Origin of the sequence: Roseibium aggregatum, assembly GCF_014692675.1 — a bacterium.
Lineage (GTDB): Bacteria > Pseudomonadota > Alphaproteobacteria > Rhizobiales > Stappiaceae > Roseibium > Roseibium aggregatum_C.
The window spans coordinates 1-107,374 of sequence record NZ_JABFCZ010000025.1 but is presented as its reverse complement, the minus strand read 5'-3'; the positions used below and the strand labels follow the sequence as shown (position 1 = coordinate 107,374).

At 61.1% G+C, this 107,374-nt stretch carries 105 protein-coding genes and 1 pseudogene; 46 read left to right on the top strand and 60 right to left on the bottom strand.

Going from position 1 to position 107,374, the window contains the following annotated elements; translation table 11 throughout:
• Nucleotides 1–73 precede the first annotated feature (73 nt).
• From HK439_RS21050 to HK439_RS21040, 3 genes are all read right to left on the bottom strand, one after another.
• The gene (locus HK439_RS21050; RefSeq protein WP_190293449.1) at nucleotides 74–1,579 is read right to left on the bottom strand and encodes a cbb3-type cytochrome c oxidase subunit I; all 1,506 of its coding nucleotides are present in this window, start codon (nucleotides 1,577–1,579) and stop codon (nucleotides 74–76) included.
• 328 nt (nucleotides 1,580–1,907) lie between these two features.
• A complete protein-coding gene (locus HK439_RS21045; RefSeq protein ID WP_190293448.1) occupies nucleotides 1,908–2,477 on the bottom strand; it encodes an iron transporter in 570 nt (189 codons plus the stop codon).
• A 157-nt stretch (nucleotides 2,478–2,634) separates the two neighbouring features.
• Nucleotides 2,635–2,817 carry a DUF3008 family protein gene (locus HK439_RS21040; protein WP_190293447.1) on the bottom strand — a complete coding sequence of 61 codons (183 nt, stop codon included), beginning with the start codon at nucleotides 2,815–2,817 and terminating at the stop codon, nucleotides 2,635–2,637.
• Nucleotides 2,818–3,018: 201 nt separating this feature from the next.
• On the opposite strand from HK439_RS21040, the gene HK439_RS21035 reads away from it, so the two are divergent.
• Nucleotides 3,019–3,753 (top strand): DUF4396 domain-containing protein, encoded by a 735-nt coding sequence (locus HK439_RS21035; protein WP_190293446.1) that lies wholly within the window; start codon nucleotides 3,019–3,021, stop codon nucleotides 3,751–3,753.
• A gap of 142 nt (nucleotides 3,754–3,895) precedes the next feature.
• Complete coding sequence (locus HK439_RS21030; protein WP_190293445.1) at nucleotides 3,896–4,690, top strand: YdcF family protein; 795 nt, start codon at nucleotides 3,896–3,898, stop codon at nucleotides 4,688–4,690.
• A 47-nt stretch (nucleotides 4,691–4,737) separates the two neighbouring features.
• Here HK439_RS21030 and HK439_RS21025 read toward each other — a convergent pair whose 3' ends face one another.
• Both HK439_RS21025 and HK439_RS21020 read right to left on the bottom strand, forming a co-directional pair.
• Nucleotides 4,738–5,049: a hypothetical protein gene (locus tag HK439_RS21025; RefSeq protein ID WP_190293444.1), complete on the bottom strand. Its 312-nt coding sequence runs from the start codon at nucleotides 5,047–5,049 to the stop codon at nucleotides 4,738–4,740.
• A 6-nt stretch (nucleotides 5,050–5,055) separates the two neighbouring features.
• A complete protein-coding gene (locus tag HK439_RS21020; protein WP_190293443.1) occupies nucleotides 5,056–5,463 on the bottom strand; it encodes a group II truncated hemoglobin in 408 nt (135 codons plus the stop codon).
• Between the two features lie 222 nt (nucleotides 5,464–5,685).
• Between HK439_RS21020 and HK439_RS21015 the strand changes: the two genes are divergently transcribed.
• From HK439_RS21015 to HK439_RS21000, 4 genes are all read left to right on the top strand, one after another.
• Nucleotides 5,686–6,522, top strand: coding sequence for an FkbM family methyltransferase (locus HK439_RS21015; protein ID WP_190293442.1), 837 nt, complete (start codon nucleotides 5,686–5,688; stop codon nucleotides 6,520–6,522).
• 187 nt (nucleotides 6,523–6,709) lie between these two features.
• Nucleotides 6,710–7,996, top strand: coding sequence for a cytochrome P450 (locus tag HK439_RS21010; protein WP_190293441.1), 1,287 nt, complete (start codon nucleotides 6,710–6,712; stop codon nucleotides 7,994–7,996).
• A 75-nt stretch (nucleotides 7,997–8,071) separates the two neighbouring features.
• A complete protein-coding gene (locus tag HK439_RS21005) occupies nucleotides 8,072–9,346 on the top strand; it encodes a cytochrome P450 (RefSeq protein WP_190293440.1) in 1,275 nt (424 codons plus the stop codon).
• Entirely contained in the window at nucleotides 9,343–10,578 is a 1,236-nt protein-coding gene (locus HK439_RS21000) for a cytochrome P450 (protein WP_190293439.1), read from the top strand. The genes HK439_RS21005 and HK439_RS21000 overlap by 4 nt, the downstream gene beginning before the upstream one ends.
• A gap of 6 nt (nucleotides 10,579–10,584) precedes the next feature.
• Here HK439_RS21000 and HK439_RS20995 read toward each other — a convergent pair whose 3' ends face one another.
• The 4 genes from HK439_RS20995 to pdhA are packed head-to-tail and all read right to left on the bottom strand — an operon-like array spanning nucleotide 10,585 to nucleotide 14,883.
• Nucleotides 10,585–11,685, bottom strand: coding sequence for a Glu/Leu/Phe/Val family dehydrogenase (locus tag HK439_RS20995; protein WP_190293438.1), 1,101 nt, complete (start codon nucleotides 11,683–11,685; stop codon nucleotides 10,585–10,587).
• Nucleotides 11,686–11,700: 15 nt separating this feature from the next.
• Complete coding sequence (locus HK439_RS20990; RefSeq protein ID WP_209011967.1) at nucleotides 11,701–12,825, bottom strand: dihydrolipoamide acetyltransferase family protein; 1,125 nt, start codon at nucleotides 12,823–12,825, stop codon at nucleotides 11,701–11,703.
• Entirely contained in the window at nucleotides 12,816–13,796 is a 981-nt protein-coding gene (locus HK439_RS20985; protein ID WP_190293437.1) for an alpha-ketoacid dehydrogenase subunit beta, read from the bottom strand. The genes HK439_RS20990 and HK439_RS20985 overlap by 10 nt, the downstream gene beginning before the upstream one ends.
• Nucleotide 13,797: 1 nt before the next feature.
• On the bottom strand, nucleotides 13,798–14,883 hold the full coding sequence (gene pdhA, locus HK439_RS20980) for a pyruvate dehydrogenase (acetyl-transferring) E1 component subunit alpha (RefSeq protein WP_235988042.1): 1,086 nt from the start codon (nucleotides 14,881–14,883) through the stop codon (nucleotides 13,798–13,800).
• Between the two features lie 365 nt (nucleotides 14,884–15,248).
• Between pdhA and HK439_RS20975 the strand changes: the two genes are divergently transcribed.
• The 5 genes from HK439_RS20975 to HK439_RS20955 all read left to right on the top strand — a co-directional run bounded on the left by HK439_RS20975 (nucleotide 15,249) and on the right by HK439_RS20955 (nucleotide 19,545).
• Nucleotides 15,249–15,635, top strand: a complete 387-nt coding sequence (locus HK439_RS20975; protein ID WP_190293436.1) for a DUF302 domain-containing protein — start codon at nucleotides 15,249–15,251, stop codon at nucleotides 15,633–15,635.
• Between the two features lie 116 nt (nucleotides 15,636–15,751).
• Nucleotides 15,752–16,255, top strand: a complete 504-nt coding sequence (locus HK439_RS20970; RefSeq protein ID WP_190293435.1) for a hypothetical protein — start codon at nucleotides 15,752–15,754, stop codon at nucleotides 16,253–16,255.
• 180 nt (nucleotides 16,256–16,435) lie between these two features.
• Nucleotides 16,436–17,383 carry a 3-hydroxyacyl-CoA dehydrogenase gene (locus tag HK439_RS20965; RefSeq protein WP_190293434.1) on the top strand — a complete coding sequence of 316 codons (948 nt, stop codon included), beginning with the start codon at nucleotides 16,436–16,438 and terminating at the stop codon, nucleotides 17,381–17,383.
• Nucleotides 17,380–18,330 (top strand): 3-keto-5-aminohexanoate cleavage protein, encoded by a 951-nt coding sequence (locus tag HK439_RS20960; RefSeq protein ID WP_190293433.1) that lies wholly within the window; start codon nucleotides 17,380–17,382, stop codon nucleotides 18,328–18,330. Before HK439_RS20965 ends, HK439_RS20960 begins: the two co-directional genes overlap by 4 nt.
• Before the next feature lie 339 nt (nucleotides 18,331–18,669).
• Nucleotides 18,670–19,545, top strand: coding sequence for a hypothetical protein (locus tag HK439_RS20955; RefSeq protein WP_190293432.1), 876 nt, complete (start codon nucleotides 18,670–18,672; stop codon nucleotides 19,543–19,545).
• Nucleotides 19,546–19,558: 13 nt separating this feature from the next.
• On the opposite strand, the gene HK439_RS20950 is transcribed toward HK439_RS20955, so the two are convergent.
• The 8 genes from HK439_RS20950 to hmgA all read right to left on the bottom strand — a co-directional run bounded on the left by HK439_RS20950 (nucleotide 19,559) and on the right by hmgA (nucleotide 28,852).
• Nucleotides 19,559–22,033: a methyl-accepting chemotaxis protein gene (locus tag HK439_RS20950; protein ID WP_190293431.1), complete on the bottom strand. Its 2,475-nt coding sequence runs from the start codon at nucleotides 22,031–22,033 to the stop codon at nucleotides 19,559–19,561.
• Between the two features lie 237 nt (nucleotides 22,034–22,270).
• Nucleotides 22,271–22,813, bottom strand: a complete 543-nt coding sequence (locus tag HK439_RS20945) for a VOC family protein (protein WP_190293430.1) — start codon at nucleotides 22,811–22,813, stop codon at nucleotides 22,271–22,273.
• A 36-nt stretch (nucleotides 22,814–22,849) separates the two neighbouring features.
• Nucleotides 22,850–23,059, bottom strand: a complete 210-nt coding sequence (locus HK439_RS20940; protein ID WP_190293429.1) for a DUF2783 domain-containing protein — start codon at nucleotides 23,057–23,059, stop codon at nucleotides 22,850–22,852.
• An 11-nt stretch (nucleotides 23,060–23,070) separates the two neighbouring features.
• Nucleotides 23,071–24,681 carry an FAD-dependent oxidoreductase gene (locus tag HK439_RS20935; protein WP_190293428.1) on the bottom strand — a complete coding sequence of 537 codons (1,611 nt, stop codon included), beginning with the start codon at nucleotides 24,679–24,681 and terminating at the stop codon, nucleotides 23,071–23,073.
• Between the two features lie 118 nt (nucleotides 24,682–24,799).
• Nucleotides 24,800–25,174: a hypothetical protein gene (locus HK439_RS20930; protein WP_190293427.1), complete on the bottom strand. Its 375-nt coding sequence runs from the start codon at nucleotides 25,172–25,174 to the stop codon at nucleotides 24,800–24,802.
• Nucleotides 25,175–25,185: 11 nt separating this feature from the next.
• Nucleotides 25,186–26,145: an MBL fold metallo-hydrolase gene (locus tag HK439_RS20925; RefSeq protein ID WP_190293426.1), complete on the bottom strand. Its 960-nt coding sequence runs from the start codon at nucleotides 26,143–26,145 to the stop codon at nucleotides 25,186–25,188.
• Between the two features lie 36 nt (nucleotides 26,146–26,181).
• Nucleotides 26,182–27,450, bottom strand: coding sequence for a fumarylacetoacetase (gene fahA, locus HK439_RS20920; RefSeq protein ID WP_190293425.1), 1,269 nt, complete (start codon nucleotides 27,448–27,450; stop codon nucleotides 26,182–26,184).
• A 100-nt stretch (nucleotides 27,451–27,550) separates the two neighbouring features.
• Nucleotides 27,551–28,852, bottom strand: a complete 1,302-nt coding sequence (hmgA, locus tag HK439_RS20915; RefSeq protein ID WP_235988047.1) for a homogentisate 1,2-dioxygenase — start codon at nucleotides 28,850–28,852, stop codon at nucleotides 27,551–27,553.
• A 297-nt stretch (nucleotides 28,853–29,149) separates the two neighbouring features.
• Between hmgA and HK439_RS20910 the strand changes: the two genes are divergently transcribed.
• Both HK439_RS20910 and HK439_RS20905 read left to right on the top strand, forming a co-directional pair.
• Nucleotides 29,150–29,509 carry a hypothetical protein gene (locus HK439_RS20910; protein ID WP_190293423.1) on the top strand — a complete coding sequence of 120 codons (360 nt, stop codon included), beginning with the start codon at nucleotides 29,150–29,152 and terminating at the stop codon, nucleotides 29,507–29,509.
• A 133-nt stretch (nucleotides 29,510–29,642) separates the two neighbouring features.
• Nucleotides 29,643–29,846, top strand: a complete 204-nt coding sequence (locus HK439_RS20905; protein ID WP_190293422.1) for a hypothetical protein — start codon at nucleotides 29,643–29,645, stop codon at nucleotides 29,844–29,846.
• On the opposite strand, the gene HK439_RS20900 is transcribed toward HK439_RS20905, so the two are convergent.
• Nucleotides 29,843–31,312, bottom strand: coding sequence for an ATP-binding protein (locus tag HK439_RS20900; RefSeq protein WP_190293421.1), 1,470 nt, complete (start codon nucleotides 31,310–31,312; stop codon nucleotides 29,843–29,845). The two genes, HK439_RS20905 and HK439_RS20900, sit on opposite strands and share 4 nt — an antisense overlap.
• Nucleotides 31,313–31,559: 247 nt before the next feature.
• Between HK439_RS20900 and HK439_RS20895 the strand changes: the two genes are divergently transcribed.
• Both HK439_RS20895 and HK439_RS20890 read left to right on the top strand, forming a co-directional pair.
• A complete protein-coding gene (locus tag HK439_RS20895) occupies nucleotides 31,560–32,213 on the top strand; it encodes a cupin domain-containing protein (RefSeq protein WP_190293420.1) in 654 nt (217 codons plus the stop codon).
• A gap of 129 nt (nucleotides 32,214–32,342) precedes the next feature.
• On the top strand, nucleotides 32,343–32,906 hold the full coding sequence (locus HK439_RS20890) for a rhodanese-like domain-containing protein (protein ID WP_190293419.1): 564 nt from the start codon (nucleotides 32,343–32,345) through the stop codon (nucleotides 32,904–32,906).
• 145 nt (nucleotides 32,907–33,051) lie between these two features.
• Here the strand turns inward: HK439_RS20890 and HK439_RS20885 are convergent, their stop codons facing one another.
• The 4 genes from HK439_RS20885 to HK439_RS20870 form a co-directional block, all read right to left on the bottom strand.
• On the bottom strand, nucleotides 33,052–34,050 hold the full coding sequence (locus HK439_RS20885; RefSeq protein WP_190293418.1) for a HupE/UreJ family protein: 999 nt from the start codon (nucleotides 34,048–34,050) through the stop codon (nucleotides 33,052–33,054).
• Nucleotides 34,047–34,883, bottom strand: a complete 837-nt coding sequence (locus HK439_RS20880; RefSeq protein WP_190293417.1) for a peptidyl-prolyl cis-trans isomerase — start codon at nucleotides 34,881–34,883, stop codon at nucleotides 34,047–34,049. Before HK439_RS20880 ends, HK439_RS20885 begins: the two co-directional genes overlap by 4 nt.
• 158 nt (nucleotides 34,884–35,041) lie before the next feature.
• A complete protein-coding gene (locus tag HK439_RS20875) occupies nucleotides 35,042–36,967 on the bottom strand; it encodes a DUF3604 domain-containing protein (RefSeq protein WP_190293416.1) in 1,926 nt (641 codons plus the stop codon).
• Between the two features lie 12 nt (nucleotides 36,968–36,979).
• Entirely contained in the window at nucleotides 36,980–38,839 is a 1,860-nt protein-coding gene (locus tag HK439_RS20870; protein WP_328804211.1) for a DUF3604 domain-containing protein, read from the bottom strand.
• Here HK439_RS20870 and HK439_RS20865 point away from each other — a divergent pair.
• Entirely contained in the window at nucleotides 38,783–39,379 is a 597-nt protein-coding gene (locus HK439_RS20865; RefSeq protein WP_235988040.1) for an integrase core domain-containing protein, read from the top strand. The two genes, HK439_RS20870 and HK439_RS20865, sit on opposite strands and share 57 nt — an antisense overlap.
• A 179-nt stretch (nucleotides 39,380–39,558) precedes the next feature.
• On the opposite strand, the gene HK439_RS27390 is transcribed toward HK439_RS20865, so the two are convergent.
• Complete coding sequence (locus HK439_RS27390; RefSeq protein WP_190293453.1) at nucleotides 39,559–39,681, bottom strand: DUF3604 domain-containing protein; 123 nt, start codon at nucleotides 39,679–39,681, stop codon at nucleotides 39,559–39,561.
• Nucleotides 39,682–39,740: 59 nt separating this feature from the next.
• Nucleotides 39,741–40,559: pseudogene (locus HK439_RS20855) on the bottom strand (AraC family transcriptional regulator).
• A 189-nt stretch (nucleotides 40,560–40,748) separates the two neighbouring features.
• Between HK439_RS20855 and HK439_RS20850 the strand changes: the two are divergent.
• Entirely contained in the window at nucleotides 40,749–41,948 is a 1,200-nt protein-coding gene (locus HK439_RS20850; protein ID WP_328804209.1) for an MFS transporter, read from the top strand.
• Between the two features lie 117 nt (nucleotides 41,949–42,065).
• Here HK439_RS20850 and HK439_RS20845 read toward each other — a convergent pair whose 3' ends face one another.
• The 6 genes from HK439_RS20845 to dctP form a co-directional block, all read right to left on the bottom strand.
• Nucleotides 42,066–43,244, bottom strand: a complete 1,179-nt coding sequence (locus HK439_RS20845; RefSeq protein ID WP_190293414.1) for a DUF2778 domain-containing protein — start codon at nucleotides 43,242–43,244, stop codon at nucleotides 42,066–42,068.
• Between the two features lie 454 nt (nucleotides 43,245–43,698).
• A complete protein-coding gene (locus HK439_RS20840) occupies nucleotides 43,699–45,207 on the bottom strand; it encodes a malonate--CoA ligase (protein WP_190293413.1) in 1,509 nt (502 codons plus the stop codon).
• Between the two features lie 4 nt (nucleotides 45,208–45,211).
• Nucleotides 45,212–46,570 carry a malonyl-CoA decarboxylase gene (locus HK439_RS20835; protein WP_190293412.1) on the bottom strand — a complete coding sequence of 453 codons (1,359 nt, stop codon included), beginning with the start codon at nucleotides 46,568–46,570 and terminating at the stop codon, nucleotides 45,212–45,214.
• Nucleotides 46,567–47,883: a TRAP transporter large permease gene (locus tag HK439_RS20830; RefSeq protein ID WP_190293411.1), complete on the bottom strand. Its 1,317-nt coding sequence runs from the start codon at nucleotides 47,881–47,883 to the stop codon at nucleotides 46,567–46,569. Before HK439_RS20830 ends, HK439_RS20835 begins: the two co-directional genes overlap by 4 nt.
• On the bottom strand, nucleotides 47,880–48,365 hold the full coding sequence (locus tag HK439_RS20825; RefSeq protein ID WP_190293410.1) for a TRAP transporter small permease subunit: 486 nt from the start codon (nucleotides 48,363–48,365) through the stop codon (nucleotides 47,880–47,882). The genes HK439_RS20830 and HK439_RS20825 overlap by 4 nt, the downstream gene beginning before the upstream one ends.
• Nucleotides 48,366–48,500: 135 nt before the next feature.
• The gene (gene dctP, locus HK439_RS20820) at nucleotides 48,501–49,490 is read right to left on the bottom strand and encodes a TRAP transporter substrate-binding protein DctP (RefSeq protein WP_190293451.1); all 990 of its coding nucleotides are present in this window, start codon (nucleotides 49,488–49,490) and stop codon (nucleotides 48,501–48,503) included.
• Between the two features lie 157 nt (nucleotides 49,491–49,647).
• Between dctP and HK439_RS20815 the strand changes: the two genes are divergently transcribed.
• A complete protein-coding gene (locus HK439_RS20815) occupies nucleotides 49,648–50,358 on the top strand; it encodes a GntR family transcriptional regulator (RefSeq protein WP_190293409.1) in 711 nt (236 codons plus the stop codon).
• A gap of 91 nt (nucleotides 50,359–50,449) precedes the next feature.
• Entirely contained in the window at nucleotides 50,450–51,100 is a 651-nt protein-coding gene (trhA, locus tag HK439_RS20810; RefSeq protein ID WP_190293408.1) for a PAQR family membrane homeostasis protein TrhA, read from the top strand.
• A gap of 56 nt (nucleotides 51,101–51,156) precedes the next feature.
• Here the strand turns inward: trhA and HK439_RS20805 are convergent, their stop codons facing one another.
• Nucleotides 51,157–51,897 carry a L,D-transpeptidase gene (locus HK439_RS20805; RefSeq protein ID WP_190293407.1) on the bottom strand — a complete coding sequence of 247 codons (741 nt, stop codon included), beginning with the start codon at nucleotides 51,895–51,897 and terminating at the stop codon, nucleotides 51,157–51,159.
• 163 nt (nucleotides 51,898–52,060) lie between these two features.
• Between HK439_RS20805 and HK439_RS20800 the strand changes: the two genes are divergently transcribed.
• The gene (locus tag HK439_RS20800; protein WP_209011965.1) at nucleotides 52,061–53,116 is read left to right on the top strand and encodes a dipeptidase; all 1,056 of its coding nucleotides are present in this window, start codon (nucleotides 52,061–52,063) and stop codon (nucleotides 53,114–53,116) included.
• A 401-nt stretch (nucleotides 53,117–53,517) separates the two neighbouring features.
• The gene (locus tag HK439_RS20795; RefSeq protein WP_190293406.1) at nucleotides 53,518–54,288 is read left to right on the top strand and encodes a GntR family transcriptional regulator; all 771 of its coding nucleotides are present in this window, start codon (nucleotides 53,518–53,520) and stop codon (nucleotides 54,286–54,288) included.
• 9 nt (nucleotides 54,289–54,297) lie between these two features.
• Here HK439_RS20795 and HK439_RS20790 read toward each other — a convergent pair whose 3' ends face one another.
• Nucleotides 54,298–54,795 (bottom strand): BA14K family protein, encoded by a 498-nt coding sequence (locus HK439_RS20790; protein ID WP_190293405.1) that lies wholly within the window; start codon nucleotides 54,793–54,795, stop codon nucleotides 54,298–54,300.
• A 175-nt stretch (nucleotides 54,796–54,970) separates the two neighbouring features.
• Here HK439_RS20790 and HK439_RS20785 point away from each other — a divergent pair, with 175 nt between their 5' ends.
• Together HK439_RS20785 and HK439_RS20780 are read left to right on the top strand one after the other, a co-directional pair.
• Entirely contained in the window at nucleotides 54,971–56,788 is a 1,818-nt protein-coding gene (locus tag HK439_RS20785) for an ABC-F family ATP-binding cassette domain-containing protein (protein ID WP_190293404.1), read from the top strand.
• A gap of 112 nt (nucleotides 56,789–56,900) precedes the next feature.
• Nucleotides 56,901–57,278 (top strand): hypothetical protein, encoded by a 378-nt coding sequence (locus HK439_RS20780; RefSeq protein ID WP_190293403.1) that lies wholly within the window; start codon nucleotides 56,901–56,903, stop codon nucleotides 57,276–57,278.
• Nucleotides 57,279–57,300: 22 nt separating this feature from the next.
• On the opposite strand, the gene HK439_RS20775 is transcribed toward HK439_RS20780, so the two are convergent.
• Nucleotides 57,301–58,047, bottom strand: coding sequence for an SMI1/KNR4 family protein (locus HK439_RS20775; RefSeq protein WP_190293402.1), 747 nt, complete (start codon nucleotides 58,045–58,047; stop codon nucleotides 57,301–57,303).
• A gap of 282 nt (nucleotides 58,048–58,329) precedes the next feature.
• Here HK439_RS20775 and HK439_RS20770 point away from each other — a divergent pair, with 282 nt between their 5' ends.
• Entirely contained in the window at nucleotides 58,330–58,605 is a 276-nt protein-coding gene (locus HK439_RS20770) for a YrhB domain-containing protein (protein ID WP_190293401.1), read from the top strand.
• A 35-nt stretch (nucleotides 58,606–58,640) separates the two neighbouring features.
• On the opposite strand, the gene HK439_RS20765 is transcribed toward HK439_RS20770, so the two are convergent.
• The gene (locus HK439_RS20765) at nucleotides 58,641–59,339 is read right to left on the bottom strand and encodes a pseudouridine synthase (protein ID WP_190293400.1); all 699 of its coding nucleotides are present in this window, start codon (nucleotides 59,337–59,339) and stop codon (nucleotides 58,641–58,643) included.
• Nucleotides 59,340–59,457: 118 nt separating this feature from the next.
• Between HK439_RS20765 and HK439_RS20760 the strand changes: the two genes are divergently transcribed.
• Nucleotides 59,458–60,255 (top strand): pyrroline-5-carboxylate reductase family protein, encoded by a 798-nt coding sequence (locus tag HK439_RS20760; protein WP_190293399.1) that lies wholly within the window; start codon nucleotides 59,458–59,460, stop codon nucleotides 60,253–60,255.
• 7 nt (nucleotides 60,256–60,262) lie between these two features.
• Here HK439_RS20760 and HK439_RS20755 read toward each other — a convergent pair whose 3' ends face one another.
• The 3 genes from HK439_RS20755 to HK439_RS20745 all read right to left on the bottom strand — a co-directional run bounded on the left by HK439_RS20755 (nucleotide 60,263) and on the right by HK439_RS20745 (nucleotide 63,312).
• On the bottom strand, nucleotides 60,263–61,315 hold the full coding sequence (locus HK439_RS20755) for a class I SAM-dependent methyltransferase (RefSeq protein ID WP_190293398.1): 1,053 nt from the start codon (nucleotides 61,313–61,315) through the stop codon (nucleotides 60,263–60,265).
• A gap of 87 nt (nucleotides 61,316–61,402) precedes the next feature.
• Nucleotides 61,403–61,957: a GDYXXLXY domain-containing protein gene (locus HK439_RS20750; RefSeq protein ID WP_190293397.1), complete on the bottom strand. Its 555-nt coding sequence runs from the start codon at nucleotides 61,955–61,957 to the stop codon at nucleotides 61,403–61,405.
• Nucleotides 61,954–63,312 (bottom strand): DUF2157 domain-containing protein, encoded by a 1,359-nt coding sequence (locus HK439_RS20745; protein WP_190293396.1) that lies wholly within the window; start codon nucleotides 63,310–63,312, stop codon nucleotides 61,954–61,956. The genes HK439_RS20750 and HK439_RS20745 overlap by 4 nt, the downstream gene beginning before the upstream one ends.
• A gap of 139 nt (nucleotides 63,313–63,451) precedes the next feature.
• Between HK439_RS20745 and HK439_RS20740 the strand changes: the two genes are divergently transcribed.
• Complete coding sequence (locus HK439_RS20740; RefSeq protein WP_190293395.1) at nucleotides 63,452–64,789, top strand: NAD(P)H-dependent oxidoreductase; 1,338 nt, start codon at nucleotides 63,452–63,454, stop codon at nucleotides 64,787–64,789.
• 342 nt (nucleotides 64,790–65,131) lie between these two features.
• Here HK439_RS20740 and HK439_RS20735 read toward each other — a convergent pair whose 3' ends face one another.
• Nucleotides 65,132–65,989 (bottom strand): alpha/beta fold hydrolase, encoded by an 858-nt coding sequence (locus HK439_RS20735; protein ID WP_190293394.1) that lies wholly within the window; start codon nucleotides 65,987–65,989, stop codon nucleotides 65,132–65,134.
• A gap of 120 nt (nucleotides 65,990–66,109) precedes the next feature.
• On the opposite strand from HK439_RS20735, the gene HK439_RS20730 reads away from it, so the two are divergent.
• Entirely contained in the window at nucleotides 66,110–67,237 is a 1,128-nt protein-coding gene (locus tag HK439_RS20730) for an NADH:flavin oxidoreductase/NADH oxidase (RefSeq protein ID WP_190293393.1), read from the top strand.
• Nucleotides 67,238–67,316: 79 nt separating this feature from the next.
• On the opposite strand, the gene HK439_RS20725 is transcribed toward HK439_RS20730, so the two are convergent.
• Nucleotides 67,317–68,165, bottom strand: coding sequence for an alpha/beta hydrolase (locus tag HK439_RS20725; RefSeq protein ID WP_209011964.1), 849 nt, complete (start codon nucleotides 68,163–68,165; stop codon nucleotides 67,317–67,319).
• Between the two features lie 496 nt (nucleotides 68,166–68,661).
• Between HK439_RS20725 and HK439_RS20720 the strand changes: the two genes are divergently transcribed.
• Nucleotides 68,662–69,366, top strand: a complete 705-nt coding sequence (locus tag HK439_RS20720; RefSeq protein WP_190293392.1) for a ParA family protein — start codon at nucleotides 68,662–68,664, stop codon at nucleotides 69,364–69,366.
• A gap of 84 nt (nucleotides 69,367–69,450) precedes the next feature.
• Here the strand turns inward: HK439_RS20720 and HK439_RS20715 are convergent, their stop codons facing one another.
• The gene (locus HK439_RS20715) at nucleotides 69,451–70,005 is read right to left on the bottom strand and encodes a DUF2585 domain-containing protein (RefSeq protein WP_190293391.1); all 555 of its coding nucleotides are present in this window, start codon (nucleotides 70,003–70,005) and stop codon (nucleotides 69,451–69,453) included.
• 207 nt (nucleotides 70,006–70,212) lie between these two features.
• Between HK439_RS20715 and HK439_RS20710 the strand changes: the two genes are divergently transcribed.
• Genes HK439_RS20710 through HK439_RS20700 form a run of 3 tightly spaced genes read left to right on the top strand, consistent with a single transcriptional unit; the run spans nucleotide 70,213 to nucleotide 73,276 of the window.
• On the top strand, nucleotides 70,213–71,181 hold the full coding sequence (locus tag HK439_RS20710; protein ID WP_190293390.1) for an HlyD family secretion protein: 969 nt from the start codon (nucleotides 70,213–70,215) through the stop codon (nucleotides 71,179–71,181).
• A complete protein-coding gene (locus HK439_RS20705; RefSeq protein ID WP_190293389.1) occupies nucleotides 71,178–72,134 on the top strand; it encodes an ABC transporter ATP-binding protein in 957 nt (318 codons plus the stop codon). The genes HK439_RS20710 and HK439_RS20705 overlap by 4 nt, the downstream gene beginning before the upstream one ends.
• Nucleotides 72,131–73,276 carry an ABC transporter permease gene (locus HK439_RS20700; RefSeq protein ID WP_190293388.1) on the top strand — a complete coding sequence of 382 codons (1,146 nt, stop codon included), beginning with the start codon at nucleotides 72,131–72,133 and terminating at the stop codon, nucleotides 73,274–73,276. The genes HK439_RS20705 and HK439_RS20700 overlap by 4 nt, the downstream gene beginning before the upstream one ends.
• A 68-nt stretch (nucleotides 73,277–73,344) precedes the next feature.
• Here HK439_RS20700 and HK439_RS20695 read toward each other — a convergent pair whose 3' ends face one another.
• Together HK439_RS20695 and HK439_RS20690 are read right to left on the bottom strand one after the other, a co-directional pair.
• On the bottom strand, nucleotides 73,345–74,031 hold the full coding sequence (locus tag HK439_RS20695; protein WP_190293387.1) for a YfdX family protein: 687 nt from the start codon (nucleotides 74,029–74,031) through the stop codon (nucleotides 73,345–73,347).
• A gap of 196 nt (nucleotides 74,032–74,227) precedes the next feature.
• Nucleotides 74,228–74,863: a class I SAM-dependent methyltransferase gene (locus HK439_RS20690; RefSeq protein WP_190293386.1), complete on the bottom strand. Its 636-nt coding sequence runs from the start codon at nucleotides 74,861–74,863 to the stop codon at nucleotides 74,228–74,230.
• 133 nt (nucleotides 74,864–74,996) lie between these two features.
• Between HK439_RS20690 and HK439_RS20685 the strand changes: the two genes are divergently transcribed.
• From HK439_RS20685 to HK439_RS20660, 6 genes are all read left to right on the top strand, one after another.
• Nucleotides 74,997–75,890 carry a LysR family transcriptional regulator gene (locus tag HK439_RS20685; protein ID WP_190293385.1) on the top strand — a complete coding sequence of 298 codons (894 nt, stop codon included), beginning with the start codon at nucleotides 74,997–74,999 and terminating at the stop codon, nucleotides 75,888–75,890.
• A 173-nt stretch (nucleotides 75,891–76,063) separates the two neighbouring features.
• Nucleotides 76,064–77,662, top strand: a complete 1,599-nt coding sequence (locus HK439_RS20680; protein WP_190293384.1) for a peptide chain release factor 3 — start codon at nucleotides 76,064–76,066, stop codon at nucleotides 77,660–77,662.
• A gap of 188 nt (nucleotides 77,663–77,850) precedes the next feature.
• Nucleotides 77,851–78,504, top strand: a complete 654-nt coding sequence (locus HK439_RS20675) for a class I SAM-dependent DNA methyltransferase (RefSeq protein ID WP_190293383.1) — start codon at nucleotides 77,851–77,853, stop codon at nucleotides 78,502–78,504.
• 255 nt (nucleotides 78,505–78,759) lie between these two features.
• Nucleotides 78,760–79,089, top strand: coding sequence for a hypothetical protein (locus HK439_RS20670; protein WP_190293382.1), 330 nt, complete (start codon nucleotides 78,760–78,762; stop codon nucleotides 79,087–79,089).
• Between the two features lie 232 nt (nucleotides 79,090–79,321).
• On the top strand, nucleotides 79,322–80,254 hold the full coding sequence (locus HK439_RS20665) for an N-acetylneuraminate synthase family protein (protein WP_190293381.1): 933 nt from the start codon (nucleotides 79,322–79,324) through the stop codon (nucleotides 80,252–80,254).
• The gene (locus HK439_RS20660) at nucleotides 80,251–81,447 is read left to right on the top strand and encodes a cytidylyltransferase domain-containing protein (RefSeq protein ID WP_190293380.1); all 1,197 of its coding nucleotides are present in this window, start codon (nucleotides 80,251–80,253) and stop codon (nucleotides 81,445–81,447) included. The genes HK439_RS20665 and HK439_RS20660 overlap by 4 nt, the downstream gene beginning before the upstream one ends.
• 75 nt (nucleotides 81,448–81,522) lie before the next feature.
• Here the strand turns inward: HK439_RS20660 and HK439_RS20655 are convergent, their stop codons facing one another.
• Together HK439_RS20655 and HK439_RS27275 are read right to left on the bottom strand one after the other, a co-directional pair.
• Nucleotides 81,523–82,284: an oxidoreductase gene (locus tag HK439_RS20655; RefSeq protein WP_235988044.1), complete on the bottom strand. Its 762-nt coding sequence runs from the start codon at nucleotides 82,282–82,284 to the stop codon at nucleotides 81,523–81,525.
• Between the two features lie 2 nt (nucleotides 82,285–82,286).
• Complete coding sequence (locus tag HK439_RS27275; RefSeq protein ID WP_328804210.1) at nucleotides 82,287–83,267, bottom strand: radical SAM/SPASM domain-containing protein; 981 nt, start codon at nucleotides 83,265–83,267, stop codon at nucleotides 82,287–82,289.
• Between the two features lie 557 nt (nucleotides 83,268–83,824).
• Here HK439_RS27275 and HK439_RS20645 point away from each other — a divergent pair.
• Nucleotides 83,825–84,562: a transporter substrate-binding domain-containing protein gene (locus HK439_RS20645; protein WP_190293377.1), complete on the top strand. Its 738-nt coding sequence runs from the start codon at nucleotides 83,825–83,827 to the stop codon at nucleotides 84,560–84,562.
• A gap of 1 nt (nucleotide 84,563) precedes the next feature.
• Here HK439_RS20645 and galE read toward each other — a convergent pair whose 3' ends face one another.
• Nucleotides 84,564–85,589 (bottom strand): UDP-glucose 4-epimerase GalE, encoded by a 1,026-nt coding sequence (gene galE, locus HK439_RS20640; protein WP_190293376.1) that lies wholly within the window; start codon nucleotides 85,587–85,589, stop codon nucleotides 84,564–84,566.
• Nucleotides 85,590–86,090: 501 nt separating this feature from the next.
• On the opposite strand from galE, the gene HK439_RS20635 reads away from it, so the two are divergent.
• Both HK439_RS20635 and HK439_RS20630 read left to right on the top strand, forming a co-directional pair.
• Nucleotides 86,091–87,824 (top strand): tetratricopeptide repeat protein, encoded by a 1,734-nt coding sequence (locus HK439_RS20635; protein ID WP_190293375.1) that lies wholly within the window; start codon nucleotides 86,091–86,093, stop codon nucleotides 87,822–87,824.
• 255 nt (nucleotides 87,825–88,079) lie between these two features.
• Entirely contained in the window at nucleotides 88,080–89,210 is a 1,131-nt protein-coding gene (locus tag HK439_RS20630; protein WP_190293374.1) for a CHAT domain-containing protein, read from the top strand.
• 544 nt (nucleotides 89,211–89,754) lie between these two features.
• On the opposite strand, the gene HK439_RS20625 is transcribed toward HK439_RS20630, so the two are convergent.
• The gene (locus tag HK439_RS20625; RefSeq protein WP_190293373.1) at nucleotides 89,755–90,468 is read right to left on the bottom strand and encodes a hypothetical protein; all 714 of its coding nucleotides are present in this window, start codon (nucleotides 90,466–90,468) and stop codon (nucleotides 89,755–89,757) included.
• A gap of 577 nt (nucleotides 90,469–91,045) precedes the next feature.
• A complete protein-coding gene (locus tag HK439_RS20620; RefSeq protein ID WP_190293372.1) occupies nucleotides 91,046–91,459 on the bottom strand; it encodes a hypothetical protein in 414 nt (137 codons plus the stop codon).
• 44 nt (nucleotides 91,460–91,503) lie between these two features.
• On the opposite strand from HK439_RS20620, the gene HK439_RS20615 reads away from it, so the two are divergent.
• Nucleotides 91,504–91,734 carry a hypothetical protein gene (locus HK439_RS20615; RefSeq protein WP_190293371.1) on the top strand — a complete coding sequence of 77 codons (231 nt, stop codon included), beginning with the start codon at nucleotides 91,504–91,506 and terminating at the stop codon, nucleotides 91,732–91,734.
• 174 nt (nucleotides 91,735–91,908) lie between these two features.
• On the opposite strand, the gene HK439_RS20610 is transcribed toward HK439_RS20615, so the two are convergent.
• The 10 genes from HK439_RS20610 to HK439_RS20565 all read right to left on the bottom strand — a co-directional run bounded on the left by HK439_RS20610 (nucleotide 91,909) and on the right by HK439_RS20565 (nucleotide 99,693).
• Nucleotides 91,909–92,439 carry an AAA family ATPase gene (locus HK439_RS20610; protein WP_190293370.1) on the bottom strand — a complete coding sequence of 177 codons (531 nt, stop codon included), beginning with the start codon at nucleotides 92,437–92,439 and terminating at the stop codon, nucleotides 91,909–91,911.
• A 170-nt stretch (nucleotides 92,440–92,609) separates the two neighbouring features.
• Nucleotides 92,610–92,912 carry a hypothetical protein gene (locus tag HK439_RS20605; RefSeq protein ID WP_190293369.1) on the bottom strand — a complete coding sequence of 101 codons (303 nt, stop codon included), beginning with the start codon at nucleotides 92,910–92,912 and terminating at the stop codon, nucleotides 92,610–92,612.
• Complete coding sequence (tnpC, locus tag HK439_RS20600) at nucleotides 92,912–94,549, bottom strand: IS66 family transposase (RefSeq protein WP_190293368.1); 1,638 nt, start codon at nucleotides 94,547–94,549, stop codon at nucleotides 92,912–92,914. Before tnpC (HK439_RS20600) ends, HK439_RS20605 begins: the two co-directional genes overlap by 1 nt.
• 58 nt (nucleotides 94,550–94,607) lie before the next feature.
• The gene (gene tnpB, locus HK439_RS20595; RefSeq protein ID WP_190293367.1) at nucleotides 94,608–94,958 is read right to left on the bottom strand and encodes an IS66 family insertion sequence element accessory protein TnpB; all 351 of its coding nucleotides are present in this window, start codon (nucleotides 94,956–94,958) and stop codon (nucleotides 94,608–94,610) included.
• Entirely contained in the window at nucleotides 94,955–95,362 is a 408-nt protein-coding gene (gene tnpA / locus HK439_RS27165; RefSeq protein WP_190293366.1) for an IS66-like element accessory protein TnpA, read from the bottom strand. Before tnpA ends, tnpB (HK439_RS20595) begins: the two co-directional genes overlap by 4 nt.
• 110 nt (nucleotides 95,363–95,472) lie before the next feature.
• Nucleotides 95,473–97,026 (bottom strand): IS66 family transposase, encoded by a 1,554-nt coding sequence (gene tnpC, locus HK439_RS20585; RefSeq protein ID WP_190293365.1) that lies wholly within the window; start codon nucleotides 97,024–97,026, stop codon nucleotides 95,473–95,475.
• A gap of 68 nt (nucleotides 97,027–97,094) precedes the next feature.
• Complete coding sequence (gene tnpB, locus HK439_RS20580) at nucleotides 97,095–97,448, bottom strand: IS66 family insertion sequence element accessory protein TnpB (protein ID WP_029063680.1); 354 nt, start codon at nucleotides 97,446–97,448, stop codon at nucleotides 97,095–97,097.
• Nucleotides 97,445–97,831, bottom strand: a complete 387-nt coding sequence (locus HK439_RS20575; protein ID WP_190293364.1) for a transposase — start codon at nucleotides 97,829–97,831, stop codon at nucleotides 97,445–97,447. The genes tnpB (HK439_RS20580) and HK439_RS20575 overlap by 4 nt, the downstream gene beginning before the upstream one ends.
• 133 nt (nucleotides 97,832–97,964) lie before the next feature.
• Nucleotides 97,965–98,882 carry a nucleotidyl transferase AbiEii/AbiGii toxin family protein gene (locus tag HK439_RS20570; RefSeq protein WP_190293363.1) on the bottom strand — a complete coding sequence of 306 codons (918 nt, stop codon included), beginning with the start codon at nucleotides 98,880–98,882 and terminating at the stop codon, nucleotides 97,965–97,967.
• Nucleotides 98,872–99,693, bottom strand: coding sequence for a type IV toxin-antitoxin system AbiEi family antitoxin (locus tag HK439_RS20565; protein WP_190293362.1), 822 nt, complete (start codon nucleotides 99,691–99,693; stop codon nucleotides 98,872–98,874). The genes HK439_RS20570 and HK439_RS20565 overlap by 11 nt, the downstream gene beginning before the upstream one ends.
• A 569-nt stretch (nucleotides 99,694–100,262) precedes the next feature.
• Between HK439_RS20565 and HK439_RS20560 the strand changes: the two genes are divergently transcribed.
• Nucleotides 100,263–101,279, top strand: coding sequence for a hypothetical protein (locus HK439_RS20560; protein WP_190293361.1), 1,017 nt, complete (start codon nucleotides 100,263–100,265; stop codon nucleotides 101,277–101,279).
• A gap of 478 nt (nucleotides 101,280–101,757) precedes the next feature.
• Here the strand turns inward: HK439_RS20560 and HK439_RS20555 are convergent, their stop codons facing one another.
• Nucleotides 101,758–102,030 carry a tautomerase family protein gene (locus tag HK439_RS20555; RefSeq protein WP_190293360.1) on the bottom strand — a complete coding sequence of 91 codons (273 nt, stop codon included), beginning with the start codon at nucleotides 102,028–102,030 and terminating at the stop codon, nucleotides 101,758–101,760.
• Nucleotides 102,031–102,189: 159 nt separating this feature from the next.
• Nucleotides 102,190–102,606, bottom strand: a complete 417-nt coding sequence (locus tag HK439_RS20550) for a 4-oxalocrotonate tautomerase (protein WP_190293359.1) — start codon at nucleotides 102,604–102,606, stop codon at nucleotides 102,190–102,192.
• 91 nt (nucleotides 102,607–102,697) lie between these two features.
• On the opposite strand from HK439_RS20550, the gene HK439_RS27385 reads away from it, so the two are divergent.
• The 4 genes from HK439_RS27385 (at nucleotide 102,698) to HK439_RS20530 (ending at nucleotide 107,091) form a co-directional block, all read left to right on the top strand.
• On the top strand, nucleotides 102,698–103,102 hold the full coding sequence (locus HK439_RS27385) for a winged helix-turn-helix transcriptional regulator (RefSeq protein ID WP_190293358.1): 405 nt from the start codon (nucleotides 102,698–102,700) through the stop codon (nucleotides 103,100–103,102).
• Between the two features lie 365 nt (nucleotides 103,103–103,467).
• On the top strand, nucleotides 103,468–104,709 hold the full coding sequence (locus HK439_RS20540; RefSeq protein WP_190293357.1) for an FAD-dependent oxidoreductase: 1,242 nt from the start codon (nucleotides 103,468–103,470) through the stop codon (nucleotides 104,707–104,709).
• A 322-nt stretch (nucleotides 104,710–105,031) separates the two neighbouring features.
• Entirely contained in the window at nucleotides 105,032–105,472 is a 441-nt protein-coding gene (locus HK439_RS20535) for a thiol-disulfide oxidoreductase DCC family protein (protein ID WP_190293356.1), read from the top strand.
• On the top strand, nucleotides 105,469–107,091 hold the full coding sequence (locus HK439_RS20530; RefSeq protein ID WP_190293355.1) for an SDR family oxidoreductase: 1,623 nt from the start codon (nucleotides 105,469–105,471) through the stop codon (nucleotides 107,089–107,091). Before HK439_RS20535 ends, HK439_RS20530 begins: the two co-directional genes overlap by 4 nt.
• A gap of 26 nt (nucleotides 107,092–107,117) precedes the next feature.
• On the opposite strand, the gene HK439_RS20525 is transcribed toward HK439_RS20530, so the two are convergent.
• The coding region (locus tag HK439_RS20525) for a flavoprotein (protein WP_328804207.1) at nucleotides 107,118–107,374 on the bottom strand (257 nt) is incomplete at its 5' end.

The following is a 107,374-nucleotide window of genomic DNA, read 5'->3' as shown; positions in this document are numbered from 1 at the left end:
CGCCGGGGCGAGGTTTGCGGCACTTGCGGCGGGATCGGAGGGTGGCTCGGGTAGCGGCCGCCGGCGGTATCACTCATGACGCAGCTCCCTCGGTTTCGGACGTCCCGGCGAAGGCCCGGAATTCCTTGCGCGTTCCCTGGCTCGTATCGGTCAAAAGCGTCCCGATGACATTTATCGCCTGCACGATTGCCGACATGACGATCATCGCGCCGAAGATGGCGCGCGCGATGTAGTGCGGCCGGATTTCCGGCAGCACGTTGATCTGGGGAATGCCCATCGCCCAGTTCTGTCCCTGGAGGAAGCTGGCGAAGGTGAGGACCCAGAAAAAGCCGGTGAAGCCGATGAAGATCAGCCAGTACTGCCATTCCGCAAGCTGCCGGCTGTAGATGGGCCGGCCGAGATACTGCGGCACGAGATAGCTGATCACGCCCATGCCGACGAACGTGAAGGCGCCCAGGAGCGCCAGATGGGCATGGGCGACGATGAAATTGGTGAAATGGATCATCTGGTTGAAGACCGGGACCGCCATGAACGCGCCCTGGACGTTCACCAGGAAGTAGAAAATGAAGCCGGTGAGCAGGAAGCGCATCGGAATGTTGGTGAAGAACGACGACCAGTTACCGCGCATCGTCAGCCAGACGTTGGTCACGAAGGCAAAGACCGGGACCAGCAGCAGAATGCTGTTGACGGTCGCAAAGGTCTTCAGCCAGCCGGGTATGGGCGCCTGCAGCAGATGGTGATGGCCGACCCCGGTATAGAAGAATGCAATCCCCCAGAACGAGACCAGGGACAGCGTGTGGCTGTAAAGCGGCGTTCGGGTGATCTTGGGAATGAAATAATAGATCAGGGCGACCATCATCGGTGTCAGCCAGAGGCCGAAAAGATTATGGTTGCCCCACCAGTTCAACATGCCGTCGGCGAGCGGATCGGCAAGCGCGCCCGACGGGCCGCCAGCCCCCTCCACTCCGTTGCCGAGCATGGCGCCCGGCCGCCACATCACATTGTCGATGACGTAATCCGCTGCAAGCCAGAGCTGGCTTGCCACGAACCACCAGACCGTGACGTAAAGAGGCTTCACGCGACGGTGCATGACCGTCATGATCGTGTTGAAGATGTTCAACAACAGGGCCAGGACGAGAGCGACGTCCACGGGCCAGATGAGCTCGGTATATTCCCGCGCCTGGGTGTAGCCGAGGCCGAGCGCGACGATCCCGGCGGCGAAACTCAGGTTCCACAGCCATGCCGTCCAGATGCCGAGTTCCTCGCTCCACAGCGAGCGCAGCCCCAAAAGCCGCGGCAGTACGTAAAACCCGCCGCCGACATACATCATGGTCAGCCAGCCGAAGATCGCCGCATTGACGTGCATCGGGCGGATGCGACCGAACTCCAGAGGACCAATCCCTGCGAAGAGATTGGGCGTCAAGAGTTCGGTGGCCATCGTCAGGCCGTCTACAGTGAGAAAAATGATCCAGAAAAGCGAACTGTACAGCCATACTTTCGAAGCGCGATCGTCGTAGGCGAATTGCCCTGGCGCGATCGCATCGCCGGATGCCGGTCCACTGGCTGTGGTCTCTCCCATGGTTTTTCCTTCCCGGGTTGCCTTCGAGCCATTAGCGGATTGACCAACGGTCATCATCCCGCGTGTCACCTTCGGGCGCGGGACAATTCGATCGCTGCCAGGTTCACCCGGATCCGCCAGAATGACGCCCCGGGGCCAATGGCTGCCTGTCGATCTGCGGCGCTCTCTGACGCCAAAGACATTCAATCGGTCTTGCTTCCTCCGGATTGTTCTTGCCCGGCAGAAACGCGGGCTTCGAAAATCAACTCAAATCGAGAACCTGGATCGGACAGGCGCTGGACCTCCAGGTGATGCTGCTGCCCTCTGCACCGGCAGCATCACCGGGAGATTATTCGTGTCCGGTCGTTACCTGAATTTTCTCGAAATTCACTTCGACCGGCGCTGCATAACGTTTGCCGTTTTTCTTGTCGTGACGGGGAAAGTCAGGGGCTGCGATCCGGATGTTCAGGTCGTAAACTCCGTCGCCGTCCGGCAGCCTCAAATCCTTGCCGTAGTGGTAAAGTCCGGGATGCCAGAGAAAATCGGGCTTGAAGGACACGACATGCTTGCCGTCTTTCGACAAGGTGCATTCGATGTCGAGATAGGGAATGAACCGCTTGTCGGCGGCGTCCGCCACGGCAACTTCCATGTGGCAGTTCATGTCCGCGGGCGCGTCGACCCACTCAAGCTGTCCATCCTTCAGGTGATACATGCCTTCGGCGCGTTCCTGCGCGAAGGCCACGATATAGTCGCCGGCGCGGGTCTTGCCGCCTGCATCGGCCACTTTCGTCGCCATGTACTCCAGCGACGCGAGATAATCCCGCCCTTCCTCAGCCGCCATTTCGAGCTGGTTCTCATCGGCTTCATCGCTGGGCGTGGCGGGAGGATTGTGGGGAGAGGTTTCGGTTTTGAGGGACATGGGTTCACCTTCCTTTGTCCTGAAAACACGCGAGATGGTTAATGGTTCCAAAAAAATTTCGCATTCTTTCGGAAACCGGCGGACCGGACGTCTTGATCACGCGATATTCTTGATCACGCGATATTCCGGGGCGCAATCGATCCGACATCCGGGCACATCAGGAGCCGCTGTCGCCCTTCTGCTTGCTCCCGGTCGATGCCAGCTCCTCAAGTTCCTTTTCGGACATGGAGTCGTACATCTCCCTGGACGCTCCCTTCAGGTCGCTCTTGCTGGTTTCACCGCGCTTGGCGGATAGCGCCGCACCCGCGGCCTTTTGCTGGGCTTCGGATTTTGCCGGCATTTGTCTGCCTCCTCTTTCGGTATTCGGGCCTGTTTAACGCCCGCCTTGAATCGCAGTCTCCTTCTCTCAACGCTCGAAATTCCCGATTGTTCCGTCGAAGATTGCGGCCGCGTCCAGTGGCATTTCATTGAGGAAGGAACTTTCGGAACCCGGAGGCGTTCCGTCTTCGAACCTTGTCCGCCCAACGAACTGGAGATGCGCATGTTTCCCGACTGGTTTCACCTGCTGGCAATTGGCACGCTTTGCCTGGGCGCTTTATCCGCGCTGATCATTGCCGTCGATGTCAAAAGACATCCCCAGCACATGATGATCATGAACATTGTCTGGCCGGTCACCGCGCTCTTCGGCTCCGTTCCTTTGCTCTGGTTCTATTTCCGCTACGGGCGGCTTGCGACACATGAGGTCGCACACGCGGCCATGAAGCGTGGAGAGGAAATGCCGAGCAAGGTCGAAACGCCCTTTCCCGTCATCGTCGGCAAGGGCGCATTGCATTGCGGCAGCGGATGCATGATCGGCGATGTGATCGCGGAATGGCTGGCCTTCGCGGTGCCGGCGACAGCGCTTCTGTTCGGCTGGAAGACTGTGTTCGAGGACAAGATCTTCGCCGCATGGGGGCTCGATTTCGTCTTCGCCTTTGCGCTCGGTATCGTCTTTCAATATCTGGCGATCGTCCCGATGCGGAACCTTTCGATGAAGGAGGGGCTAATAGCGGCATTGAAGGCCGACACACTGTCCCTGGTCTCCTGGCAGGTCGGCATGTACGGCATGATGGCGCTGCTTCAATTCCTTGTTTTCCCGGCCGCTTTTGCTACGCGGGCAGACGTGAACACGCCTGAGTTCTGGTTTGCAATGCAGCTCGCCATGCTGGCCGGTCTCCTGACCAGCTATCCGGTCAACTGGTATCTGATTACGGTCGGGATCAAGGAAAGGATGTAGGTCCGGCGCGATACTGACATTCATCGTGCCGGCGGCAGGAGGAGACCGGACGCAGCCGGATGGCGGGCCTTCAATCATCCGGTCACGAAGTCGCCAAATGATGTGGTTTAATTCCCCGAAACCCTGATTCCGGGACCCTTGCATGTTTTTCTATCTTTCCAAGATCCTCTTTTTCCTGATCCGGCCGACAAATTTCCTGATCATCCTCATGGGGCTGGGCCTCCTGTTGAGACTGAGCCGGTGGCGGCGGACCGGCATGGCTGCAATCGCGTCCGCGTTTCTGGGTTTCGCGGTGCTCGGGTTTTCTCCTGCTGCCAATCTTCTGCTTGAGCCGCTCGAAGACCGTTTTCCCCGGCCGGACAGCCTTCCCAATGTCGACGGGATCATCGTTCTCGGCGGCGCCGTAGACACGATCACCTCCGGCGCGCGCGGCGTACCTGCGCTGACGACGTCGGCCGAACGGCTGACGACTGTTGCCGGCCTCGCCCGAAAGCTTCCCAGCGCGAAGATCATCCATACCGGCGGCCATGGCGTCCTTGTCGCCGGCCAGACGACGGAATCGGCGGTCGCCATCGGGCTCTTCACCGATTTCGGCATCGACCCGGCACGGATCGTCCTGGAGGACAAATCTCGGAACACGTGGGAGAACGCGGTCTTTACCCGGGAACTGGTCAAGCCCGAACCCGGCCAGACCTGGCTGCTCGTGACCTCCGCCTATCACATGCCGCGCGCCATCAGCGTGTTTCGCGAAGCCGGCTGGAGCGGCCTGACCGCCTGGCCGGTGGACTATCGCACGCGAGGGCCGGAAGGAAAATTTCTCGGCTTTGCCGGAGCTTCCGAAGGGCTGAAACGGTTCGATATCGCCTTCCGGGAATGGGTCGGGCTTGCGGCCTATTGGCTGACCGGACGCAGCAAGGCTTTCTTTCCTTCCCCCTGACGCGGCAAGCCCGGATTGCGGGCCCGGCTCATCGGCCTTGGCGGCTCCTATCTTCGCTGCTTTTCCTGCTGGGCCCTGCGCCGGGCCTGTCTGCCTCCCCGGTCCACGTGCTCACGCGTTTGCAGCTCCGTTTTCAGTTCGCCATAGGCTTGCTTCCAGATCTCCGTATCCTTGTAGGCGATCAGGCCCGAGGCCTTTACCGCGTCGTGCTCTTCTTCGTCCCAATCCGTATCCCCGCAGGTTTCATGCAGGCCGCGCAGGTCTTCGAGCCGCTTCAGCAAGGCCCGTGTCGGCATGTGCCGAAGCTCTTCCACAGCAACGGGAGGAACAGTGCGGAGGCTGCGCAAACCGGCGGTCATATCCTTCTACGTTCCCTGTTCCGGCTGGTTGCGCATCCAGTCGGCGAGCTTGGCCATGTTTTCGTAAAGAACGGCGCGGGCTTCGGCATCTCTGACCGTTTCCTCCAGTGCGCCGCGCATACACATCAGCCAGGCGTCCCGTTCCTGTTCGCCGATCGCGACATGCATGTGCCGCTGGCGCATCCGGGGATGGCCCTTCTCGGGCGTGTAGAGCCTCGGTCCGCCGGTCCACTCGGTGAGATACCGCTTCAGGTCGTTCCTCGTCGGGCCGAGATCGGCCGCATGCAGGGCGCGGATGCCCTTTGCCTCGGCCAGGGTATCCATGCGCTCGTAGAACAGATCCACCAGCCGGTCGATCGCCGCCGAACCGCCAATCCGTTCGAATAGAGTGTCTTTCTGCCCGGCGTCTTCCATGTCGTCTCCGCTGTTGCCCCGTCGAGTGCGTGCCGCTCCGGCCTGGCGGCTGCGCGGCAAATATAACCACCTGGAACGCATATTTCACAGCTTCTGATTTGGCTGGGTATTGGACCGGTACAAGTGCCTCGCATCGGTTCCCGTGCCATCTGGATCATGCTAGACAGAATCAATCCGATGGACGGGAGCCGTGAGGCTCATTGCTAGGAGTAATGAACGACAATGAGCCTGACGACGACGCTTCCCGACGGACGGACCGTGCACTGTGTGAATGCCTATGAGGTCGGCTACGGCTGGCACGAAGTCGTCTCCGACGACCTTACGGAACGCGGGCTGGACCTGCCTGCCGACGGCACCTATTTTGACGTCGGCGCCAATATCGGCCTGTTCTGCCTGCGGCTGCACGATCTCTGTCCGGAAGGGCGGATCTTTGCTTTTGAGCCGATGCCGGCCGCCTTCGAGGCCCTGAAGGACAATGCCGCTGCCATGGGCGACAAGGTCAAGGCCAACCGTCTCGCCCTCGGAGCGGCCCCCGGTCAGGCGAAATTCGACCACTATCCGGCGCTGTCCGCGCTCTCCACCGGCGATTCGGCGGTGGGCAAGACGCTCGCCGACGGGCTGAAGAACCTCCTTTTCGGCCAGGGCGGCGCGAGCGCGGATATCCGCGCGGTCATCGACAGCACCGGCACCTATGAACGGCTCGGCGACGAGGAGTTCATCGAGCACCTGTTTCAAAGCGAAGAGGTGACGGCAGATGTGGATACGCTCGACAATGTGGTGGAGCGTTTCGGCGTGGACACCATCGATCTTTTGAAGATCGACACGGAAGGACAGGAGCGCGCGGTGCTGGACGGCATCAGTCCGGCGCTTTGGCCGCGCATCCGGCAACTTTTGGTGGAGGTGCACCGGGGACCGGAAGAGCTGCAAACGATCCGCGCCGAGCTTGAGGAACACGGTTACAGCACCGTGGTTGAAGACCATCCCATGGCCCAGGGTGGCGCTCCGGTATTCCACATTTACGCCCATCGCCCGGAGTCGGCCAAATACCACAGGTTGTAATTCCACGTGTTTGCGGCGGCCCGAAAAAATATCTGGATTGAGTTGACTAGGCGTCAGGTACCGGGCTTGCGCAGCGGCCATGGGGTGGGCAATATCTGATCCGAAGTGGTCTGTAGTGACGGCGCATACGCGCGGCAGTGTGTCGTAAGCCGTTTTATTTTTCTCAATTCGGCTCCGGAGCGCCTCTATGCCCAGTACCCAGCAAGGAACCCAGGAATCCGCTCAAGCCGCAGGCGCTGCCCTGCCGCCGTCGTTCGATATCGACTGGTGGACGATGCTGACGGATCCGGAGTACCTGAAGAACCCCTATCCTGAGCTGAAGCGGATCCGGGATCTTGCGCCTATCCACTACGACGCGGCCTCCGGCATCTATTTTGTCATGGGCCACAAGGAATTCGCCGCGATGGCCAAGACGGAAGCGATGGGGCGCGACACGCTCTATTGGGCCAACGGCTGGAACAGCCCGGAAAACCGGAAGAACGACCCGGACACCTACGAGCTGTTCATCGACTTCCAGCCGCAGATGATCAACGCCAATCCGCCCGATCACCGGCGCATGCGTGGTGTCTACGACAGGGCGTTCCGCCCAAAGGACATGGCGCGCTATCTGCCGATGATCAGGCAAGAGTGCGACAAGCTTCTGGACCAGTTGCCGGTGGGCGAACCGTTCGACTTCATGGCCGCCTTCGGCAACCCGCTGCCGCATCGCATATCGCTCAAGCTGTTCGAAATTCCCGAGGACATGGAAGAAACGATTGCCGGCTGGATTTCCGACCTGAGCTGGCTCGGCAACATCGTCATGACGCCGGAGCAGAAGCGCAACGTCAAAAAGTCCAACCACGAATTCAAGGAATACGTACGCGGGCATCTGGACCGGCTGCGGAAAAATCCCGGCGACGGCCTGATCAGCCTGGCGCTGGCGGCCGCCGAGGACGGCACCATGGACGAGGAGGAAACCCTCAACAACGTGGTGATGCTGATTTCCGGCAGCAAGACGACGCTGACCCTTCTGGGCAACGGCCTTGTGACCCTTTTGAAGAACCCTGAAGAATTCGAAAAGCTCCGTGCCGACCGAAGCCTCATGCCCCGGGCGATCGAGGAAATGCTGCGGTATGAGCCGGGCAGCAGCATCATTCCGCGCGCCGGCGTTGAAGACTTCCAGCTGGGGGACGTCTGCATCCCCGCAGGTGCGCTCGCCATCGGTCTGGTCGGCTCGATCAACCGGGACCCGGCGCGGTTCGAGGACCCGGACAGGTTCGACATCACGCGCAAGCCGAACCATCACTCTTCTTTCGGCGGCGGCGCCCATATCTGTATCGGCAAGGCCCTGGCCCGCATGACGACCGAAGTGGCCTTCAACGCGCTGATGGACCGGTTCGACAAGATCGAGCAGGCCGGTGAAGCCGAGTGGTGGACGGACCGGAGCGATCAGCGGGGTCTCTGGTCCCTGCCCCTGAAGCTGACGGTGGCCTGAGGGAAAGCGGGCCATTGCCGGGTCCCCATGTCCCGGAACGGCCTGAAGTCCGGCACGCACAGGAGATCCTCCGTCATGCCAGATGCAGTCACGAAACGCGCGGGAACCGGCGAACTCAGCCCTGCGTCGCCGGTCGATTGGTGGGCGCTGTTCGCCGATCCGGACTTTCTGAAAAGCCCCTACAAGGAACTGAAGCGCATCCGGGACCTGGCGCCTGTCCATTACGATGCCGTTTCCGGCGTCTACTTCGCCCTCAGCCATGATGTATTCCGCCGCTTGGCAATGGCCCCGGAAATGGGCCGGGACACGAGGCTGTGGACCGCTGGCTGGAATAGCCCGAGAAACAGGGATGAGGATCCGCTGAGCTACGAGTTGTTCAGCGCGTTCCAGCCGCAGATGACCAATGCGAACCCGCCGGATCACCGCCGCATGCGGGATGTTTATGAAAAGGCTTTCCGGCAAACCGATCTCGAGGCCTATATGCCGATGATCGAGGCGGAATGCGGACGGCTCATCAATGGCTTGCCGACGGACGCACCGGTGGACTTCATGGAGGCGGTCGCCAATCCGCTGGCCCGCAGTATCGCGCGTATCGTCTTCCAGGTTCCGCCGGAGATGGAGGAACAGGTCGCCGAGTGGGTCGCAGCTTTGAGCCTGATCGGCAACATCATGATGTCGCCGGCGGAAAAGCAGAATGCGCTAACTGCGCTGCGCGCCTTCAAGGCCTACCTGCGCGAAAGGATTGCGTCCGGCATCGACAGGCCCGGAGAAGGCTTCGTCGGCCTGGCGCTTGCCGCATTCGCCGACCGCACCATGGACGAAGAGGAAAGCCTCAATAACCTGGTGACGCTGATGGCAGGGGGAACGGCGATCGCGACCCTCGTCGGCAACGGCTTGCTCACCCTCATTCGGCATCCCGCACAGTTCGAAAAGCTGCGCTCCGACCGGAGCCTGCTCCGGCCGGCCATAGAGGAAATGCTGCGTTTTGAGCCGGGCGGAAGTTTCATCATCCGCGTCGCGATCCGCGATTTTCAATGCGGGGGCATACTCATTTCAGCCGGTTCGCTGGCCGTCGGCCTTGTGGCGGCCACGAGCCGCGATCCGGAATGCTTTGCCGACCCCGACGTGTTCGACATCGCCCGGCAGCCCAATCCTCATATGGTTTTCGGTGTCGGTCCGCATATCTGTATCGGCAAGGCGCTGGTGCGCATGACCGCCGGCGCTGCTTTCACCGCCCTCATGAACCGGTTCGGCCGGATCGAGCTTGCGGGCGAGCCTGTCTGGTGGACGCATCGCAGCGATCAGCACGGACTTCACTCATTACCCTTGCGGCTGGGAAACGGGACATGAACACAGCGACATCGGCGGACATCGATTGGTGGACCATGCTCACCGATCCGGACTATCTCTCCAATCCGCATCCGCACTTGAAGCGGATCCGCGAGATAGCGCCGATCCATCTGGACCCGGCCTCGGGCATCTATTTCGTGCTCGGCCATGACGCGTTCAACGCCATGGTCCGCGCCTCGGAGATGGGGCGCGACACGCGGCTCTGGACCGACGGCTGGAGCCGGCCGGAGAGCAAGGACCGGGATCCACTGAGCTATGAACTGTTCAGCGAGTTCCAGCGCCAGATGGTCAACTCCAACCCGCCCGATCACCGCCGCATGCGCGATGTCTACGAGAAGGCGTTCCGCCCGGCCGAGATCCCGCCGCTGCTTCCGATGATCGAGCGCGAATGCGCGCAATTGCTCGATGCGCTGCCGGTCGGTGAACCGGTCGATTTCATGACCGGCTTCGCCAATCACCTGCCGCTGCGCGTCTCGCGGAACCTGTTCGACATTCCGCCGGAAATGGATGCCGAGATGGCCCGCTGGAACCAGGCGCTGATCAAGATCGGGGACATCATGATGACCCAGGATCAGAAGCAGGAGGCGCTGGATTCCTTACGCGCCTACAAGGCCTACCTGCGCGGCCATCTGGCGGATCGGCGGAATCATCCCGGAAACGGCTTTGTCGATGCGACGCTGGAAGCGCTGGACAACGGCACCATGGACGAGGACGAGACCCTGAACAACATGAAGGGTCTGATCTCGGGCAACGAGACGACGGTCAACGTCCTCGGCAACGGTCTGCTGTCGATGCTGCGCAATCCGGATCAGTTCGACAAGCTGCGCTCCGAGCCGGAGCACATGCGCACCGCCATCGAGGAGATGCTGCGCTTCGAGCCCAGCATCAACTTCATCCTCCGGGTGGCGATCGAGGATTTCCAGTACGGCGACATGGTCATTCCGGCCGGATCGCTGGCGCTCGGCCTGATCGGCGCGATCAACCGGGACCCGGCGCGGTTCGAAGACGCGGACGCATTCGACATTACCCGCAGGCCCAATGCCCAGTATATCTTCGGCGGCGGGCCGCATGTGTGTATCGGTGCGCCGCTGGCGCGTCTCGAAGTCCAGGCCGCCGTCACCGCTCTTCTGGACCGGTTTTCCCGGATCGAGCTTGCCGGCGAGCCCGTCTGGTGGACGGACCGCACCAATCAGCGCGGCCTGCAGTCCCTGCCCGTCCGGCTGATCCCATAGGGTGTCTTATCGACGAAGCGCCATCGCCTTGCGCACCCGTTCCTCGGCGATGGCGAGTGCGACGGTGCGCGGCAGGGTCTGCTCCGCTTCGGCGCGTTTCAGCACTTCCATGGTGTTGCCGTAGACCAGATCCCTGATCGACGACAGGGCGTCGCTTTGCGATCCGCCGCGATATTCGACGGCGGCACAGATCACCCCGCCCGCATTGGCGATAAAATCGGGAACCACATGCACGCCGCGGGCATGAAGATGTTCCTCGGTTCCCGCCGCCGCGGGGATATTGGCGCCCTGAAGGACCAGCCGCGCCTTGATCAGATCGACATTGTCCACGCGAATGACGTCCGGCCGCGCCGCCGGGATCATGATATCGCAATCGCAGGTGATCGGACCTTCAGGCCCGATGACGGTGCCGCCCACATAGGAGGAAACGCTCTTGCCTTCCGCCTTGATGGTCAGCAGGCGATCCACATCCAGCCCATTTGCGTTGTAAATCCCGCCATGGGAATCGGAGGCCGCGACGATGACAGCTCCGCGGTCAGACAGATAACGCGCGGCCCAGCGGCCGACGGCGCCGAAGCCCTGGACCGCCACCCGCGCACCTTCGACCTTGATCCCGAGCACTTCCTCGGCGGCCTGGGCGGCCGCGGCCAGCCCGAGACCGGTCGCACCGATCTGGTCGAGCGGGATGCCGCCGATCTCCCGGGGAAGGCCGACCGAACGGCCGATCTCGTCACGCATCCAGGCCATCACGGTCTCATTGGTACCCATGTCCGGTCCGACGATATAGCTCTCGATTTCGCCGATGGCCCTGGCGAAGGCACGCAGGAGATCCTCTTTGGCCTCCAACGGCATGTTCGGATCCTCGAGAACAATCGATTTGGCGCCACCATGAGGCAGGCCCGCCGAGGCGTTTTTCAGCGTCATGGCGCGGGCAAGGCGAAAACATTCCTGGGCCGTTGCATCGGGCGCCATCCGGCAGCCGCCGATTGCCGGTCCGGCGGCGGTGTTGTCGACCACCAGAAGTCCGCGCAGCCCTCGTTTCGGGTCCGTGATCTCGATGACTTTTTCCGGACCCAGGGTATCCGCGAATTCAAATCTGCCAGGCATTAAACTCCCTCCCGCTCAGCCTGGCTGTTCCAGGTCGTGCAATACCGCATTCAAAAATCTTGCCGCCTCGCCTCCGGTGACGGCGCGATGGTCGAAAGTCAGTGACAGGGGCAGACAGGAACGCGGCTCCGGGCCGTTTTCTCCCCAGGCCACTTTTTTGCTCACTCGGCCCGCGCCGAGGATCGCCACCTGCGGCGGCCGGATCACCAGCGACGCAAAGGCACCGCCCAGAGGGCCGAAATCGGACAGGCTGACCGTCGCCCCGAGCTGGTCCTGCCGGCCCAGCCTCTGCGCCCGCGCGGCCGCAATCAGGCGGTCCAGTTCGGCACGGATCTGCTGGGGGTTCTGCGCCCCGACATTCTTCAGGACCGGCACATAGAGGCCCGTCTCCGTGTCCACGGCGATACCGAGATTGACCTTCTCGTGCAGCATGCGGGCCATCGTGTCCTGATCGAACCAGGCGTTCAGGGCCGGCTCCGCCAAGACTGCGGCAGCCATGGCCCGGATCAGACGCACCAGCACATCCGCTTGCCCGCCGATCCACGAGGACACATCCGCCCAGTCCTGGACCGTTGCGGGCACGACGTGTGCTCCGGCTTCGGCCATGTTGCGCGCCATTGCCTTGCGCGATGATGAGAAAGGCTCCCACCCGGACCGCATTTCCGTTTCGGTCAGGGCCTCGACATCGCCGCGCGTAATGGTGCCGTCCGGCCCGGTTCCGGTGACCGTTTCCAGATCGATGCCCTTCTCACGCGCCAGCGCCCGGGCCGCCGGGGCTGCCTTGATATGTCCGGTTGCCTTTCTGACGGGAGCCTTCACCTCTCTGCTTTCGGCAGTTTCCGGCCCCTTGGGTTTGCTTCCCCCCAGATCTCCGACGATCTGGCCCTGATCGACACGCTGGTCGGTTTCCAGATCGACAAGCGGCGCACCGACGGCGATCTGCGCGCCGGTTTCGGCATTCAGGGCCTTCACGGTCCCGGACCAGGGGGACGGGATTTCGACCACCGCCTTATCGGTTTCGACGGACACCAGCGGCTGGCCTGAGACCACCCGGTCGCCAGGCGAAACATGCCATTCGACGATTTCGGCTTCGGTCAGACCCTCGCCGAGATCGGGCAGGTTGAACTGGATCACTGCCATGCCATGACCTCCCGAATTGCGGTACAAACGTCGTCCTTCGACGGCAGATAAAGCTGTTCCTGACGCGGCAGCGGCGGGATGATATCCGGCGGCGTCACCCGGCGGACGGGCGCGACCAGCCCATCGAGCGCCTCTTCGGCAACACGCGCCGCAATTTCCGCACCGAAACCTGCGGTCCTCGGCGCCTCATGCACGATCACGCAGCGCCCGGTCTTGCGGACGGACGCCATCAGCGTGGCCGCATCATAAGGTTTCAGGGTCGCCACATCGAGGACCTCGGCGTCGACGCCTTCCCCCGCCATCACTTCAGCGGCCTCCAGACAGTCACGGGTGACGGCGCCCCAGGAGATCACGCTGACGTCCTGGCCCTCGCGCAGGACAAACGCCTTGTCGAGCGGCAGGGCCTCACCGTCGAGCGCCACGTCTTCCTTGAAGGCGCGGTAGATCCGTTTCGGTTCGAAAAACACCACCGGGTCCGGATCGCGGATGGCCGACAGCAGCAGGCCGTAGGCGCGCTGAGGCGATGAGGGAATGACAACCCGCAGGCCGGGGATATGGGCGAAGATCGCCTCGATGCTCTCCGAATGATGCTCGGGCGCATGCACGCCGCCGCCGTAAGGCGCGCGCAACACCATCGGACATGTCAGCCTGCCCCTGGTGCGGTTGCGCAACCGGGCGGCGTGATTGGCCATCTGGTCCAGGGTCGCATGAATGAAGCCCTGGAACTGGATTTCTGCGACCGGTTTCATGCCCTGGGCCGCAAGGCCGACCGAAATTCCGGCGATGCCCGCTTCCGACAGGGGCGTATCCAGCACCCGGCCCGACCCGAAATGCTGCCACAGGCCGTCCGTTGCCCGGAACACGCCGCCGTCGATGCCGACATCCTCGCCGAGGACGACGACCGCCGGATCTTCCTCCAGGGCTTTTGAAAGGGCGGATCTGACCGCTTCGACAAGGGTGAGCTCGGCCATCTCAGCGCTCCGCCAGTTGGTCGCGCACGGCCTTCAGGTCCGTGGGCAGTTCGGCATAGGTGTAGTCGACAATGGCCGTGGCGGGCTGGGGGTCGATCTGGAGATAGGCGTCCGAGGCTGCCTTGACCGCGCCGTTGATCTCCTTGCGCAAGGCTTCTTCCTCGTCCCGGCTCCAGCCATGCGCCTCGGTCAGGAGCGTACGCAGACGCACGGTCGGTTCCTCGGGCCAATGGCTGCTGACTTCCGCATCTTCCCGGTAACGCGTGGCATCGTCGGAGGTGGTATGATCGGACAGGCGATAGGTCAGGCATTCGATCAGCGTCGCCCCCTCGCCTCTGCGGCCACGGTCGAGCGCGCGTTCGACCGCATCGCGCACCGCGATCACATCGCAGCCGTCGACCTGTTCGCCGGGAATGCCGGCGCCGATGGCCTTTTGCGCCAGGGTCTGTGCCGCCGTCTGCGCGGCCCGGGGCACCGAGATGGCCCACTGGTTGTTGTTGACCACAAAAACGGCGGGCACTTTCCAGACACCCGCCATATTCATCGCTTCGTGGAAATCGCCCCGCGATGTGGAGCCGTCACCACCGACAACGACCGAGCAACGGTCCTCATGCCTGAGGGAGAACGCCAGGCCGACGCCGACCCCGTGGCAATATTGGGTGCCGACCGGAACGCAGACCGGAAAGTCCTCCCTCGGTCCGGAAAAATCCGAGCCGCGTTCATCGCCGCCCCAGTAGAGAAACAGTTCCTCCATACGGACACCACGCCAGATCTGCGCGCCATGCTCGCGGAAGGAGGGCACCAGCACATCCTCGGGACGCATGGCCGCGGCAACGCCGATGGCAACCGCTTCCTGGCCGAGCGAGGAGGCGTAGGTGCCGAGCCGGCCGGTTCTCTGCAGCGCGATCGCCTCCGTATCGAAGGCGCGCGTTCTGAGCATGCCCTCATAGAGCCGGACCAGTTCGCTTCTGTCGGACGCAAAACCCGGCGCGGCATCCGCCAGCGTTCCGTCGGCGGACAGATAACGTTTGAATGGGATCCTGAATTCGGCCGCATCCACCGCAGCCTGCATTCTATCGTCAGACATACCGATCAATTCCCGTCCTAAGAGCGGCACTGTTACATCCTCCCACCGATGCAACCTGCTGCCATTGACGTCGATCAACGCGAAAACCGACAGTGTCATCATTCTGTATGGTGGCGGTGCTTGACCTTCCAGCGGGGGGAACCCCTACCTCTGTGACTGAGGCGGGCAGCCGAAATTGAAGACCGAACGAAATCAACGGGTATGACCCTAGCGTCTCGTTGTGGCCATTTTCGGGAAACAGAAACTATGAGGACAATCCGATGATGGGTTTCGGATTCGGCGGCATCTGGATGCTGCTTCTGATCGTTCTGGTCGTGCTGGCGGTTCTGGCACTGGTCAAAAACCTGAGCAAATAGAGGCTGAACATGAGCTACACCTACAACCGCATTCTTTCCGGCGTGAGTTTCGAGGACGCAGACAAGAGGGTCCGCGCAGCACTTGCCGATAAAGGCTTCGGCGTGCTGACGGAAATCGACGTCAAGGCGACCATGAAGAAGAAGCTCGACGTGGATATGGAGCACTACCTCATCCTCGGCGCGTGCAATCCGACGATGGCCCACAAGGCAATCGAAATGGAACCGCGAGTCGGCGCCATGCTGCCGTGCAATGTGATCCTGCGGGCGGTCGATGGCGGCGTGGAGGTCAGTGCGATCGATCCCGAAGCCTCCATGGCGGCGATCGACAATGCGCAACTCAAGGCCGTAGCGACCCAGGTCCGCGACATGCTCCAGCAGGCCGTGGACGCGGCCTGACGCTGCCAGTTCGAGCAACCAACGCGCGCAGAATGCCTGTCCTGCATATTCCGGTTTTTCGACTCGCATAGCTGTGCGAAAGTTTCGAAATCCCGTGGAAATGCAGGAGCGGCATGATGAGCGCGCAGGATCAGACACTTGGCCGCCGGATCAGGCGGCTTCCCGGACAATTGTTGCTCGCCCTCATCAATGCGACGGCGATCCTGGTGATTGTCGCCGCCGTCCTCGCGATCCTGGCGATCGACCGGTTCGAAACGGCGGGCGCGGACCTGGCCGCAGATCTGACCGTAAAGGCCGTCAGCCAACTCGGCATGACGCCGGAAGCCTTGAAAACGAAGCTCGCTTCTCTTGAAGAGAAGATGGAGACCATTCGGACCGACCTCGCCGAGGCAAAGCAGAATGACGATGGTCCGCTGCGGACACAGATCGCGGAGCTCAACGACACGCTGACGAACTTGAAAGCCGCCGTTGTCAAAATCGGCGATGCCCGCCCGGCGGTTGCCGAGGCCGCAATCAAACAGATCGGCGCAACCCTGACGGACATGCTGTTGCAACTCAGAAACTGCGGGGCATCGGGAACGGAAATGTCCGGCAGCTCTGCGGATTTGCAGGCGGGTTGACCGGCTGGGTTCCTGATCCCCCGATCGCCGGATGCTTCCTCAAATGAAAAAGCGGACAGCGAACCGTTTTGTCTTTTTGATGGCTTTTCTTCCGTCCGCCGGTTTGCTTTGCTGGCGCCTTGAAACGGATTCCGGCGGATGATTTCGCCGTAAAATCCGGTCGGGTCGGGAGGACTTAACTTGGCGAAAATCGCAATCGTGGGCTCGGGCTTTATCGGCCGGGCCTGGGCCATCAGCTTTGCGCGCGCGCAGCACGACGTGGTGCTCTGGGACAAGGAACCGCACCAGCCGGAAAAGGCGATCGCCTATATCGCCGATGTGCTGGAGGACCTTCAGGCCCATGACCTTCTGAACGGCCAGAAACCGGACGCCGTTCTGGCCCGCATCAGCGCCGAAGACGATCTGGCGAGGTGCCTTGAGGGCGGCGATTACGTTCAGGAAAACACGCCGGAACAGGTCGAGGTGAAGCGGGAGATCTTCACCCGCCTTGACGAGCTGGCGCCTCCTGACGCCATCCTGGCCAGTTCCACGTCGGCCCTCCTGCCGTCGACGTTTACCGCCCATCTCAAACACCGGGACCGGTGTCTCGTCGCCCATCCGATCAACCCGCCGTATCTGATCAAGGCGGTGGAAGTCGTCCCGGCGCCATGGACCTCGCCGGAGGCGATGGAGAAGACAAGGGCGATCATGCTCGGAGCCGGCCAGTCGCCGATCATGATGAAGCAGGAGATCGACGGCTTCATCATGAACCGCATGCAGGGCGCGCTCCTGGAAGAGGCCTTCCGGCTGGTGGCGAACGGCTATGCCAGCGCAGAGGACGTCGATATCGGCATCCGAGAGGGCCTTGCGGCCAGATGGGCGTTCATGGGCCCGTTCGAGACCATCGACCTGAATGCCCCGGCAGGTGTGCGGGACTACGCCACCCGTTATCAGGGCATGTTCGCGAACATGTTCGAGCAGATGAAATACCGCGTCGACTGGGCCGGACCGGTCCTCGACACGATCGAGGCCGAGCGGCGGGAACAGCTTCCCGCGGACAGCCTGGTCGACCGACAGAAATGGCGCGACCGCCGTCTGATGGCGCTCGCGGCCCACAAGCGCAAGGCTGAGGAGGAAATCGGCAAATGAGTACTGCAAAAGGGAACACTGGCAAGGGCAAGGTCATCATCACCTGCGCCATCACCGGGTCGATCCATACGCCGACCATGTCGCCCCACCTGCCGATTACACCTGACGAGATCGTGTCGGAGGCCTTGGCTGCTGCCGAAGCAGGCGCCGCGATTCTGCATCTGCATGCGCGCGACCCGGAAAGCGGCAAGCCGGACCAGAGCCCGGAAGGCTTCGCCCGCTTCCTGCCGCGCATCAAGCAGTCGTGCAACGCCGCGCTGAACATCACCACCGGCGGCAGCCCGTTCATGAAGGTGGAGGAGCGCGCCCTGCCGGCGGCGACCTTCAAGCCGGAAGTCGCCTCGCTCAACATGGGCTCGATGAACTTCGGCCTCTTCCACATGGCGGAGAAATACGAGACTTTCAAATACGACTGGGAAAAGCCCTATCTTGAAGGCTCGAAGGACCTGGTGTTCCGCAATTCGTTCAAGGACATCGAGTATATTCTTTCGACCTGCTACGAGAACGGGACGCGCTTCGAGTTCGAATGCTACGATATCTCGCACCTCTATAACCTGGCGCATTTCGTGGACCGCGGCCTGGTCAAGCCGCCGTTCTTCGTCCAGTCCGTGTTCGGCCTGCTCGGCGGCATCGGCACCCATCCGGAAGACGTCCAGCACATGAAGCGCACCGCCGACCGGCTGTTCGGCTCCGACTACCGCTGGTCTGTGCTGGGCGCCGGCTCCAGCCAGCTTCGGATCGCGGCCCAGGCGGCGGCCCTTGGCGGCAACATCCGCGTCGGGCTGGAGGACAGCCTCTGGGCCGGACGGGGAAAGCTCGCTGAATCCAATGCGGATCAGGTGAAGATGGCGAAGAAGATCATCGAGGGCCTCGGCCTCGAAGTCGCCACGCCGGACGAGGCACGCGAGATCCTGTCCCTGAAAGGCGGCGACAAGGTCGCATTTTAAAACGGCGCTTGAGTGGGAGAAGGGAGCACGGCCCTGCCTCATAAACAACCGTCACCCCGGCCTTGAGCCGGGGCCTACTCGCAGAGCCACTTGCCGCAGTTTTGGTCGGGAGAACAACGGCTCTGGAAGCGAGTGGGCCCCGGGTCTCACTGCGTTCGCCCGGGGTGACAGTTCGGGGAGAGGCTTCGACCTACTCTGTTCCACTGCAAAGCGGACAGTTTCGGACCAAATGTCTGCGAAAGCCCGCCTTCCGTCCCATCTCGTGATTGCCGCGGTTTTACGGTATCCTGCCGGAGTTGCATATTTCGCAGAGTTTCGATCTCCGCCGGGGGCCGTTCTTTGACCTACGAATTCCTCACCAGCCGTGGCGTTCTGTTCCTGTCCCTCATCTTCGGCTTCTTCGCCTATACGGCCTACGGTTATTTGCGGAAAACAGGACCGCTGAACGAAGAAACAATCACCTCGAATGGCGGCTCGAGGATGATGTATGTGGTCTGGCAGGCCGTCATCCCGCTCGTCTACGTGGGCCTCGTCGCGCTTTCCGTTTTGGGATCGGTGAAGCTTTTCGAAGGCAATCCGCCAGCTTCCTATTTCCTGAGCCAGCCAGTCCTGTCAGCCATTGCAGGTGCAGTCTACAGCCGTGCCGCCATCCTGCGGGCGAAGGATGCCGGGTTCAGCCGTGGCGGCGCGCTCCTGGGCATCGTGCCATTTGCCAATATCTGGCTCATGGTCGCACCGCCGAAAGAAGCTCCCGAACGGCCGCCTTACGTTCCGGCCGCTGTCCCGGCCCGTGTCCTCATCATTTTGTGTGCGATTGCCGTCTTCTTTTTATCGGGTCCGGTCAACACGATCATCGCCGAGAAGCTCGCCGGAATCCGGATCGCGACACGCATCGAGCAAGGGGACTTCGATTTCGCCGCTCCCCTGCCCACCCAGCTGGCCGAAACCTCGACCTTCCAAAAGATCGAACCCGATGCCGGTGAAAAGGCAATCTACTATCAATACGGCATATCCGGCCCCGACCTCGACCGCGACCGGATCCGATCCTGGCTCAAAGACACGCTGAAGTCAGAGCTGGCGAAGTACTGGTGTCAGGAGCGATTGATCGCGGACCGGGGCTGGACCGTCTGGTACGAATACTGGGATCCGGACGATCGGCTGGTCGCAAGCACCCGTGTTTCGCAGGGTGATTGCCGCCGTTTGAAGTCCGGATAGGCGGGCGTCGCCGTCAGGCGGCTGCGACCCGCTCCAGGAAGGTTTCGATTTCGCCCTTCAGCGCCTCGCTGCGTTGGCCCAGGTGCCCGGCTGCCGTCAGGACGGAACCGGATGCCGCCTGGGTCTGCTCCACCGTTTCGGCAAGATCGTGCATGTTGTCCTGCACGGCCCGGGTTCCCTCCGAGGCGCGCTGGACATTACCGGAAATCTCGTTGGTGGCGGCCCCCTGCTGGGTAACCGCCGAGGCAATCGACTGGGTATAGCCGTCCACTTCCTCCATGGTGCTGGAAATGGCCGAAATCGCATTGACGGCGTCGGTGGTCGAACCCTGGATCGCCGCGATCTGCGAGGAGATTTCCTCCGTCGCATTCGAGGTCTGAGTCGCCAACTCCTTCACTTCGGCGGCCACGACCGCAAAGCCCTTGCCAGCCTCGCCGGCCCGGGCGGCTTCGATGGTTGCGTTCAGGGCCAGAAGATTGGTCTGCTCGGCGATGGCCTGGATCAGGGTGACGACTTCGCCGATCCTGTTCGCGGCCTCCGCCAGATCCTGCACCTTGCCGTTGGTGTCGCGCACCGCATCGGTCGCGGACGAGACGATATCCGTCGTCCGCTGAACCTGGCTGCCGATTTCGCCGATGGAGGCGGACAGCTCTTCGGCGGCACCGGCCACATTTTCAACGTTCATGCTGGCACCCTCGCTGGCGGTCGCCGTGTTCGAGGCCTGTTCGGCACTGCGCGCGGCCATGTCGCTCAGGGCCCTTGCGGTTGAGTCCATGTCCTGGGCGGTCTCGTCGAGCGAGCCCAGCAGCCCCTGAACACTGTCGCGGAACCCGGCGATGAGCGCATCCACCTGGGCCTGGCGGTCGGCCTGACGGGCCTGGGCCTGTTCGGTCTGCGCCTCGAGGCGCTGCCGTTCCAGATCGTTGTCGCGGAACACCTGGACGGTCCGGCTCATGGCGCCGATCTCGTCGCGCTGACCGGTCGAGGGGATCTCCACATCGGTGTCGCCGCCGGCAAGCCGGGCCATGACGTCGGTCAGCCGGCGGATCGGGCCGGCAATCACGAAGGTCAGGGTAAAGGCCAGCAAGATGCTGACGGCAATGGCCGCCACGATTGCCGCACCAATCAGCACCAACGCGGTATCCGCCTGCCTGGAGGAGGCCAACGATTGCTGTTCGGCCATCTCCGTAATCTGCGTCCGCACCTGATCGGACAGCTGCGTCAGCTCGGCCGACGCGGCCTGGAAATTGTCGCGCGCCGTCAGCATGGCCGCGAATTCCGCCTCATATCCGTCCACCTCGGCTGCGATCTGGCCCAGAATTTCCTTCAGCTGAGAGAAGCCCTTGGCCTTGGTTTCAAGCTTTGCCAGGGTGGCGCGCAGCTTTTCGAGATCGGCTGTGACGGTCTCCGGTGTCGTCTGGCCGAAACCGGCCAGCAATTCCATCGTCGCCGACCGCGTCTCCAGCGTTGCCTGCAACAGGCTGTTGCCGCTTTTTGCGACCGCTTCGACGCGGGCCAACTGGTTTCGGCTGGAAACCGAGGCTCCTTGAGCAGAATCGATAACGCCGTAGATCAGGCCGCGTATCATGTTCGTGCGGTTGCTAATCGTCCTGGCCTTCCCTGCAAGGCTGCCGTCCGGCTTGTCGATGGTAAAGGGATTGGCCTTGGCGATTGCGTCTTTCAGGGCGCCCTCAAAGTCGCCGAGCATTTTCGTCATCCCATCCAGCATGCCGGCGTTCACGCCCTCGACCGTCATTCCGGCGGCCCAGCGAACCTCCTCGGTGAGCTCTTCAACCTTTTTCAGCGCGGCCTTGTAGCGGGTTTTCCTCGCCATTGTCCCTTGTGCGGTCACGACCGCATCGGAGGCACCCTGATCCGCCTCGTTCTGGAACATCCCTTCCAGCAGGATCGCCCCCTCGCGGATCGATGACATTGCCCGGCCCAGCTCATCGGCTGCCGTCAGGTTGGCAAGGGCAGCCGCTTCCTTGTCGGATGCCGCGGTTTTTGCCTTTTCCATTTCGGCGACAATCTGGTTGGCAATCGCCTGCAGGCGGCCTGCGGACTGGGTCAGACGATCCGCCTGGTCCGTCTGGGCGGTGCTGCTGTCGACCAGTTTCCTGAACTCGCTCGTCAGACTGTCCACCCTGGAGACAGCGGCGGTGACCGTCGCCTTTTCCGGCGAACCGTCGCTCATTCCGTTGCCGACAGCCGTCAGGTCTTCGCGCAGCCGGTCGATCTGGGCGAGAGCACTGGTGGCGCGCTCCCCGGTGCGATCGGAAAGGTAGGCCTTCTGGTCCGCGGAGGCTTCCTGCAGGCTCGCCATGACCGCCGTCGCCCTGGCATTCAGGTCCGACTGATCGCGCAACTGGACGATGGCCAGCGTTCCGACCAGCCCGACGGCTGCGGTCAGAATGGTGGTTGCGGCGAAACCGCCGCCGACCTTGATGGAAAACCGCAGATGGCCCAGTGGCCTCAACAACCAGTTCACAAGTACCCCTCCAGAACGGAAATTCAGGGGCACTACAGGACCGCAGCCATAAACAAATGGTGAAAAAACACAGTCATTTCAGACAGTTGAAAAAATGGGCAACCGCCTGACGCAACGGGATCAACGATCTAGCTACTGCAGTGCACAAAATTTCTGCGCAACTTTCGCTGAACCCAACCAAAACAAAACAGCCCGGATGCGTTATCCGGGCTGTGTCATTCAAAAGAAATCGGATCGTCAGACTTCCGACAGTTCCTTTTCGTGCATCCAGGCGGCGTGCTTGGGGGCCTTCCTGGTCTTCGACCATTCCTCCAGCATGTCCCATTTCACCGCGTCGAGCTTCTTCAGCATCTTGTCTTCTTCCGGATCCGGGCAGGCCAGCTCGATGCGGTGGCCGTTCGGGTCGAAGAAGTAGATGGAATGGAAGATGGAGTGGTCGGTGACGCCGAGCACCTCGATGCCGTTCTTTTCCAGGTTCTCCTTGAACTCCAGCAGCTCGTCGCGGTCCTTGACCTTGAAGGCGATGTGCTGGACCCAGGCCGGGGTGTTCGGGTCGCGGCCCATTTCCGGCTTGGTCGGCAGCTCAAAAAAGGCGAGCACGTTGCCGTTCCCAGCGTCGAGGAAGATGTGCATGTAAGGATCCGGCTCGTGGGTCGAGGGAACATGGTTCTCGGCAATCGCCAGAATGAAGTCCATGTTCAGGTTCTTGCCGTACCACTCGACCGTTTCCTTCGCATCCTTGCAGCGATAGGCGACGTGGTGAATTTTCTCGATCTTCATGGGATTGCTCCTCCAGTATGTCGGCTCAAAGACCGATCAGGCTTTGTCCCCTCCAGGCGCATGCGCCGCGGCGGCGAGCGCTTCAGTCAGTACCGCCCGGTCGCCGATGTGATTGGCAAGCAGCAGGATCAGCCGGGCGTTGAGGGCGTCGCTTTCCGCCTTGGAAAGGCCCTCGTGCGTGGCAAGCAGTTCGGCGTAGAAATCGTCCGGACCGGCGATGTTCGCGCTGGTGTTCAGATGTGCCATGATCTTCCTCCTCAGGCGCGGCCGGTGGCGGTGTTGAGTGCGGCCCGAACGGCCGTTTCGTCATAGGCGGTCCAGCGGGCTGCCACATGCTGGTCCGGGCGCATCAGGTAGACGGCAGATGCCGCCTTGCCGAGATAACGATCCTTCAGCGCGCCGCTCGGATCGTCGCCGGTGGACAGCGACAGACCTTCGATGGCGATCCCGCCTTCTTCCAGGTTTGCCGGAACCTCCGTGTTGATCGCCAAGAGCTGGAACTTGTCGCCCAGACGGTCGAGCAGCCAGCCACCGGAGACCGGTGCATCCACGGCCGGGGAACCGGGCCGGGTGCGTACGGGCAGTCCTGCCGCATCCGGGCCGTTGAGCGGCGAGCCGTCATAGGTGCAGGGCACCGACAGGCGGCCGGAGTTCACGAAGGGACGGGCGAATTCGTACGTTTCGGACAGATCCAGGACCGCATCGCGGAACTGGCGGCTGACCTCCGACTTCGGCGTAATGAAGTCGGTGGAACGGGACGAGTTCAGGATGTTCTCGTCCGCGCCGTAGACCCGCTCCCAGTCGTAGGTGTCGAGCAGGCTTTCGGGCGCCTTGCCGTCCATGACCAGCTTCAGCTTCCAGATCAGATTGTCGGTGTCCTGCAGGCCGGAGTTGGCGCCGCGGGCGCCGAATGGAGACACCTGGTGGGCGGCATCGCCGGCAAAGATCACCCGGCCATGGCGGAACTTCTCCATGCGCCGGCACTGGAAGGTGTAGATCGACACCCATTCCAGATCAAACTCCACATCCGGGCCAAGCATGGCCTTCAGGCGCGGAATGACGTTTTCCGGCTTCTTCTCTTCTTCCTTGTCGATGTCCCAGCCAAGCTGCAGGTCGATGCGCCAGACATCGTCGGGCTGCTTGTGCAGCAGTGCGGACTGGTTGCGGTTGAACGGCGGATCGAACCAGAACCAGCGTTCGGTCGGGAAATCCGCCTTCATCACCACGTCGGCAATCAGGAAGTTGTCCTCGAAAACCCGGCCGATGAAGTCGAGCCCCATCATGGCGCGGGTCGGAGAGCCGGCGCCGTCGCAGGCGATCAGCCAGTCGGTTTCAAGCTGATACGGTCCGTCCGGCGTATCCACGGTAAGCGCGACGTAGTCGTCCTTCGGCGTGACGCTGACGACCTTGTTGCCGCCGCGGATCTGGACCGGCTTGCCTTCCGCTTCCAGTTCCCGCAGGCGCTCGTAGAGATAGAGCTCGAAATAGTACTGCTGCAGGTTGATGAAGGCCGGGCGCCTGTGGCCCTCTTCGGGCAGCAGGTTGAAGCCATAGACCTGGCGCTCGTCGAAGAAAACCTTGCCGGTGTTCCAGACGACACCCTTGTCGACCATGGGGTCGCCGCAGCCGAGCCGGTCGAGGATTTCCAGCGGACGCTTGGCGAAGCAGATGGCGCGCGAGCCCCAGCTCACCTTGTCGTTGTCGTCGAGCACCAGGACGGGCACGTCCTGCTGGGCCAGGTCGATCGCGGCCCCCAGGCCGATCGGGCCGGCACCGATGACGATGACGGGATGACGGACAGGCTGGCTCGCGTCCTGGTCGGCTGACCGCTGATAGGGATAGAGCGGCGTTTCGAAGATTTTAGACATATGGCCTCCCTTGGCCTCCCTGTGTTCCGGGTAATTAGTTACGTTCGCAACTAATTTGATGCAAGTCTTTTCTGGTCCGGAATACTGCGTAATTTTGAGGGTTTTTCGGCGATGGAGACTATCCGGTCTTGCCGTTCATCCGCGCGCGAATGGCCCGAACCAGATGCCAGAGGCCATAAGCGGCAAAGAGATAAAAGACGATGACAGGGAGCATATCCCCCTGCCCGCCACTCTGACGCCACAAAAATGTAGCAAAGCCCGACGTGAACATCACAAAGCTCAAACCTCCAAGGATACCGTATTTTGTAGAGGTGATGTACAATCTCCCAGGTATCATCAGACGAGGTTTCGACGTTCCCTTTTGCTTTGCCGCTTCGGCCATCCTTTTTTCGTTTTCGGGCATTTGGAGAAGGCCCGCGAATGTAAAGAGAATGAACGCTGTGACAATCCACGCCAGCAAGGCGTAGTCGAACAGGGTCCAACCCTCAAACATCGCGATACCTCTTACCCCTGAAGCTGTGCCCACATGTCCGCGTCGCGCTGCGCGGTCCAGATGCGCGGCGTGTCGATGCCCAGCGCTTCATCGTATGCGCGCGCAACGTTGAATGGCAAGCAGTGCTCATAGATCGCGTAATCCGCGAACTTGGGATCGCATTCGGCGCGGCAGGCGTCCCAGGCTTCCTTGAGCGAACCGCCGCCCTGGGCGATGCGCGCCACCGGCTTGTAGGTAGATGTAACAAAGTCGGCGGTCGCGTCGAGCGCCTTGTTGACCATGTCCTTGCCGACGAGGGCGTCGCCGCGGCCCGGCGCGATCGCCTCGACATCGAAGGAGCGGATCGCTTCCAGTGTTCCCGGCCAGTCGTTGAAGTGGCCATCGCCGCAATAGCAGGCGGAGTGGTACTCGACGATGTCTCCGGTGAACATGACGTTCGCGTCCGGAACGTGGATGACGATGTCGCCGGCCGTATGGGCGCGGCCGACGAAGCGCAGGTCGACGCGGCGCTTGCCGAGATAGACGGTCATACGGTCGTTGAAGGTCGTGGTCGGCCAGGTGAGCGGCGGAACCTTGGCGATATCGTCATAGCCCATGAACAGCCGCGGGAAGCGCATGAATTCAGACTCGCGGTCTTCCGCGCCGCGTTCGACGACCATGGAGCGGGCCTTCTGGCTCATGATGATGGTCGGGGCCTTGTAGGCGGCAGCCCCCAGCACGCGCACGGCGTGATAGTGGGTCAGCACCAGGTGGCTGATCGGCTTGTCGGTAACGGAGCGCACCTTCTCAATCACCTTGTTGGCGAGTTCGGGCGTTGCCTGCGCCTCGACGATCATGACGCTGTCGTCGCCGATGATGACGCCGGTGTTCGGATCGCCCTCGGCGGTGAACGCCCAAAGGTCCTTGCCGATCTCGGTGAAGGAGATCTTCTTTTCCGCCATGTCGCCCTGGGATGCGAATTTCTTGCTCATCTGATTGTCCTTTAGAGATCTCTCGTGATCCGGATTTTATTTGTTCCGGGCGTACGGGTCTTCAAGCGCCGGCAGAAGCTTGCCGACACAATCGCCAAAGCCGATGCGGTAGCCGTCGCCCTCGGCCGCGCCCGACAGGGTCAGCGTGTCGCCGTCCTCGATGAAGGTCCGGGTCGAGCCGTCCGGCAGCTCGATCGGCTCCTTGCCGCCCCAGCTCAGTTCCAGGAGCGAGCCGCGCTCCGACTTGGTCGGTCCGGAAATGGTGCCGGAGCCGAGCAGGTCGCCGACGTTCATCGGCGAACCGGCGGTGGTGTGATGGGCCAGCTGCTGGGCCGCGGAATAATACATTTCCTTGTAGTTCGTCCGCGCGATCACGTAAGCCTCTTTCGCGCCTTCCGGCTGGATGGAGACGGAAAGCGGGATATCGTAGAGCATCGGGCCCGGCTCGGCGAGGTAAGGCAGAAGTTCCTTCTCGCGCGGCGGCGTGGACGTACGGAACGGCTCAAGTGCTGCCTTGGTGATGATCCAGGGGCTGATCGTGTTGGCCGTCGCCTTGGCCTGGAACGGCCCGAGCGGCTGGTATTCCCAGGCCTGGATGTCGCGCGCCGACCAGTCGTTCAGGAGAACGTAGCCGAAGATCATGTCGTCGGCTTCCTGGACGGTGACCGGGCCTTCGGAACGCTGGCCGACGATGGCGCCCATTTCCAGTTCGATGTCGAACCGGCGCGAAGGCATGAACGCCGGCATGTCCTTGTCCGGCGACTTCAGCTGGCCCCAAGGGCGGCGAATGTCGGTTCCCGATACAACGATGGACGATGCGCGGCCATTATAACCGATCGGGATATGCAGCCAATTCGGCGGCAGGGCGTTTTCCGGACCGCGGAACATGGTGCCGACGTTAAAGGCGTGGTTCCGGCCGGCATAGAAGTCGGTGTATTCGGCGACCTTGAACGGCAGGTAGAGCGTGGCATCGGCCATTGCCACCAGGAACGGCTCCACTTCGGCCTGCTTCGCCGAGCCTTCGGCGAGAAGTGCTGACAGCTCGGCGCGGAAGGAGGCCCAGACCGCCTGCCCCAGCGCCATGAAATCGTTCCAGTAGGGAACGTTCAGCACCTTGGCGTCTCCGCCGGGCTTGAGAAGACCGGCTGCTTCGAGGCCGGCGACATCGACGATCCGGTCGCCGAGCGCCACACCGCAGCGGGGGGCTTCGTTGCCGGTGGCGAAAACGCCGCAAGGCAGGTTGTTCAGCGGAAATTCGGTCTCCGCGGAATTGGCGCTGGAGACCCAGCTGCGCATCAGGGGCATGTGTGACCTCTCAAACTCTTTTCGTCTTCCGCGGTCCGGCCTGATTCAACCGGTCCGCTGAAGGCAACGGACCGGCGTCGCGAACCACAGGCGTGCGTTCTTATTTGTCCCAGGTGCCTTCCGGGGTGCCGTCGAACTTCTTCTCGATGCCGTTCCAGCAGTCGACATAATCGTCCTGAATCGGCGCCTCCTTGCCGGCAAACGCCGTCAGGTGCTGCGGGAAGCGGGTTTCGAACATGAACGACATGGTGTTGTCGAGCTTTTCCGCCTTGAGATCGGCGTTGGACGCGCCCTCGAAGGCGTTGTTGTCCGGCCCATGCGGCAGCATCATGTTGTGCAGGCTCATGCCGCCGGGGACGAAGCCCTGCGGCTTGGCGTCGTACTGGCCGTAGATGTTGCCCATCAGCTCCGACATGATGTTCTTGTGGTACCACGGCGGACGGAAGGTGTTTTCAGCCACCATCCAGCGCTCGCGGAAGAGCACGAAGTCGATGTTCGCCGTGCCGGGCACGCCGGAGGGCGCGGTCAGGACCGTGAAGATCGACGGATCCGGATGGTCGAACAGGATCGCGCCGACCGGACAGTATGTGCGCAGGTCGTATTTCACCGGCGCGTAATTGCCATGCCATGCGACCACGTCGAGCGGCGAATGGCCGATCTTGCAGGTGTGGAACTGGCCGCACCACTTGATGGTCAGGGTCGAGGGGACTTCGCGGTCCTCGTAAGCGGCGACGGGCGTCTTGAAGTCGCGCCGGTTGGCCATGCAGTTCGCGCCGATTGGGCCGCGGCCCGGCAGCTCGAACTTCTGGCCGTAGTTTTCGCAAACAAAGCCGCGGGCCGGTCCTTCCAGCAGTTCGACCCGGTAGACGAGACCCCGCGGAATGATGGCGATTTCCTTCGGCTCCAGATCGATGATACCGAGTTCGGTCGAAAACCGCAGCTTGCCTTCCTGGGGCACGATCAGAAGTTCGGAATCGGCGGAGTAGAAATATTCGTCCACCATCGATTCGGTGACGAGATAGATGTGGCTTGCCATGCCGACCTGGGTGTTGACGTCACCGGCGGTGGTCATGGTGCGCATGCCGGTCAGCCAGGTCAGCTTCTCATTCGTGTGCGGCACCGGATCCCAGCGGTACTGGCCGAGGGACACGACATCATCGACCACATTCGGGGCCGACTTCCAGTACGGCAGGTCGATCTTCGTGTAGCGGCTCGAATGCTTCACCGACGGGCGGATGCGGTAACACCAGGTGCGCTCGTTCTGATGGGACGGCGCGGTGAAGGCGGTGCCGGACAGTTGCTCGCCATAAAGGCCGTAGGCGCATTTCTGCGGGCTGTTCATGCCCTGCGGCAAGGCTCCCGGAAGCGCCTCGGTCTCGAAGTCATTGCCGAAGCCCGGCATGTACTCCAGCTCGTTCTGGCCGTGTTGCGCAGCGCCTTTTCTGACAACGTCGCTGTCGATCTGGTCCATGTCCATATCCTCCCTGAAAGAGGCCCCGAAAGGGGCTGACATAATTTAGTTTCACTTGTAACCATTTTGATTTCGGGGGTCAAGGGAGAATGCGAATGAACGCGAGACCCGCCTGGCCGCAAGGCTGCCCGGGGGCGGTTCCATGGGGCTGTCCGCAACCGCCGGCGTCTTGCCATCCCCGATCACATCTGATATTAGAACAAAACAGGAACATTTATGGAGACCTTCATGCTGGCCGATCCCGTCACCGAAGAGGTTCTTGCAGCCGGATATATGGCGCCCGAAGCAGATGCGGCAACGACCGGGCCGGCAAAGGTCCGCGTTGTCGACGTCACCGCGAGCGACGTGGAGACCATGCTGGTCTACCTGCAAAAGACCCTGTCGAAGGCGGAACAGATCCGGGCGCGTACGACCGCGGGCAGCTATCTGGACAAGGTGCTGGCAAAGACCATGGAAAGCATCGCCGTGGAAATGGCGCAGCTTCGCTATCTGCTTGCCCATCCGGACTATCCGGTACCGCCGGGCCTTGCCGGTCTGTTCGTCTCCGGGACCAAAGCCGCCGCCGGCCGGATGCAGCCGGCAATGTGACGAGCGATCCGCAGGTTAACCAATAGTTAAATTTCCGGAGCCTGACCATCAGGTTTCCCTCCCGAAACCCGCAACTTTTGATAGCTTGGCCCTCGGGGAAGCAGTCCTTGACTGCAGAATTCGGGGTAGAGATATGTTGACGTCAGCGGTTGGGGTCCCGCTTTTGACGGGTTACACCATCGGGGCAGCCGTCTTTTTTCTGGTCAGTCTTGTCGAGCTCGGCAGACATCACGGGCTCAGGCCCGCCGTCGTCCTGGCAACGCTTGGCTGCGCCGGCATCTGGCCATTGGCCCTGGTGCTTGTCCTGCTGATCAAGCCGAGGCGGATGGCGGGCTAGGCGGCGGCCTCGTCGCCGGGAGCCGTCTGCCAGCCGAGGTCCGTCAGCGTGACGATGCGGTTGCCTCTGAGATCGGTCGCGCAGAGGATGAAGCCGCGCTCTTCCATGTGACTCAGCAGCCAGCGCGCCCGGCCCGGAGACCGGGTGCCATAGGCGGTCGCGATTTCGATGTTTCCCGGACACGGCGCCTTGGCGTTCGCCGCCTTGGCAAGCAGCAGGTAGACCCCGCGCATATCCTCCGGCAATTCGGCGGCGACCAGTTCCGCCTGGGCCCAGGCGCTGTCGTCCACCTCCCCCTTGTCCACGCCGGCGCGCGCAACCGAGAGCTTTTCCCGGAACACCTGAAGATCGGGAATGCCGCCCGGCAGCTTGGCGATCCGGCAGCGGACCTGGAAATCCTGGTAAAGGGTCGCGATCGGCTGGAAGGCGGCCTCCGGCTCGGACAGGATCTCGCCGATGATCTCCGCAATCCCCTCCTCGCGCGCGCCGTAGTCGAGCAGGTTGCCCGCCGGTTCCGCGTCGCCTGCCTGTTCCGCACTCGTCAGCTGATCGAGCACGTCGGACGTCGTTGCGACCGGCTCCGGCTGGCGCACGCGCACGGGCATCGCCTCGCCGGGAGACGGGGTGAAGATCAGGTCTTTTGCATCTTCGAGCGGCTGATCGGGGAGCGGCATCAGTTTCGGACTGCCGCCGCGGCCGGCGGTTTCCACCGGGCCGATCTTCACCGGAATGGGCCGGCGCGACAGGGCCGGACCGAGGGCGACGAAATGGCCGCGGTCGAGATTGCGGAAGGTCTCCGCCTGGCGCCGCTCCATGCCGAGCAGATCGGCGGCGCGCGCCATGTCGATATCGAGAAAGGTCCGGCCCATGAGGAAGTTCGAGGCTTCCGCGGCCACGTTCTTGGCAAGCTTTGCGAGACGCTGGGTGGCGATGATCCCGGCCAGACCGCGCTTTCTGCCCCGGCACATGAGGTTGGTCATGGCGCCGAGCGACCGGCGGCGGGCTTCCTCGGAGACTTCACCGGCGGCGGCGGGCGCAAACAGCTGCGCCTCGTCGACCACCACCAGCATCGGATACCAGAGGTCCCGGTCCGCATCGAACAACCCGTCCAGAAAGGTGGCGGCGGCCTTCATCTGGCGGTCGGCGTCGAGTCCTTCCAGATTGAGGATGACCGACACCCGGTGAGCCCGCACACGGCCTGCGATCATCTGCAGGTCCTTTTCCGTGCCGACCGCATCCACGACCACGTGACCGTATTTGTCGGCCAGCGAAACGAAATCGCCTTCCGGATCGATGATGGCCTGCTGCACCCAGCCGGCGGACTGTTCCAGGAGCCGGCGCAACAGGTGCGACTTGCCCGAGCCGGAATTGCCCTGAACCAGCAGGCGCGTTGCCAGCAATTCCTCCAGATCCATTCCGGCCTGCTGGCCGTTCGTCATTTCCCCGATATCGATGCTAACTGTCATACGTCTTCCTGGCGTCGAGCCACTTCTCCGGCCTGACGGCGCTCAAATCGCAAGAATTCCGGAACCTGCTTTTCAGATACAGACCAAAATCTGCATGATTCCCGGCGTCGTGCAAAATCGCACGTGCGTCAGGCCGCCGATTTCCCCAATCCTCACGAACAAGTCAACAGCTTCATGCCCCATGCGGCCTTTTCGCTATAATCCGGCCGTCCTATCTCAAGCCGACAACAAGGTTAGGGAGACAACCATGCAGATCCATGCGGATTTAAAGAAGCGCGCCGCCGTCGACAGCAACTCACTGGATTGGATCCCCTCCCCCATGGCCGGCGTCGAGCGCCGCATGCTGGAGCGCGACGGCGAGGAAGTCGCCCGGGCGACGTCGCTGGTACGCTATGCGCCCGGGTCGTCCTTTTCCGCCCATAAACATGATCTGGGCGAGGAATTCCTGGTGCTCGACGGGGTCTTTTCCGACGAGACCGGCGATTTCGCCAAGGGCATGTATGTGCGCAATCCTCCAGGCTCCAGCCACGTGCCCTCCAGTGCGCCGGGCGCCACGATCCTCGTCAAGCTGCGCCAGATGGACCCGGAGGACCGCAGATTCGTGCGCATCGACACCAATGACGAGACCGCCTGGCAGGCGGGCCGCAAGGGAGAGAAGCTGTTGCCGCTTTTTTCCGATGCCCATGAAGACGTCGTGATGCTGGACTGGGAGAAAGGGGCCGCCTTCGAGGCCGTTCCCCTGCCCGGCGGCGCGGAGTATTTCGTCCTTTCGGGAAGTTTTTCCGACGAAAACGGCAGCTACGGGGAAGGCAGCTGGCTGCGGCTTCCGGCCGGTTCCACGCAGACGATCACCAGCCAAACCGGCGCCCGCGTCTACCGCAAGACAGGCCATCTCGCATAATCCGTTCCCTTGCCGCATCCGTATCTTGCCTGACTTGCGCGGCTCGATCATATTCATTGATATGAATCTTTGAATTGATCAACGCCGCGCAAATCTCGGAACCTCTGGGCGCGGCAAAGGGAGGACTACATGCATCGTGGATTTTTCGGACTTCTGGCTCTGGGCCTGACCTTTGCGGTACCGGCGGCGGCCGCCGACAACCTGAAGATTACCGGCGACGAGACGGTCGTCACCATCGAGACCGACGACGGTGTCGTCGATATCACCCGCCAGAAGACGGAGGCCGCCCTGATCGGCGGTGTGTTGCAGCCGATGGTTCCGGTTCCCGGCGTCACGCCGGTCGGCGAGCTGGAAGTGCTCGACGCGCTGAAGACCAAGAGCGCCAAGGTGGTCGACATGCGCACGCTGGAATGGCGCACCAAATCCACCATTCCCGGCAGCATCCACATCCCCTACACGGAAGTCGCCATGCGCCTGAACGAACTGGGCTGCTCCGGCTCCCAGGGGGCATGGGACTGTGCCAATGCCGACAAGATGATCGCCTTCTGCAACGGCCCGGCCTGCCCGCAGAGCCCGACCGCGATCAAGGCCATGGCCCGGGAAGGCTATCCGCCGGAGAAGATCTTCTATTACCGCGGCGGCATGCAGGACTGGGTCGTCCTGGGGCTCACCGTGGCCGAGGATATGTTCTGAGGAGCGCTTCACAGCGTATACCAGGAAGGCCGGGCGCTTTGCCCGGCCTTGTCTTTTTAACAGCCCGGTGTCCGGCATCACCCCTATCGCCATGAGCACAACCGTGCGGAGCCTTTGTCCGCCCTTCCCAGGCCCGGTATTGCGATCAGAATGCCGCCATGCGCTCAATGACCCAGAACGCCGCTATGCTGCCGATCCCGTAGCTCGCGACGCGCGTCAGCACGGCCGTGTGCAGCTTGATCCGCGGGTAGAGCAGCTTCACGGCAGCGCCGGTCGCCAGCACGGCCGCGATGAACAGGAGCTGTCCGAGTTCCACGCCGACATTGAACGAGAACAGGGCCAGGGGGATGTCGCCTTCGGGCAGGCCGATCTCACGCAGTGCCCCGGCAAAGCCCAGCCCGTGGATCAGGCCGAAGCCGAAGGACACAAGCCAGGGAAAGCGCATGGTCAGCGGATCCCGGCGTTCGGGCGGCAGGGTCAGTTCATAGGCCAGGAAAACGATGGAGAGCGCGATGACGGCCTCGACCGGCGGCGACGGAATTTTCAAAAGGCCCGTCGTGGCGGCGGCGAGCGTTATGCTGTGGGCGAGTGTGAAGGCGGTGACCGTCCAGATCAGACGCCGCCGGTCGGGCACGAGCAGTAAAAGGGCGAACACGAAGAGCAGGTGATCGACCCCTTCCAGGATATGCGTGACGCCGAGCCCGACGTAGCTGCCGAAGATCTCCATGACACCGGCGGCGGCCGGCACCGTGAATGCGGCTTCCGACGCGGTCAGTCGGTGAACCTGCGTCCAACCCGGTTCAAGTTCGAAGCGCACCAGCGTTTCCGTATTGGTCTGATCCAGGCCCTCGATTCGGATCTCTCCGCCGGCCAGGCCGTCCGGGCAGTCGGCGACCCAGCCCGTGGTCCAGCCCCGGCCGTCGAAGTGCGGCGGCGGGGGCGTGTCGTGCGAACACGTCGACGGCAACCTCGCCGCGATCGGCATGGGGCGGCCGCCGACGTCCGGCACGCGCCAGGTAACCCGCCAACGGTCCTGCCCCATGGGCGTCAGATCCAGGTAGCCGGGATCGAGCGCATGGCCGAATGCCGCAGACGGCAGCCAGGCGGCGCAAATCAGTACCAGCGCCAGAACGATCCGCCTCATTGCGCCAGAACCTCGTCAGCGGACGGCAGGGTCACGGTGTAGCGTGCAAGCAAGGCCTTCTCGAACGCCTCGCGCATCTCGCGCGCCTTTGCCGCGCGCCACTCGGTTTCGACCCGGCCGCGAATCTCCGCAAGAGGCGGCAGAGCGGCCTCGGTCCGCCCGGTCACGCGTACAAGATGCAGTCCGTAGCTGCTCTTTACCGGCCCTTCCCACCGGCCTTCGGCAAGTCCGGCAAGCGTCTCGCCGAACCCGTCGCCGAATGTCCGGTCAATGGCCGGGACCGGCGTCATCGGCAATGTGGCCGGCAGCAGGCTCGCCTTGCCGAGTGTCGCCGGATCGGTACCGTTTTCCAGCGCGGCCCTTATCTTCGGCGCTTCCTCGGCCCGGCCAGGCGGCAGAAGGACCTGGGAGAAGGCCAGGCGCCCGGGCTGGCGGAAACGCTCGGGATTTTCGTTAAGATAGGCCTGCAGGGCGGCATCATCGGCCTTTTCGGCCGCAGCACCGGATTCCGCCAGAAACTGCATCTTCAGCATCAGCCGCTGCCGGATCACCTGGTCCCCCTGGTCCAGGCCGAGCGCCAGTGCATCGCGCACATAGGCCTCTTCCAGGGCCCAGGCGCGGATCAGCCCCTTCACCTCTTCGGCTGATGGCGGGCGGTTCCAGGTCTTCGTGAACCGGGTAACGAGCCGTCCGGCTTCCTCCGGGCTCAGGGTGATCGCGTCGGGCGCGGGCGTGGCCGGGGCATCGTCGAGCACCGTGTAGAGCGCGAAGATGAACCCGGCGAGCGCAAAAAAATGCACGAGCGGTGACCTGAGAATGGTACGGATGGGCATGAGGTTTTCATCGAACTCCGGGCAACGGCAAGCAGGGAAGATAATAGCCCGCACCGTTTTCGGCAGCCATCGCTTCTGGAGATAAACCGACACCTCCCAAAACGGCCAGGATCATTTTGGCCAGCGCCCTCAAATAACGCCCGCTTTGACCATTTGCCTCAACCCTTCGGCGTGTACCAGATGGGCGAAGTGTAGGCGCGGTCCTGCTGGACCATCACCGCATCGTCCGGCAGGTCCAGATTTCCGTAAAACGCCTGGTCATAGGCAAGCCAGGACGGGGTAGGGATTTCCAGGACGCGCACGTAGTAGTAGGCCCGCTGCTCCGGGTCGAACTCCGGATCGACCCAGTAGCCGCCAAGGGCCGCGGACCCGATGGTGTTCGTATAGTCCGCCCCTTTCACCGTGCTGCCGACCGGGGGGAGCTTGCCATCCGCCTGAAGTTCGCGATCTCCGGACCATGCGACGTCGAAGACCTTGGTTTTGGGGCTGCCATCCCCGTCTACCCAGCCCTTGACGATCTGGATCCGGTCCAGGTTGGCGCCGTCCGGGTCGCGTAGCGCACGGATCATGAAGGTGGGTGCAGCGCCATCAGGCCCGGTAAAAAGGTCGCCTCCCATCGGAACGCCGCGATCGTATCCGGTCCTGGCGAAATCGGGCCGTTGGACCTCATCGGCCTCGAAGTCCCAGCCGGCGAAGACCCGGACGGTGATCCGCGAGCCGGTGGTGGCATAGACTTCCTTGCGCTTGAAGGCGTCCCAGAGCGCTTCGCGCGTGTTTTCGCGCGCCCAAGCCGCCGCGAGGCCGGAGGCGAGCGTTTCGTAGTGCCGGATGGCGATGTCCTCGCCAAGGATGACAGGCTGGACGATGAAGTCCTCGTAGCGGTTTTTTCCGGTGCCGGGTTCGACGATGGTGGCCTTGCCGAAATAGTTGTCTTCCCGGGTGGTGGCGAGCGAGGTATGACTGTCGGTCGACCCGATCATGCCGAACTTGAACGGGTTGACCCCGATCTCCTGCTCGTACTTGAGCCCGCGCGCCAGCGCCTGGCGGGCGTACTCTCGAGGCAACATGTCGGGGGTCTTGAGCGCCGTACCGAAATTACCGCGGTCCCAGGTGTAATAGTCGGCGAACTCATCGTTCGGCGACAGGCTCGGGTGCGTTTCGCCGTCGCCCTTCATCTGGGTGACCTCATAGAGCGGTTCCCAGCGCATGCGGCGTTCGGCATAGTCCACGTCGATCGGCGCACCGTTCATGCGCTTGTCGTCGAACATCAGTCCGTTCGACAGGTTGCCGTTGTGGGGAAATGCCATCACATGGCCGCCGGTGCGCTTTTCGTAAGCCGCCAGCCAGTTCCAGAGATCCTCCGGATCGCTGCTGTCATAGGTGGAGAACGGCACCAGGTCCTCGACCTTGTCGGCATCGTCGCGGAACATGACGACCCGGTGCAGATTGTTCGCGTCAGGCCCTGACGACCACTCGAAGCCGTGCAGCGCGGTGAAGACGCCCGGCTCGTTGAAGCGCTCGGCGCTTTCGACGATCCGGTTCCACATGGTGCGCTGCAGGTTATCGTCATTGATCCGGTCGACGGCCGCGTTGAGAGCCGCTCCCCACTCGACATAAGCCGCGATCGGATCGCCCCCCTTCACCAGGTCGTGGAGCTTGCGCCCCCATTCATTGGAGAGCAGACCCGGATTCGATTCCGCGATCATCGGCGCGAGGCCCAGGTTCTCGGCGTGGTCCGCGACAACGAGGAAATCGAGCGGACGAACGAGTTGTGCCCAGGTGCCCGCCGACGCGCGCACCTTTTCGCCGCGCGCAAACCGGAACGCCTCGTCCGGGCCGAGCACATTGCCGATCATTCCGGCATCGGTGGAATAGGAGGTGTGCAGGTGGGTATCGCCCCAGAAAACCCGGTTGGGGTAGGACTGGTCAAGGAAGGGCGAGTAATGTCTGGCGCCCAGCTTCACGTCCTTCTCGCTGATCGCCACATCGCCGAGATACCCGGCCGGCTTTTGCTCCTGAGCATGAAGCGCGACAGGGGCAATCATTGCGAGAAAGGATATCGTGTAGCGTAGAGAGCACTTCATTTTCGCAGCATCCTATCCTTTGGGCGTGTACCAGATGGGCGAGGTGTAGGCGCGTTCCTGGATTTTCATCCGGGTGCCGTCAAGCGGTTTGGAGCCAAAGAATTTGGCATCATAGGCTGTCCAGCGGGGCGTCGGAATTTCGATGACTCGTCCGTAATAGAAAGCGGACTCGGCCGGATCGAAATCGGGATCCTCCCAAACGGCGATTAATTCGGAAGAGCCGATGGAATTCGACCAGGAAGCATTGGCCACATCTACAGTGTCGCCCACTGGTGGAAGCTTGCCATCCGCGTCCGGCTGCCGGTCGCCGGACCAGGCCACATCATAGACCTTTTCCTGCAGTTTCCCGTCGGCGTCCATCCACCCCTTTACGATCTGGTAGCGGTCGAGATTGGCGCCGATGGGGTCCTTTAGCGCGGCGACCAGGAAGGTCGGAGCTTTGCCGCCGTCCGGAGCCTTGGCAAGATCGCCGCCCATGGGCACGCCCTTGGTATAGCCAACATCCGCAGGAACGCGGCTGTCGGCGTCTTCAGGCGTGAAGCCCCAACCGCCGAAGAAGCGCACCAGCATGCGGGGACCGGTGGTTGCATAGGTTTCCCGGCGTTGCATGGCATCCCAGATCGAGGCTCGTGTGTTTTCTTCTGCCCAGACCGCGGCATAGCCGGAAGCGCCGACTTCCCAGTCCATAATCTTGACACCGGTATCCTTGTTATCGACGAATGTTGCCGTCATCCGTTCGGCGCTCGGTTCCTGCGGCACCGTTTTGCCGAAGAAATTGTTTTCCTCCAACGCCGCCAGACCCGTGTGCGCATCACTGCTGCCGATCAGGCCGAATTTAAACGGATTGGTCCCGAACTCTTTTTGAAGCTTCAGACCGTTCTTGAGCGCTGACCGCGAATATTCGAATTCCAGCATGTCATTGGTCTTGGCAACAGAACCGTCGAGGTTGCCCTTGTCCCAAAGCTCGAAGGCGGCGAACTCGTCATTCGGCGAAAGGAACGGATGGGCTTCGCCGGTGCCCTTGGTTTGGGTCGTCTCGTAAAGGCGCTCCCATTTCGCCCGTGATTCAACATAAGACTTGTCGAGCTTCTTGCCGAAGGCTTCCTCGACCGGGAACATGATGCCGTTGCTCAGGTTCCCGTTGTGCGGGATCGCCAGAACGTTGCCGCCGGTCTTTTCTTCATAGGCGGCCATCCATTCCCACAGGTGCACGGGATTATCGCTCCCTGGCGGATAGACCGTGAAAGGCACAACTTCGCTCGCCTTGTCGCCGTCATCTCTGAAAATCACGTTGCGGTGCAGATTGTTGCCGCCTGTGTTCGAGGTCCATTCATAGCCAATGAAGGCGGTAAAAACGCCGGGATCGTTGAATTCCTCGGCGGCATCGATCGTTTTCTGCCACGCATTTTTGTAAGCGCGCGTGCCGGAGCCGTAAAAAAGATCCTTTGGAAACGTGTTGTGCGAGAAAGCAACGATGATCTCCATGGCGGCATCATTGCCCTTGCCATTCTTGATCATCTCGTACCACTTCTTGCCGGTCGGATCCGCGAGCAGGTTCGGCTTGCCGGCGAACAGATCAGGGAAGAAACCCATATTGTCGGAGTGATCCGCCACGACGAGGAAATCGAGCGGTCGCGCGAGTTTGACAGGTTGTCCGGTGGAAGACGTCACCTGCTCCCCCCGGGCGAAGCGATAGGCGTCGCGCGGGCCGAGGCGTGCGCCGAATGCGCCTGCATCCATGGAATAGGCCGTGTGAAGATGCGTATCGCCGAAAAACGGCCGCGTTGGGAAGTTGCGGTCGACATAAGGCGAGTAATGCGGCGTGTCTTGAAAGCCTTTGTCAGCCTTTTCCTGATCCAGGGTGCCGGAGATCCCGACGCTGCCGGCCTGTCGGGTCTGGCGGTCCAGCTCATCAAGGCGGGCGTTCGTCCTGAACGCATTGCCCCGGCCTCGCCGCAGCAGAACGGCCGGCTGGAGCGCCTGCACAGAACCTTGAAGGATGAAACCGCCAATCCGCCCGCGGCCAACCTGAAAGCCCAGGCCGACCGGTTCGTCCGCTTTCGGCAGACCTACAATGAAGAGCGTCCGCATGAGGCGCTCGGCATGGCAACCCCGGCCGCCGCCTATACAGACTCGTCAAGACCCTGGAGCGGCAGGCTCAGATCTCCCGACTATGATCAGGGAACATGCGTGCGCAGGGTGCGCCAAAACGGCGAAATCAAGTGGCGCGGCAGCACCGTTTATGTCTCCATGGCCCTCGTCGGAGAGCCGGTCGGCATTGAAGAAGCCGACACCGGGCAACTTGAACTCCGCTACGGACCGGTCTTCATCGGCTATATCACTGAAGACCTGAAACTGCGCTGGCCCACACGAGGCAGAAAAACAAAAACTGTTACCCATCCTCCCGGATAGAACTGTTACCCATCATCCGGGTTGCACAGGATTGCCAGCCAGACCATCTTTCAACCCCTTCAAGCGATTCAAATGGTAGGATCAATCGCTCGGAGACGAATATAAGTGAAGCTCCGAATTTCAGGCTTTCGTCTGATGATCGGCCGAACGAATAGCCTGACTTCCAGCTTCGGAGGGTCTTACCCCTTCGGCGTGTACCAGATGGGCGAGGTGTAGGCGCGCTCCTGGTGGATCGTCTGGATCTGCTTCGGGATCCCGACGCCAAAGCGGAACGCGCCACATCCCCGCTTGGCTGGCTCGATCCTAGAAACCCCTTCCTCGAAGCGAAATGACCTGTATCAACAGGTGCAGTCGGGCCGATTTATTCAACCACTTCCGCCGATGAAGCGATCCCGCGCAGATACCGGCTCGGCACGATGCCGGTCATGCGCTTGAACATGGTGGTGAAGGCGGCGGTGCTGTCGTAACCGAGATCGAGGGCGACGCTGGTCACCTGCTCCCCGCCGGCCAGGCGCGGCAGGGCGGCGAAGATGCAGGCCTGCTGGCGCTAGGCGGACAGGCTGATACCTGTTTCGTGGCGGAAATGCCGGGTGAATGAACGCCGGCTCATGCCGAGCGACCCGGCCCAGTCGTCGATGGAAGCACCTGTCGCCGGGTCATCCAGAAAACCACGGCAAAGGTTTGCCAGCCGCGGGTCGGCCGGAAACGGCAGGCCGAGCGGCCGCTCGGGCAGATTGGGGATCTCTTCCAGGATAAGGGCCATGATCAGGCCGGTGCGGCTTGCGGCTTCGTAATTTTGCGGCAGCCTGACGGCTTCCAGCATCAGGCTGCGCATCAGGTCTGTCAGGCCGACGACGCGGGTTTCCCGCGGCAACTCCGAGACCGCGCCCGGCTTTACGTAGATCGAACGCATGCTGACATGGCCGCTCGCCGTGACGGAATGTTCCAGCTCGGCCGGCACCCAGAGCGCATGGTCGGGCGGCACCATCCAGCTGCCTGTCGCCGTCGAGACCGTCACGACACCGGCAAGCGCATAGATCAACTGCGCCCGGCTGTGCCTGTGCGGCCGCACCACGTAGCCGTCCGGGTATTCGCTCGCCTTGGCGATGACCGGTCCACGCGCGTTCTCCAGCCGGTCAATGATCCGGTCATGAGCTTCAAGGGTCCAGGCCGGCCCCATATCGCCTTCGTCGGGTGTACTACCCTGCCCGTCGGCAACTGGATGTTTGTTGGCAGCGCGTGTCATCCATGACCCGGTAAATTTGGCCCACTCGCGAAAGAATTGGACCATAGCACGAAAGCAGGCCTGAACAATCCTGCTATTCTCAGCGGCAGGACAGGCCCCTTTAGGAGCCTCAGGGAGATCCACGTGACCACCGCCACCACGACCGCTGACCAACCGTCTGCACCAACGACCGCCTTTGCGATCATCGCAGCGCTCAGCTTCTGCCACATGCTGAACGACATGATGCAATCGCTGCTGGCCGGGATCTATCCGATCCTGAAGGAAGGCTATGCGCTCGATTTCGGCCAGATCGGGCTGATGACGCTCACGTTCCAGATCACCGCGTCCCTGCTGCAGCCGCTGGTCGGCATCTATACCGACAGGCGTCCGCAGCCTTATTCGCTCACCGTCGGTATGGGCTCCACCTTCACCGGTCTGATCGTGCTCGCCAATGCCCACCGGTTCGAATGGATGCTTGTCGCCTGCGCGCTGATCGGACTGGGCTCGGCCGTGTTCCACCCGGAATCCTCGCGGATCGCACGAATGGCGTCGGGCGGGCGCCACGGCCTTGCCCAGTCGCTGTTTCAGGTCGGTGGCAATTTCGGCACGGCGCTCGGGCCGTTGCTCGCCGCCTTCATCGTCCTGCCCCAGGGCCAAAAGAGCGTCGCCTGGTTCTCAGCCGCCGCCCTTCTCGCCATGCTGGTGCTGTGGCAGGTGGGCAGCTGGTACGCCGGAAAGAGAAAGACCACGGCCAGGCACGCGGTCGCGCATGCCGTCACCGGTCTGTCGCCGTCGCGCGTCGTGCTGGCGATTGCCGTTCTCGGGCTGCTGGTCTTTTCCAAGTACATCTACATGGCCAGCCTGACGAACTATTACACCTTCTACCTGATCCACAAATTCGGCGTCGGCATCCGCGAATCCCAGCTTCTCCTGTTCCTGTTCTTAGGCGCCGTCGCGGCCGGCACGGTCATCGGCGGCCCGGTCGGCGACCGGATCGGCCGCAAGGTGGTGATCTGGATTTCAATCCTCGGCGTGCTGCCGTTCACGCTCGCCCTGCCCTACGCCAACCTGTTCTGGACGGGTGTGCTCACTGTCATCATCGGCCTCGTGCTGGCCTCGGCGTTTTCGGCGATCATCGTCTTCGCCCAGGAGCTGGTGCCGGGCAAGGTCGGGCTGATCGCAGGCCTGTTCTTCGGCTTTGCCTTCGGCATTGCGGGTCTGGGCGCGGCGGTTCTCGGCGAGGTCGCCGACATCAAGGGGATCGAATACGTCTACCACCTGTGTGCCTTCCTGCCCGCCTTTGGCATCCTGACGGTGTTCCTGCCGAACGTCGAAAGGGCGTGACATTCCACGGACGGCAAAACCCGTACCGTTGAAGGGCTGGCGAGACCGGTATCATCCCGCCTCGATGCTCTGTGAAAGAAGAAAAGGCCGGCAGCGTCGGGCCGCCGGCAGAAGCGCTTACAGGGACGCCATGTAGACCGGCAGTTCGCGCAGGTCAGGCACGACGATCATCTTCTTCACCTTGCCCGCCTTGAAGGCTGCCAGGAAGCGGGAATAGTTCTTGAAGGCGACGCAGCCGTGAGAGCCGTTGGTGCCGCGCACCAGCGACGTATGAGCAAGCATGCCGTCGCGGCCATGCATGGCGCCCCGGTCGGTCGGCAGCATGCGCACCGCCTCAACCCCGTGGTACAGGCTCTCACGCATGACGAGCTTGTAGACATTCGGCGGCGTCGGCCCGCGGTTCTTCCGCTTGGTGTAATTCGGGTTGTCCTTCATGTGGCCCAGACCGGAATGGGCTTCCAGCTTCTGGCCGTCCGGCATGTAGACGGTGGCCGACTTGATGTCATAGACCGCAATGCCGCTGCCGCGACCGGGAAGGCCGCCCTTGCCGCCGCCGCCGCTGAACACCTTGGACAGGCCGCCGAACAGGCCGCCGCCGCCGCTGTCATCGGTGGTGGTCGGGTCTTCCGGAGCCGCATAGGCAAGCTGGGGATAGGTCTTGCGCCCCTTGCTCTTTTCCTTGTCGTCGTCCTTCGCCCGGGCCCAGCTCGGTACTTCCGGACGTTTGGACGGCACGGGCGCCGTTTCCGGCGTCATATCCGGAGCCGTCTCCGCATTCGCGACGTCGGTTTCGATGGTTATCTCGCCGGTGTCCGTTTCTTCCGTTTCCGGCTCCAGCGCCGCGACGGTTATAGAACCGTCGGCTGTGCTGTCGGCACCGCCCTCGGTCTCGCGCGCCGCCAGCAGCCTGCGCCGCAGCAGTCCCTTGGCCAGTTCGGCCACGAGAGCGACCTTTGCCGCCGCCTCGTCCTCTTCCTGCTGGCGCCGGGCCATGGCCAGCGCGAGCGTTTCTTCAGACGACAGGGCAAACGGACGATCCGGCTCGGGAAGCACTTCCTGCCCGGTCGTCGTCAGACGATCGGCCGGCCCGGCATATGCGCCGGCATGGTTCGGCGCGATGCTGCCGGTGATGATGTCGTCCGGTTTGGACTGCGGCAACGGAGGGATGGCTGCCCGGGTTTCCGGGTCGGAGAAGATCCGCGCCAACTGGTCTTCGACCGGGCCGACGGATGATTTCGTCAGGGTCACAGACAGCGCGAGAGCGGAAAGAGCGATGGCCCCGCCGAACAATGCCACGCGTGTTCCGCGGACACCGGACTTCTTCGTCCTTGCCTGACCCTGAGGTTTGGAAGGCTGTTTACTACGATACATATGCGCCCAAACTTTGCTTTACCCGCGGCTGACGAGCCGCGTGTCCGACAAACCGACACTTAAAGGCTGCAACCCTGCCCCCGCCTGTCGAGGTCCCCAGCAATCTCCAACTATGAAGAAACTTGGTAACCAAGACATTTACGAAAACGCTCGCAATCGACGATTACGAAAATGTAATCAAACCGAAAAACATCAAAAAGCGGCCATTTTCGGGCACTCCCTCTACGGAAGGAGGAAGGACGGGGGTCCGTCGACAAAAAACAGGCTTGCAAATCGCAACAAAGCCATGGGCCGGATGCCGGACGCTACGCACTAACCCGGACCGATCCGGATCCGGTGGATTGTCCGGCCCGTGACGCCACAAAAGACGGCGATTCGTCTAGCCGAAGTCGCCCTTGTAGGTCTCCCGCAGGGCGTTCTTCTGGATCTTGCCCATGGTGTTGCGCGGCAGGGCTTCCACGATGTGGACTTCCTTGGGCTGCTTGAAACGGGCGAGCTTGTCGGACAGGGCGACGGTGATGCCGCCGGCATCGAGATCGGCGCCAGGACGGGCGGCCACGACCGCGACCACGCCCTCACCGAAATCGGGATGGGGAACGCCGATCACGGCACTTTCGGCAACGCCCGGGATTTCGTCGAGCAGTGCCTCGACTTCGGCCGGATAGACGTTGAAGCCGCCGGAAATGATCAGGTCCTTGGAACGGCCCACGATGGAAACATAGCCGCGCTCGTCGATCCGGCCCATGTCGCCGGTGACGAAATAGCCGTCGGTGCGGAATTCCTCCGCCGTCTTTTCCGGCATGCGCCAATAGCCCTGGAACACGTTCGGCCCCTTGACCTCGATCACGCCGACCTCGCCCTGAGGCAGTTCCCTGCCCGTCGTCGGATCGGCGATCCTGAGGCCGACGCCCGGCAGCGGGAAGCCGACGGTCCCGGCCCGGCGCTCGCCGTCATACGGGTTGGAGGTGTTCATGTTGGTTTCGGTCATGCCGTAGCGTTCCAGGATGGCAAGACCGGTGCGCTCGCTGAACTCCTTGTGCACTTCGGCCGACAGCGGTGCGGACCCGGAAATGAACAGCCGCATATGGGACACGAGATCCCGGGTGAACGCGTTCGAGCCGAGCAGGCGGATATAGAAGGTCGGCACGCCCATCATCGAGGTCGCCTTCGGCAGCAGCTTCAGGACCGCGTCCAGATCGAACTTCGGCAGGAACAACATGGAGCCGCCGGCAAAAAGCAGGGTGTTGGTGGCGACGAACAGGCCGTGGGTATGGAAGATCGGCAAGGCATGCAACAGGACGTCGTCGCCGGTGAACTGCCAGTATTTTACCAGCGTACGGGCGTTGGAGGCCAGGTTCTCGTGGGACAGCATCGCGCCCTTGGAACGGCCGGTCGTGCCGGAGGTGTAAAGGATTGCCGCAAGATCGGTGTCCTCGCGCGCCACGTCCTCAAACTGACTTGAAGCCCCGTCGGCGAGCGTGCGCAGGGACCCCTCGCCGGCCGCATCGAGCGTCTGCAGGCTGGCGCCGACCTTTTGCGCCGTGGCGGCAAGGGCATCGGCCTTTGCCGGATCGCAGACGAGGACGGCCGGTTCGGCGTCGGTGACGAAATAATCGATCTCGGCCGGCGTGTAGGCGGTGTTCAGCGGCAGGAAGATACCGCCCGCGCGCACTGTCGCCAGGTAAAGCATCAGGGCTTCCGGCGTCTTTTCCACCTGCACCGCCACCCGGTCGCCGGGCGACACACCGATATCGGTCAGCGCATTGGCATAGCGGGCCGACAGGGCCAGCACATCGCCGTAGCTGATCTGCCGGCCGTCCTGGGTTTCCAGAAAGACCTTGCCGGTGTCCGGCATGTTGGCGCGGATTTCAGAAAAGAGATGGTTCATGGGCTCAACTCACCGGCTGCAGACTTTTATTTTGGGGAACGGCTTTGATCAGTTTCTGGACCTGGGAACTGGAGGCGACCGCTCCGGTTTCGGCATAGGCTTCGTGATTCCGCTCTATATATCTCAGTTCATAGAGATAATTCACCATGAAGCCATGCGCCTGGGCGAGACCGTTGGGTGAAATGTCGCCCAGCCAGTTGACCCGCTCCAGCCGGGCGCCGTTGCCGATGTGGAACCGGGCAACGGGATCGAGCGGCCGGCCCTTCCGGTCCTTTTCGCGGGTCAGATAATGCGCGCAAAGGCCTGATAGCGCCGGTTCCAGGCGCTTGCACACATCCGGATCGAGGAACCAGTCGGTCTGCTGCAATTCGTCGGACAACTCCGGAGCCAGCGCGTTCGACACCACGTCCGTTTCGGCCTTCAGCTGCCGGGAAAGCCAGCGGGCAAAGCCCGGTACCGGAGACAGGGTGACGAACGTCTTGAGACCGGGAAGCTCCCGGCGCAGTTCCTCGACGACCTGTTTGATCAGGAAGTTGCCGAAGGAAATGCCGCGCAGGCCTTTCTGGCAGTTGGATATGGAATAAAAGACCGCGGTGGCAGCCTCTTCCGCCCTTATCTCTGCCCGTTCCTCTGCCAGGATCGGGGCAATAGCCCCGGGAATGTCCCGGGTGAGCGCGACCTCGACGAAGATCAGAAGGTCATCGACAAGGGCGGGATGGAAGAAGGCGTAAAGCCGCCGGTCCTCCAGCCCGATACGCCGGCGCAGATCGTCCCAGCCGGAGATCTCGTGCACGGCTTCATATTTGATGATCTTTTCCAGGATGGAGGCCGGGGTCGACCAGTCGATCCGGCGCATCACCAGAAATCCCCTGTTGAACCAGGACGAAAACAGGTGCTCGAAATCCTGGTCCACTTCCCGCAATTCCGGGTGGTCCGCCAAAATGTCCAGGAGATCGGCACGCATGTCGACGAGAGCACGGGTGCCGCCGGGTGCGAGGTTCAAACGCCGGATCAGTTCCTGCCGGCGCGGTTCGGAAACCGCATGCAAATGCCTGAGCACCGCCGGATCGTCCGGCGTTTCCTGAAGCTCCGCGGCGGCTTGCCGGACAAGATCCAGATCAGGGCCGAAGCGATCCAGAAGCGCCATGAAGAACGCCTGTCTGGCTTCGCTTCCAAGTCCGGCATAGGTCGTCAGCACATCCTGGGCGATGGCGACCCCGGAGGCTTCGCCCCGTCCCGACAGCAGTTGTTCGCACAATTCGACGACCGGAATGCCGGAGTTCCGGTTCCGGCGGGCATCAAGCAGTGCCCGCCCCTGCTCCGTGATGGATGACAGCAATTCGCCGAAGAAGCTTGTATTCATATGGCCTTGCCCAGCATGAGTTCCGGAAGCCATGTGGCGATGCCGGGAAACAGACAGAGGATCACGATCCCGACCACCATGCACAGCACGTAGGGAATCGATCCGCGCAGGATTTCCGCCAGCGTGATGTTCGGAGCGATCCCGTTAATCACATATAGGTTCAAACCGACCGGAGGCGTAATCAGACCTATTTCCATGTTGATCGTGAGTATCACGGCAAACCAGTAGGGATCAAAGCCGGCCTGCAGGATGATCGGCATCAGGATCGGCGCGGTCATCAGGATGACGGCGACCGGCGGCAGGAAGAAGCCGGCGAACAGCAGGAAGAGGTTGATCACCGCCATCAGGACCCAGCGATTGACGTCCAGGTCGGCGATCCAGCCGGCGATCGACTGGGTGACGAACATCGATGACAGGGTATAGGAAAACAGCTCCGACGCACCGATGATCATCATGATCATGATGCTTTCCTTCAAGGTGTCGCGGAACATGCGCGTGACCTTGGAAAAGCTCCACATCCGGTAGATCACCACCACGAGCAGGATGCACAGCAGAGCGCCGACGCCGGAGGCTTCCGACGGCGTGGCGACCCCGCCGTAAAGCACGTAAAGGATGCCGGCGATGATTGTCAGGAAGGGAAGCACCCGCGGCAATGCGGCGAAGCGTTCCTTCATGGTGAAGCGTTCGGTCAGTGCGGACAGGCCCACGCCCCGGCGTTTGCACTCGAAGATCGTCCAGGCCATGAACAGGATGGTCAGCATGAGCCCCGGCAGGAGGCCTGCGATGAACAGGCGTCCGATCGAGGTTTCCGTGGCAATGCCGTAAACGATCATGGTGATCGACGGCGGGATCAGAATGCCGAGCGTGCCGCCGGCTGCGATCGACCCGGCTGCGATCTCGTTCGGGTAGCCCCGGTCGGTCATTTCCGGAATGCCCATCTTGCCGATGGCAGCACAGGTTGCCGGCGACGATCCGGAAAGAGCGGCGAAGATGGAACAGGCGCCCAGATTGGACAGGACCAGGCCGCCCGGCACCCGGTTCAGCCAGCGGTCGAGCGCCTCGTAGAGATCCTTGCCGGCCGGCGACGACGCGACTGCGGCGCCCATGAGAATGAACATGGGAATGGAGACCAGTTCGAAGGAGGCAAGGCCTGCGAAAAAGGTCTCTCCGAGAATGGAGAGGCTGCCGGGACCATCGACGATCAGCAGCGCCATGATGGAAACGAAGCCGAGGGCAAAGGCGATCGGTGTGCCGATGCCGAGCAGGGCCAGAAGCCCGATCATGACCAGAAGGCCGGAGACAAGCGGGCTCATTCGTGCGCTCCCCAGATTTTCGCCAGTTCGGCGACATATTGCAGAGCCATCAGGCCGATGCCTACAGGCAAGGGCAGAAGCGGAATCCAGAGCGGCAGGGCCCAGACGGTATCGGTCGTCCAGCCGTAGCTCCAGGCTTCCTCGAAATAATGCCAGCCGGACCAGGCGAGCATGGCGGCGAAGATCAGGCCGATCAGCCCGGCAAGGGACTGCAGGATCTCACGCCAGGGACGCTTGGCGGCCATTTGCAGGATATCGACGCCCACATGCCCCTTTTCCATGAGGACATAGGGGCTTGCGAGGAATGTCATCGCGACCAGGGCGAAGGTGACGAAATCCGTCTGCCAGTAGGTCGATGCCTTCAGGAAATACCGGAACACCACCATCTGGGTCACAACCAGAATGGCCGCAGCCAGAAGCAGAAGCGAGATGATGGCGGCCCCACGCGAAAGCGCGGAGACCCAGCGGATATAGGCGGTCATGCGAGACATCCGTAGTCACGGCAGCCTCCCCCGACCGCACGGGATCCGTGCACCGCAAGGCTGCCTGTTATTGTCGTTCTTGAGGATCGTCCGGCCCGGCGCCAATCGCGCCGGGCCGGAAATTATCGGTCCCGCTTATTCGACCGCGAGGGCCTCGTCGATCAGCTTCTGACCGCCTTCGACCTTCTCGGCGAAGTTCTTGTAGGAGGTCTCCTTGGCGATCGCGAGCCAGGCGTTGTAGTCGTCGCCGGACATTTCGACGACCTTGACGCCGGCATCCTCAAAGGTCTTGACCAGCTTGTCATCGAGGCCCTTGGCCTGGCCGACGAAATATTCCTGGGCAACCTTGCCGGCCGCCATCAGGGCATCCTGCTGCTCCTTGGAGAGACCGTCCCAGCTGCGCTTGGACATCAGGATCGGTTCATACATGAACCACAGGGCGTTGGCGCCCGGCTTGGTCAGGCAGGTGACCTGTTCGTAGATGCGATAGGACACGAACGATCCGGAGGAGGTGTTGGCCGCATCCAGAACGCCGGTCTGCAGACCGGTGTAGATTTCCGAAGACGGCATGGAAGCGATCGAGGCGCCGCCTCCCACCAGCATCTGTTCGAATGCCGGACCGGCCGCACGGGTCACCTGACCCTTGATGGTGTCCGGGCTGGTGATGCACTCTTTCTTGGACGCGAACGCGCCGGCGAGCCATGCATCGGCGAGCACCACGACGCCGGCGTCGTTGATGACCTGCTTGATGTCCTTCATGAACTTGGAATCGTTGAGCCGCAGTGCGCGGTCATGGTTACGCACCAGGCCCGGCATGAGGGTCGCGGAGAATTCCGGATGGCGGCCGGAGGCATAGTCGAGCGGGAAAGCCGAGATATCGAGCTGGCCCTTGACCATGGCGCCCCACTGTTCCTTGGGCTTGAACAGCGACTTGCCAGGATAGACCTGGATCTTGACGCCGACGTTGGCCTTTTCCACCTCACGCGCCAGGATCTGCACCATTTCGTCGCGGACGTCGCCTTTTCCGCCCGGCCACTGGTGCGAGGCCTTCAGGGTGATGTCGGCAGCATTCGCCACCGGCACGGCGGCACATACGGCAACGCCCAGGACGAGCGCCGTCTTCATAAAAGTCTTCATAATATCCTCCCGTTAGCGCGCCATCCTGTTTGAGCGGAAGTCTGCGCGCGGGCGGTCTCCCGCCGACGTCAAGGCAAACATAGCTCTCGCATGCGAGTCAATCTTTTTTGTATACAAGAATGGGATTTTTGCATAAGTTGGGGCCATGACCAAACCTCGCAGCAAAGTCCGGCGTGCCGAATCCTTACGCGAAGCCCTTGAGGGAGATATCGCGACCGGCCGCTATCCCGCCGGAACCCGGCTCGACGAGGTCACCCTTGCCAACCGCTTCGAAGTGTCGCGCACGCCGATCCGCGAGGCCCTGATCGAACTGTCGGTCGCAGGCCTCGTTGAAATCCGGCCGCGGCGGGGCGCCTTCGTGCGCGAAATCGGCATTCCCCGGCTGATCGAGATGTTCGAGGTCATGGCGGAACTGGAAGCCATGTGCGGACGGCTTGCCGCCCGGCGTATTGCGCCCCGGGAGCTGGCCAACCTTCAGGCGGCCCACGAGGCCTGCAATCTCGCCTGCGAGGACGGGGATCCGGACGCCTATTTCCACGCCAACCAGACCTTCCACGAGGCGATCTACAGGGCGAGCCACAACGGCTTCCTGGCCGATCAGGCGCGCAGCCTGCAGAACCAGCTCAAGGTTTACCGGCGCCTGCAGCTTCGGGTGCGCAACCGGGTTGCCATGTCGCTGGGCGAGCACCAGCAGATCGTCGACGCCATCGCCCGTGGCGATGCGGAAGCGGCCGCAGACCACCTGCGGCAGCACGTCCTGATCCAGGGCGAACGCTTCAACGATTTCGTCGCTTCGGTTGCCTCCCACCGCGAAGAAACCGAGGCCGAACAGCCGCTGCGCAGCGCTGCCGGATAAATAGGCATTTCCAATCAAGATCCCGCCTTGAAAGTGCCTTGAGCTTCCCCCACGCTCGTAAATGTCTTGAACGCGAACAGTGGGAGCGGCCATGCGAATTGAAACGCTTGCGGAAAAGATCGCCGACGGAACGATGCATGTGATCGGCATCGGCCTCGGCCTGGCAGCCACAATCACCCTTGCTGCGATCTTGTGGAATTCGCCCGACACCGGGCGGCAGGTGAGCGTGTTCGTCTACACCGGCTGCCTCATGGCCATGCTGATCTGCTCCGCGCTCTACAACATCTTCGCCAAGGAGAAAAAGCAGGGCCTGTTGCGCCGGCTCGATCATGCGGCGATCTTTCTGATGATCGCAGGCACCTACACGCCGCTGGCGTCGATGATCATCGGCGGCTGGACCGGCGGCATCCTGCTCGCCGTCGTGTGGACAGGTGCGCTCGCAGGCGCGATCCTGAAACTCCTGTACCTTAAAGGGGTGGACCGGATCACCGTGCCCCTGTGCCTGGCTTTGGGCTGGGTGGTGGTGTTCGCCTTCAAACCGCTGCTCGACAAGGCGTCGGGCTTCGGCTTCGGCATGATCCTGCTGGGGGGGCTGCTTTATACGGTGGGAACGGCGTTTTATGCCTGGAAACGGCTGCCGTTCCAGAACGCCATCTGGCACGCTTTCGTGCTGGCGGCAGCCGTCTGTCACTTCAGCGCGGTGCTTTATGACGTGGCGCTTATGCCGGTGACGGCGAGCTGACACGAAAAGAGCGGCCCGACCACGGACCGCTCTATGTTGTTACCCGGAACCTTCGGTTAAACAGTCTGGTGCTGTTCAGCCTGTTCCTTGGTCAGAACGATGACCTTGGTGCGCAGCGGAACCCGGCTGAACAGATCGATCACGTCCTGCTGCCACATGCGGATGCAGCCTGAGGAGGCTTTCGTTCCGATGCTGGAGGGCTTGTTGGTGCCGTGGATGCGGAACAGCGTGTCCTTCGGCCCCTGCCAGAGATCCATCGCGCGGGCGCCGAGCGGGTTCTTCAGGCCGGGCTCCATGCCCTTTTCCCAGTAACGGCCGAGAGACGGCTTGCGCGCGATCATTTCCTGCGGAGGACGCCAGATCGGGTGCTCGCGCTTGACGCGGATCAGGGCTTCGCCGGACCAGGCAAAGCCGGCCCGGCCGACGCCGATGCCGTAGCGCAGGGCCTTCTTGCGCGACAGGGTCCAGTAAAGGAAATTATTATAGGGATCGACGATGATCGTGCCCGGCTTTTCGTAGGACTTGTAGTCGACCACCTGGCGCCAGTACTTCTGGTCGAACGACTTGTAGTTGATCGCCGGCCAGGTGTAGTCGCCGTCCGGCCATGCCGCATAGGCGGAGGCGTAGTCGAAGGTTTCGTCCGGAAGGTCCGGCTGGTCATGCAGCCCGACCGAATAGCAGCCGGAAAGCGGAACCGCCATCAACATCAGCCCGCCGCCCATAAGGGCGCGGCGGCTGAGCGGATTGCTCAAAGGTGCCGTTGGGGACGTTTTCGTCGGGTAAAATTCGCTCGGCATGATGGCTCCGCTGTTTTCCTCGCTTTTTCATGCGCAGTTTGCGGCCCGTTGGCAAGAGCTTTCTGGGCAGGATCCGCATTCGGACTGGAATTTTCAGACCGATGTCGACAAATAAGAGACAGGTCTTAAGATTGTCCTCCCCGCCAACCCAAGGTTCCTTCCTTTGTCTTCGAACAAGATCCCCGTTTTTGACGGTCACAACGACACCCTTTTGAAACTGGAGATCGAGGCAGGGACGCGGAAGGAGCGCAGTTTTTTCAAGCGCACGGAACAGGGGCACATCGACCTGCCGAGGGCACGCGAAGGCGGATTCGCCGGCGGGCTGTTCGCCATGTTCGTTCCCTCCAACATCCATCAGGATTTCACCAGGCCGTTCAACCCGAGCGATCCGGCCAATTACGCCGAGATATCGCAAGCAGAGGCCCTCGGCTTCACCCTGCGCATGGCGGCCCGGGCGCAACGCCTTGAGCGGGAATCCGACGGGGGGTTTACCCTTTGTCGTAGTGTTGCGGACATCGAAAGGGCCATGGCCGAAGACAGTGTTGCCGCAGTGCTGCATATCGAGGGCGCGGAGGCGATCGACACCGATTTCAACGCGCTCGAGGTGCTGCACGCGGCCGGTCTGCGCTCGCTCGGACCGGTCTGGAGCCGCAAGAACGCCTTCGCCGACGGGGTACCAATGGCCTTTCCGTCGTCCCCGGACACCGGCCCGGGCCTGACCGACGCCGGCCGCGCGCTGGTCAGGGCCTGTAACGACCTCAGGATCCTGGTCGACCTGTCGCATATCACCGAAAAGGGGTTCTGGGATGTGGCGGAAACGAGCCGCCACCCGCTGGTTGCAAGCCATTCCAATGCCCATGCCCTGTGTCAGAACGCCCGCAACCTCACCGACCGCCAGCTCGACGCGATCCGGGAAAGCAACGGCCTGGTCGGCGTCAATTTCCATGTAGCCTTCCTGCGCGAGGACGGACGCCACGACAGAACGACGCCGCTGGAGACGATCGTCCGCCATGCGGCCTATCTGGTGGAACGGCTCGGCGAGGATCGCGTCGGCCTCGGATCCGACTTCGACGGCTGCATGGTACCGGCAGATCTTGGCGATTCTTCCGGCCTGCAAAAACTGGTTCAGGCATTTCGTGATGCCGGCTTCGGCGAAAATCTCGTTGAAAAACTGTCCTACAGAAACTGGCTGCGCGTATTGTCGCACACGCAAAATTGATCGATCGTTCAGGAAATCGCGAATTTGTGATCGACTAGTCCAATATAGTAATTGTCCCAATTCGCAGCCAAAATAACATTGGATATGAGTTGCGATAATTACCGGGACTGACCTGCAAGAAGGTCCGTTCCGGGCAGGTGCATTCAAGTGTCGTGGGCAAACGATTTCAATAAAGCGCTGCTTTACCGGATAAAAGCCGGAAGACCGCTCCTAAAAAACCGCCTTCGGAACCTGGTGCATCGAATTTGAAAGAGGATCTGCACGGCCCCATCGATCCGTCGATCAGGAATTATCGACCGGATTAGACCGAAGCGACCGAAGAAAAACCGGCTTTTGACCGGAAATACGGCGTGTGCGGTTTGGGGATGGCAGTCTGGATCTAAAAGGAGACAGACCGACCGATGACATTGGCCGACATTGCCACCAATCCGCTGTATTCCCAGAAGAATACGAGCAAATCGGATACGGTTCACCAGATACTGAAGCGCCGGATTGTGCTGGGTCATCTCACGGACGAATGCCCGATTACCGAGCAGGCGCTGGCGCAGGAGTTTTCCTGCTCGCAAGGCACGGTGCGCGAAGCCCTGCTCCGGTTGCAGGAATGCGGGCTCGTCGACCGGCGCGGCTATCAGGGAACCTTCGTCACCCGCACGACCCTGGACGAAGCTATCATCCTGACGCGGATGCGGGTGCACCTGGAATGCACCGGCGTCGAACGCGCGGTCGCGGTGGCGGATGATGGCAAGATAGACGATCTCAGGGAACTGATGGACCTCTACGATGAAAGCCGGTTGCAGCGCGACGTCTTCACCTGCTCGGAGATCGACCGGCGCCTGCATTGCTTCATCTTCGAAATGGCGGAAATGCCCATGCTGGAACCGTTCCTGCACCGGGCGCTCCTGCAGCTGCACCGCTACATGGTCTCTGCCCATCAGGGCAAGATCATATGGAACCGAAACGAGGGGTCACGGCATATCGACATCCTGGACGCATTCGAACGCCGAGATACAGAAGCTGCCAAACGGCGGATGAAGCGCCATATCGCCCAGTCGGTCAAGAATCTGGCACCCGGCATCTACGCGGCCGTGTTTGAAAATGACCCGCAGGGCGAGCCGCAGATGACGCCGAAGAAGCTGTGGAAAGCAGTGACGCCCCGACACAATGCGATCTGATCGCCAGCCTCAGTGACACATGCGGACCCGGCCGCTGTAGGTGCGGTAGGTGCCTGTGCGCGGATTGAAGGATTTGTACTTGCGCGCGCAATAGGCGATCCATTCGGGCGACCATTGGACCGGCCGGTAGGCCCTCGGCTGATAGTAGCGCGGCTGATAGTAGCGCGGCGGATTTACATAGGCCTCGGACCGGTAGGGATAGGGCGGCGGCAGATAACGGTAAGGCGGCGGATCGTAGTAGACCGGCCCGCCATAATAGGGCGCCCCGGCATAATAGCCCGGCCCTGAGAAGGCCGAGCCGATAATGGCTCCGGCCGCCAGGCCGATGACGCCGGCAGCGGCAGCGCCGCCCCAGTCATTGCCGCCCCGATAGTAATGGCCATGATGACGTCCGCCTGCCTCAGCCGCAGACAGGCTGACGGCGACAAGGCCGATCGCGGCAATTGCCACTCGGGCCGCATTGCGCAGCCAGGGTTTGCGGTTCAGAGAATGCACAGCCGGTATCATCTCCATCCTCCACAGCATGGACGCCACTACTGCCCCGCCCCAAGGAAATTAGAATATCACAAGACGCCGAAAACGCGGCGCGAATAAGGAAATCACTTGAATCTGGTGCCCGGATCGTATTCCTGTCGGCACCCGGCATTCCCGATACCCGATCCAGATACGCATTCGATTTTTCATGGCCCCTCCTCTCCTGACCCTTCGCGACATTCACCTGACCTTCGGCGGCACGCCGCTCCTGACCGGCGCGGAGCTTTCCGTTTCCGAAGGCGACCGGATCTGCCTCGTTGGGCGCAACGGCTCGGGCAAGTCGACGCTCTTGAAGATCGCCGCCGGCCAGATCGAGGCGGATTCGGGCGAGCGCTTCTTCCAGCCGGGCCGCACCATCCGCTACCTGCCACAGGAACCGGATCTTACCGCCTACAAGACCGTGCTCGATTATGTGAACGAAGGGCTGGCGCCGGGCGACGATCCCTACCGCGGCCAATACCTGCTCGACGTGCTCGGCCTCACCGGCAACGAAGACCCCAAGGCCCTTTCCGGGGGCGAGGCGCGCCGGGCGGCGTTAGCGCGCACACTGGCGCCGGAGCCGGATGTGCTCCTGCTCGACGAGCCGACCAACCACCTCGACCTCCCGGCCATCGAATGGCTGGAAGAGGAACTCAAAGGCCTGAAGTCGGCCATCGTGCTGATTTCTCATGACCGGCGTTTCCTGGAAAACCTGTCGCGGGCGACCGTATGGATCGACCGGGGCATTTCGCGGCGGCTCGACAAGGGCTTTGCCCATTTTGAGGCCTGGCGCGACGAGGTGTTCGAACAGGAAGAGATCGACCAGCAGAAGCTTGCCCAGAAGATCAAGCGCGAAGAACACTGGATGACCTATGGCGTCACCGCCCGGCGCAAGCGCAACATGCGCCGGGTGCGCGAACTCGCTGACCTGCGCCAGCAGAAGCGCGAGCACCGCGGGCCGCAGGGCACCGCCAAGCTCGCCGCCACGGACGCGGAGGTCTCCGGCAAGCTGGTGATCGAGGCGAAGGGCATTTCCAAGAGCTACGGCGAGCGGGCGATCGTGAAAGACTTCTCCACCCGCATCCAGCGTGGCGACCGGATCGGCCTCGTCGGCCCGAACGGCGCCGGCAAGACGACGCTTTTGAAGATGCTCACCGGGGAACTTGCGCCGGACACCGGTTCCGTCCGCCTCGGCACCAACCTGGAAATGGTCACCCTCGACCAGAAACGGGAACACCTCAACCCGAACGACACGCTCTCCTCGGTGCTCACCGGCGGACGCGGCGACACGGTGGTCGTCGGCAACGAGACCAAGCACGTCATCGGCTACATGAAGGACTTCCTGTTCTCGCCGGAACAGGCGCGCACGCCCGTCGGCGTGCTCTCCGGCGGCGAACGGGCCCGCGCCATGCTCGCCCGAGCGCTGGCCGCAAAGTCCAACCTGATGGTGCTCGACGAGCCGACCAACGACCTCGACCTGGAAACCCTCGACCTGCTGCAGGAACTGCTGGCCGACTACCAGGGCACGGCGCTGATCGTCTCCCACGACCGTGACTTCCTCGACCGGGTGGCGACCTCCGTCATCGTTTCGGAGGGCAACGGCAAATGGCAGGAATATGCCGGCGGCTACTCCGACATGCTTAGCCAGCGCGGCGAAGGCGTGACCGCGCGCAAGATGGAAAAGCCCGCGCCGAAGAAAACCAGGGAAGAGCCGGCGGCGGCTGAAAAGTCGGCCAAGTCTTCCGCAAAGTCGAAACTCTCCTTTACCCAGCAACACCTTTTGAAGACCCTGCCGCAAACCATTGAAGCCCTTGAGTCAAAACTTGACCAACTGCAGCAGGACATGAACGACCCGGCGCTTTACACGAAGAACCCGGACAAATTTGCCAAGCTTTCGGCCCAAATCACCGAACTGACTGCGGAAAAGGACTCCGCGGAAGAACAGTGGCTGGAACTGGAGATGCTGAAGGAGGAGATGGAGGGGTAAAGAATTTCATGAATTTTTCTCGTCTCCGGAGATCAATTGCATGAGCTTCGACCAGCTCAAACTCGAGTTTTGAGAAATTTCTTTTGGAAAAAACCTATTAGGGCCCGTGACTGTGAAGAAATACGATGCACGTGTGCAATTCATCGGAGAAACAATTGAGGAAGAGGTCGTATTGCTTATAGACGGATACGAACTCACCTGTTTCGCAAGTGTTCTGCCCTATTTCATTGAAATCGGATGCCAATACCCTGTCACGATCTCTCCCTTTCTAATAGATGACGACTATGAGATAGAAGAGGCTTCAGCATCTGCCCCAGCTTTTGAAAAATGCGGAGACGGCTTTCAATATTGGATCACCGGACAACTCAATGGAGTTGTATTGGAGTGCGGGCTGGAATTTGAAGACCAATTATTACTTTGGGATTATGGAGACCTAAATGGAAAACGTATCCGCTTGAAAGCCGACAGACTGGACGTTGAATTTCACTAATATCAGATCGTCGCTGTTGTCTTCACCAGAATTTAAATGGAAATTTCTTAGGAGATGCGTCCGAAGTTACATATCGAATGCTCATCCGACCAAGTGAATCGACATAAGTATCCACCCCTTCAATAACAGTATCATCTGACAGCTTTTCCATTCCCATAGCTAAATCTGCATTTATTATCATAGCTGGGCGGGGCTGCATTTTACTGAGTGAGGAAACGTCTTCGGTCCCGCCTAATTCAAGCGGTGGATTGTATACGAGAAATTCATCCCAACCTAACGGACCAATGCTCGCTCTGCATTTGGTTACCATCTCATCATTGGGATCTTTTGCTTTTCTGATGAAATTTTTCTGCCAAAACTCTTCAAAACTATTCGCAATGAGATCAGCCTCCATCGAAAATGCGTGCAGAAAAAATATAGGTGTTGCCTCACCTTGCTCTACCGAACTTATTCTATAGGCATACTGATCTCCCCATACGGTTGTCGCAAAGCACAAAAAATTATCTACCCTCCCCTCCCAAGCAAATTTCCAGTATTCTCTTTCGTTCCATATCTCTAAATTTTTGTTTTTCTCATTGTAAAGTCCAAATAATTTATAGTACCCGTCGCATATCGACATACCATTTGAGATGGCCAGCAAGTCCATATGGGCCTTTGGCAAAGTAAATCCACTAGACAGAACCCCATCATTTTCCGCCAATTTCGAATTTGGTTCTTCGAATTTAACGCCGGGGATTTGTTTCAATTCATCTATCTGAAGCACCGACATTGCCATATTCCGCCCATTGAAATTGCGCTTATTGTCGTTCCAATTCGCAAGAATAATCCCTCCAACCCTATTGGAGGATTTGCCTGCCTGCCAAGCCAGCAAACGTCCTCGGCGGACCAGGGTTATAACTGCTTTCCATCCTCATCCGAAAATCCGCGCAGTTTCGGAAGGCCTGCAAGCAAACAGCATTGCTTGTTTCCATATCATCAGAGATTTTCCTAGTGTGTTCAGGTCGCATTTCAATCTACTCGGCAAGACACACCAAGCCGTGAGCAATTAATCATGACCGCTATCAACCGAGATGCCGCAACCGATCTTGCCCGCAAGGAAATCGATCAATTAGCTGAAAAAATTGGCATGGCGGTGGAGATATATTCAGAGGAAACCCGAGAAATCGCCCAAGGCTGGGTGTTTTTCTACAATTCCGAGGAATACATGCGGACTGGAAATTATAGATTTCAGCTCGCTGGAAATGGCCCGATACTCGTGATGCGCGAAGGTAAGATCCACTATTTGCCGACCGCAATTCCTTGGGAAGACGCTGTCAGCCAACTCTAATTCAGTGGCGCTTGTCTGGAATGACGGGAGAAACCTCACCCGAAAATCCGCGACTTCTCTTCTTCGCCGAGCAACTTCCATTCCCCCTCGCCCAGTCCTTCCAGCCCCAGACCGCCGATGCGGATCCGGGTCAGCGCATTCACGTGGTTGCCGGTGGCGGCGAACATGCGGCGGACCTGGTGGTAGCGGCCTTCGTGGAGGGTCAGGCGGACATGGGTGTCGTCGATGACGTCCAGTTCGGCGGGCTTCAGCGGCTTCTGTTCGTTTTCCAGCATCATCTCGCCGGAGGCGAAGATCGCCGCCTCGTTGCCTTTCAGCGGCCGGTCGAGCTCGGCCTCGTAGACCTTGGGGACTTCGGATTTCGGCGAGATCACCTTGTGCAGGAAGGTGCCGTCGTCGGTGAAGAGCAGCGCGCCGGAGGTTTCCTTGTCGAGGCGGCCAATGGTGGAGAGCACCGGCTTGCGCATCCGGAACCGGTCGGGCAGCAGGTCGTAGACCAGCCGGCCCTGGTCCTTGGTGGAACAGGTGTAGCCGAGCGGCTTGTTCATCAGCAGCACCATGCCCTCGGGCGGGTCGAGCGGCTCGTCGTCGAACAGGATGTCCTCATGCGGCGTCTTGCTGTCCACTTTCAGCGGATTGCCGTCCCGGTCGGTGACCCAGCCGTTACGGATCGCCATCTGGATTTCCTTGCGGCTGCCGTAGCCGAGATTGGCGATGAGTTTGACCAGACGCATGAGAATTCCGACCGCTTTCGATTTCCGGCTGTTCCGGGGAGAGTGGCATCCCGGGGCCCTGTCCGCTTTAATGGGCTCTATATCGGAAAGTCTTCAGGACAGCAAAGAAGGGATCGGGATGACCACACCCATGGGAACAGTCGGGATTATCGGCGGCTCGGGCATGCTCGGACGCGCGATTGCCCATGCGCTGCTCAGGTCCGGAACCGTCGCGCCGGAGCGATTCTGGATTTCCAACCGCAGCGGCAGTTCCGCCGGGTTCGAGGCTTATCCTGCGATCCACATCACGACGAACAACCAGGAGCTTGTCGAAGCCTGCGATACCGTTCTTCTGTCGGTGCCGCCGAAGGATGCGCCGGCGATCGGGATCAATGCCGGGGACAAGCTGGTCGCCTCCGTCATGGCGGGCGTATCGCTGCAAAAGCTTCAGGAACTGACCGGATCGGTCCGCGTCGTCCGCGCCATGAGCAGCCCGGCGGCGGAATTCAGCCTCGCCTATTCCCCGTGGACCACAAGTGCAGCCGTGACCGGTGAAGACCGGAACACGATCACGACGCTGTTTGGCGCTTGTGGTGCCACCGACGAGGTGCCGGACGAGGCCCAGATCGAGATCTTCACCGCGATCACCGGCCCGGTTCCGGGCTTCGTCGCCTATTTTGCCGCCTGCATGAGCGACTATGCCGTCACAAGGGGCATCGACCCTGCTGTCGCCGACAAGTCCATTCGCCAGCTCTTTCTCGCAGCCGGACACATGTTGGCGGAAAGCACCATGACGCCGGGCGGGCATGTGCAGCAGATGATCGACTATGCGGGTACGACCGCGGCCGGGCTGAACGCCATGGCCTCCTCGGATATCGCGGACGCCATCGCGGCCGCTCTCGATGCGGCCGTGGAGAAGACCCGGCAGATGGGGTGAACGGGAGCTACCGCTCCTTGGCCTTCATTGCGCCCTTCACGGCACGGATCACCTTGTAACCGCCCTCGTCGGCGATCATCTCCACGTCGCGGAAGGCCTCCTTCAGCGTCGCCTCGTAGGGCAGATGGCGGTTTGCGACCATGTAGAAGACGCCGCCGATCCTCAGTCCCGCAGCGGCCGCGCGGATGAAGTCCTGACCGACGTCGGTGCGGCCGGCCTTGCCGGACTGGTGGAACGGCGGGTTGGAGACGATGAAGTCGTAGGTTCCCTCAAGGCCTCGGGTGACGTCGGACCAGATGCCGTGCAGGATCTTCGTGTCTGAAAAGGCCTTCAGGTTTTCCCGGGCGAGATCCAGCGCCCGCTTTTCCGCCTCGTAGAGATCGAGTTCGCTCACCTTCGGCGCCCGTTCCAGAACGGTGCGCGCGAGAAAGCCGAAACCGCAACCGAGATCGGCGCCCTTGCCGGAAAGGGTGTCGGGCAGATGATCTGCAAGCAGCTTCGAGGCCGGGTCGATCCGGTCCCAGGCGAAAATGCCCGGCCGGCTGACCCAGGCGCCGTCCAGGATCGGGCGCGGCGCGTCGAGCGCGGCCCATTCGGCCTTGAGGGTCTTGTCGAGGTCGGCGCTGGTCTCCTCGATCCAGATCACCCGGCACTTGTTTTTGGAAAGCTGATCGACCGGTCCGAACAGGGACGCCATGTCGGTTGCCAGCGTCTTGGCGCCTTCGGTGTTGAGGGCGGCGGCCACCACCCAGCCGCCGGGTTTGACCAGCGACGCCGCGCGGGCGAGTTCGGCGCGGGCTTCCTGGCGCTGGCGGCCGGGAAGAATGAAGACCAGATCGAAGTCCGTTTCGTCCGTCTCATCGACCACGGAAAAGCCGCCTGCCTCCAGCCGGTCGCGCTCGGGCGCGAAGCTTTGCTCGCAGATCACCTGCCCTTCATGAAACAGCTTCATTGCCGGGTGCATCCGCGCCCGCAGGAACAAGATGCGCTCGCTTCCCGAATAGGGAATGTCGCCGTTTTCGATCGGCAGGATCAGGGTCTCAAACGCGGGATCGGACATCGGTTCTGAAAAATCTCACACAAACGCCACAGGCGGTGATCGGCACTGCGGAAAACAGCGCTCTCATAAACGCGGACCGGTCAAAGGTCAAAAGGCGGCGTCGGACTTGAATTCCTTGCCGTCGACCAGAAGCCGGAGCGGCAGGGCGCGTCCGTCCGGATGAACGGCAACGACGACCTGAACCCGCTTGGCGGGAAGCCGTTCGATCTCCTTGCCCTCGCCCTCCGGCAGATAGAAGGCATCGATGTCGTAGTCGACCTGAACCTGCCCGGCTGAGCCGTATCCGATCTTGCCCTCAATGGCCAATGGACCGGCTTCTTCACGGGTCCGGGCGATCTTCGCCGGCCTGGCGACGCCGTCGTCCGAGATTTCGAGCCCGACATAGACGGTCTCACCCGACTTCAGACCCTGATCGGCGCCGGGCAACGTCTTCTCCACCCGGCTGATTTCGAGACTGAGAATGACATAGTCGCCGCGCAGAAGATCCCGCGGATCGACGGGCCTGAGGTTGAGGACGACCTCCTGGCCGTTCATCTGAACTGCCAACCGGTCGGCGAGCGGAACGGCGATCAGGGCAAGCTGGATCAGCGCCAGCAGTCCCCAGCGGAGAAAGGGAGCGCGCAAGGTCTGCGGGAGGCTCATGATGCCGCCTCCCCGCCTGCGTCAGGTTGCGCTGAAGCTCGCTGCCGGCGCAGCACCCGGGTGACCACATAGGCCATGCCGAGCAACAGCAGGCCCGCGATCAGGAAGAACACCGACTGGCCGAGCAGCGATCCGATCGTCTCGTCAAGCAGCCACAGCACCACCGCCGTCAGGCCGGCATAGGCGCACAGCGTCCAGAAGGCGTTGTTGTAGAGCGTGCCGACCAGGCTGAGGCCGACCAGGGCCGCCAGCACCAGGGCCGACACGAGAATGATGTTCTGCATGGCGATTGGCAGGATAACGGCGACAAGAGCCAGAAGAACCGCGCCGAAGAACGAGCGCGCCTTGCCGGTCTTGAACGACAGCAGCAGTCCGATTGTACAAAGGGCCAAAGCCAGCAGCAGCACGGCGGCCGCCGGCGGGCTCATCGCGGCGTCCACGAGATTGGCGTTTTCCAGATCCGACTGCATCACCAGGACAAGGGCAAGGATCGCCGACAGGATGGCGAAGCCGACATCCTGCATCGACATCAGCATCAGCCAGCGGCCATGGCTTTTCTGCGGAGCGTCTCCGGCCCATTTCACCGCCAGATCGGCGACCTGGCCGAGCTGGATCAGGCAGGCGGACAAGCCGGCACCAGCGAGGATCACGATCGCAGTGTAGGTGTCATCGCCGTGGCGGAAGATATCGACGGTATCCATCAGCCACTTGCCGTAAGTCACGAGCAACAGCGACATGGCCGCCCAGCGCGTCAATCGGTTTGGATAGACGACCGGATGCGGAAATACGGCAATAAGCAAAGCCAATCCGACAAGGTTCTGCTGGACCGTCAAAACACCATAATCATGGCGTCCGGTCTGCCAGCTGATGGCGGCGACCGCGGCCACGATCAGCGACGCCTTCGAACCGGTGATCCAGGCGGCCGCGAGCGCGCCGAGGCAGACCAGAAAGGCCCCGCCGACCCAGTCCGCCGGCAGATGGAAGATCTGGCCGACCAGCGCCATTCCGCCGACGAAGACCAGCGTGGCAAAGGCGGTCGCCAGGTCCGCCACGCCCTTGCGGCCGGCATTCGACGCCCAGGCGGCGAGACCATGGGCGGCCAGGATCATGGCGACGATGCCGGCGAGCTTGACGTATTTCGGAATGCCGCCCCAGTTGGCGGCGATGAAGGCGGCCAGCGCCAGCGCGATGCAGACGACACCGATGCCGCCGAGCACCATCGGCAGGCGCGAACGGCCGTCGCCGGTGGAGATTTCCTCCAGGATATGTGCCGCCCCTGCGGACCCGACCCAGCCGCGCTCGACCCAGGTTTCCAGGTCGTGTTTCAGGCGTCTCTTGTAAAATACGTCGAGCATCGACGCTCCCGTTTTTCCCTGTTTGAAAAACAGATTATCCCGGAACGGGACGCGTTGACAGCACGATTGAAGCCGGTTCGAATAGGCGCAGAAACGGCACTCTCAAGCACCGACAACGATGCCGTCCGGGAGGAAAATCATGACCCTGTCACGCCAGCTCGCCAAGCGGGCCGAGGAAAACCGCCCTGTCCGCGTCGGCCTGATCGGCGGCGGCAAGTTCGGCTCCATGTATCTGACGCAAGCCAGGCTGACGAAGGGCATCCATATCCTCGGCATTGCCGACCTGAACCCGTCCCGCCTGCGCGAAACCCTGAAACGTGCCGGCTGGCCGGACGAGCAGACCGACACGTCGTCCTTCCCGGCCGCGATCCAGTCGGGCCGCACCTTCATCACCGAAAGTGCGGAGGACTTGATCACCGCCGACGGGCTCGATGTGTTGATCGATGCGACCGGCGATCCGGCGGCCGGCATCCGCCATGCGCTGATGGCCTTCGAGAACGGCCGCCACGTGGTGATGGTCAACGTGGAGGCGGACGCGCTCGCAGGTCCCCTGCTGGCCCGGCGCGCGGAAGCGGCGGGGCTGGTCTATTCGCTTGCCTGGGGCGACCAGCCGGCGCTGATTGCCGACCACGTGGACTGGGCGCGCGCCTGCGGCTTCAAGGTGGTCTGCGCGGGCAAGGGCACGCGCTACCTGCCGAGCTATCACCACCTGACGCCCGACACGGTCTGGGACACGCTGCAGACCTACTTGGCGCTCAAGGACCCGAACCAGATCAATCTGAAGATGTTCAACTCGTTCCTGGACGGCACCAAGTCCGGGATCGAGATGACGGCGGTGTGCAATGCCACCGGTCTGATCCCCCAGGACGACGGCCTTGCCTTTCCGCCCGCAACCCGGTTCGAGCTTTCGTCCGTATGCAAGCCGAAGACGAACGGCGGCACGCTGACGCGCACGGGAACCACGGAAGTCGTCTCTTCCCTCTACCGGGACGGCACCGACGTGCCGCATCATCTGGCCATGGGCACCTATGTGGTGATCGAGGCGGAGACCGATTACGCCCGCCAGTGCTTCACCGAGTATCACATGCTGGAAGACGACAGCGGCCAGTTCGCCGCCCTCTACCGCCCGACCCACATGATCGGCATGGAGCTCGGCTGGTCGGTGGCGTCTGCCGCCCTGCGCGGCGAGCCGACCGGCACGGCCGTCGGTTTCCATTCCGACGTGGTCGCAACGGCGAAGAAATCCATGACGGCCGGCGAGATGCTCGACGGCGAAGGCGGCTTCACCGTCTGGGGCAAGCAGTGCCCCGCGACCGCGTCGCTTGCCGCAGGCTACCTGCCGCTCGGCCTGTCGCACAACGTCAAGCTCACCCGTGACGTTGCCGAAGGCCAGATGCTCACCTGGGGCGACGTTGTCCTCGACGAAAGCGACAGCGCCTATCTGTTCCGGCGCAAGATGGAAAAGGAATTCGGCTGAGGTTCACAGGTCCATACTCACTGCCTGCGTGTCCACTTATGAAGTCTTTCTCCAAGTATTTGACATATCGCTGGCATTCGCCCTCAGGAGTAGAGAGGACACGAAAAACGGTCCCGCCCACTCCCGTCTCCCCCCTTGAGGGGGAGATGTCCGTGACAGCGGACAGAGGGGGGTGAAACGGTACCGCATTTTCTGAAAAGCCGAATTTTCCGAGGGTCTTATACCCCCCTCTGTCTCCTGACGGAGACATCTCCCCCTCAAGGGGGGAGAGGAAAACAAGCGGATAAGCCGGAATTTCAAGACACGTCGTTATACCGGACACCATTGGGTCCATCCCCTGGCTCAGCCGAGTGCGATATCTCCAAGGATTCTCGCCAGCCCTTGCGGGTCAGCATCGAAAGGCGAATGGCTCGTCGCCATGACATGAACGGTGGTCTTGTTGCCCATGGCCGCATCCATCAGCGCGATCATCTTCTTCTGACCCGCCGGTGTGACTGCCCGGTCCTCGGTGCAGTGGATGTAGTGGCGCGGCACAGTGCCGAACCGCTCCTTTGTGACCGGTGACGGCACGATGGTGACCTGGGCCGGCTCGTCGCAGTGGAAATGGGCGATGGCCTTGTTGAACATGTCCTCACCGACATCGCCCGCATAGGCCTCGCGGACACGGGCCCGATAGTCCGGGTCCTCGGAGAGGAAGTCGACGCGCATCGCACCGATCGTTGCCGGATCGGCGGCAAACAGCCCCGGCACCAGCGCATCGGCCATCACCTCATCCCTGATCATGGCCACCGGCGGCATGCCCGGCGGCAGCAGGAAGGCGGAGATATAGACGGCCGCCGAAATCAGCTCCGGTACGCGTTCGACCACATGGGAAACGGTCGCCCCGCCGAGCGAATGACCGGCGATGACGACCTTGCCGCCGCATTTTTCCGCCGTCTCGCGAACTTGTCCGACCACGAATTCGGTGCGCTCGTCCTGGGTGACTCCGGCATTGGGCGACGGCTCGGTGGCAAAGGCCTGCTTGTCCAGCGGACGTTTCAGGAAGGAGGCGGGCAGCTTGGCGTTGACGCCGGCGCCGGGCATGTCGAACACCGTGGTGACAATGCCGCGCGCCTTCAGGAAGGGCAGGACATAGTCCCATGTTTCGTGATTGTGCCAGGCGCCGTGGATAAAAACGATGCCTGTGGACTGTTCTGCCATTTATGCCTCCCTGCCTGATATGCATCAGCAATGCACAACAGTTTTCCCGTTTCCTGCGGGTGAATTGACCGCTAGGTTGCTACGAAACCGCAAAGCTTTTCAATCCGTTCGCGAGCTCAAATGACATCCCGACTGTTTTCGCCTCTCACCCTCCGGTCGCTTTCCTTAAAGAACCGCATCGCCGTGTCGCCCATGTGCCAGTATTCGGCGGGCGACGGCATGGCCAATGACTGGCACCTGGTTCACCTGGGCAAGTTCGCCCAGGGCGGCGCGGGGCTGATCTTCACCGAGGCCGTCGCCGTCAACCGCAACGGCCGGATCACCCATGGCGATCTCGGCATCTGGTCGGACGAGCATGCTGCTGCCCTTGCCCGGATCACCGCGTTCCTGCGCGCCCACGGCTCGGTGCCGGCGATCCAGCTCGGCCATGCGGGCCGCAAGGCCTCCATGCAGCGTCCGTGGGAAGGCAACGCCGCCCTGACGGAGACGGAATTCGCCAAGGGCGAGATGGCATGGCGCACCGTCGCCCCTTCCCCGCTTCCCATGGCCGAGGGCTGGCTGGTGCCCCATGAAATGACCGCTCAGGATATTGCCGATACGGTCCGGGACTTCGTTGAAGCGGCCCGCCGGGCGCACTGGGCCGGGTTCGACGTGGCCGAAATCCACGCCGCCCACGGCTATCTCTTGGCAAGCTTCCTGTCGCCCCATTCCAACAAGCGCACCGATGCCTATGGCGGCAGCCGCGAAGGCCGGGCCAAGGCGCTGTTCGAGGTGGTCGAAGCGGTGCGTGCCGAGTGGCCGGAGGACAAGCCGCTGTTCGTGCGCATCTCGTCGGTGGATGGAACACCGGACGGCTGGAACCTGGACGACAGCGTCTGGCTCGCAGGCGAACTGAAGGCCCGCGGCGTCGATGTCATCGACTGCTCGTCGGGAGGCATCGCCGGCCCTGCAACAGCCGGCCGCACCCCGCCGCCTCCGGGCTTCCAGGTGCCTTATGCCGAGCGGATAAAACGCGAGACAGGCATCCTGACCCAGGCGGTCGGGCTGATTACCGAGGCGGTCCAGGCGGAGGAAATCCTCGCCGAGAGCAGCGCCGACATCATCGCCATCGGACGCGAGGCGCTCTCCGATCCGAACTGGCCGGTCCACGCTGCCGACACGCTTGGAGACGACAAGGCGTTCGCGACCTGGCCGAAGCAATACGGCTGGTGGCTCAACAAGCGCCGGGAGAGCACCGGGCGCTACTGAACGGCGGACCTACTCCGCCGCATCCGGCTTTCTGCGCGGGGCCCGCGCAGGATTCCGGGAGGCCGGTTTGCGCTTCGCACTACAACGACAGCATCCAGTTCAGCACCAGCCGCCAGTCGGTCATGCGGATCGGTGTGCCGTGGGTGCCGGTGTCGAACAGGGTGAACTTGATCGGATAGTCGGGTCTGGAAGACTTGATCTTCTTGAAGAAATTCGCCTGGTCTTCCCAGTTATAAACCTGATCGTCGCTGCCGTAGCCCATGTAGATCGGCACCTTGCGGGAGAGCGCTCCGGAGGAGAAAAAGCCCGGATCCCGCGGCGAGCCCATCAACAGGATGCCGTCGAGATTGCGGGCATAATTGCCGTTTTTCAGAAGATCCCAGCAGATGATGCCGCCCATGGACCCGCAGGCGACGAAGACTTTTGCCCGGGGGGAAAGCTGCTTCTGATAACCGATCAGTGCGGCAATATCCTGCGTGCCCCTGTCACCGAAGGACGAAATGTCGGCGGACAGATAGGCGCCGCCGTTGCGCACCATCAGGTTCTGGATGCGGTTGAAATTGCCGCCGAACGACACGTCGTTCACGCCCTGAAAGCGGTTGCCGCCCTGGCCGTGAATGTAGATCACGATGACCTTCGCGCCGCCCCTGGCCTTGCCGACGCCCATGTATTTGACGACACGCCCGTTGGCCTTGAGCTCGTAGCTCGACCGGCTGCGTTTCGGCTTGTAGGAAACGTAATTGCCGAAGACCTCGTGCTCATCGATCTTGTCCCGGTCTCGCAGGTCGCGCTGCTTGGAATATTCCACGACGATGAAGTCGCCGTTCATGTGGCTGGCGGTGATCTTCTTGTACTTGAACAGCCCGTCCTTGAACGGCGCGAGCGTTTCGGCGGATGCGGGCCCGGCGCCGACCATTGCCATCGCCATAACGCAAATAGCTGCGAAGACGGTTGAAAAATTCCGAATGCGTCGCATTCCCCGCTCCCTTTGACCGGATCCGCTTCAAGGCAAGGCTCTGTGCCCGTCGTGGCCGCCATGAATAGCGGATTCGGAGCCCGTGTTGCACGTCCAATTGCTGACTTTCGGGAAGCCTAACGACGATGACGCCGCGCTTCAATCTTTAAGGGTCTGCTGTTTCCGACGCTTGTTTGCGCCTCAAGTTTCAGCGCGGCGGTATACTCTGATCAGTTCAATATTTATCTCAAAGCAACTCTTCATCTCATATGTAACTTTGCGTGCGTTTTTACTCACCTAGTTAAAACCACCCATATATTTTTCCGGCCGGCCGGTGCATTCCTTCGCTTTTTTAAAGAGGGTTCCCCAATTCTTCCGCTTTAACAAATTGGTAACCATAAACTATTGAAACTTGGGCAGAAGAAACCCGACGACAGAAGGCCTCGGGGTTCAGTTCAGGAGAACAGACATGCCAGTCATTTCCTTCGCGAACGCAAAAGGCGGCGCCGGCAAGACAACCGCGGCGCTTTTGCTGGCGACAGAAGTCGCCGAACGGGGAAAAAGCGTGACCATCTTCGACGCGGATCCGCAGAAATGGATCTCCAAGTGGTACGAATTGCCCAATCGGAGTTCCCGGATTTCGGTCATCAGCGAGATTTCGCCGGCCTCCATCACCGAGCAGATCACCGATGCAGCTGCCGCAACGGACTACGTGATCGTCGACCTGGAGGGCACGGAAAATCTTGTGGTCGCCAATGCGCTGTCGGTTTCCGATCTGGTGGTCGTACCGATCCAGGGGTCTTCCATGGACGCCCGGGGCGGCGCCAAGATCCTCACGCTGATCGGCAAGCTGGAAAAGATCGTCCGGCACAAGATCCAGCACTGCGTGGTGCTGACCCGCACCAACGCGGCCGTCACCACCCGCGCCATGAAGGCGGTGCAGGACTTCCTCGCGGTTCAGGGCATCGATGTCCTGTCGACGCCGATCGTGGAGCGGGCCGCCTACCGCGACCTGTTCGAATTCGGCGGCGGGCTCGGCGACCAGTGCCCCAAGCAGATCACCAATCTCGACAAGGCCAAGGAAAACGCGGAGATGTTCGCCGCCGAAGTGCTGGAACGGGCCATCGTGATCCCGCAGAAGCGCTGGTACCACATCTTCAAGAAGGCGTCGTAACGCCTCAAGACCGGGTTTCGCCCCATCGACCGTCGGCAAACGAGCTTAGGCCCGTTTGCCGTTTTCGCATGCGAAGAACCGGGCTTAGCCGCCCTGCCAGACCCTGATGGCCTCGACCGGATAGACGAGCATCAGGACGTTCAGGGTCAGGTTGTCCCGGATCACCCAGAGCGCCAGAAGCTCGAAAGCCACCCCCAAAGTGACCGTCAGCCAGACTGGCATCCGCCAGGCAAACCAGAACCCGGCCAGCATCCAGAGAATATCGCTTACGGAATTCAGCACGCTGTCGCCCGTATAGCCGGACGCGATCGTCGCCTCGCGGTAGCGGTCGATCACCCAGGGGCTGTTTTCGATGATTTCCCAGGAGGCCTCGATGAAAATGGCGCCAAGCGCCCGTTCGCCGGCCGGCCGGTTCCGGAAGAACAGCCAGAGCGCGAGATAAAACAGGAAGCCATGAATGATGTGGGACGGCGTGTACCAGTCGGCGATGTGCTGGGAACTGCCCGCCACATCCTCGGCCGGGGTCCAGAACAGGACATAGCCGCAGGCGCAGATCGGGATCCGCCCCATGGCGAGCAGGAGGACCGCGGCCGCCAGGATCATGCCAATGCCGGTCAGCAAGACCGTACGGGTTCTCATATCCTGTTCCCCTTTGAAGTTGCGGATCATTTCCGCGCACGCCCCGCAAGGAGACTGGCGTCCGGTGCACTCCGAAAGCAAGGCTGCGACTTATGCGTCAACAGCTTTAAATTCCTGGCGCGATCATTGGCAATTTCCGGAGCCCTCTCTATGGTGCCCTGTGACATTTGCATATTGCCGTTCAGCGGCTCACCAGGGTCCCGCCTCATGCGAAAATGCTTCTCCGGTAATACCTTCGCCAGAACCGCTGCACTGTTAGGTCTTCTGTTTCTTGCCGCCTGCCGGGACAGCGGCGATGGCGTCGCGCTTGGCACCATCGAACGCGACCGGGTGGCCCTGACGGCGACGGCGGCGGAGGTCGTGGTCGCCTTGCCCGTCACGGAAGGCTCGCCGGTCAAGAAGGGCGATGTCCTGGTCAGGCTCGACGACAAGCAGCAGCAGGCGGAAGTGGCGCGCGCCAAGGCGGAAGTCGAACGGGCCAGGGCCAATCTGGAAAAGCTGCGCAACGGCGCGCGGGAAGAGGAACTGGCCGCCGCCAGGGCCAAGGTCAGCGGCGCCAAGGCCGCTCTGCTCGAAGCCAAACAGACTTTTGAGCGGACACAGGACCTGAGTTCCCGGGGAACGGCCAGCAAGGCAAGCTACGACAGCGCCCTAGCCCACCGGGATGCGGCCGATGCTTCGCTGAAGAGCGCGGAAGAAGAGTTGCGCCAGCTGGAAAACGGCGCGCGGCCGGAGGATCTCGCCATGGCGGAGGCGGAACTCGCCGCAGCACAGGCAAGCCTGGAGAGCATGGAAAAGGTCCTCTCCGACCTGACCATCGTCGCCTCCCGGGACGGCATCCTCGACAGCCTGCCGTGGAACCTCGGCGAGCGGGTCACGATGGGCAGCCCGATTGCCATCGTGCTTGCCGGAGATGCGCCCTTTGCCCGGGTCTACGTTCCCGAGCCCTACCGGGTGAATTTGAAACAGGGCGATCAGCTTGCCGTCCGGATCGACGGTCTGGACAAGCCGCTGGAAGGCACCTTGCGCTGGATCAGTTCCGAACCCGCCTTCACGCCCTATTACGCGCTCAACCAGGAACAGCGCAGCCGGCTGATGTATCTGGCGGAAGTCGACCTGCCGGGATCGGCGGAGAGCCTGCCGAGCGGCGTGCCCGCCCAGGTCCTGCTGCCATGAGCGATCTGGTGATCCGCACCCGCGGAATGACCCGGAAATTCGGTGACGTGACTGCGGTGAACGAAGTCGATCTGGAGATCAGCCGGGGCATGATCTACGGCTTTCTGGGTCCCAACGGCTGCGGCAAGACCACGTCCATGCGCATGCTGACCGGCCTCCTGACACCGACCTCCGGCGAGCTGGAGGTTCTGGGCAACACATTGCCCCGCGACGCGGAAAACCTGAAATACCGGATCGGCTACATGACCCAGTCGTTCTCTTTGTACCGGGATCTCAGCGTTCGAGAAAACCTGCAGTTTTTCTCCAAGATCTTCGGCCTCGGCCGCCGGGAGGAAAAGCAGCGGATCGCGGAGCTCCTGGATCTCTACGACCTGACCGATCTCGCCAGACAGCGGGCAGGCAGCATGAGCGGCGGGCAGCGCCAGCGGCTCGCCCTTGCCGCGGCGGTGCTGCACAAGCCGGATCTTCTGTTCCTCGACGAGCCGACGTCGGCGGTCGATCCGGAATCCCGCCGGGATTTCTGGGAACAGCTGTTCGACCTGAGCGATGGGGGCACCACGATCGTGGTGTCCACCCACTTCATGGACGAGGCGGAACGCTGCCACCGTATCGCGATTATGGAGCACGGCAACAAGCGGGCCGACGGGACGCCCGCCGAACTGATGGCGGACATGGCCACCAACGTGCTGGAAATCGAGGGCGACGATCTGAGGACCCTGCGCAAGGAACTGACGGCCCTTCCGCAAGTCCGCTCCGCCGCCCAGCTCGGCGCCCGGCTCCGGGTTCTGGTCAGCAAGGACATCGCCGACCCGGAAGCCTGGTTCCGGGCTCTGCCGCAATCGAAGGAGGCGCAACGGGTTAGCAAGGTCCGGCCGAACCTCGAAGATGTTTTCGTCACCAACACCGGCGTCATGCCGGAGCCGGTGAAGAGCGAAGAAGGAAGCGGGCAATGAGATCCCTCCGGCGCATTTCCGCAATCCTGTTCAAGGAATTCATGCAGCTCCGGCGGGACCGGATGACCTTCGGCATGATCGTCATGATCCCGCTGATGCAGCTCCTGCTGTTCGGCTACGCGATCAACACCAATGTCCGCCATATTCCGGTGGCTCTGGTCGATCACGCAGACACCGGGATCAGCCGGATCCTGGTGCAGACCATCCTGGCGACCCAGGTGGTCGACTTCACCGAGCATTACGACACTGTGGAAGAAGCCCAGGAGGCGATCACTGGGTCAAGGGTTCGCGCGGCACTGATCATCCCGCGGGATCTCGCCAGCCGCCTCGCCCGCAGCCCGAGCATCGGCCTCGGCACGCCGCCGTCGACCAGCGAGGAAACCAGCCGGCCGGTGGCCCAGTGGATCGTGGACGGATCGGACACGATGATCGCCGGCGCCATCAAGAGCCTGCGCGCCATGCCGCTCACCGAACTGCTGCACAAGCCGGCGAACCGCTCGACACCGACCTTCGAGGTGGCGCTGTTCTTCAACCCGGAACAGCGGACCGTGGTCAATATCGTGCCGGGGCTGGTGCCGGTCATCCTGACCATGACCATGATCATGTTCACCTCAGCAGCCATCGTGCGCGAAAGCGAGCGCGGCAACATGGAAATGCTGATCAACACGCCGGTGAAATCCATCGAGCTGATGATCGGCAAGATCATCCCCTATATCTTCATCGGCCTTGTGCAGGTGGGGATCATCCTCGGGCTTGGCTACGTGGTCTTCAACGTGCCGTTCAACGGCGGGCTGCTGCCGCTCCTGGGGGGCACACTGTTGTTCATTGCCGCCAGCCTGTCGCTCGGCCTGCTGTTTTCCACCCTTGCGAACAGCCAGCTTCAGGCCATGCAGATGACGATCTTCGTGCTGATGCCGTCGATCCTGTTGTCCGGCTTCATGTTTCCTTACGAGGGCATGCCGGTCGCCGCCCAGTATATCGCGGAGGTCCTGCCGGCGACCCACTTCATGCGCATGATCCGCGGCATCGTCCTGCGCCAGGCGGAACTGGCGGATCTCCAGTTCGACGCGCTCTGGCTCGCCGGCTTCTTCGTCCTCGGCATGGCCCTGGCGGCGTTCCGGTTCAAGAAGCGGCTGGATTGAGCTAACGCACAAAAACGCCGGGAGCGGCGCGTGCCACTCCCGGCTTGTCTGGAGACATTGCGGGATCGTCAGCCCTGGACGACCATGTCCGGGATCCCGTCGATCGAAACCCGGTCGGCAACGAGGCTGTCCTCGATCGCCTTCAGATCCATGTTCGCCAGCTGGGCCTTCTTGTTCTTCAGGTTCATGCCCGCGTGGTAGAGGCTCGCGGTCAGCTGGTCATAGGGCACCGCCACATAGGTGTAGGCGACCTGCTGGTCGATCAGCGAGGCGTGGCTCACCGCGCCCTTGTTGTCGCCGTTCTTCAGCGCCGTGTTGGCCTTGTCCAGGTGGTCGGAATCCTCCGGATTGAGCGCGTAGTCGTTCAGGACCGAGATCTGGGCGCTCAGCGGCAGATAGCGGCTGATGTCACCGCCCTTGGTCGTCTTGTTTCCGGCCTTGGCAAGCTTGTCCAGGGTCGTGACGTCCTTTTCCGCCTGCATCGCGAGCGACTGGGCCGTGTTGATATAGGTTTCCGCTTCGTCGGTGTTGCCGTTGTAGATCGCCAGACGCGCCTTGTGCACGTCGGACATGGCCTCCATTCCGTCCTTGGACAGCTTGAGGAAGTTATCCGCCACGTTCGAGGCCGCCTGGTTCATCTTGGCCGCTTCGGTCTGATGAGAGGCCTCCGCCGCGTAGACTGCAGCCGAGGTCAGGGCCGTGGCGCCGACCAGGGTTGCTGCGACCAGCGAAGCAATTGCTGTTCTCGATTTCATCGTCATTCTCCTTCGGTTTTCAAAAACCTTCCGGCTTGGCCGTCGTCTGTACGGCTGCCTTCGTCGGAGGGGACGACGGGGAAATTGGACCTGCGGCTACGTTATTTCAAGCTTTTGATTATTAAACATTTTTCACGGAATTTCCTTATTTTCGCCTCTTAAAAAGGCGAACGGGATACCGTGTTCACCGGCAGGGTCAGACCTTGCGGGCGACGATGAAACGGCTCGGCGGTTTGGCCGGATAATTGCCGGTCTCGACGATCTCGAACCCCTCCACGCCGATAAGCGTTTCCAGCTCGCTGATTTTCAGAAAGCGAACGAACGGCGCCTTGCCGAAGAACCGCATGACCGGAATCAGGAGGCGGAACAATGGCCGAAGCAACGGACCTGCTTCGGAAAGACAAACGGTCTTGGAAATGAACAATCCGCCCGGCTTCAGCTGATCGCGAACGCTGCGGACCGCACCTGCGGTATCGCCGATAAGATGCAAAAGGTTGAAGGCAAGCACCGCATCGAAAGAGCCGCCGTCAAAGGTATCGGCACCGATCTCTGCCTGCCGGAAGCTGACGTTGCCGGCTGCGCCGTCGGCCAGTTTGGCTGTGGCGATCCCGATCATTTTCCCGGACACATCGGTCGCCAGCAGGCTTTCCACGGACCCTGCGAGCTTCAACGCCGTGGTGCCGGTGCCGCAGCCGATCTCAAGCACCCGGTCGGACGGTTTGAGATACGCCCGCGTGCGGGCGAGCGTTTCGGCATAGGCCGCTTCATTTCGCACCGGCGAGCGGGCATAGCGCGTTGCGACCTTGTCCCAGAAACTGGCGTTGTCCGTCATCGGGCATTCCCTGTCGATTCATGAGCGCAATCTGCGGCTGCCGTGGCCGGCCGCGTTTGCGATCCGGTCTCTATACGATCTTCTCCATGAAACCAGAATTGCATAAATTTGCAGATCTTCTATACAAAAACGCATGAATTGGGCGGCAATCGGCTTTGACTGGAACCAGGCGCGGGCATTCCTCGCCACGGCGGAGCTCGGCTCGCTGTCCGCTGCGGCGAAGGCGCTTCATCTCACCCAGCCGACCATCGGCCGCCAGGTGGCCGCACTTGAAGACGCCCTCGGCGTCGTCCTGATCGAACGCGCCGGCCGGTCCATCGTTCTGACAGATGCAGGACGCGATCTGCTCCCCCCGTTGCGCATGATGGCGGAAGCCGCATTGCAGACAGGCCTGACGGCCTCCGCCAGGTCGGAGGCGATCGAAGGCCGGGTCAGCATTTCGGCAAGCGACGTGATGGCCGCCTTCGTATTGCCGGAGATCCTGGCCGAACTGCGCGTTGCCGCACCCGGCATCGAAATCGAGGTCATCGCCTCGAACGCGCTTTCCGACCTTCGCCGCCGGGAAGCCGACATCGCGATCCGTCACGTCCGTCCGCAGCATCAGGATCTGGTCGCCCGGCTGATCCGGGAGGCGCGCGCCAATCTCTATGCCGCCGAAAGCCTCCTGGAGCGAACGGGACGTCCGAAGTCCCTGAAGGACCTGACCGGAGAAGTCTTCGTCGGCATCGGCAACCGGGAAGACATGGTCCGGTTTCTGAACGGCCTCGGCCTCAAGGTCACCGCAGCGAACATCAGGTTCAATTCCGCAAGCGGCGTTGTCGGCTGGCAAATGGTGCGCCAGGGACTTGGCCTCGGCATCATGGAGGAGGGCGTCGCCGAACGCACGCCCGGCATAGTTCGGGTTCTCCCTACAATGGCGCCGGTCCATTTTCCCGTCTGGCTCGTGACCCACCGCGAACTCAACACCTCGCGCCGCATCCGTCTGGTCTACGACTTCCTCGCCGAAGCGCTGAGCCGTACACTATAGGACAGATGCGGATCTCATTCTTTGCTGGCCTTTTCGGCCCGCTTTCTCTAGAACCAAGCGCCAACAAGACATCCATCCGAACCAGGCCTGATGGACCGGCGCGCCCCGGATTTCTTCCCGAGCGTTGCGCGCCTACGGTCCGTTTGCCTGCCGGAGCCCGAGGAGCTTTTTGAATGGCCACCATGAACGGCGCGCCCTACCTGACGCGGCGCACCTTTGCGATCATCTCCCACCCGGACGCCGGTAAGACGACGCTGACGGAAAAGCTGCTCCTGTCGGGCGGCGCCATCCGCGCAGCCGGCCAGGTGCGCGCCCGCGGCGAGCGACGCCGCGCCCGCTCCGACTGGATGAAGATCGAACAGGAACGCGGCATCTCCGTGTCGTCCTCGGTGATGACCTTCGAGCGCAACGGCATCATCTACAACCTGCTCGACACGCCGGGCCACGAGGACTTTTCCGAAGACACCTACCGCACGCTGACCGCCGTCGACGCGGCCATCATGGTGATCGACGCCGCCAAGGGCATCGAGGCCCAGACACGCAAGCTGTTCGAGGTCTGCCGTCTCAGGGACATTCCGATCATCACCTTCGTCAACAAGATCGACCGGGAAGGCCGGCACGCGCTGGAAATCCTCGACGAGGTCCAGGAAGCGCTGGCGCTGGACGTGTCCCCGCAGACCTGGCCGGTCGGCATGGGCTCCGACTTCTTCGGTGTCTACGACTGGCAGAAGAAGAAGTTCCACACGTCTGCCGGCGAGCGCGGCGGCGCCTATGCCCGCACCCTGGACGTTTCCGGACTGGAGGACCCGATCCTCGTGGACACCGTCTTCGACCGGATCATGGACGAGCTCACCGAAAACGTCGAACTGGGCGCGGAAGGCTATGCGGCGTTCGACAAGGAAAGCTTCCTGGAAGGCCACCTGACCCCGGTCTTCTTCGGCTCGGCGCTGCGCGACTACGGCATCGAGGAACTGCTGGACTTCATCGCAGATTATGCCCCTCCCCCGCATTCGCAGCCGGCCACCGGCGGGCGGACCATCCGGCCGGACGAGGAAAAGGTCACCGGCTTCGTCTTCAAGGTTCAGGCGAACATGGACCCGAAACACCGGGACCGGATCGCGTTCGTGCGCCTGTGCTCGGGCACGTTCAAGCGCGGCATGAAGCTGAAGCACGTGCGCGCCGGCAAGGTGATCGCCGTCACCGCGCCGATCTTCTTCTTCGCCGAGGAACGCGAAATCGCCGAGACCGCCTATCCGGGCGACGTGATCGGCGTGCCGAACCACGGCCAGCTCAGGGTCGGCGACACGCTGACGGAAGGCGAGGACATCCACGTCACCGGCCTGCCGGCCTTCGCTCCGGAAATCCTGCGCCGGGTGCGCCTGGGCGACACCATGAAGGTCAAGCAGATGCGCCAGGGCCTGCAGGACCTGGCCGAGGAAGGCCTGGTTCAGATCTTCAAGCCGGACATCGGCTCCAACTGGATCGTCGGCGTGGTCGGCATCCTGCAGCTCGACGTGGTGGTCGACCGGCTCAAGGCGGAATACGGCGCGGAGATCGGCTTCGAGCCGGTCAATTATTCCACCGCCCGCTGGATCGAGACCGACCAGGCGACCCTGCAGAAGATGATCGAGAACCACCGCATGTCGATCGCCGAGGACCGCGACGACCGGCCGGTGTTCCTGTTCAAGAACGCCTGGGAAGTCGGCTACATCGGCGAGAAATACCCGGACGTGAAGTTCCGCGAGACGCGCGAGATCGTGCACGAAGGGTAAGGCCGGCAGGTTTCCGGCGTTCATCGACTCTCCCCGCATCTGCGCGGGGCGCCAATCCACATCTTTGCCTGCCTCGCCTTGCGTCCGTCGCCTGCGGCCTGTTACTCCTGACCGCCCCCCAGACCCCCTGTTTCCGGAACACCGCCAATTGGCGGCGGAACCGGAACCCATCGATCAAGGATCCTGGCATGGCACAAGACAACAAATCCAAATCCGGCGGCCTTACCTCCCTCAAGGCGGGGTCGACGGACTCCGACGCAATCGCGGATTATTACGACGACTGGGCCAGGACCTATGACGAAACCCTTGCGGCGTGGGATTACCAGGCGCCAAGGGATGCCGCGGCCCTGCTCGCGCCGCATCTTTCCCCGAAGGCGCATATCCTGGACGTCGGCTGCGGCACCGGACTGGTCGCCGATGCACTGAGCCCTTATGGGGATTTTCACATCGACGGCATCGATATCTCGGCTGAATCGCTCAAGCTGGCGGGCGCGCGCGGCGGCTATGAAAAACTGGTGTGCCACGATCTGCAAAAACATCCGCTGCCGCTTGAAGACAACAGCTACGACGCCGCCATTTCCGTCGGGGTCCTGACCTATATCGCGGATGCGGAAGCGCTGTTTCGCGACCTGTGCCGGTGCGTGCGACCCGGCGGCGTGATCGCCTTTACCCAGCGCACCGACCGCTGGGAGGCGCTCAATTTCGCCGCAATGATCGCCGCGATCGAAGGCGAGGGCCTGTGGACCGCGCTCCACATCAGCGAACCGCGCCGGTATCTGCCCGAAAACGAGGATTTTGCGGATGAGATCAGGATCATTCATACGCTCTGCCGTGTCGCCTGAAGACAGCGGCTGAATAGGAAGCCTGAGATGCAGTTCTGCCGCCGAAGCGGTACATCAGGCACTGCCTCGACCAATACTAGGTTGTCATCCCAGCGAAGGCTGGGATGACAAGGTATTTGTGGCAAAGCCCGCTGACCTGCCCCGGTTATCCCCACGGATTAACCCAAGGAGAGTTTACCGCTCGACTTTTCGCCATATTGCAGTGCAAAATGAACGATCCAGAGGTTTCGGAGAGACCAGTAGCGGATCACTGCGATGAGTAATTTCAAGACGATCATTGACTTGTTCGGACTTTCGCCCGAGGAAGCCGCCAGCTATCTGAAGGCGGAGACGAGCGACATTATTCGGTGGTGCGAAACGGCGGACAGCCCGCCTCTGGAGGTCTGGCGGCAACTGGTGAAGCTGTTCGACACGATCCGCTTTGCCGCAGAAGAGGCCGCCAAGGCCGCGGATCTCGACCGGATGGACGCAACCGACCTGAACCGGATCGCCATGATCCTGCCCGACCAGGACGGCGCGCTGGAAGGCCCGCGCCGGGCGATCACCGCCATGGCCGTCACCTCGCTGGCCCGGGTGTTCGTGTAGGTCCTGACAGGGCAAAACCGACGGACATGGTTAGCAAACTCTTGAGCATAAACATGGCAAGCGCCTTGGCAACGCCCAGTCTTTAGGCATTCTAGGTGTATTGCGTTTCGGGAATTCGGGTGATTCGCGAACTCAGGTCACGATCAACGAAGAGATCGATCGCCCGGCCGGTGGACGCAAAACGTCTGTGCACGACGTCACCAGCTCAGGCCGCCGGGAAAGGCTTCAGACCATGGCTCACGAAATCAAGGTGATTGCCGAGATCGGATGCAATCACAAGGGCGACATGGACATCGCCAAGGAGATGATCCACGTCGCGGCGAATGTCTGCCACGCACATGTGGCCAAGTTCCAGAAGCGCAACAACCGTGAACTGCTGTCCGGCGCCGAGTTCGAAACGCCGCATCCGGTTCCGCACAACGCCTATGGCGCCACCTATGGCGCGCACCGGGAGTTCCTGGAATTCACCGCGGGCCAGCACAAGGAATTGCAGGAAGAGTGCCGCCTGGCCGGCATCGAGTATTCCACCTCCGTGTGGGACCTGACGTCGGCGAAGGAAATCGCCGCCCTTGAGCCGCTCCTGATCAAGATCCCGTCCGCCACCAACCAGCATTTCGAGCTTCAGGACTATCTCTGCCGCCACTATGACGGCGAGATCCATGTCTCCACCGGCATGACGACCCGGGCGGAAATCGCCCGGATGATCGACTTCTACGAGGAACGCGGCCGGGCCAAGGATCTGGTGGTCTATTCCTGCACGTCCGGCTATCCCGTCGAATTCGAGGATGTCTGCCTGCTGGAAATCAACCGGCTGCAGGAAATCTACGGGGACCGGGTCAAGGCCATCGGTTTTTCCGGCCACCATCACGGCATCGCAGCCGATGTCGCGGCCATGACGATCGGCCACCTCGGTTTCCAGCGTTACGGCCAGGGGATCTTCGCCTATATCGAGCGTCACTTCACACTGAACCGCACCTGGAAGGGCACCGATCACGCTGCCAGCCTCGAGCCTGACGGGTTGCGCCGCCTGTGCCGGGACCTGCAAAACGTCGGCAAGGCGCTCCGCTACAAGGAGAAAGACCTGCTCGATGTGGAACAGGTCCAGCGCGACAAGCTCAAGTGGGCGGAAGACAAGCAGAGCAGACAGATCCGGCAAGTCTCGTGACACGCGTAATCGCGGTCATTCCGGCCCGCGGGGGATCCAGGGGACTTCCGGGTAAGAACATACGCCCGCTCGGCGGCACACCGCTCGTTGCCCGCACCGTTGACGCTGCGCTGCACGCGGCCTGTATCGAGCGCGTCTACGTTTCCAGCGACGATGCCGGCATTCTCAAGGTCGCCCGCGCCGCCGGCGCCCATGCCATCGTCAGGCCGGGCGAGATCAGCGGCTCGACCGCCAGTTCCGAATCCGCCCTGCTGCATGCCCTGGAACACCTGAAGGCGGAACAGGCCGGCCTGCCGGACATTCTCGTCTTCCTGCAATGCACCTCGCCGTTCACGACGGCTGCGGAAATCGATCTGGTCGTTGACACGATGATCCAGAAAAACGCCGACAGCGCGTTTTCGGTCGTCGAGGATCACGGCTTCATCTGGCAGGAAGACGTGGCGGGCTTTGCCGAAGGCATTACCCACGACCACAGCAAACCCCGGCAACGCCGGCAGGACATGACGCCGCGCTACCGGGAAAACGGCGCGATCTACGCCATGCGTGTGGAGCCGTTCCTGGCAGAGCAAACCCGGTTTTGCGGGCGCACGGTGCTGGTTCCGGTGTCGGCACCGACGATCGAGATCGACACCCAGGAAGACTGGGACATGGCGGAAGCCTTTCAGGCGTCCCGCAAGCCTGCATCTCTGCGCAAAGAGCATGTGCCGGGGCAGATCAAGGCGGTGGTGACCGATTTCGACGGCGTCCACACGGACGACCGGGTGCTCGTCAGCCAGGACGGCCAGGAAGCGGTGTTCTGCAGCCGCCGCGACGGCATGGGGCTAGAACGGCTGAGAGACAGGGGCGTCCGTCTGCTGATCCTGTCGAAGGAGGCCAACCCGGTGGTGAAGACCCGCGCAGCCAAGCTGAAGATGCCGGTCCAGAACCATGTGGACGACAAGCTCTCCGCCCTGGAGGCCTGGCGGGCCGAAAACGGGCTGGAGTGGAGCGAGATCGCCTATATCGGCAACGATATCAATGACACGGCCTGCATGGCGGCCTGCGGCCTCGCCTTTTCGCCGGCCGATGCCCATGCCGATGCGCTCAAGACGGCCGATATCGTGCTTGAGGCTTCAGGCGGAAAAGGCGCGCTGCGCGAGATGAGCGACTATCTGATTGCCCGTCAGTTGGTCTCGTCACATCGAGACGGATAGTCGCGCAGCATAGGGCGCGACCGCGACTGCGCGGACAAAACACCGGTCTTCCGCCGCTTGCCCTCAATAGAGTTCCTAAAGAGAAAACCCGTCATCCAGAATGAAATTCTGACCGTTGAAGGCCCTGGAACTGTCGGAAAGCAGGAACATGACGGTTTCGGCGACGTCGTTGGCTTCCAGCATTCCCTTGTTCAGGCAATGGCTTTCGTAGCGGCGTACGAACCTTTCATCCTGATTGTTGAAAACACCGCCCGGGCTCACGCAGTTGACGCGGATGTTTTTTCCCTTGAGGTAGGTCGCCAGATATCTGGTCAACTGAATGATGGCTGATTTGCAGACCGCATATTCGACTTCTTTCGTCATGTCGGTCCCTTCGTACAGCTCGAAACGTGGAGCCATGACGCCGTAGATGGAGGAGAAATTTATGATATTTCCCTCTCCGACCGTTTCGAAATACCTGACGAATTTCTGGCAAAGCAGGAATGCTCCGCCCAGGTGCAAATTGACGTTGTCACAAAAGCCTTCAAACGTGACGTCTTCGAATTTGGCGCCGTAGCTGGCGTTTCTGGGAAAGGAACAATTGACGACCGAATGGATGGGGACATGCGTTTCCGACAGTTGCTCGAGCATCGCATCGATGCTCGCACCATCTGAAAGATTGACGGCGGAAAAGGTCAGCCTGTCTTGCTCGGAGGCGTCCAGATCCGAAAACAACCCGGGATTTGGGCTGCGACTGGCGCAAACGACGTTAGCGCCCTGCGCCAGCGCCGCCTTTACAAGCCCCTGGCCGATCAGGCCATTGCCGCCGACCACTACAACATTCTGCCCGGTGAGCATTTTCACGAAGACGCCCTCTTCAAACGTTGAAACAGCTTTTTCTGGTCACAGCGCCCGACACATTTGTGGCCCTCGGGGAACTCGCCCGTAATGTGCCATCGCCGAAACGCCTTGTAGGCATCGCTGTTCCAGATGTCCTCAAGGCTTTGTTCCTTGGTGTTGCCGAAGCTCATCTCGCAATCGTAATCCTGAGTACACGGAACGGCGGAACCGTCGGCCATGACCGAGAGGGACGTCCAGGGGAATTCACAGTACTGGGATTCGTAGTGGGACTTGTTTTCCAGCGTCTCGTCGTCTTCGAAATACCAGCGGTTATCCTGGCTTTTGATATACGCAAACACGTCATAGTCTTCCCACAACTCCATGAAACGACGATGCATGTCTTTCGCTTCGGAATCGTTGGCGAGGGCAATCATGGTCGGCACGATCAAGGTCTTGTAACCTTTTTCGTCCCGCATCTTGATGACCTCGATCATGGTTTCGTAGGACCGTTGAAAATTGTTGCGCTTGCCGCGCACGAATTTCTGCTGTTCATCGTCCAGACCGTCCATGGAAAACTTGAAGACAGTCAGGCCGGCCTTCATGATCTTTTCGGCGCGCTCGACGCTCAGGTTCGCAGGGACACAGGAAAAATAGGTCGGAATGTTTCTGTCGGTGCAGGCCTGGACCCTGTTGACGATATTCCTGTCAATCAGCGGCTCGCCATATCCGTGCAAGATCAGGCATCTCGAAACGATATAGAAATAGAATGCATTCTCGCTTCGCTCGTCGGGCGTAATCTCGTAATTGCCTTTCACGAATTCCCAGAAATGCTCAAGATCGTTTTCCGAATGCGGCGCAATCTGATCAAGAACAGCTTCGAAAGTAGCTCCTTCGATCCACTGCTTGTCACGCGTCATCAACGTTGTCCGGGGGCACATGACGCAGGTCATGTTGCAGTGATTTGTCGTCTCGACGTTGAAAACGAACGGGCGCTCGGACACAAGAGCCGCAAATTCATCTTCGATGTATTTTGAATCGGCTTGGGTTAACTCGCCTTCCACAATGCGATCCCGGATAGCCGAAGCTCGTTCATGGAACTTGATATCGAACACGGCCTGTCTCCAACTTGCTGCCGGCGGATGCGATCAGCCTTTTACTCAGCCCCTTCGCCGCATTTTGGCGGCCTCCAAAATGCGATCCGACGGGCCGGTTCAAACAGGTCCATGGCACAGAGTGAGTGAAAGGCGGCCAGGCGAAAATCGGTGCCGACGACATGATAAGCGCATCACGCCAAGCCATGACTCCCCGTGCCGGTCAGAAGGGAACTGTATCGATTCGGCTACTTCATCGTATTTCCGATGCAGGACCATACCAATCGAGATTGAATATTACCCACATGATAGGCTTGATCTGTGGATGTTATTGCCCGACCAGCCCAACCGGACGAGCGCGGTACGCGTTCCTGCGGACTTCGTGTCCCGCTTAGCCTGACGCGCTAAGCGCGTGACATATCGCTTCAAATCCGCAAGATGTTCGCCAACATCGATTTGAGGACAGAATGCCGATAGAAAGCCAGATCGACAGCCAGATCGTCCGGGAACTTGCCCCGCACGGCCGCCTGAGGGTCGGGGTCAACATGGCCAATGCCCTGCTCGTCACCGGACGGGCGGAGAACGGCGATCCGGCAGGCGTGTCGCCGGATATGGGCAGGGCGATCGCCGACCGCCTCGGCGTGCCGGTGGAATATGTCCCCTACCCGTCTCCGGGCCTCGTTGCCGACGGCGTGGAGGCGCATGAATGGGACATCGCCAATATCGGCGCCGAGCCGCAACGGGCGGAAAAGATCAGCTTCACCCCGGCCTATGCGGAAATCGAGGCGACCTATCTTGTGGCCGAGGGTTCATCGATCCGGACACCCGAAGAGGCCGACCGGCCCGGCCACCGGATCGCCTACAAGGCCCGTTCCGCCTATGGCCTCTGGCTGGAACGCAACATCAGTGAGGCGGAGCTTGTCGCCGTGCCGCCCGACGAGGACGCTCTGGCGTATTTCCTGGAGCACCGGCTGGAGGTGCTCGCCGGCCTGCGCCCGCGGCTGACCCGGGACGTCGAAACGCTCAGCGGCTACCGGATGCTGGATGGGCAGTTCATGTCGGTCCAGCAGGCGATCGGGACGGCCAGGGAAAACACCGTGGCCGCCGCCTGGCTGACGGAGTTCGTTCAGGAGGCAAAGGCCTGCGGAGTCGTTGCCGGGTTTATCGAAAGGCACGGGGTCAAGGGGCTTACGGTTCCGGTGTAGGCTAGGCCGCCTCGTAGCCCCTGGGGTTCTTGCAGACCCAGTTCCAGGTGTCGTGGCACATGGCCTCCAGATCGCGCCTGGCCCGCCAGTGGATCACCTCCGCCGCCTTTTCGACGCCTGCGTAACATTCCCCCACGTCGCCGTCGCGCCGGGGAGCAATGACATAAGGAACGGTCCGGTTCGACGCACGCTCGAAGGCATGGATCATCTGCAACACGCTGTAGCCGGTGCCGGTGCCCAGGTTCACGGTGAAGCAGCGGTTGTCCGGTGTCGCATTTTCCAGGGCGTCATGGGCATGGAGATGGCCTTCGACCAGGTCCATGACGTGGATATAGTCGCGCACACCGGTGCCGTCCGGCGTGTCATAGTCGTTGCCGAAGACCTGCAGGCGCTCACGCCGACCGGACGCCACCTGGGCGATGAATGGCATCAGGTTGGCCGGAACGCCGAGCGGATCTTCCCCGATCAGCCCGCTCGGATGGGCGCCGACCGGATTGAAGTAACGCAGGATGCCGAAACGCCAGCGGTCGTCACTTGCCGCAACGTCGCGCAGCATGTCCTCCACCATCAGTTTCGTGCGCCCGTAAGGGTGGCCCGGCGCCAGCGGATGATCCTCGGTCACGGGGAAGAACTGCGGCTGGCCGTAAACAGCGGCAGTGGAGGAAAAGATCAGCCGGTGAACGCCCGCGGCGGCCATGGCCGACAGCAGCCGGTGCGTGCCGACGACGTTGTTGTCGTAGTATTCGAGCGGCCGGTCGATGGAGTCCCGGGGCACCTTGCTGCCGGCAAAGTGAACCACGCTGTCGCAGCTGTGGCGGCGCAGGAGCTCTTCAACCGCCGCCTGATCACGGACATCGGCCTTTTCAAACGCAATCTGCCGGCCGGAGATCTCGCCGACCCGCTGCAGGCTTTCCATCCTGGAATTGCTCAGATTGTCGAGCACGACGACATCGTGCCCGGCCGCCAGAAACGCCACGCAGCAATGGGACCCGATATATCCGGCTCCGCCGGTGATCAGGACGGTCATGTCTCAAGACCCCTATTCAACATGGCGAATTCCCGTTCTGCCGTAGACATCCGGCCGAATTCACGCGCTCAGGGCCACAGTTCAATGTGACCTCGCCTCTTCGCTAGCAGAAAAAAATGGACAAGCTCCTAAAGCCGGGAGCGAAGACACCGGTAAGCCGCCAAAGCGGTTGGCAAGGCTGGCTTATCGGCAGGAAATACCTGGAGTTGAAAAACATGGACAGTAGAGTGTTAAGCGTTGAAACTGGCTGCATGGTGGTTCCGGGAAATGGAGGCTGACATATTTGAAAAACGCCGGATTTCCCGAACTCCAAACAGCCGTCTGCTTTCCGGTCGCACTGCAACGATGTTGAAGCGGCTCGTCTTAGCCTTCCTGGTTCTTTTTCCGTTTTGCGGCGCTTCTTCTGCCTTCGGACTGCCGCCGGCCGGCATTTCCCTGCCGGAAGGCGCCTTTCCGGTCTTGCCGATTGCGAATGAGAAGGCCGGAAGATCAGAAAACCTTATGAATGCCCAGCGCGCATTGAAGGTGCTCGGATTTTACACCGGAAAACTGGACGGTATCGGGGGGCCGAAAACGGAACAGGCGCTCGAGCAGTTCCTCAACGCCATTGGGCACAAGGGAGACGTCACCGACGAAACCCTGGAAAAGATCTATATCGCGGCAGAGATAAAATCCGCGCGCAACATATCAACCCGGGACGCTCTCAAGCTCGCTCCCATGGCGGCGGAAGCAGACACACTGATGGACGAAGCCGGCCTTGTCTACCGCAAGGGGAAATACGAGAAAGCGTCTCAATTGATTGCGCGCGCGCTCGACTTGCGCGAACGAAGCCTTGGTAAAAACGCGCGCGCTACCGTCAGTTCCGTCTGCCAGCTCGGACTTATATATTTCTATCTGGGCCGGTACGAAAAAGCGGAACCTCTGCTTGTCCGGGGGTTGGAAGGAAGAGAACGGCTTCTGGGCGAGGACGATCCTTACACGCTGGCAGCGGTCGGAAACCTGGGAATTCTCTATACTTCCCAAGGCCGGTACGCGGATGCGGAACTCCTGATCAGGAGGGCATTGGCTGGCAGCGAGCGGATCGGCGGCAAGGATGATCCGGGAACGCTTACGCAAGTCTACAATCTTGCCTTCCTTTTTAATGCGCGGGCGCAGTACGCGGAGGCCGAACCCCTCTATATCCGCTCGCTGGAAGCCCGGGAACGCACCCTCGGCAAGGACCACACTGAGACGCTCCAGTCCGTGAGCGCGCTCGGGGGTCTCTACATGGCCGAGGGCCGTTATGCGAAGGCAGAGCCGCTCTATGTCCGGGCGATGGAAGGAAGAGAGCGCCATCTGGGCAAGGATCATCCGGAGACGCTTTATGCGGCCCTCAATCTGGGCTTCCTGTACAATGCTCAACGCCGCTTTGACGAAGCGGAGCCATTGTATCTTCGGGCCATGCAGGGATTCGAACGCGCCTTTGGCAGCGACGCCCCGGGCACGCTCACCGCGGCCAACAATCTGGCAGGCGTTTATAGAAAGCAGGGTCGGCTTGAGCAGGCAAAAAAGCTCTATGTCATGGCTCTGGAAGGCAGAGCGCGCGTTCTGGGGGAGGATCATCCCGATACGCTGACGTCGGCCAACAATCTCGGGGCCCTCTTTGGCGCGCAGAGCCGTTACACAGATGCGGAAACCCTGTATCGCCGGGTTCTGGAAGGCCGGGAGCGGACCATCGGTCCGGATCACCCCGACACGCTGGGAACAGTCAACAATCTGGCCCTGCTCTACTGGCTGCAGGGTCGTAACGAGGAAGCTGAACCGCTGCTTCTGCGCGCTCTAGAAGGGCTGGAACGCAGTCTCGGCATGGACCACAAGCACACGCTGCGGAAGATCGACAATCTCGGCTACCTGTACTGGGGCATGGGAAAATATGACGAGGCTGTGCGGCTCTGGAAAAAGGGGTTTGTCGCTCTTCCGGCCTGGATGGAAAAATCCGGATACGAGCCGGGCTCCACAATCAGATGGCCCATGAGCTTCGCGAAATTTCTGGAAACGGCAACCAGATCCAGTTTCACCTCAGGGGAAAAAGGCCGTATCACCTTCGAAGCCCAGGGCTGGCTCACATTCAATACGCTGGACAAGGCTCTCGCGGATCTGGGCGCCCGGCTGGCGGCAAAAGACCCGGGCGCCGCGAAGCTGCTCAGGACACGGCAGGAACTGGGCGTTTCGCTGCAGGGCTTGCGGGACCGCTAGGCCAGGAGCTTTTCGAATACGACCGGGGGCGACGCGCTCAGAACGGAACTGCTCGAGCGGATCGACAAAACCGAAAGTGAAATCGGGAAGACCGATGCCCGGATCGAGCATGACTTTCCCGATCTGGCAGAACTTTCATCCCCGCGGCCCCTGAGTATCGAGGAAGCCCAAGGCACTCTGGACCCGAATGAGGCGCTGGTCGCCTATGCCTGGACGAAGAAAACCCTCTATGCCTGGTTCGTCCGTTCCGACGCCGTGGAATGGACCGCCATTCCGATCGAGCGAAGCAACGTTACCGGTCTCGTGGCCAGTCTTCGCAACAGCATCGATTTTTCCAGCGCCCCTTTCATAAAAGAACACCGCAGCGATGTCTCGAAAGCCTGCAACCCCAAGGCATCGATCCCCGGTCCGGAAGATCATGATTTCAATCTTTGCGAGGCGAATGACCTCTACCGTGTGCTTTTGCAGCCGTTTGAAGACAAGCTTAAAGGGGTCAATCATCTGATCGTCGTTCCGGACGGAGCGCTAGAACAGCTTCCCTTTTCCCTTCTCACGCGCACTGCCGGCACCGGGGGCGAGCCGCACTGGCTCATTGAGGACATGGCCATCACGATGCTGCCGACCACGTCCAGCCTGCGATTGCTGCGATCCATCCCTCCGCGCGATACCGCCGGCCAGAAACCCTATCTCGGCATTGCTCCGGTGGATTTCCAAAGGCAGTCCAAACAGGCCCCCTTGCGCGGAACGCTTGCCCCCCTGCCCGGCACCCTGGCGGAAGTCCGCAGGCTTTCGGAAATCACCGGAGCCGGTACTGATGGCTATGTGACCGGCAAGAAGGCCAGTGAAGCCTTCGTAAAAAGCGGCGCCCTTGAGCACTACCGGGTTCTGAGCTTTGCCACCCACGGCCTTCTTTCGGCGGATACGCAGGCATTGACCAACGGCGTCCTCACGGAGCCGGCCCTCGCCCTGGCGCCCGCCAACGACAACGAAGACGGGTTTTTGACCGCAACCGAGGCGGCATCCCTGAAACTCAATGCGGATTGGGTGCTTCTGTCCGCCTGCAACACGGCGGCGGGCGACGGCGAAGGGGCGGAAGGCCTTTCCGGCCTCGCCCGGGCGTTCTTCTTCGCCGGTGCCAGGTCGCTGCTCGTGTCTCACTGGGAAATCGACGACAACGCGGCCGTCGACCTGATGGCCGAAACCATCCGGCGCACCAGCGACGGAAGCGCGAAGGACAAGGCGGAGGCCCTGCGCGAGGCAATGCTCACGGTCATGAAGAAACCCGGCTACCGCCACCCCTACTTCTGGGCGCCCTTTTCCCTGGTCGGCGACAACAGGATTTCGGGCCGGACACCGCCACCTGACGCCGGCAAGGGCGGGAGTTAAGCGGACTGGAATTTTGGAAGGAGTGGTGCCGGAGGCGGAATCGCAAAATTGATCCAAGATATTGTTTTATTTAAATTATCTTTAGATTAGAAAATTTCTATTGCCCACGCGGTTACCCAATTTCAAATTATACCGGCGGTTCGGATCCCATTCTCCATAAATTTCCACCTTTAATCGGCGGCACGTTCAAGCGGGAAACGGCTTGCAGGTCGGCAATCAGGTACGGAACCCGCGTTGGACCAAGCTTGTGATGACGGACCATAAAATCTGCACCAACACAGTCGTTTGCCTTCCAGGAATTTCGACGTTATCCAGAAAACACTGGTAATAATCGACATCAATTGTTAGGCGTAAGCCACTGAACAAAATAGCCTCAGCCTGGCTTCCTCTCTCACGCGCACCATTATACCTGTGAGGTTGCGCGATGCCAGTCCTCACTGCACACGGTACGGAAGGCCCGCATATTCAGAACAAGGATCGGTCAAAGTTGCGAAATCCCTTATATCCTTTACGTACGCTCTAGATGTGGAGCATCATGGAGTCATTATCGACTGCCGCTACTGTCAGATGCTCCCGAAGACGATGCAAACCAGTCGGTACCGGGCACAATTCGGTCCGGTTGGATCCTTTGAACGATACGGACGAGATCGGCGAGCGCTGAACGGATGAAGGGCCACGGAAAGTCTGGGCAGTCCTCAGAACTCTCCCCTTCCCGCAAGATGGCATCGAGCTTGCTCGCTACTCCGGCCAGTGACGTGGCCGGAGTATTCATCAGCGCATCGACCAGTTCCTGTTCCAGAAGGGCCGCAGTTTCTTCTTCTTGTTTGGCGGCAGAGTATCCTAACTCGCTATCAGCGGCGTCCCAGCGTGCTTGATGCGCAGCCAGGTTGTCTTCCGCGCGCGCCTGGATCGCTGCGGTGGATGGATCGTTGCCGAAAAACTCTTCGATCTGGTCCTGAGAATGCAAAAGAACCGGACCTCCCTCTTCCGGCAGATCGACCTCCGCCCGGGGAAAGCCGACCGTCTCGAACAATCGGGCTTCGATGCCCTGTTGCCTCCGGCAAAGTTCAGAGGTGCGGAGGTTGGCCTCGTTCCATTCTTTCCAAAGCCGCAGCGCCGCATCCGGTTCATCACCGTCAAGCGTTGGCCACCGAGCAAATGTATTGATCGTCCACGCTGCCGTTACCAATGCAGTACCGGCTAGCAACATGCGGCGGGTGACGCTAGACAGACTCGTGCTAATCTCAGAATCAGCCATGATCCGAGCTCCTCAACAGCTTGGTTTGTGGTCAGGTCGGCTGGAGTGTTAGCGCACTCTAGTCGGCCGCAATCTGTGCAATGCAATTGCAATGCACGTGCATATTTATGTGCCTTTCGGAATGAAATATCAAGCCGTAGAGTTAAAATGACAAAGAAGCCGTTCACAACTCGCCTCGACCCCTCGGTGTTGGAAGTGGCACAGCAGCTTGCGGAAACTGAGCGGCGCTCAGTTACTTCTGTCATTGAGCTTGCGTTGATAGAGTACGCAGAAAGGCGAGGAATTGAGATAAGTACGAAGAAAGACGAATGATCGGTGCGCGGCGCCCCTCAGCGCCTCGCTATACGGCTTCTCAGATCCTGTTTAAGATCATTGGGGAATGCTCCCCCTTTCATTGAAACTTTCTTCTACAGTCAATTCTTCAATGCTCTCAACCTACCCCTTAAAATGTTGGCGGTGCAGATCTCCAAAAACCTCATCCTACCGGAAACGCTCAGGCTCTCAACGAACTCTGGAAACCGCAATCCCGGTGGAAGATGGACAAGACGATTCATCAGCCCTTCTCCGGCGCGTATCGCTAGCAGAGCAAATCGGGGCTGAGCGGCGCGGCTGGGCATTTTCCCTGGCAACGAATTTCGTTGCCCAGCTTCTTCATTTCAAAAAACATCTCCTCTTCACCCAAGTGGGCGATGAAACATCCCCGCCAGCAGTCTGGGTCAACCGTGGGCGTGATATCGAACAGCTCGCCATCCGGCGCTCGCACCACGGAATGCGCCGTGTACCCGACTTGATCTGAGTAGAAGGTCGCAAAAGCCAGCCAGCCACGTACTACCGTATGGTCAAGATGGTGTTCTACCCAATGGTCAACGTTTCGATGGCAGTCGGCAACCTTCGGTTCCCACCCGTTAATCCCCATCCCGGGCCTGAACGGCACCAGAATCGCAGTCTGGCTTCTGGCGCAGATGTCCCGTTCGTACTCATCACGTTCCATGTATCTCCTCCATACTCCACATATGACAAAGGACATTATCAAATATGAAGGACGATGCCGCTAAGCAGCTTGAAATCTTCGCTCGTCAATTCGCTCAACCGTTGCAGCTGCCGGTATCGAGTCCATTCCAGAAAATTGCGGTGGCCTCCATGTGCGATTTGCCCACCGAACAACTAGTTCCTGAACAAATGCGAACCGGCGGCCTGGAGCGGCGTCGAGCAGATTCCCCTGAAATGCTCGGTTTGTGCGCCCATTTCGGACGTTCCGGGTTTTGAGCGCGCGTCTCGAAAGCGGACATTTGATCTGCTGGTAGACAGTCGGTGTTTTCTCTTCGTTCCCCATTAGGTCGTAAGCGGTGTGCTGTTCACACCTGAACGAGATTTTTCCGGGATGCAGTTTCGAGTGCGTTCAGCCTTGATTCTAGGATTAAACCAAGGAGCGACAACGACTTAGCCGACGTCTCCACATTTCGATAGAATATTTTCGACAACGGACGTAAGCGGTGCAGTGGCATCAATTGCCACCGCGTTCTTTGGAATGTCTTCTTTCGTGTGATGCAGCCGCTCAACCAATTCTCGTTCAGCTGGCTTTCCGCCAAACTCGTCTTCGGGCCGATTCCCGAGCCGCCTCTTTAATGTCTCCAAGTCAACTTCAAGAACGAAAACGGCGTCAAATAGTTCGATAAACTGATGGAAATTCCTTGAGCCGCCGCAGAAGAAGGAGATGGCGTGGCTTCGATCGGCCGCCAAGGATCTGACTTTGTCGACATCCCAAACATGATGTTCGTGTCCAAAAGCCACATCCAGATGGCTCTGATTATGCGCAGAACGTTCCAGCGGCTCACCCGTCTTGGGATTGCCTTGATATGCCAACTCGCGATCACCGTGGATGACGTGGTAGCCACGCTGTTGCAGTTCGGTGGCAACCGAGGTCTTGCCAGTTCCGGAAACGCCTTCGATCAAATAGTTTCTGATACCCATTTTGCTTCCGTTCTCGGAACCTCCTGATCCGCAGCCATGTTTAAGTTCCCCTGTCGCCCTCGGCGCAGAGTAAATACGGTATACAAATCAGGCGTGACATTCAGATTTCCGCCGCTTTAAAGTCCAAAGACGCATTTTGGTGCGTATGCATCCGGCCAAGGCCGTGGAGATTATGATTTCGGCTGGTCTGCCATGACGCGCTCGATCATTTCCGGATCGCATTGGCAATCCATTAGGAATTCTCGAACACCGCCGTGCCAGGTCCGTACCTCTGCGAGGAACTCCTTCAGGCTTTCGATGCCACGGTCTGTGAAGGTTTTGATGCCCTCTTCGGTGCTGCCATCATCGACATGGATCATCTCGCCATAGTCGATGTTGTCGGAGTTTCTGGCGACCTCCTGAAGGAGCTCGAGGTTCTCGCCGATCAGCGTGGCCACGTATTCGATCGAATAGACATGGGTTGGGCGCGCCATCAGGCTGCCTCCTGCCGGGTGGTTCCAGCGGGGGACCAGTTCCACGGCAACAGTTCCGGCAGCCTGGACACGGAGATGTTGGGGGTCCGGGCCAGGACATCCGCCAGCCAGGCCTGCGGGTCGATATCGTTCATTTTTGCCGAGACGATCAGGGAATACATGAACGCGGCGCGGTCGCCGCCGCGTTGGGAACCGGCGAACAGCCAGGCTTTTCTTCCCAGAGCAACACCGCGAAGCGCACGTTCAGCCGCATTGTTCGTGAGACAAAGCCTGCCGTCATCGAGGAAGCGGGTGAACGCCTCCCAACGTCCTTCCTTCTCGAACATGTAGTTGATCGCCTTGGTGACGGGGTTGTGCTTCGACATTTGCGCGCGCTGAGCCTTGAGCCAGTCGTGCAATTCCTCGATGAGAGGACGGGCATGTTGCTGCCTGACCGCCAGTCGCATCTCAGCGGGCAGGCCGTTTATGCCACGTTCGATGTCGAACAGGGCGTCAATGCGGGCGACAGCCTCCAGTGCGACGGGCGAGATCTCGTGAGCGGGTTTGTTCCTGCGTACATTGCCGGCAATGTCGGCCAGTTCGAAGAATTTGCGCCTTGCGTGGCTCCAGCACAGGGCGCTGATCACTGGCGCGGGGCTTCGGTCGGAACAATAGAGATCGTTGTAACCGCCATAGGCGTCGGCTTGCAGTGTGCCCTGCCACCCGGCGAGATGCCGGTTGGGATGGATCTTCTCGCGATTGGGAGAGAAGTAGAAGAGGGCTGCGGGAGGAGCGCCGCCCGCGAAGGGGCGATCATCGCGAATATATGTCCAGAGCCTCGCCTGCCTCGTTCCGCCCCGCGCCAGAAGCGGCACGGTGGTGTCATCCCCATGCAGGCGCTCGGCTGCCAGAACATGGGCGCGGAGCAGATCATGGATCGGCTGAAGGGCGGTCGCACAAGCCCCGATCTGATCGGCCAGTGTAGAGAGGCTGAGATCGACGCCCTCCTTGGCATAACGCTCGGCCTGCCGGTTCAAGGGCTGATGTTGCCCGAACTTCTCGAAGAGGATTGTTGCCAGCAGGTTCGGTCCTGCCCATCCACGCGGTGTGGCATGGAAAGGGGCTGGCGGCTGTGAGATCTTCTCGCAATCGCGGCACGTGAACTTCTCACGCACCGTCTGGATCACTTTCCACTGGCGAGGGATCACCTCCAGCGTCTCGGTGATGTCTTCGCCCATCTTCACGATCCGGGCAGAACCGCAGCAGGTGCAGGTTGACGGAGCGTCGATGACCAGGCGCTCGCGCGGCAGATGTTCCGGGAATGGTTTGCGTGCCGGACGACGCCGCTTGAAGGCGGAAACAGTCGTGATGTTCGCCACGGTTCTTTCTGCCGCGATCTCGTCCTCGGTGGCGTCGGCCTCGAGTTCCTCGAGCTGCAATTCCATCTGGTCAATCAGCCGGACGCGGCGTTCCGAACTCTGGCCATATTGCGCCCGCCGCAGCTTGGCGATCTCGAGCTTGAGGTGCCGGATCATCGCCTCGGAGGTGGTGACGACAGCGCGCACCTGTGCAAGATCGGCCTCGGCCGAGGCGGCACGCGCCTGCGATGCCGCAAGCGCGGCGCGCAATCTGTCAATCTCCGAGGTCGCTTCGTTCATGGCGGGAAATTACCATGCGCCGAAGGAAAAGCCTAACGAAAACAGATGAATACCGGTATTATCCGGCCTTCGACGGCCGTTGTGTCCAGCGTGGATTCCGCCAGTCGATCCCTTCCAGGAGGTAGCCCAGTTGCGCCGCTGAAACAGCAACGGCTAAACCGTTCGCGCTGGCCGGCCAGATGAACTTCCCTGCCTCCAAGCGCTTCATATAGAGCGACATGCCGACCCCGTCATGCCACAGGATCTTGATCAGATCGCCCTTGCGACCTCGAAAGCAAAAGATCTCGCCGCCATGAGGATCGCGCCCGAGCCCCTCCTGAACCTTCAGCGCCAGGCTGTTCATGCCGCAACGCATGTCCGTCACGCCACCTGCAATCCAGACCTTTACCCCTGCTGGAAATGCGATCATGACGCATCCAGGACCGGCAACAGACGGGCCAGGATATTCGGGTCGAGCGTCGCCGGGATCGTCAGACGGCGGCCATTGGGCAAACCGATCTCAATTTGCACCTGGTCGTCAGACCGAGGCTGCGCCACCTCCTCACGCCGTCCGCCTTCCGGTGGCGAAAGCGTCAACGGCACAAAACCGTGTGCAGCCGCACCGCCGAGAACGCCGTTCCGGTACTCCCGGCGCCAGATCGTCAGCAGCGAGCGCGACAGCCCGTAGCGTCGAGCCGTCGCAGAGCCCTGCCGATAACCCTGAAGGCTCTCTTCAACGATCCGGATCTTCTCTTCGTCCGTCCAATCCCGCCGGCGACCGAGATCATCGGCCGGCAGAACCTCAATTTGTGAAATGACTGTAGCGCATGACATAAGGCATGCACTTAAAGCCAAACGTCAAATCGTGATAGACGGCCTTCGGCGGAGGCGTACTTTGGTGCAGAGGACCTGACCGTTTGAGTTCGTATTGAACCCATAGGCAACTATGGACTGCATCCGCCAACTAGCACCGAATAATTCCATGGCAAGAGTTCGTCGATCCGGCTTTGTTTGTGGCCGTTGACGACAGCGGTCAATGTGGCTGCCAGGTAGGCTTGCGGATCGACAGCGTTGAGCTTGCAGGTCTCGATGAGCGAAGCGATTGCCGCCCAGTTTCCAGCTCCTGCCTCATGTCCCGCGAAGAGAGCGTTTTTCCTGTTGAGAGCAATGGGTCTGATGGTGCGTTCGACGGTGTTGTTGTCGATCTCGATCCGCCCGTCGGTCAGGAACAGGCACAAGCCCTCCCAGTATTTGGCGATGTAGTTCAGGGCTTCGCCCAGGGGCGATTTGGCGGCGACACGAGCACGATGATGCCTGAGCCATGTTTCCAGATCGGCGATGATCGGCGCTGCTCGCTCCCGCCGGCCCGCCATACGCGCCTCTGGATCGAGCCCGCGCAGTTCGGCTTCGAGGCGATAGAGGTCGCCGATGCGTTTCACGCCTTCTTCCGCAATCGGCGCAGAGCCAGTCCGGGTGATCTCAACCAACTTGCGGCGGGCATGGGCCCAGCAATAGGCCAGCCGGATATCCGGTCCTACCCGATCAGGCGCGATGAGCCGGTTGTATCCAGCATAGCCGTCGACCTGCAAAACTCCCGAGAAGTCCTGCAATATCTGTTCGGCATGGTGTCCCCCGCGGCCGGGTGCGTAGGTAAACGCAACACCGGGCGGTGCTCCGCCGTTCCACGGCCGGTCGTCCCGGGCCAAGGCCCAAAAGTATCCGGTTCTGGTTTTGCCGGAACCGGGGTCAAGTACCGGAGCCCGGGTTTCGTCCATGAACAACTTGGTGGACCGTTTCAGGTCTGCGATCAACGCATCAAAGACAGGACGCAATTCGAATGCCGCCCGGCCGACCCAGTCGGCAAGCGTCGACCGGTCGAGATCGATGCCCTGGCGGCTCATGATTTGCGCCTGCCGGTATAAAGGCAGGTGATCGGCATATTTGGAGACCAGCACATGGGCGATCATGGCCTCGGTCGGCAGGCCTGACTGGATCAGCCGCGCCGGCGCTGGAGCCTGAACGACGCCATCGGTGCAGGAGCGGCAGGCGTATTTCGGTCGGCGGGTAACGATGACGCGGAACTGGACCGGGATCACGTCCAGCCGCTCCGATACATCCTCGCCGATCGGATGCAGGCAGCCGCCGCAGGAACAGATCAGGCTTTCCGGCTCAAGGACCTCTTCAACACGGGGAAGATGCTTGGGCAAGGCCCCGCGATTGACCGACCGTCGTTTGGAAGCTCGTTTGTCGCCGTGGCTATCTGCCTCTTCCTCGGCATGAACAGCCGCAATGGCCGTTTCCAGATCCTCAAGCGCCAGGTCGAACTGGTCCGGATCGCGCTTTTCGGATTTCCGACCGAAGGCCGCCTGCTTGAATGCGGCAACGAGCTTTTCCAGCCGCGTGATCCGCTCATCCTTGCGGATGTTGCGCTCCTCGGAGACAATCAGCATTGCCTTCAGGGCTGCAATATCATCAGGCAGGTCGGCGGTATTCAACATGGGCCGGGTCTATCAAATCCGGCCATGATCCGCTTGTGGAAACAAGTGCCCGAGTCATCGTGCCGCAGCTATTCAACGGCCTCTGGAGCCCGGGTGGTGATCGCGCGAACGCGCCGCCAGTCCAGCCCTGCGAACAGAGCTTCAAACTGGGCGTGCGTGAGGGACATCAGGCCGTCCCTGATATCCGGCCAGGTAAAGGCATGGTCCTCAAGGCGCTTGTAGGTCATCACCAGACCGCTGCCATCCCAGTATATGAGTTTCAGCCGATCCGTCCGGCGCGACCGGAAGACGAACACCGTCCCCGTGAACGGGTCCTTGCGAAGTTCGTTCTTCACCAGCGCTGCCAAGCCATCATGCCCCTTCCGGAAGTCGACGGGCTTTGTCGCCACCATGATCCGCACCCGGTTCGACGGAAAGATCATGAGGACAGCTTGCCGAGAGCGTGGGCCACAGCTGCAATCCGCTTCGCGGACACGCCTGCTTCCAAACGGATTGTCATGCGGCCGATAAGGATCTCAGGGCGTTCGGTTTCAACGACAGCTTCAGATTCATCCGGCGCCGCGACAATCATGGCCGCAAATTCCACGTCATCTTCCGGAGCCGGCAGAACCAGCTTTCCACGACGTGCCAAGGTTCGCCAGGCTGACAGGTGGTTCGGCTTCAGACCGTAACGGCCGGCAACTTCGTTCACTGTCACGCCTGGACGCAAGCTCTCCGCAACGATCCGTGCCTTCACATCGTCTGGCCAACGGCGCGGGCTACCCGCATCACGTCCGTCCGTGAGAACCTCAATCGTAGCCTCCATGGAGAAACTCCCTCTCGATCCAACATGATCAGCCGATCACAGATCTTGAGAGACAGAGCAACGTGGGGGCAGAACAGCGGTTACATTAGGTCAGAAAGCGTGGAAGGCTAAGTGAACATACATCTGTCGAGTTTTATCCGAAGAGAGCTTGTAGTTCTCTGCGCTGAGCTGCGTGTTTTTCAGCATTTTCCTGCATAAGTTTACTGAGGTTGAGTAACTTCCATTTTACGGCAGGTAGGTTCGCGGCTTGCGGGCGGTCAATAACCGCGAATTCTGGCTCACCATCGTGAAGACCGAGCAGAAAATGTTTGGTGTTTTCATCGAAGCGCGATTGGATATCCGCGATCAGTTTCTTGCGGGTCTCCAAGAGCTCGTCCAGCGCAACAGCTGCCCTCGTCATACCTTCAAATTCTCTCGCATAGGGCTGGTCGAGATTGATGAGGTTCGGATTCAGGAGTTCGTGAGCAGGGCGCGGGGAACAAGCAACATAGATGAGGAAAGTTCGGAAGAGTTCGTCTGTCAAACCTTCGTTTTCGTAGAGCAATTTAACATCGTAGAGATCTCGGGGATGCTGGCGATCTAATGCCGCATGTAACTTGCCGCCAAAAAGATCTTCGAAAGCAACGATTTTCATTTCCGCGTACCCGAATGCCTCCTCGACCACTTCGGACACTTCGCGTTTTTCAGGGGTATGGATGACCCCACGTGTCACGGGCGATGTCTCAATTTTAATTTCTGCGCCGTTTAAACGAGCAAGAAGGCGAGTGGCACCCCCGCCGCCCCCTTTAATTCGCTGTGTTTTTGCGCTTGGAATGCCACCTTCTATGGCGACGGCAATGCGATCAATGGCGTTATTGATCTCGGTGAGACTTTCTGCGCGTTCCTTGATTGGTAGGTAGGTCAGGTCGATGTCGACCGATAGGCGTGGCATATCACGGTAAAATAGGTTGATTGCCGTGCCGCCCTTGAGTGCGAAGATCTGCTCGTCTGCGACATACGGGAGTATGCGTACGAGCATTTGCACCTGTGCAACATATGTTTCACGTGCCATCAATGGGCTCCGATTTTACAAATTCCTCCGGCACGACGATACGATAGCGAGGATGTATTTTGCCGCCCTCGACCAGGGCGCGGTCACCGCTGCCGAGGTTGAACTCCTCAGGATCGAGGCGTTTACGCCAAGGGTGGTTGTGGCGGTCTGCGAAGACAAAGAAAAGGCGCTTGACCTTGATCTTCTTGCAGCTGTGTAGCAGCGCTGAAAGCGTTCGGGGGCGTAGGGTGGTTAGGCTTTCAAACACCATATCGAGATTGTGAAAGCTCTCGTGGTCAGGCAGCTCGTCCATAATCTCCAAGACAGCCCGCTCAGGTGCTGACATCTTCAATTGCCAGGCCCACGGCAGGGAGGTTTCCGGATCACTCTCATCCATTTTCAGGCCAAGCGTTGGGTCCGAAAATAGAGACATGTTGCGAGTTTTAATTGGCGCGTTCAGGGGGAGTTTGGCAAGCCACTTTGGTATGCTCTTCCCATAGACCCAGACAGGGGCATTACTGCCGAGCCGAAGATAGTGGTTATATCCTTGTTGTCCGAGTGCGGTCATGCCACCAACATGGACGTCGTAATCCATGAGATACTGGACCGAGAGTAGGCAGATTCTCCAGTCGAGTATGTTTGAAGAGCCGGCTTTCGGCAGGGGACGCCAGAAGACGCCGCGATGGACACGTTGAAGCCAGCCGTTATCGACGTATTTGCGAGCGAGAAAGCGATTGACCCCATGACGCTCTAGCCATGCAGTGTTGACCATGAATCCCGGAGGTATGGCTTCAAGCGTTTTCTTTAGCTTAGACTCTTTGAGCGCACTCATGGGGCACAATTTAGCATATAATTAAAGATCTTGCCAGACATCTCTTTAAGAATATTTATTTTTGTGTACTTTAGGATCACAAAATTTGTCATTCTTAAAGGGGGTGAATCGCGATTATTCAGCTCTTGCAGGTTCTGCCGAGTGCTGGGTCAGTCTTACCGCGAAGGGGTCAAATAAATTCTCAGGCAACCCACGGCCGCTAAGCTGGTAGATCGTTGATGGTAAAGCGGTCATTCCGCAACGCGCGCCCAATTCGGTCGTTCGCTGGATTCAGGCCCGATCTGCAAAGCTGCCGTTCGTTGCACAACGTGCGAAGGTCAATAGAGGGCGGGGAGCGGACATTCACACTCCTTCAGTGAACGACCGGATTGGAGCCGGAATCGGAACGTCCACTCGTGCGGCGCGGCTGCCTAGAAACAGCCATTCGAAACGGCTAATAATCCAATATTAAAGAAGGTATCGAGTACAATTCCACTGCCCCTCAGTTGCTTCAGGTCAGGTGTGGCATCAATCTAGGATCCGCGGTAGTCGTTGAGGGGACGGGCAAATTGTCGGAAAGCAGATACAGCGTGGTGTACGTCGTCGGCGCGGGCTTATCGGCAGGTCTCGGATTTCCAACTATTACCGACCTTCTCCCGCAATTGTGGGAGCGTCTTGATCGCCAAGCTGCCGATGATCTTGCAGACGTAGTACGCTTCCACCATCCCGACTACAACCCGGCACTATATGGCACCTATCCGACTATCGAACAATTATTGTCGGAAATGAAGGCTAATGCGGACTTGTTCTCGGCAACTCGACCTGCAACCGGCGGCTTCACCAGTAATCAATTGGAGGATAGACGCTCCAAGTTGCTTTATGAGCTAGCAACGTGGTTCCACGAGCTTAAAAAGACCGCGCTGATTTCTAAGCCCGAATGGCTCGACCAATTGGTGACGGCGATGAAGAATGAACAGGCGGCGATCATCTCGTTCAACTGGGATTTGATTCTCGACCAGTTGCTGTTCGGCAAAGAGCTAGACAAGGCGAGTTATGGCCTCGATCGCCGCAGAACAGGAGTCCGTCTCATCAAGCCACACGGGTCGCTTAATTGGTTCAAGGACGATACTGCGGGTCCGCTCAGCGAGCGCAAGAAATTCGCTCTCACGGGGAACAAAACGAGCGGCGTCTTCGCCTTCCGCCCATTGCGAGCGCCGATATCGAAAAAAGGACGGCAATATATGCCTCTGATTATTCCTCCGGTCTATGCCAAGCAGTTCGAAGGTCCGCTTTTCCGGAAACTTTGGCAGGAAACGGTGCGGGTTCTCAGTACGGCAAGTGAAGTCCGGTTCCTTGGTTTTTCCCTCGCGGAGGCAGATTTCCACGCCAGGTTCGTACTGCGCTGCGGATTCTATAATCAGGAAAACGGCCAACTGAAGCGCGGTGGCGCGCGAGAAGCGCCGACAGGTCGTTCAAAAGTCACAGTAGTGGACCCATCGGACCACCCTCATAAACGAATCCGGAGCGTTGTCGGTTGGGAATGCGCCTCACACAAGAAGATGATCAGCGACTGGATAGAAGAAGGAGGACTTCTGTGTACCAGCTAAAGAGTTCAACATTGACACGTTAAAGCCCATCATGGCCGATATAGTCCGCGACCTATAAGACTCACGTCACGCCGAAAAAGAGGCTGACGGAGGCGCTGGTGCCGTTTTTTTGACGGGGCGGAGTAGAGGGGGTGGAGGCGTGGGCGGTAGATCGCTATGGCACAAGGCTCAGCTTTAGATCATCTGTTATTTTCGATATCGCGTACGAGCGGAATGCGTGCATTTGTGGTCGACAACCCGGCATTCGCCAGATGCCATTAATCGACTTTAAAATATGCCTATTTGTTGAGAAAAGTACGGCACTATCGATATAGGATTGCAGCGTTCCTTACAATTGGTATGCTTTGCGAAGCAATAATGCACGCTTAGCGAGATTCTACTGCTTCATGATTGAATTAGAACCTGCGATTAAAAACATCGCAACGGACAAGGTCCAGTCAGCCATCGAATTTGAAAATGGTCCGAAGCAAAATCCGCTTCAAATTGTGTACAGCGCCTTCTTTTGCTCGGTCGTGCGGCCCTCGGCACAGCTTATCTGGACGAACACCAGATTGTCGGAATGCGGAATATTCAGAAACTCGGCCGGCCCCAGCAACTCCGCACCGGCCTTATGCCCTGTCACCACCTGAAAAAAATCCGCTTCGGGAATGTTGAACGCGCTGACCAGCGCCCGGTGAACGCTTTGGCTGAGGGCGGCGGGGAAGGATGGATCTTTTGATTGGTCAGAATGGAAAATCCGAACGAACGGCATGGTTTGTCTCCTCTCAACGTTGCTTTACGAAACGGGAGCCGGTGGCTCGTGAGAACCGCCGGCAACCTTATGCGCGGCGATCAATCCGATACGCGGTCGCCGTTGGGGGCCTCGATAAACGCCATGACATCCCGCGCGCTGTCTGACGCAGCCATGCTCTTATCCTTGTGAAGCGGCCTCACCGAGCTCGGCGTTGGTCATGGCCTTGCCATTGAGGTTCCAGGTGCCGTCCACGGTGTGAACGCCATTCGACCAGATGCGGTCGGCGCTGAGTTTTCCTTTCGACAGGTCGAGCAGGATTTGCGTTGCCTCGTGGAAAAACGCCGTCTGAACCTCATGGTCCGCGAGCGCAAATGAAGGCGTCTTGGTTTCAATCCACGCGCCTTCGACGGGCTTGCCCCCGGCAAAGGCATGTCCCTTTGGCAATACGGTGACGTGGGAGGTGACATTGGGTGTCATGACCGCATTCCCGGCCAAACCGTGGCCCGCCAGAAAAGCCTCGGTGATTCTGGCAGCCGCAACGGCTTCCTGACCTTCAGGAAGAACGCCTTCGGTGAGAGTGATTGTGATGGGCATCGGGCATCTCCTATTTAACTTGCATTTTGCAATACGTGATTTCTTACGCCCACGTATTGCGTTTTGCAAGCTATTTTCCTAAAATTCTGAAATGCAGGAGAAAAACAGGAAACGGGCATCCGGTTGTCCGATCGCATTTGGTCTCGACATATTTGGAGATCGCTGGACGCTGTTGGTCATTCGGGAGATCATGCTGCGGGGCAAGCGGACCTACAGCGAGATCCTTGAGGCCGACGAAGGCATCGCAACGAACATATTGATCGACCGCCTGAAGCATCTTGAAAGCGAAGGCATACTTGAAAAGCGACGCGACCCGGAGAACCGCCGCAGTTTCATCTACAATCTGACGAAAAAGGGACGCGACCTCGCGCCAATCCTGATCGAGATCATCATATGGAGCGGCGCCCACGACCATCGGCCGAATGCGAGGCACGACGTCCTTGAGAAAATTCGGAAAGACCGCGCAGGTTTCGAGGCGGACCTTCGCGACAGCTAGCTCCAGAGCGTCGGGCGATACGCTGGAGAGGCTGGAAAACTTCGCTCCCGGAATGACAATCACCAAGGTAACGGTGGCGTGCCATTTCCCGCAGCTGTCATCCCGGTTTGGCGCGGCAGCGGCAAGACCGGGATCCAGTATCCCGTGTGACTTGCGGTTCGAATATATAGTCAAATCAAGAAATTACTGGATCCCTGCCTACGCAGGGATGACACTGAATGCTGTGGTGAGCCAGCCGTTCTATTGGCATAGATTTAAACCTGACAGCACCGTGGTGAACATGGCAGTTTGGTCAATGAGACCGCTGTCCGGTCCGAACCGGAATCGGCTACATTGCAGCCGACACACGGCAAGGGAGCGTTTCCATGGGTGAGCAACTGGACGTGGATTGTTGCGTGGTCGGCGGCGGGCCGGCCGGGGTCATGGCGGGGCTGTTGTTCGCACGCGCAGGTGCCAAGACGGTCGTGCTTGAGAAACACGCCGACTTCCTGAGGGATTTCAGGGGCGATACCGTCCACCCCTCGACGCTGGAACTGATGCATGAGCTCGGCATTCTGGAGGCGTTTCTCGCCCGGCCGCACCAGCAGCTGAGCCGGTTGTCGGCGCGGTTCGGCGACAAGCTGCTGCACCTGGCCGACTTCTCCCATTGCGGCACGACCTGCAAATTCATCGCCCTGATGCCCCAGTGGCATTTCCTGGATTTCCTCAATTCGGTGGCGGAGCCGCTGCCGACCTACCGGCTTCGCCAGAGCGCCGAGGTCACGGACCTGATCTTCGACGGCGACCGCGTGGCCGGCGTGCATGCCGAAACGGCCGAGGGTCCGCTTGAGGTGCGCGCGAAGGTCGTGATCGGCGCCGACGGCCGCGGTTCGCTGGTGCGGGATAGGGCCGGTTTCCAGGTCGAGGACATCGGCGCGCCCATCGACGTCTTGTGGTTCAAGGTGCCCCGCCCCGACGGCTTTCACGAGGAAGAGCCGCTGTTCAACATGAACAGGGGCAGCGTCGTCATCACCATCGACCGCGGCAGCTATTTCCAGTGCGCCTTCGTCATTCCCAAAGGTGCCGCGGAACGGGTGAAGGGCCAGGGGCCGGAGCATTTCCGCTCCGTCGTCGTCACGGCGGCACCCCATCTTGCCGGGCTGGTCGATGCGGTAACCGACCTTGACGACGTCAAGCTTCTCACGGTGACCGTGGACCGGCTCAAGATCTGGTCGCGCCCCGGCCTTCTGATGATCGGCGACAGCGCCCACGCCATGTCGCCCATCGGCGGCGTCGGCATCAACCTGGCGGTTCAGGATGCGGTTGCGGCGGCAAACCTTCTGGCCGGTCCTCTGGCGGCCGGCGAGGACGTCGATCCCCTCCTGCCCAAGCTGCGCGAACGGCGCCTGTGGCCGATCAAGGCGACCCAGTTCGTCCAGGTCCAGGCGCAGAACCGGCTGATCGCCCCGGCCCTCGAGACCTCCGCGCAGGCCACCCCGCCCCTTCCCGCGCGCCTCGCCTCAAGGCTACCCTTCCTGCAGCGCAGGCTGGCCTCGGTGATCGGCGTCGGCGTCCTGCCCGAGCACATTCACAGCCCGGAGAAATATCCCCTGCGAACGCCCCAATGAGCGCGAAGACGGACTGAGCGGCGGTCTTGGCGGCGCCGAACAGCTACAAATCACCGACGGCAATGTCCTGCCGACCAGTTCGGCCCCGTCCGACGACACCGCCTATCAGGTCAACCTGGCCTTCCAGGGCGGCGAGGCCGTCTGTGTCATCGACAACGACGGCACGGTGCAGTCGGTCAATCGTCTTTGAGGGCGCTCACGGTTCTCGTGCGCGGATCTTTCCTTCTGTGGACCGGTCTGCCATCATGTCGCGAAGCAGGCTGACAGAACAACCGCTGCGGCCTGTTCTCGAGATTTTCGCAGTCCTGAGCAAAGGATCAGCGTGGCAACCCAGCCTCAAACCGCAGCCGGCACAGGCGAGCCATACGATGACGGCCCCATCATCGTCTTCGATGCCTTGTGCGTGCTGTGCTCGACCAATGCGCAATTCATCCTGAAACACGACAGGCGCGGGCACTTCCGCCTGGCCTCCATGCAGGGCGACGTCGGCGCCGCCCTGTTCCGCCGCTGCGGCATCGATCCGGCCGACCCGGAAAGTTTCGTCATCGTTGAGGGCGACACCGTCCTCCGCAACAGCGATGCGGTGCTTGCAATCTATGACGGGCTGGGCGGCGCCTGGCGGGCCCTGACCGTTTTTAGGATCATCCCCCGGTTCCTACGCGACCGGCTTTATCTTCTGGTTGCCCGCAACCGCTACCGGATCTTCGGCCGGCGGGAGACCTGCTGGGTCCCCTCACCCGAACAGGCCGGGCGCATCCTTTGAAGTCCGTTCTCGTTCTCGGCGGCTACGGCGGCTTCGGCAAGCGCCTGTCGACACGGCTTGCCCGGGACGGCTGGCATGTGCTGGTCGCCGGGCGCAACGGCGACAAGCCCGAAGCTTTTGCCGCCACGCTTCCGAACGCCCGAGGACTGGTCGCGGACCGCAACGGGGATCTTTCGCCGGTCCTCAAGCAATGTTGCCCGGACCTCGTCATCGACGCGGCCGGTCCGTTCCAGGGCAGCGGCTACGCGGTCGCCGAAGCCTGCATTGCCCATGGTGTCCACTATATCGATCTCGCCGACGCGCGCGACTTCGTCTGCGGTATCGGCGCGTTGAAAGATGCCGCGACCCGGGCGGGCGTGACCGTCATAGCGGGCGGGTCCAGCGTTCCGGCTCTCTCAGGGGCGGTCGTCCGGCGGCTCACCGGAGGTATGGAGACGGTCCGCTCGGTCGAAACCTCCATCAGCGCCTCGAACCGGGCGACGGCTGGCGCTTCCGTTTCCGCCGCCATCCTGAGCTATCTGGGAAAGCCGGTGCGGATCTGGCGCGGGCGGAGATGGCGGCAGGCGCCCGGCCTGCATCTGATCATGCGGGAACGCTATGCGATTGCCGGCCACGAACCGCTGTCACGCCTCGTCGCCCTGTCGGATGTTCCTGATCACGAGATCTTTCCGGTGGAACTGCCGGGAAAGCCGGCTACCACTTTCCGGGCGGGACCGGAATTCGGTTTCCAGCTCATCGCGCTCTGGCTGTTGAGCTGGCCGGTCAAATGGGGCTGGCTGCGCTCCGCCGTTCCGCTGGCCCGATGGCTCCTTCCCTTACAAAGGCTCACCTCCGGCCTCGGCTCGGACCGTTCCGCCATGGCCGTGGAGGTGAAGGGTCTTGTCCGCAACCGGCCAGGCGTAAGGCGCTGGACACTGATCGCCGATCGTGGCGACGGTCCGGAGATCCCCGTGATCCCGGCCCAGCTTCTGGCAAACGCCTTGTCTGCCGGACGGCTGAAGCCCGGCGCGTTGACATCCGCCTCCCTGCTCTCCCTGGAGGATTTCAATGCGGAATTCGGCGGGATCGCCGTCACCCACGCAATCGAAACGCGGAGCTGTACACCGCTCTACCAACGCATCCTCGGCCCGGCCTTCGACAAGCTGCCGCCGCCGGTGCGCGAATTGCACACGGTCGTCGGCGACGGCGGTGCCACAGGGACCGCCACCGTCCGGCGTGGCAAATCGTTCCTCGCGCGCCTTGTCGCCACGGCGATGCGGTTTCCGCCGGAAGGAGACCACGACCTCCACGTCTCCTTCGAGGAGCGTCACGGCATCGAACACTGGACCCGCGACTTCGGCGGCCATGTCTTTTCAAGCCACCTTAGCCAGTCCGGCGACCATCTCGTCGAACGCTTCGGACCGATGCGGTTTTATTTCGACCTGCCGGCCGACGCCTCCAGCCTGACCATGGTCATGCGCAGGTGGACGGTCTTTTCCGTGCCCCTGCCGCTCGCCCTCGCTCCGAAAAGCACCACTCTGGAATGGGCGGAGGGCAAGGACTACTGTTTCGACGTTCCGATCGACCTGCCGGCGATCGGACGGATTGTGCACTATCGCGGCAGGTTGCGGATGGTGTGAAGCCGCGCCTGTCGCCCGCCCTGTCTTCAGGACAGTCCCGTCCAGCGGTTCAGAGACCACCCCGGATCAATTCCGGCGGTCGCCAGCGCCCTTGCCGCGATCTGGCGGACCATGTCGTCCAGTGTTTCCGGTCCGGCATAAAACGGCGGAACCGGCGGAAACACGATGCCTCCCATACCGGTTACCTTGAGCATGGCTTCCAGATGGCCCGCATGCAGCGGCGCCTCGCGGGCGAGCAGCACCAGCGGGCGGCGTTCCTTCAGGCAGACGTCGGCGGCCCGGG

Excerpts from the sequence above, each read along its gene's own strand:
- HK439_RS20705 (WP_190293389.1), top strand. The coding sequence starts at position 71,178 with ATGAGCGATCTGGTGATCCGCACCCGCGGAATGACCCGGAAATTCGGT.
- HK439_RS20760 (WP_190293399.1), top strand. The coding sequence starts at position 59,458 with ATGACCACACCCATGGGAACAGTCGGGATTATCGGCGGCTCGGGCATG.
- HK439_RS27385 (WP_190293358.1), top strand. The coding sequence starts at position 102,698 with ATGCAGGAGAAAAACAGGAAACGGGCATCCGGTTGTCCGATCGCATTT.
- HK439_RS20730 (WP_190293393.1), top strand. The coding sequence starts at position 66,110 with ATGACATCCCGACTGTTTTCGCCTCTCACCCTCCGGTCGCTTTCCTTA.
- HK439_RS21000 (WP_190293439.1), top strand. The coding sequence starts at position 9,343 with ATGAACACAGCGACATCGGCGGACATCGATTGGTGGACCATGCTCACC.
- HK439_RS21030 (WP_190293445.1), top strand. The coding sequence starts at position 3,896 with ATGTTTTTCTATCTTTCCAAGATCCTCTTTTTCCTGATCCGGCCGACA.
- HK439_RS20840 (WP_190293413.1), bottom strand. The coding sequence starts at position 45,207 with ATGAACCATCTCTTTTCTGAAATCCGCGCCAACATGCCGGACACCGGC.
- HK439_RS20550 (WP_190293359.1), bottom strand. The coding sequence starts at position 102,606 with ATGCCCATCACAATCACTCTCACCGAAGGCGTTCTTCCTGAAGGTCAG.
- HK439_RS20735 (WP_190293394.1), bottom strand. The coding sequence starts at position 65,989 with ATGGCAGAACAGTCCACAGGCATCGTTTTTATCCACGGCGCCTGGCAC.
- HK439_RS20645 (WP_190293377.1), top strand. The coding sequence starts at position 83,825 with ATGCCGATAGAAAGCCAGATCGACAGCCAGATCGTCCGGGAACTTGCC.
- HK439_RS20785 (WP_190293404.1), top strand. The coding sequence starts at position 54,971 with ATGGCCCCTCCTCTCCTGACCCTTCGCGACATTCACCTGACCTTCGGC.
- tnpA (WP_190293366.1), bottom strand. The coding sequence starts at position 95,362 with ATGTCATGCGCTACAGTCATTTCACAAATTGAGGTTCTGCCGGCCGAT.
- HK439_RS20670 (WP_190293382.1), top strand. The coding sequence starts at position 78,760 with ATGAGTAATTTCAAGACGATCATTGACTTGTTCGGACTTTCGCCCGAG.
- trhA (WP_190293408.1), top strand. The coding sequence starts at position 50,450 with ATGCGAATTGAAACGCTTGCGGAAAAGATCGCCGACGGAACGATGCAT.
- HK439_RS21025 (WP_190293444.1), bottom strand. The coding sequence starts at position 5,049 with ATGACCGCCGGTTTGCGCAGCCTCCGCACTGTTCCTCCCGTTGCTGTG.
- HK439_RS20620 (WP_190293372.1), bottom strand. The coding sequence starts at position 91,459 with ATGGAACGTGATGAGTACGAACGGGACATCTGCGCCAGAAGCCAGACT.
- HK439_RS20885 (WP_190293418.1), bottom strand. The coding sequence starts at position 34,050 with ATGAGGCGGATCGTTCTGGCGCTGGTACTGATTTGCGCCGCCTGGCTG.
- HK439_RS20790 (WP_190293405.1), bottom strand. The coding sequence starts at position 54,795 with ATGATACCGGCTGTGCATTCTCTGAACCGCAAACCCTGGCTGCGCAAT.
- HK439_RS20795 (WP_190293406.1), top strand. The coding sequence starts at position 53,518 with ATGACATTGGCCGACATTGCCACCAATCCGCTGTATTCCCAGAAGAAT.
- HK439_RS20755 (WP_190293398.1), bottom strand. The coding sequence starts at position 61,315 with ATGTCCGATCCCGCGTTTGAGACCCTGATCCTGCCGATCGAAAACGGC.
- HK439_RS21035 (WP_190293446.1), top strand. The coding sequence starts at position 3,019 with ATGTTTCCCGACTGGTTTCACCTGCTGGCAATTGGCACGCTTTGCCTG.
- HK439_RS20635 (WP_190293375.1), top strand. The coding sequence starts at position 86,091 with ATGAATGCCCAGCGCGCATTGAAGGTGCTCGGATTTTACACCGGAAAA.
- HK439_RS20665 (WP_190293381.1), top strand. The coding sequence starts at position 79,322 with ATGGCTCACGAAATCAAGGTGATTGCCGAGATCGGATGCAATCACAAG.
- HK439_RS20975 (WP_190293436.1), top strand. The coding sequence starts at position 15,249 with ATGAGCTACACCTACAACCGCATTCTTTCCGGCGTGAGTTTCGAGGAC.
- pdhA (WP_235988042.1), bottom strand. The coding sequence starts at position 14,883 with ATGTCTGACGATAGAATGCAGGCTGCGGTGGATGCGGCCGAATTCAGG.
- HK439_RS20700 (WP_190293388.1), top strand. The coding sequence starts at position 72,131 with ATGAGATCCCTCCGGCGCATTTCCGCAATCCTGTTCAAGGAATTCATG.
- HK439_RS20685 (WP_190293385.1), top strand. The coding sequence starts at position 74,997 with ATGAATTGGGCGGCAATCGGCTTTGACTGGAACCAGGCGCGGGCATTC.
- HK439_RS20805 (WP_190293407.1), bottom strand. The coding sequence starts at position 51,897 with ATGCCGAGCGAATTTTACCCGACGAAAACGTCCCCAACGGCACCTTTG.
- HK439_RS21040 (WP_190293447.1), bottom strand. The coding sequence starts at position 2,817 with ATGCCGGCAAAATCCGAAGCCCAGCAAAAGGCCGCGGGTGCGGCGCTA.
- HK439_RS20750 (WP_190293397.1), bottom strand. The coding sequence starts at position 61,957 with ATGAGCCTCCCGCAGACCTTGCGCGCTCCCTTTCTCCGCTGGGGACTG.
- HK439_RS20555 (WP_190293360.1), bottom strand. The coding sequence starts at position 102,030 with ATGCCGTTCGTTCGGATTTTCCATTCTGACCAATCAAAAGATCCATCC.
- HK439_RS20990 (WP_209011967.1), bottom strand. The coding sequence starts at position 12,825 with ATGGCAGTGATCCAGTTCAACCTGCCCGATCTCGGCGAGGGTCTGACC.
- HK439_RS20875 (WP_190293416.1), bottom strand. The coding sequence starts at position 36,967 with ATGAAGTGCTCTCTACGCTACACGATATCCTTTCTCGCAATGATTGCC.
- HK439_RS21015 (WP_190293442.1), top strand. The coding sequence starts at position 5,686 with ATGAGCCTGACGACGACGCTTCCCGACGGACGGACCGTGCACTGTGTG.
- HK439_RS20625 (WP_190293373.1), bottom strand. The coding sequence starts at position 90,468 with ATGGCTGATTCTGAGATTAGCACGAGTCTGTCTAGCGTCACCCGCCGC.
- HK439_RS20695 (WP_190293387.1), bottom strand. The coding sequence starts at position 74,031 with ATGAAATCGAGAACAGCAATTGCTTCGCTGGTCGCAGCAACCCTGGTC.
- HK439_RS20910 (WP_190293423.1), top strand. The coding sequence starts at position 29,150 with ATGCTGGCCGATCCCGTCACCGAAGAGGTTCTTGCAGCCGGATATATG.
- HK439_RS20900 (WP_190293421.1), bottom strand. The coding sequence starts at position 31,312 with ATGACAGTTAGCATCGATATCGGGGAAATGACGAACGGCCAGCAGGCC.
- HK439_RS20970 (WP_190293435.1), top strand. The coding sequence starts at position 15,752 with ATGAGCGCGCAGGATCAGACACTTGGCCGCCGGATCAGGCGGCTTCCC.
- HK439_RS20615 (WP_190293371.1), top strand. The coding sequence starts at position 91,504 with ATGAAGGACGATGCCGCTAAGCAGCTTGAAATCTTCGCTCGTCAATTC.
- HK439_RS21020 (WP_190293443.1), bottom strand. The coding sequence starts at position 5,463 with ATGGAAGACGCCGGGCAGAAAGACACTCTATTCGAACGGATTGGCGGT.
- HK439_RS20605 (WP_190293369.1), bottom strand. The coding sequence starts at position 92,912 with ATGGCGCGCCCAACCCATGTCTATTCGATCGAATACGTGGCCACGCTG.
- HK439_RS21005 (WP_190293440.1), top strand. The coding sequence starts at position 8,072 with ATGCCAGATGCAGTCACGAAACGCGCGGGAACCGGCGAACTCAGCCCT.
- hmgA (WP_235988047.1), bottom strand. The coding sequence starts at position 28,852 with ATGCCGGGCTTCGGCAATGACTTCGAGACCGAGGCGCTTCCGGGAGCC.
- HK439_RS20690 (WP_190293386.1), bottom strand. The coding sequence starts at position 74,863 with ATGACGGACAACGCCAGTTTCTGGGACAAGGTCGCAACGCGCTATGCC.
- HK439_RS20905 (WP_190293422.1), top strand. The coding sequence starts at position 29,643 with ATGTTGACGTCAGCGGTTGGGGTCCCGCTTTTGACGGGTTACACCATC.
- HK439_RS20825 (WP_190293410.1), bottom strand. The coding sequence starts at position 48,365 with ATGACCGCCTATATCCGCTGGGTCTCCGCGCTTTCGCGTGGGGCCGCC.
- HK439_RS20715 (WP_190293391.1), bottom strand. The coding sequence starts at position 70,005 with ATGAGAACCCGTACGGTCTTGCTGACCGGCATTGGCATGATCCTGGCG.
- tnpC (WP_190293365.1), bottom strand. The coding sequence starts at position 97,026 with ATGTTGAATACCGCCGACCTGCCTGATGATATTGCAGCCCTGAAGGCA.
- HK439_RS20565 (WP_190293362.1), bottom strand. The coding sequence starts at position 99,693 with ATGAGTGCGCTCAAAGAGTCTAAGCTAAAGAAAACGCTTGAAGCCATA.
- HK439_RS20830 (WP_190293411.1), bottom strand. The coding sequence starts at position 47,883 with ATGAGCCCGCTTGTCTCCGGCCTTCTGGTCATGATCGGGCTTCTGGCC.
- HK439_RS20775 (WP_190293402.1), bottom strand. The coding sequence starts at position 58,047 with ATGTCGGTGCTTCAGATAGATGAATTGAAACAAATCCCCGGCGTTAAA.
- HK439_RS20865 (WP_235988040.1), top strand. The coding sequence starts at position 38,783 with ATGCGGCGTGTCTTGAAAGCCTTTGTCAGCCTTTTCCTGATCCAGGGT.
- HK439_RS20880 (WP_190293417.1), bottom strand. The coding sequence starts at position 34,883 with ATGCCCATCCGTACCATTCTCAGGTCACCGCTCGTGCATTTTTTTGCG.
- HK439_RS20945 (WP_190293430.1), bottom strand. The coding sequence starts at position 22,813 with ATGAAGATCGAGAAAATTCACCACGTCGCCTATCGCTGCAAGGATGCG.
- HK439_RS20570 (WP_190293363.1), bottom strand. The coding sequence starts at position 98,882 with ATGGCACGTGAAACATATGTTGCACAGGTGCAAATGCTCGTACGCATA.
- HK439_RS20960 (WP_190293433.1), top strand. The coding sequence starts at position 17,380 with ATGAGTACTGCAAAAGGGAACACTGGCAAGGGCAAGGTCATCATCACC.
- HK439_RS20890 (WP_190293419.1), top strand. The coding sequence starts at position 32,343 with ATGCATCGTGGATTTTTCGGACTTCTGGCTCTGGGCCTGACCTTTGCG.
- HK439_RS20815 (WP_190293409.1), top strand. The coding sequence starts at position 49,648 with ATGACCAAACCTCGCAGCAAAGTCCGGCGTGCCGAATCCTTACGCGAA.
- HK439_RS20710 (WP_190293390.1), top strand. The coding sequence starts at position 70,213 with ATGCGAAAATGCTTCTCCGGTAATACCTTCGCCAGAACCGCTGCACTG.
- HK439_RS20935 (WP_190293428.1), bottom strand. The coding sequence starts at position 24,681 with ATGTCTAAAATCTTCGAAACGCCGCTCTATCCCTATCAGCGGTCAGCC.
- HK439_RS20680 (WP_190293384.1), top strand. The coding sequence starts at position 76,064 with ATGGCCACCATGAACGGCGCGCCCTACCTGACGCGGCGCACCTTTGCG.
- HK439_RS20895 (WP_190293420.1), top strand. The coding sequence starts at position 31,560 with ATGCAGATCCATGCGGATTTAAAGAAGCGCGCCGCCGTCGACAGCAAC.
- HK439_RS20575 (WP_190293364.1), bottom strand. The coding sequence starts at position 97,831 with ATGGAGGCTACGATTGAGGTTCTCACGGACGGACGTGATGCGGGTAGC.
- HK439_RS20985 (WP_190293437.1), bottom strand. The coding sequence starts at position 13,796 with ATGGCCGAGCTCACCCTTGTCGAAGCGGTCAGATCCGCCCTTTCAAAA.
- fahA (WP_190293425.1), bottom strand. The coding sequence starts at position 27,450 with ATGCCCCTGATGCGCAGCTGGGTCTCCAGCGCCAATTCCGCGGAGACC.
- HK439_RS20995 (WP_190293438.1), bottom strand. The coding sequence starts at position 11,685 with ATGCCTGGCAGATTTGAATTCGCGGATACCCTGGGTCCGGAAAAAGTC.
- HK439_RS20835 (WP_190293412.1), bottom strand. The coding sequence starts at position 46,570 with ATGAATACAAGCTTCTTCGGCGAATTGCTGTCATCCATCACGGAGCAG.
- HK439_RS20745 (WP_190293396.1), bottom strand. The coding sequence starts at position 63,312 with ATGCTCGACGTATTTTACAAGAGACGCCTGAAACACGACCTGGAAACC.
- HK439_RS20770 (WP_190293401.1), top strand. The coding sequence starts at position 58,330 with ATGACCGCTATCAACCGAGATGCCGCAACCGATCTTGCCCGCAAGGAA.
- HK439_RS20655 (WP_235988044.1), bottom strand. The coding sequence starts at position 82,284 with ATGCTCACCGGGCAGAATGTTGTAGTGGTCGGCGGCAATGGCCTGATC.
- HK439_RS20765 (WP_190293400.1), bottom strand. The coding sequence starts at position 59,339 with ATGCGTCTGGTCAAACTCATCGCCAATCTCGGCTACGGCAGCCGCAAG.
- HK439_RS20675 (WP_190293383.1), top strand. The coding sequence starts at position 77,851 with ATGGCACAAGACAACAAATCCAAATCCGGCGGCCTTACCTCCCTCAAG.
- galE (WP_190293376.1), bottom strand. The coding sequence starts at position 85,589 with ATGACCGTCCTGATCACCGGCGGAGCCGGATATATCGGGTCCCATTGC.
- HK439_RS20610 (WP_190293370.1), bottom strand. The coding sequence starts at position 92,439 with ATGGGTATCAGAAACTATTTGATCGAAGGCGTTTCCGGAACTGGCAAG.
- HK439_RS21050 (WP_190293449.1), bottom strand. The coding sequence starts at position 1,579 with ATGGGAGAGACCACAGCCAGTGGACCGGCATCCGGCGATGCGATCGCG.
- tnpC (WP_190293368.1), bottom strand. The coding sequence starts at position 94,549 with ATGAACGAAGCGACCTCGGAGATTGACAGATTGCGCGCCGCGCTTGCG.
- tnpB (WP_029063680.1), bottom strand. The coding sequence starts at position 97,448 with ATGATCTTTCCGTCGAACCGGGTGCGGATCATGGTGGCGACAAAGCCC.
- HK439_RS20725 (WP_209011964.1), bottom strand. The coding sequence starts at position 68,165 with ATGGCGATGGCAATGGTCGGCGCCGGGCCCGCATCCGCCGAAACGCTC.
- HK439_RS20720 (WP_190293392.1), top strand. The coding sequence starts at position 68,662 with ATGCCAGTCATTTCCTTCGCGAACGCAAAAGGCGGCGCCGGCAAGACA.
- HK439_RS20940 (WP_190293429.1), bottom strand. The coding sequence starts at position 23,059 with ATGGCACATCTGAACACCAGCGCGAACATCGCCGGTCCGGACGATTTC.
- HK439_RS21010 (WP_190293441.1), top strand. The coding sequence starts at position 6,710 with ATGCCCAGTACCCAGCAAGGAACCCAGGAATCCGCTCAAGCCGCAGGC.
- HK439_RS20540 (WP_190293357.1), top strand. The coding sequence starts at position 103,468 with ATGGGTGAGCAACTGGACGTGGATTGTTGCGTGGTCGGCGGCGGGCCG.
- HK439_RS21045 (WP_190293448.1), bottom strand. The coding sequence starts at position 2,477 with ATGTCCCTCAAAACCGAAACCTCTCCCCACAATCCTCCCGCCACGCCC.
- dctP (WP_190293451.1), bottom strand. The coding sequence starts at position 49,490 with ATGAAGACGGCGCTCGTCCTGGGCGTTGCCGTATGTGCCGCCGTGCCG.
- HK439_RS20930 (WP_190293427.1), bottom strand. The coding sequence starts at position 25,174 with ATGTTTGAGGGTTGGACCCTGTTCGACTACGCCTTGCTGGCGTGGATT.
- HK439_RS20925 (WP_190293426.1), bottom strand. The coding sequence starts at position 26,145 with ATGAGCAAGAAATTCGCATCCCAGGGCGACATGGCGGAAAAGAAGATC.
- tnpB (WP_190293367.1), bottom strand. The coding sequence starts at position 94,958 with ATGATCGCATTTCCAGCAGGGGTAAAGGTCTGGATTGCAGGTGGCGTG.
- HK439_RS20740 (WP_190293395.1), top strand. The coding sequence starts at position 63,452 with ATGACCCTGTCACGCCAGCTCGCCAAGCGGGCCGAGGAAAACCGCCCT.